This is a genomic window from Streptomyces sp. WZ-12 (assembly GCF_028898845.1).
Classification (GTDB): domain Bacteria; phylum Actinomycetota; class Actinomycetes; order Streptomycetales; family Streptomycetaceae; genus Streptomyces.
This window is the reverse complement of sequence record NZ_CP118574.1, coordinates 6914664-7030006: the sequence shown is the minus strand read 5'-3', so window position 1 is coordinate 7030006 and position 115343 is coordinate 6914664. Positions and strand designations below refer to the sequence as shown.

91 protein-coding genes, 1 tRNA gene and 4 pseudogenes (2 of these 96 cut by a window edge) are annotated in these 115343 nt (G+C 69.9%); 29 read left to right on the top strand and 67 right to left on the bottom strand.

Annotated features, from left to right (window positions below):
- Window positions 1–470, bottom strand: the beginning of a protein-coding gene (locus PV796_RS30475; RefSeq protein ID WP_274916731.1) for a quaternary amine ABC transporter ATP-binding protein. 673 nt of this gene lie to the left of the window's left edge; the window shows 470 of its 1143 coding nt (coding positions 1–470); its start codon is at window positions 468–470; the stop codon falls past the left edge of the window.
- 227 nt (window positions 471–697) lie between these two features.
- On the opposite strand from PV796_RS30475, the gene PV796_RS30470 reads away from it, so the two are divergent.
- The 3 genes from PV796_RS30470 (at window position 698) to PV796_RS30460 (ending at window position 4548) form a co-directional block, all read left to right on the top strand.
- Complete coding sequence (locus tag PV796_RS30470) at window positions 698–1612, top strand: 5'-3' exonuclease (RefSeq protein WP_274919309.1); 915 nt, start codon at window positions 698–700, stop codon at window positions 1610–1612.
- 81 nt (window positions 1613–1693) lie between these two features.
- Window positions 1694–2542: a siderophore-interacting protein gene (locus tag PV796_RS30465; protein WP_274916730.1), complete on the top strand. Its 849-nt coding sequence runs from the start codon at window positions 1694–1696 to the stop codon at window positions 2540–2542.
- An 893-nt stretch (window positions 2543–3435) separates the two neighbouring features.
- Window positions 3436–4548, top strand: coding sequence for an LLM class flavin-dependent oxidoreductase (locus PV796_RS30460; protein WP_274919308.1), 1113 nt, complete (start codon window positions 3436–3438; stop codon window positions 4546–4548).
- A 78-nt stretch (window positions 4549–4626) separates the two neighbouring features.
- Here PV796_RS30460 and PV796_RS30455 read toward each other — a convergent pair whose 3' ends face one another.
- The 11 genes from PV796_RS30455 to PV796_RS30405 all read right to left on the bottom strand — a co-directional run bounded on the left by PV796_RS30455 (window position 4627) and on the right by PV796_RS30405 (window position 16047).
- Window positions 4627–7443, bottom strand: coding sequence for a DEAD/DEAH box helicase (locus tag PV796_RS30455; RefSeq protein ID WP_274916729.1), 2817 nt, complete (start codon window positions 7441–7443; stop codon window positions 4627–4629).
- 181 nt (window positions 7444–7624) lie between these two features.
- Entirely contained in the window at window positions 7625–8578 is a 954-nt protein-coding gene (tatC, locus tag PV796_RS30450; protein ID WP_274916728.1) for a twin-arginine translocase subunit TatC, read from the bottom strand.
- 63 nt (window positions 8579–8641) lie between these two features.
- Entirely contained in the window at window positions 8642–8944 is a 303-nt protein-coding gene (gene tatA / locus PV796_RS30445; RefSeq protein WP_274916727.1) for a Sec-independent protein translocase subunit TatA, read from the bottom strand.
- 213 nt (window positions 8945–9157) lie between these two features.
- Window positions 9158–9367, bottom strand: a complete 210-nt coding sequence (locus PV796_RS30440; RefSeq protein WP_274916725.1) for a hypothetical protein — start codon at window positions 9365–9367, stop codon at window positions 9158–9160.
- Window positions 9368–9393: 26 nt separating this feature from the next.
- A complete protein-coding gene (locus PV796_RS30435; protein ID WP_274916724.1) occupies window positions 9394–9642 on the bottom strand; it encodes a hypothetical protein in 249 nt (82 codons plus the stop codon).
- 71 nt (window positions 9643–9713) lie between these two features.
- Window positions 9714–10664, bottom strand: a complete 951-nt coding sequence (locus PV796_RS30430; protein WP_274916722.1) for a helix-turn-helix transcriptional regulator — start codon at window positions 10662–10664, stop codon at window positions 9714–9716.
- Window positions 10665–10678: 14 nt separating this feature from the next.
- Window positions 10679–11686: a helix-turn-helix transcriptional regulator gene (locus tag PV796_RS30425; protein WP_274916720.1), complete on the bottom strand. Its 1008-nt coding sequence runs from the start codon at window positions 11684–11686 to the stop codon at window positions 10679–10681.
- Window positions 11687–11804: 118 nt separating this feature from the next.
- Window positions 11805–12179, bottom strand: coding sequence for an FKBP-type peptidyl-prolyl cis-trans isomerase (locus tag PV796_RS30420; protein ID WP_274916719.1), 375 nt, complete (start codon window positions 12177–12179; stop codon window positions 11805–11807).
- 68 nt (window positions 12180–12247) lie between these two features.
- Window positions 12248–13264, bottom strand: coding sequence for an FKBP-type peptidyl-prolyl cis-trans isomerase (locus PV796_RS30415; RefSeq protein WP_274916718.1), 1017 nt, complete (start codon window positions 13262–13264; stop codon window positions 12248–12250).
- Window positions 13265–13416: 152 nt separating this feature from the next.
- Window positions 13417–14778 carry a Pup--protein ligase gene (gene pafA / locus PV796_RS30410; protein ID WP_274916717.1) on the bottom strand — a complete coding sequence of 454 codons (1362 nt, stop codon included), beginning with the start codon at window positions 14776–14778 and terminating at the stop codon, window positions 13417–13419.
- 9 nt (window positions 14779–14787) lie between these two features.
- Complete coding sequence (locus tag PV796_RS30405) at window positions 14788–16047, bottom strand: MFS transporter (protein WP_274916716.1); 1260 nt, start codon at window positions 16045–16047, stop codon at window positions 14788–14790.
- 126 nt (window positions 16048–16173) lie between these two features.
- On the opposite strand from PV796_RS30405, the gene PV796_RS30400 reads away from it, so the two are divergent.
- A complete protein-coding gene (locus PV796_RS30400; RefSeq protein ID WP_274916715.1) occupies window positions 16174–17250 on the top strand; it encodes a LacI family DNA-binding transcriptional regulator in 1077 nt (358 codons plus the stop codon).
- A 55-nt stretch (window positions 17251–17305) separates the two neighbouring features.
- Here PV796_RS30400 and prcA read toward each other — a convergent pair whose 3' ends face one another.
- The 6 genes and pseudogenes from prcA to arc all read right to left on the bottom strand — a co-directional run bounded on the left by prcA (window position 17306) and on the right by arc (window position 23294).
- Window positions 17306–18145 (bottom strand): proteasome subunit alpha, encoded by an 840-nt coding sequence (prcA, locus tag PV796_RS30395; RefSeq protein ID WP_274916714.1) that lies wholly within the window; start codon window positions 18143–18145, stop codon window positions 17306–17308.
- Window positions 18146–18216: 71 nt separating this feature from the next.
- On the bottom strand, window positions 18217–19062 hold the full coding sequence (gene prcB / locus PV796_RS30390) for a proteasome subunit beta (protein ID WP_274916713.1): 846 nt from the start codon (window positions 19060–19062) through the stop codon (window positions 18217–18219).
- Window positions 19063–19158: 96 nt separating this feature from the next.
- Window positions 19159–19317: pseudogene (locus tag PV796_RS42445) on the bottom strand (hypothetical protein); the annotation flags it as partial.
- A 17-nt stretch (window positions 19318–19334) separates the two neighbouring features.
- Window positions 19335–19553, bottom strand: a complete 219-nt coding sequence (locus PV796_RS30380) for a ubiquitin-like protein Pup (protein ID WP_274916712.1) — start codon at window positions 19551–19553, stop codon at window positions 19335–19337.
- A gap of 188 nt (window positions 19554–19741) precedes the next feature.
- Window positions 19742–21253: a depupylase/deamidase Dop gene (dop, locus tag PV796_RS30375; RefSeq protein ID WP_342456934.1), complete on the bottom strand. Its 1512-nt coding sequence runs from the start codon at window positions 21251–21253 to the stop codon at window positions 19742–19744.
- Between the two features lie 274 nt (window positions 21254–21527).
- A complete protein-coding gene (gene arc, locus PV796_RS30370; RefSeq protein ID WP_274916711.1) occupies window positions 21528–23294 on the bottom strand; it encodes a proteasome ATPase in 1767 nt (588 codons plus the stop codon).
- Window positions 23295–23543: 249 nt separating this feature from the next.
- Here arc and PV796_RS30365 point away from each other — a divergent pair, with 249 nt between their 5' ends.
- Window positions 23544–23834 carry a ferredoxin gene (locus PV796_RS30365; RefSeq protein WP_274916709.1) on the top strand — a complete coding sequence of 97 codons (291 nt, stop codon included), beginning with the start codon at window positions 23544–23546 and terminating at the stop codon, window positions 23832–23834.
- Window positions 23835–23927: 93 nt separating this feature from the next.
- Here PV796_RS30365 and PV796_RS30360 read toward each other — a convergent pair whose 3' ends face one another.
- The 3 genes from PV796_RS30360 to PV796_RS30350 form a co-directional block, all read right to left on the bottom strand.
- On the bottom strand, window positions 23928–24515 hold the full coding sequence (locus tag PV796_RS30360) for a hypothetical protein (protein ID WP_274916707.1): 588 nt from the start codon (window positions 24513–24515) through the stop codon (window positions 23928–23930).
- Between the two features lie 214 nt (window positions 24516–24729).
- A complete protein-coding gene (locus tag PV796_RS30355) occupies window positions 24730–25725 on the bottom strand; it encodes a tRNA (adenine-N1)-methyltransferase (protein ID WP_274916706.1) in 996 nt (331 codons plus the stop codon).
- Window positions 25726–25840: 115 nt separating this feature from the next.
- Complete coding sequence (locus PV796_RS30350; RefSeq protein ID WP_274916705.1) at window positions 25841–27142, bottom strand: site-2 protease family protein; 1302 nt, start codon at window positions 27140–27142, stop codon at window positions 25841–25843.
- A 198-nt stretch (window positions 27143–27340) separates the two neighbouring features.
- Here PV796_RS30350 and PV796_RS30345 point away from each other — a divergent pair, with 198 nt between their 5' ends.
- Both PV796_RS30345 and PV796_RS30340 read left to right on the top strand, forming a co-directional pair.
- Window positions 27341–28381 carry a RecB family exonuclease gene (locus tag PV796_RS30345; RefSeq protein ID WP_274916704.1) on the top strand — a complete coding sequence of 347 codons (1041 nt, stop codon included), beginning with the start codon at window positions 27341–27343 and terminating at the stop codon, window positions 28379–28381.
- Window positions 28382–28416: 35 nt separating this feature from the next.
- Window positions 28417–29088, top strand: coding sequence for a response regulator (locus PV796_RS30340; RefSeq protein WP_274916703.1), 672 nt, complete (start codon window positions 28417–28419; stop codon window positions 29086–29088).
- Window positions 29089–29396: 308 nt separating this feature from the next.
- On the opposite strand, the gene PV796_RS30335 is transcribed toward PV796_RS30340, so the two are convergent.
- From PV796_RS30335 to metH, 4 genes are all read right to left on the bottom strand, one after another.
- Window positions 29397–30992 (bottom strand): ABC transporter substrate-binding protein, encoded by a 1596-nt coding sequence (locus PV796_RS30335; RefSeq protein WP_274916702.1) that lies wholly within the window; start codon window positions 30990–30992, stop codon window positions 29397–29399.
- A gap of 78 nt (window positions 30993–31070) precedes the next feature.
- On the bottom strand, window positions 31071–32678 hold the full coding sequence (locus PV796_RS30330; protein ID WP_274916701.1) for an ABC transporter substrate-binding protein: 1608 nt from the start codon (window positions 32676–32678) through the stop codon (window positions 31071–31073).
- A 359-nt stretch (window positions 32679–33037) separates the two neighbouring features.
- Window positions 33038–33751, bottom strand: coding sequence for an HAD family hydrolase (locus PV796_RS30325; RefSeq protein WP_274916700.1), 714 nt, complete (start codon window positions 33749–33751; stop codon window positions 33038–33040).
- Window positions 33752–33917: 166 nt separating this feature from the next.
- Entirely contained in the window at window positions 33918–37427 is a 3510-nt protein-coding gene (gene metH / locus PV796_RS30320; RefSeq protein WP_274916699.1) for a methionine synthase, read from the bottom strand.
- Window positions 37428–37664: 237 nt separating this feature from the next.
- On the opposite strand from metH, the gene PV796_RS30315 reads away from it, so the two are divergent.
- The 6 genes from PV796_RS30315 (at window position 37665) to PV796_RS30290 (ending at window position 44795) form a co-directional block, all read left to right on the top strand.
- Window positions 37665–38429: an IclR family transcriptional regulator gene (locus tag PV796_RS30315; protein WP_274916698.1), complete on the top strand. Its 765-nt coding sequence runs from the start codon at window positions 37665–37667 to the stop codon at window positions 38427–38429.
- A gap of 227 nt (window positions 38430–38656) precedes the next feature.
- A complete protein-coding gene (locus PV796_RS30310) occupies window positions 38657–39445 on the top strand; it encodes an MIP/aquaporin family protein (RefSeq protein WP_274916697.1) in 789 nt (262 codons plus the stop codon).
- 46 nt (window positions 39446–39491) lie between these two features.
- Window positions 39492–41048, top strand: coding sequence for a glycerol kinase GlpK (gene glpK, locus PV796_RS30305; protein ID WP_274916696.1), 1557 nt, complete (start codon window positions 39492–39494; stop codon window positions 41046–41048).
- A 14-nt stretch (window positions 41049–41062) separates the two neighbouring features.
- Complete coding sequence (locus tag PV796_RS30300) at window positions 41063–42667, top strand: glycerol-3-phosphate dehydrogenase/oxidase (RefSeq protein ID WP_274916694.1); 1605 nt, start codon at window positions 41063–41065, stop codon at window positions 42665–42667.
- A 265-nt stretch (window positions 42668–42932) separates the two neighbouring features.
- A complete protein-coding gene (locus tag PV796_RS30295) occupies window positions 42933–44015 on the top strand; it encodes an LLM class flavin-dependent oxidoreductase (protein WP_274916693.1) in 1083 nt (360 codons plus the stop codon).
- A gap of 108 nt (window positions 44016–44123) precedes the next feature.
- Window positions 44124–44795, top strand: coding sequence for a FadR/GntR family transcriptional regulator (locus PV796_RS30290; protein ID WP_274916692.1), 672 nt, complete (start codon window positions 44124–44126; stop codon window positions 44793–44795).
- A 33-nt stretch (window positions 44796–44828) separates the two neighbouring features.
- Here the strand turns inward: PV796_RS30290 and PV796_RS30285 are convergent, their stop codons facing one another.
- From PV796_RS30285 to PV796_RS30255, 7 genes are all read right to left on the bottom strand, one after another.
- A complete protein-coding gene (locus PV796_RS30285) occupies window positions 44829–45686 on the bottom strand; it encodes an amidohydrolase family protein (RefSeq protein WP_274916691.1) in 858 nt (285 codons plus the stop codon).
- Window positions 45687–45716: 30 nt separating this feature from the next.
- Window positions 45717–46718, bottom strand: coding sequence for an aldo/keto reductase (locus PV796_RS30280; RefSeq protein ID WP_274916690.1), 1002 nt, complete (start codon window positions 46716–46718; stop codon window positions 45717–45719).
- Between the two features lie 13 nt (window positions 46719–46731).
- The gene (locus PV796_RS30275) at window positions 46732–47763 is read right to left on the bottom strand and encodes an ABC transporter permease (RefSeq protein WP_274916689.1); all 1032 of its coding nucleotides are present in this window, start codon (window positions 47761–47763) and stop codon (window positions 46732–46734) included.
- A complete protein-coding gene (locus PV796_RS30270) occupies window positions 47760–49331 on the bottom strand; it encodes a sugar ABC transporter ATP-binding protein (RefSeq protein ID WP_274916688.1) in 1572 nt (523 codons plus the stop codon). Before PV796_RS30270 ends, PV796_RS30275 begins: the two co-directional genes overlap by 4 nt.
- Window positions 49328–50374 (bottom strand): sugar ABC transporter substrate-binding protein, encoded by a 1047-nt coding sequence (locus PV796_RS30265; protein WP_274916687.1) that lies wholly within the window; start codon window positions 50372–50374, stop codon window positions 49328–49330. Before PV796_RS30265 ends, PV796_RS30270 begins: the two co-directional genes overlap by 4 nt.
- A 67-nt stretch (window positions 50375–50441) precedes the next feature.
- Window positions 50442–51227, bottom strand: a complete 786-nt coding sequence (locus PV796_RS30260) for an SDR family oxidoreductase (protein ID WP_274916685.1) — start codon at window positions 51225–51227, stop codon at window positions 50442–50444.
- Window positions 51224–52555: an enolase C-terminal domain-like protein gene (locus PV796_RS30255; protein ID WP_274916683.1), complete on the bottom strand. Its 1332-nt coding sequence runs from the start codon at window positions 52553–52555 to the stop codon at window positions 51224–51226. The genes PV796_RS30260 and PV796_RS30255 overlap by 4 nt, the downstream gene beginning before the upstream one ends.
- A gap of 298 nt (window positions 52556–52853) precedes the next feature.
- On the opposite strand from PV796_RS30255, the gene PV796_RS30250 reads away from it, so the two are divergent.
- A complete protein-coding gene (locus PV796_RS30250) occupies window positions 52854–53954 on the top strand; it encodes a PAC2 family protein (protein ID WP_274916682.1) in 1101 nt (366 codons plus the stop codon).
- A gap of 122 nt (window positions 53955–54076) precedes the next feature.
- Here PV796_RS30250 and mshC read toward each other — a convergent pair whose 3' ends face one another.
- The 4 genes from mshC to PV796_RS30230 form a co-directional block, all read right to left on the bottom strand.
- Window positions 54077–55306 (bottom strand): cysteine--1-D-myo-inosityl 2-amino-2-deoxy-alpha-D-glucopyranoside ligase, encoded by a 1230-nt coding sequence (mshC, locus tag PV796_RS30245; protein WP_274916681.1) that lies wholly within the window; start codon window positions 55304–55306, stop codon window positions 54077–54079.
- 132 nt (window positions 55307–55438) lie between these two features.
- Window positions 55439–56311: an SCO1664 family protein gene (locus PV796_RS30240; RefSeq protein WP_274919306.1), complete on the bottom strand. Its 873-nt coding sequence runs from the start codon at window positions 56309–56311 to the stop codon at window positions 55439–55441.
- Window positions 56312–56316: 5 nt separating this feature from the next.
- Window positions 56317–56907 (bottom strand): DUF3090 domain-containing protein, encoded by a 591-nt coding sequence (locus tag PV796_RS30235; protein ID WP_274916680.1) that lies wholly within the window; start codon window positions 56905–56907, stop codon window positions 56317–56319.
- Between the two features lie 122 nt (window positions 56908–57029).
- A complete protein-coding gene (locus PV796_RS30230; RefSeq protein WP_274916678.1) occupies window positions 57030–57728 on the bottom strand; it encodes an MSMEG_4193 family putative phosphomutase in 699 nt (232 codons plus the stop codon).
- 98 nt (window positions 57729–57826) lie between these two features.
- On the opposite strand from PV796_RS30230, the gene corA reads away from it, so the two are divergent.
- A complete protein-coding gene (gene corA, locus PV796_RS30225) occupies window positions 57827–58810 on the top strand; it encodes a magnesium/cobalt transporter CorA (protein WP_274916676.1) in 984 nt (327 codons plus the stop codon).
- A 22-nt stretch (window positions 58811–58832) separates the two neighbouring features.
- Here corA and PV796_RS30220 read toward each other — a convergent pair whose 3' ends face one another.
- On the bottom strand, window positions 58833–59621 hold the full coding sequence (locus PV796_RS30220; protein WP_274916675.1) for a ferritin-like domain-containing protein: 789 nt from the start codon (window positions 59619–59621) through the stop codon (window positions 58833–58835).
- Window positions 59622–59877: 256 nt separating this feature from the next.
- Window positions 59878–60933, bottom strand: coding sequence for an LLM class F420-dependent oxidoreductase (locus tag PV796_RS30215; RefSeq protein ID WP_274916673.1), 1056 nt, complete (start codon window positions 60931–60933; stop codon window positions 59878–59880).
- Window positions 60934–61094: 161 nt separating this feature from the next.
- On the opposite strand from PV796_RS30215, the gene PV796_RS30210 reads away from it, so the two are divergent.
- Together PV796_RS30210 and PV796_RS30205 are read left to right on the top strand one after the other, a co-directional pair.
- Window positions 61095–62078 (top strand): aldo/keto reductase, encoded by a 984-nt coding sequence (locus PV796_RS30210; protein WP_274916671.1) that lies wholly within the window; start codon window positions 61095–61097, stop codon window positions 62076–62078.
- Window positions 62063–64384, top strand: coding sequence for a helix-hairpin-helix domain-containing protein (locus PV796_RS30205; protein WP_446750703.1), 2322 nt, complete (start codon window positions 62063–62065; stop codon window positions 64382–64384). The genes PV796_RS30210 and PV796_RS30205 overlap by 16 nt, the downstream gene beginning before the upstream one ends.
- A gap of 80 nt (window positions 64385–64464) precedes the next feature.
- On the opposite strand, the gene PV796_RS30200 is transcribed toward PV796_RS30205, so the two are convergent.
- Window positions 64465–65148, bottom strand: coding sequence for a hypothetical protein (locus tag PV796_RS30200; protein WP_274916666.1), 684 nt, complete (start codon window positions 65146–65148; stop codon window positions 64465–64467).
- A 47-nt stretch (window positions 65149–65195) separates the two neighbouring features.
- Here PV796_RS30200 and PV796_RS30195 point away from each other — a divergent pair, with 47 nt between their 5' ends.
- Entirely contained in the window at window positions 65196–65384 is a 189-nt protein-coding gene (locus PV796_RS30195) for a DUF5703 family protein (protein ID WP_274916664.1), read from the top strand.
- Between the two features lie 83 nt (window positions 65385–65467).
- On the opposite strand, the gene PV796_RS30190 is transcribed toward PV796_RS30195, so the two are convergent.
- The 3 genes from PV796_RS30190 to PV796_RS30180 all read right to left on the bottom strand — a co-directional run bounded on the left by PV796_RS30190 (window position 65468) and on the right by PV796_RS30180 (window position 68455).
- A complete protein-coding gene (locus tag PV796_RS30190; RefSeq protein ID WP_274916663.1) occupies window positions 65468–66382 on the bottom strand; it encodes a chaplin in 915 nt (304 codons plus the stop codon).
- Window positions 66383–66572: 190 nt separating this feature from the next.
- The gene (locus PV796_RS30185) at window positions 66573–66806 is read right to left on the bottom strand and encodes a chaplin (protein WP_274916662.1); all 234 of its coding nucleotides are present in this window, start codon (window positions 66804–66806) and stop codon (window positions 66573–66575) included.
- Window positions 66807–67129: 323 nt separating this feature from the next.
- The gene (locus PV796_RS30180; RefSeq protein WP_274916661.1) at window positions 67130–68455 is read right to left on the bottom strand and encodes a M20/M25/M40 family metallo-hydrolase; all 1326 of its coding nucleotides are present in this window, start codon (window positions 68453–68455) and stop codon (window positions 67130–67132) included.
- Window positions 68456–68783: 328 nt separating this feature from the next.
- Here PV796_RS30180 and PV796_RS30175 point away from each other — a divergent pair.
- A tRNA-Leu gene (locus PV796_RS30175) sits at window positions 68784–68868 on the top strand.
- On the opposite strand, the gene PV796_RS30170 is transcribed toward PV796_RS30175, so the two are convergent.
- Window positions 68850–70652, bottom strand: coding sequence for a recombinase family protein (locus PV796_RS30170; RefSeq protein ID WP_274916659.1), 1803 nt, complete (start codon window positions 70650–70652; stop codon window positions 68850–68852). The genes PV796_RS30175 and PV796_RS30170 overlap by 19 nt on opposite strands.
- 495 nt (window positions 70653–71147) lie before the next feature.
- Between PV796_RS30170 and PV796_RS30165 the strand changes: the two genes are divergently transcribed.
- The 7 genes and pseudogenes from PV796_RS30165 (at window position 71148) to PV796_RS30135 (ending at window position 81034) form a co-directional block, all read left to right on the top strand.
- A protein-coding gene (locus PV796_RS30165; RefSeq protein WP_274916658.1) for an IS3 family transposase occupies window positions 71148–72328 on the top strand; the annotation gives its coding sequence in 2 pieces (ribosomal slippage) (window positions 71148–71432 and window positions 71435–72328; 1179 coding nt in all).
- Window positions 72329–72352: 24 nt separating this feature from the next.
- Window positions 72353–73723 (top strand): annotated as a pseudogene (locus tag PV796_RS30160) (VirB4 family type IV secretion system protein); the annotation flags it as partial.
- Window positions 73720–76122, top strand: a complete 2403-nt coding sequence (locus tag PV796_RS30155; RefSeq protein ID WP_274916657.1) for a helicase HerA domain-containing protein — start codon at window positions 73720–73722, stop codon at window positions 76120–76122. The pseudogene PV796_RS30160 and the gene PV796_RS30155, both read left to right, overlap by 4 nt.
- 37 nt (window positions 76123–76159) lie before the next feature.
- Complete coding sequence (locus tag PV796_RS30150) at window positions 76160–77152, top strand: replication-relaxation family protein (protein ID WP_274916656.1); 993 nt, start codon at window positions 76160–76162, stop codon at window positions 77150–77152.
- Window positions 77149–78090, top strand: a complete 942-nt coding sequence (locus PV796_RS30145) for a C40 family peptidase (RefSeq protein ID WP_274916655.1) — start codon at window positions 77149–77151, stop codon at window positions 78088–78090. The genes PV796_RS30150 and PV796_RS30145 overlap by 4 nt, the downstream gene beginning before the upstream one ends.
- Window positions 78091–79334: 1244 nt before the next feature.
- Entirely contained in the window at window positions 79335–80288 is a 954-nt protein-coding gene (locus tag PV796_RS30140) for a helix-turn-helix domain-containing protein (RefSeq protein ID WP_274916654.1), read from the top strand.
- Window positions 80289–80512: 224 nt separating this feature from the next.
- A complete protein-coding gene (locus tag PV796_RS30135; RefSeq protein ID WP_274916652.1) occupies window positions 80513–81034 on the top strand; it encodes an HD domain-containing protein in 522 nt (173 codons plus the stop codon).
- 177 nt (window positions 81035–81211) lie between these two features.
- Here PV796_RS30135 and PV796_RS30130 read toward each other — a convergent pair whose 3' ends face one another.
- From PV796_RS30130 to PV796_RS42440, 16 genes and pseudogenes are all read right to left on the bottom strand, one after another.
- On the bottom strand, window positions 81212–81952 hold the full coding sequence (locus tag PV796_RS30130) for a hypothetical protein (protein ID WP_274916651.1): 741 nt from the start codon (window positions 81950–81952) through the stop codon (window positions 81212–81214).
- A gap of 37 nt (window positions 81953–81989) precedes the next feature.
- Complete coding sequence (locus tag PV796_RS30125) at window positions 81990–82658, bottom strand: pentapeptide repeat-containing protein (RefSeq protein WP_274916649.1); 669 nt, start codon at window positions 82656–82658, stop codon at window positions 81990–81992.
- The gene (locus PV796_RS30120; RefSeq protein ID WP_274916647.1) at window positions 82624–85026 is read right to left on the bottom strand and encodes a hypothetical protein; all 2403 of its coding nucleotides are present in this window, start codon (window positions 85024–85026) and stop codon (window positions 82624–82626) included. Before PV796_RS30120 ends, PV796_RS30125 begins: the two co-directional genes overlap by 35 nt.
- Window positions 85023–85475 carry a DUF6507 family protein gene (locus PV796_RS30115; RefSeq protein WP_274916645.1) on the bottom strand — a complete coding sequence of 151 codons (453 nt, stop codon included), beginning with the start codon at window positions 85473–85475 and terminating at the stop codon, window positions 85023–85025. The genes PV796_RS30120 and PV796_RS30115 overlap by 4 nt, the downstream gene beginning before the upstream one ends.
- A 133-nt stretch (window positions 85476–85608) precedes the next feature.
- Window positions 85609–85920, bottom strand: a complete 312-nt coding sequence (locus tag PV796_RS30110; RefSeq protein WP_274916644.1) for a pore-forming ESAT-6 family protein — start codon at window positions 85918–85920, stop codon at window positions 85609–85611.
- Between the two features lie 53 nt (window positions 85921–85973).
- Window positions 85974–86306, bottom strand: a complete 333-nt coding sequence (locus PV796_RS30105; RefSeq protein ID WP_274916642.1) for a hypothetical protein — start codon at window positions 86304–86306, stop codon at window positions 85974–85976.
- Between the two features lie 182 nt (window positions 86307–86488).
- Window positions 86489–87907, bottom strand: a complete 1419-nt coding sequence (locus PV796_RS30100; protein ID WP_274916640.1) for a DUF6177 family protein — start codon at window positions 87905–87907, stop codon at window positions 86489–86491.
- 73 nt (window positions 87908–87980) lie between these two features.
- A complete protein-coding gene (gene eccCa, locus PV796_RS30095) occupies window positions 87981–91955 on the bottom strand; it encodes a type VII secretion protein EccCa (RefSeq protein ID WP_274916639.1) in 3975 nt (1324 codons plus the stop codon).
- A gap of 61 nt (window positions 91956–92016) precedes the next feature.
- Window positions 92017–93249, bottom strand: a complete 1233-nt coding sequence (locus PV796_RS30090; RefSeq protein ID WP_274916638.1) for a MinD/ParA family ATP-binding protein — start codon at window positions 93247–93249, stop codon at window positions 92017–92019.
- Between the two features lie 61 nt (window positions 93250–93310).
- Window positions 93311–94666: a type VII secretion integral membrane protein EccD gene (eccD, locus tag PV796_RS30085; protein WP_274916637.1), complete on the bottom strand. Its 1356-nt coding sequence runs from the start codon at window positions 94664–94666 to the stop codon at window positions 93311–93313.
- A 170-nt stretch (window positions 94667–94836) separates the two neighbouring features.
- Window positions 94837–95115, bottom strand: coding sequence for a hypothetical protein (locus tag PV796_RS30080; protein ID WP_274919305.1), 279 nt, complete (start codon window positions 95113–95115; stop codon window positions 94837–94839).
- Window positions 95116–95370: 255 nt separating this feature from the next.
- Window positions 95371–96123 (bottom strand): hypothetical protein, encoded by a 753-nt coding sequence (locus tag PV796_RS30075; protein WP_274916636.1) that lies wholly within the window; start codon window positions 96121–96123, stop codon window positions 95371–95373.
- Between the two features lie 6 nt (window positions 96124–96129).
- Window positions 96130–97224 (bottom strand): WXG100 family type VII secretion target, encoded by a 1095-nt coding sequence (locus tag PV796_RS30070; protein ID WP_274916635.1) that lies wholly within the window; start codon window positions 97222–97224, stop codon window positions 96130–96132.
- A gap of 1 nt (window position 97225) precedes the next feature.
- A complete protein-coding gene (locus tag PV796_RS30065; RefSeq protein ID WP_274916634.1) occupies window positions 97226–97540 on the bottom strand; it encodes a WXG100 family type VII secretion target in 315 nt (104 codons plus the stop codon).
- A gap of 92 nt (window positions 97541–97632) precedes the next feature.
- The gene (locus PV796_RS30060) at window positions 97633–98010 is read right to left on the bottom strand and encodes a hypothetical protein (RefSeq protein ID WP_274916633.1); all 378 of its coding nucleotides are present in this window, start codon (window positions 98008–98010) and stop codon (window positions 97633–97635) included.
- A 195-nt stretch (window positions 98011–98205) separates the two neighbouring features.
- Window positions 98206–98721: pseudogene (locus PV796_RS42440) on the bottom strand (VWA domain-containing protein); the annotation flags it as partial.
- A gap of 536 nt (window positions 98722–99257) precedes the next feature.
- Between PV796_RS42440 and PV796_RS30050 the strand changes: the two are divergent.
- Entirely contained in the window at window positions 99258–99425 is a 168-nt protein-coding gene (locus PV796_RS30050) for a hypothetical protein (RefSeq protein WP_274916630.1), read from the top strand.
- A 20-nt stretch (window positions 99426–99445) separates the two neighbouring features.
- Here the strand turns inward: PV796_RS30050 and PV796_RS30045 are convergent.
- The 3 genes and pseudogenes from PV796_RS30045 to PV796_RS30035 form a co-directional block, all read right to left on the bottom strand.
- Window positions 99446–100361: pseudogene (locus PV796_RS30045) on the bottom strand (IS982 family transposase).
- Window positions 100362–100804: 443 nt separating this feature from the next.
- Window positions 100805–101077 (bottom strand): hypothetical protein, encoded by a 273-nt coding sequence (locus PV796_RS30040; RefSeq protein WP_274916629.1) that lies wholly within the window; start codon window positions 101075–101077, stop codon window positions 100805–100807.
- The gene (locus tag PV796_RS30035; RefSeq protein WP_274916628.1) at window positions 101074–101307 is read right to left on the bottom strand and encodes a hypothetical protein; all 234 of its coding nucleotides are present in this window, start codon (window positions 101305–101307) and stop codon (window positions 101074–101076) included. Before PV796_RS30035 ends, PV796_RS30040 begins: the two co-directional genes overlap by 4 nt.
- A 343-nt stretch (window positions 101308–101650) precedes the next feature.
- On the opposite strand from PV796_RS30035, the gene PV796_RS30030 reads away from it, so the two are divergent.
- Entirely contained in the window at window positions 101651–103786 is a 2136-nt protein-coding gene (locus PV796_RS30030) for an AIPR family protein (protein WP_274916627.1), read from the top strand.
- Between the two features lie 239 nt (window positions 103787–104025).
- On the opposite strand, the gene PV796_RS30025 is transcribed toward PV796_RS30030, so the two are convergent.
- The 5 genes from PV796_RS30025 to PV796_RS30005 all read right to left on the bottom strand — a co-directional run bounded on the left by PV796_RS30025 (window position 104026) and on the right by PV796_RS30005 (window position 114033).
- A complete protein-coding gene (locus PV796_RS30025; protein ID WP_274916626.1) occupies window positions 104026–105663 on the bottom strand; it encodes a serine/threonine-protein kinase in 1638 nt (545 codons plus the stop codon).
- Window positions 105664–105701: 38 nt separating this feature from the next.
- Complete coding sequence (locus PV796_RS30020) at window positions 105702–108920, bottom strand: type I restriction endonuclease subunit R (protein WP_274916625.1); 3219 nt, start codon at window positions 108918–108920, stop codon at window positions 105702–105704.
- An 81-nt stretch (window positions 108921–109001) separates the two neighbouring features.
- Window positions 109002–110294: a restriction endonuclease subunit S gene (locus PV796_RS30015; protein ID WP_274916624.1), complete on the bottom strand. Its 1293-nt coding sequence runs from the start codon at window positions 110292–110294 to the stop codon at window positions 109002–109004.
- On the bottom strand, window positions 110291–112357 hold the full coding sequence (locus tag PV796_RS30010) for a type I restriction-modification system subunit M (RefSeq protein ID WP_274916622.1): 2067 nt from the start codon (window positions 112355–112357) through the stop codon (window positions 110291–110293). The genes PV796_RS30015 and PV796_RS30010 overlap by 4 nt, the downstream gene beginning before the upstream one ends.
- Window positions 112354–114033, bottom strand: a complete 1680-nt coding sequence (locus tag PV796_RS30005; RefSeq protein ID WP_274916621.1) for an N-6 DNA methylase — start codon at window positions 114031–114033, stop codon at window positions 112354–112356. The genes PV796_RS30010 and PV796_RS30005 overlap by 4 nt, the downstream gene beginning before the upstream one ends.
- A gap of 153 nt (window positions 114034–114186) precedes the next feature.
- Between PV796_RS30005 and PV796_RS30000 the strand changes: the two genes are divergently transcribed.
- Window positions 114187–115343, top strand: partial view of a DNA sulfur modification protein DndB gene (locus PV796_RS30000; protein WP_274916620.1) — the 5' portion only. It continues 70 nt past the right edge of the window; 1157 of the gene's 1227 nt are visible here — the first part of the coding sequence; its start codon is at window positions 114187–114189; the stop codon falls past the right edge of the window.

The following is a 115343-nucleotide window of genomic DNA, read 5'->3' as shown; positions in this document are numbered from 1 at the left end:
TTCTCCCAGCCCTTGAGCCCGGCGAGCTCCAGCGCCTCGGTGGCGCGCCGCTCCCGCTCGGCGCGCGCCACGCCCTGGACCTCCAGGCCGTAGGCGGCGTTCTCCAGCACGCTGCGGTGCGGGAAGAGCGCGAAGTGCTGGAAGACCATGGATATCTTCCGGGAGCGGACGGCGCGCAGTTCCTTGGGCGTGAGCGAGGTGAGGTCCTGGCCGTCGAAGCGGACGCTGCCCGCGGTCGGCTCCAGCAGGCCGTTGAGCATGCGCAGCAGCGTGGACTTGCCGGATCCGGACAGACCCATGACGACGAAGATCTGGCCCTCGTCCACCTCGATGGAGGCGTCGATCACCGCGGCGGTGGTGCCATCGGCCCGCAGCTCCTCCCGGCCGGCGCCGGCCTGGAGTCTGCGCACCCCGTCCTCGGGTCGTCTGCCGAACACCTTGTACAAGTGCTCGGCTTGCAGCCTGGACACATATACCTCTCTTGTCGCACGAGAAACGACCCGCCGCCCCCGCTGGCAGGTCGTGGTGCGGGACGAGTTCGGCTCGTCTTCACCGGCGAGATGTTGAAACCGCAACCGGGTCCGCTCCGGCTGCGCGCCTGCCCGGCTTTATCCGGCTCAAACACAACGGTGAGTTACCTCACACCGGGGCGACGTTTGGGGCATACGGCATCATGCGGTGTGTGACTCGACGCCTGATGCTCCTCGACGCCGCCTCCCTGTACTTCCGCGCCTATTTCGGGGTACCGGAATCGGTCAAGGCCCCGGACGGCACCCCGGTGAACGCGGTGCGCGGACTGCTGGACTTCATCGCCCGGCTCGTCCAGGACCACCACCCCGACGACCTGGTCGCGTGCATGGACGCCGACTGGCGCCCCCAGTGGCGGGTCGACCTGATCCCCTCCTACAAGGCGCACCGGGTCGCCGAGGAGGCGCCCGCGGGGTCGACCGGGCCCGACGAGGAGGAGATCCCGGACACCCTCTCCCCGCAGGTCCCGGTGATCGAGGAGGTGTTGGACGCACTCGGCATCGCCCGGATCGGCGCCGCCGGCTACGAGGCCGACGACGTCATCGGCACCCTCACGGCACGGGCCAAGGGCCCGGTCGACATCGTCACCGGCGACCGCGACCTCTTCCAACTCGTCGACGACGCCCGCGGCATCCGCGTGCTGTACCCGCTCAAGGGCGTCGGCACCCTGCAACTCACCGACGGGGCGCTGCTGCGCGAGAAGTACGGGGTGGACGGCCCCGGTTACGCGGACCTGGCGCTGCTGCGCGGCGACCCCAGCGACGGCCTGCCGGGCGTGCCGGGCGTCGGCGAGAAGACCGCCGCGAAACTGCTGGACGTCTACGGCGACCTGGCCGGCATCATCGCCGCCGCCGAGGACCCGACCTCGAAGATCACCCCGGCCCAGCGCAAGCGGCTCACCGAGGCGCGGCCCTACCTCGCCGTCGCACCCAAGGTCGTCCAGGTGGCCACCGACGTCCCGATCCCGGACGGCGAGATCGCGCTGCCCGTCGAACCGGCCGACCCGGAACGACTGGAGGCGCTGGCCGCCCAGTGGGGGCTGGGCGGCGCACTGCAGCGATTGTTGGGCGCGCTCCGGCCGTGAGCTGTTAGGTTAGGTATACCTAACAGGCGGGGTCGCTCCTCGGGCGCACCCCGCCCCGACCGCGTCCAGGGGAGAGAAGCCGTGGCAGCTCAGCGACCGGCCCGCAGCACGCCCACACTGCACCGCGCCCGTGTGCGGCGCACCGAGCGGCTCACCCCGCACATGGTGCGCGTGGTCCTGGGCGGCGAGGGCCTGGCGGCGTTCGACGCCGGCGAATTCAGCGACCACTACGTCAAGTTGGTCTTCCCGCTGCCGGACGTCAACTACCCCGAACCGTTCGACATGGCGCACATCCGGGCCGAGCTGCCGCGCGCCCAGTGGCCCCGCACGCGCACCTACACCGTGCGCGCCTGGGACCCGCAGGCCCGCGAGCTGACCGTGGACTTCGTCGTGCACGGCGACAGCGGGCTGGCCGGCCCGTGGGCGGCGACCGCCCGGCCGGGCGACGAGATCATGTTCCTCGGCCCGGGCGGCGCCTATGCCCCCGACCCGACCGCCGACTGGCACCTGCTCGCCGGCGACGAGAGCGCCCTGCCGGCCATCGCCGCCGCGCTGAGCCGAATGCCGGCGGGCGCGGTGGCGCACGCCTTCATCGAGGTCGCCACCCCCGAGGAGCGGCAGGAGCTCGCCACCCCGCCCGGCACGGAGATCACCTGGGTGTACCGCGACGCCGCCCCGGTCGGCCACCAACTCGTCCGGGCCGTAAGGGACTTGACCTTCCCCGCGGGCCGGCTCCAGGCGTTCGTGCACGGCGAGGCGGGCTTCGTCAAGGAGCTGCGCCGACTGCTCCGCGTCGAACACGCCGTCCCGCGCGAGGCGCTGTCGATCTCCGGCTACTGGCGCGCCGGCCACGACGAGGACGGCTGGCAGGCCGGCAAGCGCGACTGGAACGCCCAGGTCGAGGCCGAACAGGAGCCCGCTGCGGCGTGACGCTGCGCTTGGCTGTCTTCCTACGTGGTTAGCTTTCCCGCCGCGCGGGTTGCTGCTCTTAGCGCCTTGCGGCGCTGGCTTTCCCACCGTGGCGCCTGCGGCCGGCCGGTCCGCTGCGCGGGGTGGGTTGAGTTGTCCGCTGCGCGGGGCCGGTCCGCTGCGCGGGGCTGTTGGCTGCGGTGACGGGCCTCCGGGGGTGGTATGCCAGACTGCTTCGCTTTACGTCTGGCATACCACCCCCTCCGGCCCGTCCCCTCCCGTTGAGGGGTGGATTTCTCTAGTCGGGGGCTGGCCACTGTGGTCCCCTGACGGTCACCGCCCGGTTGCTTGGGCCACCCGTACTCTTACGGTCGCCGCTCAGTCTCATGCGTACTCGTCCTCTGGCAGTCACCACCTAACCCAACGGCCCGAGTTGACCCACCGACAGGACACGGCACCCACCGTCTTTCCCACCCACCCACGGGAGGGGACGGGCCGGAGGGGTGGGTGTGCCAGACGTAAAGCGAAGCAGTCTGGCATGCCCGCCCCGGAGGCCCGTCACCGCACCCCGACAGCCCCGCGCAGCGGACCAGACAACTCGCCCCGCCCCGCGCAGCGGACCGGCAGCGGACAACAGGCCAGCGCCGCAAGGCGCTAAGAACAGCAACCCGCGCGGCGGGAAAGCCAACAACGTGGGCAGGCAAAAGAATTGGTTGACGGCAGACACACGTGCCTGTTCCACTGAGCTCATGCGACCTCAGCAACGGCTGGTCACCCGGGACCACATCGACTTCGGTCGCGTGTGGTCCGCCTCCTGTTGCCACTGACGCCTCCGCGCCCCGCGCATTCGCGCACCCCGCACGTCAGTGCATTCCGCGTTCCCCATGAACGACGATGAAGACGAGGCCGCACCCATGCCTGTCGAGTTCCTCGGCATAGCCGCCACCCACGACGGCTCCGAAGTCACCCCGCGCTCCGGCGCCTCCTTCGACAAGGAGTACACCCTCAAACTCGCCCGCGCCCACGAGGAGTACGACTGGGACCGGGTCCTGTTCGCCTACGGCTCCGGCTCCCCCGATCCCTCCCCCGCCGCCGCCTACGTCGCGGCCCGCACCGAGCGGCTGCAACTGCTGGTGGCGCACCGCCCCAACGTCTCCTATCCGACGTTCGCCGCGAAGACCTTCGCCACCCTGGACCGGATCAGCGACGGCCGGCTCGCGGTGCACTTCATCACCGGCGGCAACGACCACGAGCAGCGCCGCGAGGGCGACACCCTCACCAAGGACGAGCGCTACGCCCGCACCCGCGAGTACATCCGGATCGTGAAACGGGCCTGGACCAGCCACGACCCCTTCGACCACGAGGGCACCCACTACCGCTTCCAGGACTTCGTCTCCGACACCTTCCCGCTCCAACAGCCGCACCCGCAGGTGTCGTTCGGCGGTTCGTCACCCGCGGCGTACGCGGCGGGCGGTGCGGAGGCGGACATCTACTGCCTGTGGGGCGAGCCGCTGGCGCAGACCGCCGAGCAGATCGCCTCGGTCAAGGCGGCCGCGGCGGCCGCCGGTCGCACCGATGTGCCCCGCATCCAGGTGGCCTTCCGCCCGATCATCGCGCCCACCGAGGAACTGGCCTGGGAGAAGGCGCACCACACCCTGGCCCGGATCAAGGCCCGCAAGGCGGGCGGCGTCCTCAGCCGCCGGCACCCGCTGACGCATCCCCAGAACGCCGGTTCCCAGCGGCTGTTGGAGGTGGCGGCGCAGGGCGAACGGCACGACCGGGCACTGTGGACGCCGACCGCCGCGGAGACCGGCGGCGCCGGCAACTCCACCGCCCTGGTCGGCACGCCGGAGACCGTCGCCCAGGCGCTGCTGGACTACTACGACCTGGGTGTGACCATCCTCTCCGCCCGCGGCTACGACCTGCTCGACGACGCCATCGACTTCGGCCGACACGTCATCCCGCTCGTCCGCGAGGGGGTCGCCAAGCGCGACGCGGAGCGGGCCGGGGAACGCGCGGCGTCGTAACGGTTGGCCAGTCGGGGTGGGTGCCGTCGCGGAACGTCCCCGCGACGGCACCGACCTCGGCTCCGGCCCGTGGGCCCGTCAGCCCACCGACGAGTACGCCACGACCCCGCGCAGCACCCCGTCCATCGCCTTGCGCGCGGACCGCGCCACCGTGCCCTCGGCCGGGGCCGCCGCCGCGATCTGCCCGAGGACGTCGACCAGTTGCTTGCACCAGCGGACGAAGTCGCCGGCCGGCATGTCCGCCTCGCCGAGGACCTCGTCCAGGCCGAAGCCGGAGGCCCAGCGGTAGGCGGCCCAGGCGAAGCCCAGATCCGGCTCGCGCTGGCCCACGCCCTCCGCCTGGCTGATCTTGTGCTCCTCCTCCAGGGCGTCCAACCGGCCCCAGATGTGCACCGTCTCCGCCAGCGCGTCCTTCGCCTTGCCGGCCGGCAGCTTGGGCGCGACCGCGTCGTCCGCCTGGCGCGCCTCGTAGACCAGCGCCGAGGCGCAGGCCGCCAACTCCGCCGGGTTCAGGCCCTCCCAGACGCCCTCCCGCAGGCATTCGCTGGCCAGCAGGTCCAGTTCGCCGTAGAGGCGGGCCAGCCGGCGGCCCTCGTCGGTGACGGTGTCGCCTTCGAGGTAGCCGAGCTCCGTCAGCAGCGCACAGATCCGGTCGAAGGTGCGGGCGATGGTGTTCGTCCGGCCCTCGATCCGGCGCTCCAACTGCCGGGTGTCCCGCTGCAGTCGGTGGTAGCGCTCCGCCCAGCGGGCGTGGTCCTCCCGCTCGTCGCAGCCGTGGCACGGATGCGCGCGGATCGCCTTGCGCAGCCGGGCGATCTCGCGGTCGTCGGCCGCCTCCGAGCGCGGCTTGCGGTGCCGCGAGGGCACCAGGTGGCCGGCCTTGGTGCGCAGCGCGGACGCCAGGTCGCGGCGGGACTGCGGGCTGCGGGCGTTGAAGGTGCGCGGGATCCGCATCCGGTCCAGGGCCGTCACCGGCACCGGGAAGTCGATCGACCCGAGCCGCTTGACCTGCCGTTCGGCGGTCAGCACCAGCGGCCGGGGGCCGTCCTGGGCGTCCAGCCCGCGGTGGCCGTTGGTCCGCCCCGAGGGCATGCCCGGGTCCAACACCAGCGCCAGCCCGGCGTACTTGCCCGTCGGCACGTGGATGACGTCGCCCGGCCGCAGCTTCTCCAGCGCCGCCGCGGCCGCCGCCCTGCGCTGCACCGCGCCCTGCTTGGCGATGTCGTTCTCGCGGTCCTTCAACTCCCGCCGCAGCCGGGTGTATTCCTCGAAGTCGCCGAGGTGGCAGACCATCGCCTCGCGGTAGCCGTCCAGCCCCTCCTCGTTGCGCTGCACCTGGCGGGTGATCCCGACGACCGACTTGTCGGCCTGGAACTGCGCGAACGACATCTCCAGCAGCTCCCGCGAGCGGTGCCGCCCGAACTGCGAGACGAGGTTGACGGCCATGTTGTACGACGGCTTGAAGGAGGACCGCAGCGGATACGTCCGGGTGCCGGCGAGGCCGGCCAGGGCGCCCGGGTTCATCCCGCGCTGCCACAGCACCACCGCATGGCCCTCGATGTCGATCCCGCGCCGCCCGGCCCGGCCGGTGAGCTGGGTGTACTCGCCGGGCGTGATGTCGGCGTGCTGCTCGCCGTTCCACTTGACCAGCTTCTCCAGCACCACCGAACGCGCCGGCATGTTGATGCCCAGCGCCAGCGTCTCGGTCGCGAACACGGCCTTGACCAGGCCCTTGACGAAGAGCTCCTCGACGACCTCCTTGAACGTCGGCAGCATCCCGGCGTGGTGCGCCGCGATGCCCCGCTGCAGGCCCTCCAACCACTCGAAGTAGCCGAGGACATGCAGGTCGTCGTCGGGGATGCCGGCCGTGCGGGCCTCGACTATCCGACGGACCTCCTCGCGGGCCTCGGAGTCGTTGAGCCGCAGCCCGGAGTACAGGCACTGCTGGACGGCGGCCTCGCAGCCGGCGCGGCTGAAGATGAAGGTGATCGCCGGCAGCAGGCCCTCGTTGTCCAGCCGGTCGATCACCTCGGGCCGGCTCGGCGTCCAGATGCGGGCGCGCTGCCGGCGCTCCCGCTCCCGGTCCGCCTCGCGCATGGTGCGGCCACGCCGCTTGTCCCGGCCGAACGTCGGCCGGCTGTTCTCCATCCGCGCCAGCCGCTCCAGGTCGGGATTGACCTCCCGGCGGCCGCCGGTGGCCCCGTCCCGCTCCTCGAAGAGGTCGTAGATCCGGCGGCCGGCGAGGACGTGCTGCCACAGCGGCACCGGGCGGTGCTCGGAGACGATCACTGAAGTGTCGCCGCGGACGGTGTCCAACCAGTCGCCGAACTCCTCGGCGTTGGAGACCGTCGCCGACAGTGACACCAGCGTCACCGACTCGGGGAGGTGGATGATCACCTCTTCCCAGACCGCGCCCCGGAAGCGGTCGGAGAGGTAGTGCACCTCGTCCATGACCACATAGCCCAGGCCGGTCAGCGACTGCGAGCCGGCGTAGAGCATGTTGCGCAGCACCTCGGTGGTCATCACGACCACCGGGGCCTCGCCGTTGACGCTGTTGTCGCCCGTCAACAGGCCGACCTGGTCGGGCCCGTAGCGCTTGACCAGGTCCTGGAACTTCTGGTTGGACAACGCCTTGATGGGCGTGGTGTAGAAGCATTTTCGGCCCTGTGTGAGGGCCAGGTGGACGGCGAACTCGCCCACGATGGTCTTGCCGGATCCGGTGGGAGCGGCGACCAGCACACCCTTTCCGGCCTCCAGGGCCTGACACGCCTCGACCTGGTACGGATCCAGCTCGAAGTCGTACAGCTCTCGGAACGGCGCGAGTGCGGTGGCCTGCTCGGCCGTGCGGAGCTTGGCGGCGGCATAGCGCTCAGCAGGGGACATGTCCTCGGTCATCGTGCTTACGAGCCTACCGGCCACCTCTGACAACGACCTGATCTTTCTGCCGGCCCGCTCCCCCGCCCCGGGCCCGGGACCGCCCCGCGCATGCCGACGGCCCCCGGCTCGAAGAGCGCGGGGGCCGCGAATTCCGTTCCGCGGTACGTCACTTCACGTGACGCCCCGGCTGTCCGTCACCTCACGTGACGTCGTCGTAACCGCGCCGCTCGCCGTCGGGACGCTCCCCGCCGGGCTGCCCCGGCAGCATCCGGTGGGACTCGACCGGCTCGATCGCGCCGACCTCGGACGGGGTCAGGTCGAGCTCGGACGCCTCGTCGTCGTCGAGCTCCCGGTCCGGGTTGGACCGCCCGCGCCGGCGGTCGTTGAGCAGGCAGACGCCCACCGCACCGAAGTACAGCGCCACGATCGGGAGGGTCAGCAGCGACATGGTCAGCGGATCGCCACCCGGCGTGGCGACCGCCGCGAAGATCGTGATGCCCAGCACCATGAACCGCCACCAGCTCAGGACGCGCTTGCCGGTGAGCACCCCGCCGAGGTTGAGCAGCACCAGCAACAGCGGCAGTTCGAAGGCGAATCCGAAGACCAGCACCATCCGCGTGACGATGTCGATGAAGTCGTCGGCGGGGAAGAGGTTGGTCCAGTCCTGGGGCGTCAGCCCGACCAGCGCGCCCGCGGTGGTCGGCAGCACCGCGTAGGCGAGGTAGGCGCCGCCGAGGAAGAGCGGTACGCCGGCCGCGACGAAGCTCAGCGCGTACTTCTTCTCGTGCTTGTGCAGGCCCGGCGCGAGGAACCCCCAGAGCTGGTACAGCCACAGCGGGCTGGAGAGCACCAGGCCCACGGTCAGCGACAGCTTGAGCATGATCGTGAACGGTGCGAACAGACCGTTGGCGGTGATCTGCGCACACGGGTGCGGGTGCGCCGAGACCCCGGCGCCGGTCTTGCAACCGACGGCGTCGACGACCGGCCCGGTGACGAAGTGAGCTATCGGCTCGTACTGCCACAGGGCGAGAGCGGTGATCACAAGGATCGCCAGCACCGATTTCAGCAGCCGGTTGCGCAGCTCACGGAGGTGATCCGCGAGAGGCATCCGCCCCTCGGGGTCCTTGTCCTGCTTGCGGGCAGACTTGGGCAACCCACGTCCTCGTCTCGTGCATCAGCCGCACCGACGGGCGTCGGCACGGCCGGATCGGCTCGGTCAGCTCTGGTTGGTGCGGTTCGGCTCGGCCACGGGGCGCGAGCTGGAAACGTCACCGGGCGCAGCCTGAATGGTACGAGGTGCCTGCTGCGCGGCGTCGGCGGGCGCCTGGGAAGCGGCGGTGCCGCCCTCGGCCGCCTTCTCCGCCTCGCCCTCCTTCTTCATCGCCTTGGCCTCGCTCTTGAGGATGCGGGCCGACTTGCCGAGCGAACGCGCCATGTCCGGCAGCTTCTTCGCGCCGAACAGCAGGAAGATCACGGCGATGATCAGCAGAATTTCGGTGGGCCTCAGGTTGGCTAGCATGTGCGACTACCTTCTCGCCGTGGGCGGCGTCTCCTGTGGTGCCTGCCGATGGGGGGTCGGACTGGCGTCCTGGTGGTTGCCTCGATCGTAACGTTCGGTGGTGAACGTCCGGCAATCCCCGTGCATACTCCGGATTGCCCCGACGATCCCGGGCCGCCTGAACCGCCAGCAGCCTACCGCCCGCACGCCCGTGACAGCAGAGGTCGCCGCCGGTCAGGTCCGGCCGCGTCCCACGTCGTGCATCCGGGAGGCGAGCGGCACCGCGGCGCGCTCCAGGTCCTCCGTGGCCCGTTGGATCCGCTCCGTCGCCGTGCCAACCTCCCGGGACAGTCTCCGCACCTGGACGAAGACGCGGACGGCGAGGACGCCGAGGACGGCGATCCCGAGGAAACCGAGGGCGACGGCGAGCATGGGCCAGAGCATGGGGCGAGCCTATCGGGCGGTGCGGATCAGCCGGCGTGCAGCCGCAGCGTGCGCACCCCGCCGCCGGTGAGCAGCTCCACGATCCGTTCCCCGGCCGGCCGGCGCACCGCACGGCCGCAGTCGGGGCAGGTGAAGGAGTAGAAGGTGGTGCGGCGGCTGGCGCCGATGGCCAACCGGAAGGCGTCCGAGGCCAGTTCGAAGCGTCCCCGGCACACCGGGCAGGCCGCCTTGAAGAGCACCGGAGCGGTCATGCCCGCCAGAGTGGTCGTCGCCATCGTGGTCGTCATCCTTCGCTGCCTTCTCCTACGGTCATCGGTGCGCCGACCCGCCCGAGGACGGGCCGGTCTCACTCGCCGTACGCCGCGAGCGCCTGCCGGGCCGCCTCCCGGGCGCTGGCCGCGAGCGCCGGCGGCGACACGATCCGGCCGTCCCCGCCCAGCCGCAGCCCCAGCCGGCGCAGCGAGGCCGGGTCGGGCGTGCGCAGGGTGATCCGCAGCCCCCCGTCGGGCAGTTCCTCGGCGCTGTCGTGCGGGTAGTACTCGGCGACCCACCGGCCGCCGGGCCCGACCTCGATGGCGACCTCGGGGTCCTCGGCCGCCGGCTGCACCAGCCCCTCCGACAGGTCCCGCAGCTCGACCGGCGGCGGGTCGGCGGGCGCGTCCAGCAACCTGATCTCGGCGACCCGGTCGAGCCGGAAGGTGCGCCGGGCCTCGGAGAGCCGGCACCACGCCTCCATGTAGGTGTGGCCGACGGCGAACAGCCGGATCGGGTCCACCTCGCGCTCGGTCAACTCGTCGCGGGCCGGGGAGTAGTAGCGCAGCCACAGTCGGCGCCGCTCGGCGATCGCCCGGTCCACGTCGGCGAAGACCCCGCCCTCCGACTCGAAGGTCACCGCCAGCCGGGAACTGGCCCCGGCCGCCTCGCCGGCCGCCGCCTCCAGCTTCGCGGTGGCCCGCAGCAGCGCCTGCCGATCGCCCTCGCGCAGCCCCGGGAGGGTGGCCACCGCGCGGGCCGCGACCAACAGCGCGGTCGCCTCGTCGGCGGCCAGCCGCAGCGGCTCGGCGACGTCGTCGGGGTTGTGCCACCAGATCCGGTCGCCGTCGGTGTCGATGTCCATCAGGTCGCCGCCGCGGAAGCTCGTCCCGCACATCGGCAGCACGTCGAGGTCGGCGATCAGCTCGTCCTCGGTGATGCCGAAGGCGCGCGCGACGTCCCCGACGCGGGCGCCGGGGCGCTCGCGCAGGTACGTCACCAACGACAGCATCCGGCGGGTCTGGTCGATCGCGTTCGCAGCCATGGTCCCGTCCCCTCTCAGCCCTTGGCCACGGCGCGCAGCCGGTCGATGACCTCGGTGCGCAGCTCCGCCGGCTCCAGTACCACCGCGTCGGGCCCGAACTCCACCAGCCAGGCGTCCAGCCCGTGCCCGTAGGGGATCTCCAACTCGTCCCAGCCGTCGCCCAGTTCGCGAACGGCCAACGCCCGGGCGCGCAGCGGGTAGCCGTGCCCGGCGCGCAGCTTGATCCGCGCGGTGCCGGTCGCGGCCTCGCCCGCCCAGCGCTCGACGGTCTCCCGGACGGTGACGTGGTCGGGCACCGGGGCGGTGAACTTCCCCTGCCGGGAACGGACCTTGCCGGTGATCCGGGAGAGCCGGAAGACCCGCTCGGCGCCGCGGTCGCGGTCCCAGCCGGCGACGTACCAGTGGCCGCGCCAGCACTCCAGGATCCACGGTTCGAGGTGCCGCTGCTCGGGGCGGGCGGCGTTGGACTTGCGGTAGTCGAAGACGACCGGGCGGCGGTCCCGGCAGGCCAGCATCAGCGGTTCGAAGGCCGCCTCGTGGGTGGGGATCCGCGGCTCCAGGGCACTGTGCGGCTGCCCGGCGTCCACGTCGTCGCGCTCCCCGGCCAGCGGCATCCCGGCCGCCCGCAGCTTCTGGAGCGCGCCGCTGGCCGCGCCGGCCAGCCGGGCCTGCTGCCAGACCTTGGCGGCCAGGCCCAGGGCCGCGGACTCCTCGGCGTCGAGGGTGATCGGGGGCAGTCGGTTGCTGTCGCGGCGGGCCAGGTAGCCGACCTCGCCGTCGATGCCGTCGACGGTCTCGATGACCAGCCCCAGCTCGCGCAGGTCGTCCTTGTCCCGCTCGAACATCCGGTTGAAGGAGTCGTCGGACGCGCTCCCCGGCCCGAACGAAGCGCCCCTGCCCGACCCGAAGGTCTCGACGTATGCCTCGATCGAGGACCGCAACTCGTGCTTGGTCAACGGGCGTCGCGTCCCCAACAGGCACAGCGCCAGATTCATCAGCCGCTCGGCCTTGGCAATCGCCATCGACGCCCTCTCTCGTTAGCTCCCAACGGGTGACCGTACCGCCCTGTGTGCGTACCGCAAAAGCCGAGGGCCCGCACCGCCGGGCGGCGCGGACCCTCGGGACGTGCTGCGGGGTCGCTCAGACGGAGACCAGGTCGCAGACGAAGATCAGCGCCTCGTTGGGCGCGATCCGGCCGCCGCCGGCGCCGCGCTCACCGTAGGCGAGGTGCGGCGGGATGGTCAGCCGACGCCGGCCGCCCACCTTCATGCCCTGCACGCCCTTGTCCCAGCCCGGAATGACCTGGCCGACACCGAGCTGGAACTGGAGCGGCTTGCCGCGGTTCCAGCTCGCGTCGAACTCCTCACCGGTGCTGTAGGAGACGCCGACGTAGTGCACGGAGACCATGTCCCCGGCCTTGGCGACCGGCCCGTCGCCCTCCCACAGGTCCACGATCTCCAGGTCGGTGGGAACCGGGCCCTCGGGGAAGTCGATCTCGGGCTTGTCGATGCTCACGAATGTGCTCCTACTTGCGAATCTTTTCGATTACCGGGTCAGTCTCGCAGATCCCGATGGCCGCCGGGTCAGACCGTGCCGACGATGTCGACCACGAAGACCAGGGTGTTCTTCGCCAACTGGTGCTCGGGGCTGGCACCGTAGCCCAGCTTCGGCGGGATCACGATCTCCACCCGGTCCCCGACGTGCTTGCCGACCAGCGCCTTGTCCCAGCCCTGGACGACCTGCCCGGTGCCGATCTGGAAGGCGGTCGCGCCACCGTGGTCCCACGACGAGTCGAACTTCTTCCCGTCCTCCCACTTGACGCCGGTGTACTGGGCGATGAGCCCGTCGCCGGCCTTGACCTCCGGGCCCTTGCCCTTGATCAGCACCTGCTGCTTGAGGTCGGTGGGCGCCTTCTCCCCCTTGGGGACGGTGATCGTGGCGGCCTTGTCGTCCGCGGCCTTCACCTCCGGCATGCCGTCCTCCGGCGCCGCCTGGGTGCCCTCGGCCTTCGCCTTCTTGTCCACCTTCTTCGCGCCGACCACGTCCACCACCCAGACCAGGCCGTCCTCCGGCTTGATCCCGGACTGCGGGTTGAGGCCCTCGCCGATCAGCGCCTTGGCGGTGCCCTCGACCTCGAAACGGCCGCCGACCTTCTGCCCGGCCGCCGCGGTCAGCACCTTCGGCGGCAGCATCTGCTGCGTCATCTGGTCGGTGACCTCGGTGACGACCTGGGTCCGCGCCGCCCCCGGCTTGGCACCCGGCTGCGGCGTCCAGCTACTGCCGAGGTTCTGGCCCTTCATGGTCTGCGCGGAGAAGTCCAGCCGAACCAGGTCCCCCTTGTTGACGGTCGCGCCCTTGCCCTCGATCAGGGTCTTGGTGACGGCCTTGTCGGCCGGCTTGGCGTCCTTGGGCACGGAGATCGTGGGCTTCGCACCGGCCGCGCCCGTCACCTTGACCACCGCGTCGCCGGAGCCGCTGCCGCTGTCGGAACCGCAGGCGGCGGCGAGGAGCAGAACGGGCACGGCCAGCGCGGCAGCGGCGGCGCGACGGGTGTGCGTGGCGAACGGGCGGGGGAAGCGGCCCCCGGAAGAATTCAGCATCTGTCCAACTCGGGCTCGTGGGGAAGATGGGCAATGCCCGCCACTCTACGACCTGTCGCTGTGCCCGCTTCTGCAAACACAGCAGCCGGTCCGCACACGACAATGCGCCGGAAGCATTCCGCTCCCGGCGCACCGCCGTGCATTTGCGACGCTCACATGCCGGCGATCAGCTTCTCCACCCGATCGTCCACGGAACGGAACGGGTCCTTGCACAGCACCGTGCGCTGCGCCTGGTCATTGAGCTTCAGATGCACCCAGTCGACGGTGAAATCGCGGCGCTGCTCCTGGGCCCGACGAATGAAGTCCCCGCGCAGCCGCGCCCGTGTGGTCTGCGGCGGAACCGACTTGCCCTCGAAGATCTTCAAGTCGTTGCAGATCCGCGCCGCTTGGCCCTTCCGCTCCAGGAGGTAGTAAAGGCCCCGGCGGCGGTGGATGTCGTGATACGCGAGGTCTATCTGCGCAACCCGCGGATGGGACATGCTGATGTTGTGCTTCGCGCGGTACCGCTCGATGAGCTGATGCTTCATCACCCAGTCGATCTCGGTGGCGATCCGATCGAGTTCCTGGTCACGGACGGCTTCCAGGGTGCGGCCCCACAACTCCAGGACGCGCTCGACGATTCCGGTGCGGATTCCGCGACGGTCGCAGAAATCCACGGCCTTCTCGTAGTACTCCTGCTGCACTTCGAGCGCGGACGCCTCGCGCCCGCTGGCCAGCCGCACCTTGCGCTGGCCGGTGGTGTCGTGACTGACCTCGCGGATCGCCCGGATCGGGTTCTCCAGCGTCAGATCACGCATGACGGTGCCGGCCTCGATCATCCGCAACACCAGGTCGGTGGCGCCGACCTTGAGCATCATCGTGGTCTCGGACATGTTCGAGTCGCCGACGATGACGTGCAGTCGGCGGTAGCGCTCGGCGTCCGCGTGCGGCTCGTCGCGGGTGTTGATGATCGGCCGGGAGCGGGTGGTCGCCGAGGAGACGCCCTCCCAGATGTGCTCGGCGCGCTGGCTCACGCAGTAGACCGCACCGCGCGGGGTCTGCAGCACCTTGCCGGCCCCGCACAGCAACTGCCGGGTGACCAGGAACGGAATGAGGATGTCCGCGAGCCGGGAGAACTCACCGTGCCGGGCCACCAGATAGTTCTCGTGGCAGCCGTAGGAGTTTCCCGCCGAATCGGTGTTGTTCTTGAAGAGATAGACGTCGCCCGCGATTCCCTCCTCATGCAGGCGGCGTTCCGCGTCGACGAGCAGACCTTCGAGAATGCGCTCGCCGGCCTTGTCGTGGGTGACCAGCTCGGTCACGTTGTCGCACTCGGGAGTTGCGTATTCCGGGTGCGATCCCACATCCAAGTACAGGCGGGCGCCGTTCCGCAGGAAGACATTGCTGCTGCGGCCCCATGACACGACACGGCGGAAGAGGTACCGCGCCACTTCGTCAGGCGACAGTCGGCGCTGTCCCCTGAACGTGCACGTGACGCCGTACTCGTTCTCCAGCCCGAAAATGCGGCGGTCCATGACTGAACATTACGCCTGATGGCCTGCTCTGAAACCGGGTTCGACGGCCCCGTTCCGATCATTTTCCGTCCCGACGGGCGGCTCGGCCGGCGCCACGGGATCGCCCAGGAATCGCTTCATCGACAAAAGAACCACCAACGCGGCCACCCCGCCGGCCCCCGCGACGGCGAATCCCGCGGCCGGACCGCCGTGTTCCAGCGCCGGCCCGGCCGCCGAGGCACCCACCGCCGAACCGACCCCGAACGTGGTCACCAACCACGAGAACGCCTCCGTCACCGTCCCCTTGGGCGCGTGCCGGTCCACCACCACGAACGCGCAGGCCAACGACGGCGCCAGGAACACCCCGGCGACCCCGGTCAACGCCGTCATCCCCACAACACCCGGCACCAGGAAGAGCGGTAGGTACCCGAGCGCCAACAGCGCGACGAGCAGCCGCAGCCGCGCCTCCGGCCGCCCCGGCCACTGCCGGGCGCCGTAGACCAGCCCCCCGGCCAGCGCGCCCACCCCCAACGCGGAGAGCAGATAGCTGGAGACCATCCCGCCGCCGTGCCGGTCGGCGTAGGCCACCGCGGCCACCGCGATCGACCCCAGCGCCAGCCCGACGAAGAAGAACGCACCGACCAACACCAGCATCCCCGGCGAGCGGAGGGCGCCCAGCCAGTGCGCCTCCCGGGCCGCGCTGCGCCACTCCCGGGACGGCGCGGAGACCACGACGGAGAGCGCACCCAGCACCCCGATCGCGTTGATCACCAGCAGCGCGGCCGCCGCCGACCAGGCCGCCACGCAGAGCGTGACCAGCAACGGCCCCACCGCGAACATGACTTCCTGCGCCACCGCGTCCAGCGCGTACGCCGAGTGCACCCGGTCCGGCCGCTTGAGCACGTTGGGCCACAGGGCCCGCAGCCCGCCCTCCAGGGGCGGGGTGCACACCCCGGCGATCACCATGGCGAGCACGGCGGGCCAGTGTGGCGCGACCCCCACGACGGTCAGCAGCGCCATGCCGAACGCGGAGCACGCCGCCGCGGGCAGCATCACCCTCGGCTGCCCGTACACGTCGACGGCCCGGCCGAGCAGCGGCTGGCCGATGGCGGTGCAGACGCCGTAGACGGCGGACAGCGCGCCGGCGAGCGCGTAACTGCCGCCCTGGTCCCGGACGTAGAGGACCACCGCCAGCCCGGCGGTGGCGTTCGGCAGCCTGCCGACCAGGGTCCCGGCCAGCAGCCGGGCGGCATATCGGGTCCTGAGCAATTCCGCATATCCCGCGGCCACGCTTGCCCCTCTCCGCCCGGTCCGAATGCCGGGACGTGTTACGTATAACGTGCGGGGTCATACGTACCATGGCGGCAGTGAGCGGGTCCACCCCCGCAGCGCCGGCCCCAAGGAGTGACACACCCGGTGACCAGCAACGAGGCCACCGCGCCCGCCAGCCACCGGGCCGGCGCCCGGGCCACCAGCCGCGACGTCGCCCGGGCCGCCGGCGTCTCGCAGGCCGCGGTCTCCCTGGTCCTCGGCGACAAGTGGCGCGGCCGGGTCTCCGCCGGCAAGGCCGAGGCGGTCCGGGCGGCCGCCCGCGACCTGGGCTACCGCCCCAACCTCGCCGCCCGCAGCCTGCGCACCGGCCGCACCCGCACCGCGCTGCTCGTCGTCCCCGCACTGACCACCGAGTTCTTCGCCCGGGTCTTCACCGGCGCCGCCCGGGTCGCCGCCGACCACGACTTCGGCGTGGTCCTCTACCCGTCCCCCGAAGGCACCGGCCCGGCGCGCGACCCCTTCGACTCCGCCTCCGCCGCGCTGGACGGCGTCATCGCCTCCTCGATGGCGGCCGACGCCCTCGCCGCGCTGCGCACCGCCGGGCTGCCGCTGGTGATGCTCGACAGCGACCCCGACGACCGGGCCGCCTCCGCCGTCGTCAACCTCGACATCGCCGACGGCGTACGGCAGTTGGCCACCCACCTCACGGGCCTGGGCCACCGCCGGATCACCCATCTCGCGGCCGACGTGGACTCCTGGACCTTCGCCGTCCGCGCCCGGGCACTGGCCGACGCCCTGGCCGGCGTCCCCGACGCGGCGCTGCGCCGGCAGCCCGCCGCGCTCAACGTCGACGCCGGCCTGCGCGCCGCGCACGCCGCGCTCACCGCCTCCGGCCCGCGCCCCACCGCGCTGTTGTGCGACGACGACATCATCGCCGCCGGCGCCTGCAAGGCGGTGCGCCGCCTCGGGCTGCGGATCCCCGAGGACATCTCGGTCACCGGCTTCGACGACCTGGCCCTCGCGCTCGCGGTGGAACCGGAGTTGACGACGGTCCGGCTCCCGGCCGAGGAGTTCGGTGAGGCCGGCATGCGGGCCCTGCTGGCCGCCCTCGACGGCACCCCGGCCGACGCCGCCACTCTGCCCGTCACCCTCGTCCCGCGCGGCTCCACGGCGCCGCCGCCGGACGGTGCGCACAACGCCGCGCGCCCCGGCGGGAGTTGACCCACGGGGCGCGCGGCCCGCACGGACGACCGGCGGTACGGCCGGCCGCGAACGGTTACTCCTCCGCGGCGCCGGACTCCTCCGCGCCGTCGGCGTCCTTCTTCCCGGCGTCCTTGCCGCTGCCGCCGGACCCGGCGGCGTCCGAGGACTCCCCCGCGCCCTCCCCGGACCCGTCCTTCTCCTTCTCCGCGGCGGCGTGCTCGTCCAGCAGCCGGGAGAGTTGGCGCCCCAGGATGCGCTTGAACTTCCGCTTCTGCGGGCGGGTGCGGTCCAGCACCGCGACCTCAAGGTGCTCGGCGGTCAGCGTCCGCTCGCCGCCGTTGGTGTCCCGGGAGAGCGACTCGACCGCCAGCCGCAGCGCCTCCGCCAGGGTCATCCCGTCGCGGTGCCGCTGGTCGAGATAGCTGCTGATCTGGTCGGAGTTGCCGCCCACCGCGACCGAGCCGTGCTCGTCGACGATCGAGCCGTCGTGCGGCAGCCGGTAAATCTGGTCGTCCTCCGGGGCGTTGCCCACCTCGGCGACGATCAGCTCGACCTCGTAGGGCTTCTCGGCCGCGCTGGAGAAGATCGTGCCGAGCGTCTGGGCGTAGACGTTGGCCAGCCCGCGGGCGGTCACGTCCTCCCGGTCGTAGGTGTAACCGCGCAGGTCGGCGTAGCGGACGCCGCCGATCCGCAGGTTCTCGAACTCGTTGTACTTGCCGACCGCCGCGAAGGCGATCCGGTCATAGATCTCGCTGACCTTGTGCAGGGCCCGGGAGGGATTCTCCGCGACGAAGAGCACGCCGTCGGTGTACTGCAGCACCACGACGCTGCGGCCGCGCGCGATGCCCTTGCGGGCGTACTCGGCGCGGTCGGCCATGGCCTGCTGGGGTGAGACATAGAACGGCGTCGACACCGGCTATCCGTCCCTTCCTGTCAAAAGCTTATCCGCTGTCTGGGGGCGCACCGCTACAACCATCCGTCCCGTCAGAGCAGCGCGGCGCGCGGGCCGTCGGGCTGGTCAAGACGGCGTTCGTGCACGGCGCGGGCGATCTCCGAAACCTCGGCCTCGGTCAGCTTCTTGAAGCCCTCTTCGGTGATCACCGTGACGATGGGGTAGATCCGCCGTGCCATGTCAGGACCGCCGGTCGCCGAGTCGTCGTCGGCGGCGTCGTAGAGCGCCTGGACGACGGCGGTGGCGGCCTGATGCTCCGTGAAGTCCTCCCGGAAGAGCTTCTTCAGCGCGCTGCGCGCGAAGACCGAGCCGGAGCCGGTGGCCGAGAAGCCGTGCTCCTCCGAGCGCCCGCCGGTGACGTCGTACGAGAAGATCCGGCCCTTCTCGCGGTCGAGGTCGTAACCGGCGAAGAGCGGCACCACGGCGAGGCCCTGCATGGCCATCCCGAGGTTGCTGCGGATCATCGTCGAGAGCCGGTTCGCCTTGCCCTCCAGGGAGAGTTGGGCCCCCTCGACCTTCTCGAAGTGCTCCAGCTCCAGTTGGAACAGCTTGACCATCTCCACCGCGAGACCGGCCGTGCCCGCGATGCCGACCGCCGAGTACTCGTCGGCCGGGAAGACCTTCTCGATGTCGCGCTGCGCGATGACATTGCCCATCGTGGCCCGCCGGTCGCCGGCGAGCACCACACCGCCGGGGAACGAGACCGCCACGATGGTCGTTCCGTGCGGGGCCTCGAAGGCCCCCTGCACGGGCGGCACCGAGCGGTTGCCCGGCAACAGCCCTGGTGCGTGCTGCCCGAGGAAGTCCACGAACGACGAGGATCCAGGCGTCAGGAAGGCAGCCGGCAGACGCCCGGTGCTTGGAGTGTTGGCTTCCACACGTTTCCTTCCGGATTCTCGGCCGCCCGCCCGAGGTACGTCCGGCCGATCCTTGAATTGACCCAAGGCTGCGTTGCAGCCGAAGCAGAGTACGTCTCGGACCCTACCCGCCTTGGCGCCGTGATCCACATGTCGGGATCCGGTATCCGGCGGGCCGGGCGGCACCCGCCCGAAGCCACGCTCGCCGGCCGGGCACCGGGCGCGGGAATTCTCTTCGCACCGCGCACAGTGCGCCGACCGGCGAGCGTCAGAGATAAGCGCCCGATTTGCGCTTACTGTCCGCCTTTTTGGACAAATGACCGCACGAAATCCTCGGCATTTTCCTCAAGGACATCGTCAATCTCGTCCAGAACGGAATCGACGTCGTCGGACAATTTCTCCTGACGCTCCTTGAGATCCCCCGAGACCTCTGCGTCCTGGGCCTGCTCCTCGACCTCTTCGGTGGACCGGGTGGCCCGCTGCTGTCCGCCGCCGGTGTCCTTGGTCGCCATATCCCTCACCCCGCTCGGTTTGCCCCGCTCGATGTGACCTTCAAGATCCGACCCTACAAGCAGGGTCCGACATCGGCCCTGCACTTCCTGCAACGCCCGGGAGTCACCTCGATGATTCCCGCACCGCGCCCCTTTCAGCCGTCGAACGGCCGTGGATCATGGCGGATTTGCCATGCACCTGCCCCGCCTCAGCGCCCGGACAACGTCCTGACCAGCTCCTCTGCCGTACGGCAACGATCCAGTAGCTCCTTGACGTGCTTACGGGTCCCGCGCAGCGGCTCCAGCGTGGGCACCCGCTGCAGGGAGTCCCGACCGGGCAGGTCGAAGATGACCGAATCCCACGAGGCCGCGGCCACATCGTCCGCGTACTGCTCCAGGCAACGCCCCCGGAAATAGGCCCTGGTGTCCTCCGGAGGCTTCAGCTCGGCCCGCTCCACCGCCGGCTCGTCCAACAGCCGCTGGATCCGGCCGCGGGCCGCCAGACGGTTGTACAGGCCCTTCTCGGCGCGCACGTCGGCGTACTGGAGGTCGATGAGGTGCAGCCGGGCGGCGTCCCAGTCCAGGCCGTCACGGCGGCGGTAGCCCTCCATGAGCTCCCGTTTGGCGACCCAGTCCAGCTCCCCGGCCAGGCTCATCGGGTCGTTCTCCAGCCGCCCCAGCACGTCCTCCCACCGGGAGAGCACGTCCCTGGTCTGCTCGTCCGCGTCCGCGCCGTAGCGGTCCTCGACGTACTTGCGGGCCAGCTCGAAGTACTCCATCTGGAGTTGCACCGCGGTCAGCGTGCGGCCGCTGCGGAGCGTGACCAGATGGCTCAGCGACGGGTCGTGCGAGACCTGGTGCAGGGCGCGGACCGGCTGGTCGACGGCGAGATCGACGGCGATGAAGCCGTCCTCGATCATGGACAGCACCAGCGCGGTGGTGCCCAGCTTCAGGTACGTGGAGATCTCGGAGAGGTTGGCGTCGCCGATGATCACGTGCAGCCGGCGGTACTTCTCCGCGTCCGCGTGCGGCTCGTCGCGGGTGTTGATGATGGGCCGCTTGAGGGTCGTCTCCAGGCCCACCTCCACCTCGAAGTAGTCGGCGCGCTGGCTGATCTGGAAGCCGTGCTCGTGCCCGTCCTGGCCGATGCCGACCCGTCCGGCGCCGGTGACCACCTGCCGGGAGACGAAGAACGGCGTCAGGTGCCGCACGATGTCCGAAAACGGGGTCTCCCGTTTCATCAGGTAGTTCTCGTGCGTCCCGTAGGAGGCGCCCTTGTTGTCGGTGTTGTTCTTGTAGAGGTGGATGGGCTGGGCACCGGGTACCTGGGACGCCCGCTCGGCGGCCTCGGCCATGATCCGCTCGCCGGCCTTGTCCCAGAGCACCGCGTCCCGCGGGTTGGTGACCTCGGGGGCGCTGTACTCGGGGTGGGCGTGGTCGACGTAGAGCCTGGCCCCGTTGGTGAGGATGACGTTGGCCAGGCCGATGTCCTCGTCCGTGAGCTGGCTGGCGTCGGCGGCCTCGCGGGCGAGGTCGAAGCCGCGGGCGTCCCGCAGCGGGTTCTCCTCCTCGAAGTCCCAGCGAGCACGTCGTGCCCGGTGCATCGCGGCCGCGTAGGCGTTGACGACCTGGGACGAGGTGAGCATGGCATTGGCGTTCGGGTGGCCGGGGACGGAGATCCCGTACTCCGTCTCGATTCCCATTACTCGCCGTACGGTCATGCGGCCCTCCTTGCCCGGCGGCGCCCCCGGATGGGGCAGGCGCTCAAAAACCGCTGCGCTTCCGGTCCGTGTACGTTCCCCGCGTCCGCACAGCGAGACGCAGCGGTACCGAAGAGCCTAGAACGCCTTTGCGGCGCTGGGGAGATCATTACAGTCATTGCTCCAGTCCGGTTTTCCCTGATCCGTCGCTGGCTCACCCGGGCGGTGGGCACGCCCCGGAAAAGCGTCCGGCTGCGGACGCCCCGTGCAGGACATCCGCAGCCGGAGAGCGGCGTTACAGGTATTGGCCGGTATTCGCCACCGTGTCGATGGAGCGGCCGGTGTCCGCGCCCTGCTTTCCGGTGACCAGGGTGCGGATGTAGACGATCCGCTCGCCCTTCTTTCCGGAGATACGGGCCCAGTCGTCCGGGTTGGTGGTGTTGGGCAGGTCCTCGTTCTCCTTGAACTCATCCACGCATGCCTGGAGGAGGTGGGAGACCCGCAGACCTTTCTGGTTGTGCTCAAGGAAAGCCTTGATGGCCATCTTCTTGGCACGTCCCACGATGTTCTCGATCATCGCGCCGGAGTTGAAGTCCTTGAAGTAGAGGACTTCCTTGTCACCATTGGCATAGGTGACCTCCAGGAAGCGATTTTCCTCGGATTCCGCGTACATCTGCTCGACGACCGACTGGATCATTCCGCTGACCGCCGCCTTGCGGGAATTCCCGTGTTCGGCGAGATCGTCGGAGTGCAGCGGAAGCCTTTCGGTCAGGTACTTCGAGAAGATGTCCTTGGCCGCCTCGGCGTCCGGACGCTCGATCTTGATCTTCACGTCGAGCCGGCCGGGGCGCAGGATCGCGGGGTCGATCATGTCCTCGCGGTTCGAGGCACCGATGACGATCACGTTTTCCAGGCCCTCGACGCCGTCGATCTCGGAGAGCAGCTGCGGGACGATGGTGTTCTCCACGTCCGAGCTGACGCCGGATCCGCGGGTGCGGAAGAGCGAGTCCATCTCGTCGAAGAAGACGATGACGGGCGTGCCCTCGCTCGCCTTCTCCCTGGCGCGTTGGAAGACCAGCCGGATGTGCCGCTCCGTCTCGCCGACGTACTTGTTGAGCAGCTCCGGGCCCTTGATGTTCAGGAAGAAGCTCTTCCCCGCGGGCTGCCCGGTCACCTCGGCGACCTTCTTGGCAAGGGAGTTGGCGACCGCCTTGGCGATGAGGGTCTTGCCGCAGCCGGGCGGGCCGTAGAGCAAGACGCCCTTGGGCGGGCGGAGTTCGTGCTCCTTGAAGAGGTCGGGGTAGAGGTAGGGGAGCTCGACCGCATCCCGGATCTGCTCGATCTGACCGCTCAGACCGCCGATCTTGGTGTAGTCGATGTCCGGGACCTCTTCGAGGACCAGTTCCTCGACCTCGCTCTTGGGGATGACCTCGTAGACGTACCCGGAACGGGAGTCGAGCAGCAGGGCGTCGCCGGGGCGGATGGTGATGTCCAGCAGCGGCTCAGCGAGCCGCACCACCCGCTCCTCGTCGGTGTGCCCGATCACCAGCGCGCGCTCGCCGTCCTCAAGGATCTCCTTGAGCGTGACGATGTCGCCGGCGGACTCGAACTCCATCGCCGCGACCACGTTGAGTGCTTCGTTGAGCATCACCTCTTGGCCGCGCCGGAGGTCTTCGGCCTCGACGCTGGGGCTGACGTTCACCCGGAGCTTGCGGCCCCCGGTGAAGATGTCGACGGTGTCGTCGTCGTTCGCCTGCAGGAAGACGCCGAATCCTGCCGGCGGCTGCGCGAGTCGGTCGACCTCTTCCTTGAGGGCGACGATCTGGTCGCGGGCCTCGCGGAGCGTATTGGCGAGGCGTTCGTTCTGGGCGGAAACGCCGGCCAGGTTGGTCTGCAACTCGACGATCCGCTCTTCGAGAATCCTCGTGTGCCGCGGAGAGTCGGCGAGCTTGCGTCGCAGGACGGCGATCTCCTGCTCAAGATAGGCAACCTGACCGGCTGGATCTTCAGACCCGCGCCCGGGCCGGATGCCGCGGTTGATGTCGTCGTCGTGGGCTGCCACGGTCCTCACCTCCTCCAAGGAGCTGGACGCTTCCAGACCCTACCTGGGCCGGTGCAGGTTGAAACCCCTAGATCGAAAAGACTGTCGGGGTGTGTCCGATCTTCACCCTTGCGCACGTCCTCACGCCAGGGGAATACCCACCCAACAACATCGGAAAGCGAGCGGTTGTATCGTCGAGACGGTCAACACCCGTCAGGGCTGGCGCCACTTAGACAAAAACGGTTCACGTAAGCAGGAACGGCAGGCGAGATGACCGCGCAGGACGAAGCACCGGAGCTCGAAGTCTGGATCGACCAGGATCTGTGCACCGGGGACGGGATCTGCGCGCAATACGCGCCCGAGGTCTTCGAGCTCGACATCGACGGCCTGGCCTATGTGAAGAGCCCCGCCGACGAGCTGTTGCAGGAGCAGGGCGCCACAACGCCCGTGCCGCTGCCGCTCCTCAACGACGTGCGGGACTCGGCCAACGAGTGCCCCGGCGACTGCATTCACGTGCGCCGGGTCTCGGACGGCGTCGAGGTCTACGGACCGGATGCCTGAGCAACAGGGTTGCTGACAGGGCGTAGACGCTTCGCGGACGCGGCGTAGGCGGGGCGTAGACGAGCCCCGGACGCACACACGTCGCGCGACGGATCAGGCACCCTCGGTCGCCGTAGTGGCGGGGAGTTCGCGCTGGACGAACTTCCCGCCCTGCCATTGCCACTTGAGGGTCTTGTGCACGTCCGGGAGGTAGCGCGGGACGTCGGGCGAGGAGTAGCCCTGGACGGTCGCGGAGACCACCCGCCCCTGGAGGTCGAGGCCCTGGACGGAGAGTCGTTGGGCGGGCGCCAGGAGCGTCGCCACGATACGGGGCGCGGCCGTGGAACCGGAGGGCTGCGCAAGGACGTAGACGCCGCTGGGCGGGGTGCCGGCCTCGCTGTGACAACGGACCACGGCGACGGTCTGGGTGCCGCCAGCGCCGTCGAGGTCACCGGACACCTTCTCCACCACGTCCACGCGGTTGGGGCCGCAGTTGACCGGGAACGCCACCCGGCTCGGGTCGGGCGCCGCGGCCACCGGGGCGGACTTGGCGGTGGAGTTGCCGACGGCGGTGGCGCTCGCGCCGACGGGCTGGAACAGGGACGAGACCGCGATCACCGCCGAGATGGCGGTGGCGGTGGCGAGCCAGTGCATGGGGTGGGGCTGGGTGTGCAACAGGTCCTGGCCTGCCAAGGGCTGCACGTGCGGTAACTCCTGTGAGGTGCTGTGGCGGTGGGAGTGCCCAGCATCGTTCCACAGGCGGGGGCGGCAAGGAACCGGCGGGGCGGAGTTCACGCACTTTCCGCACGCGTCCTTTGCACCGGTCCACGAGGAGAACGAAACGGCGCCGCCGACGGTTCCCGCGCGGGGGAACTCGTCGGCGGCGCCGGTCGGTTCGGGTGGTTGGGCCCTGGCGTCAGTCGCGCTCGGGCGCACCGTCGGTGAGGTCGGTGGCGACATCCGCGGTGGCGGTGCCGTCGGGCTTGTCGGTGGCGGCCTTTTCCCGCCCACCCGGCGCGGCCTTTTCCCGCCCACCCGGCCCGGTGTAGTCCTCCCCGTAGGCGCCCTTGGCCGGTCGGCGGCGGCGCAGCGGGGGCTCCACGCCGTCGGCGAGCCGACGGGCGGTGAGCAGGAAGCCGGTGTGGCCGATCATGCGGTGGTCGGGGCGGACGGCGAGGCCCTCCACGTGCCAGGTGCGGACCATGGTCTCCCAGGCCGACGGCTCGTTGAAGGTGCCGTGTTCGCGGATCGCCTCGACGGTGCGGGCCAACTGCGTGGTGGTGGCCACGTAGGCGCACAGGATGCCGCCGGGCACCAGGGCCTTGGAGACGGCCTCCAGGCACTCCCAGGGGGCGAGCATGTCCAGGATGACGCGGTCGACGTCGGTGTCGGACAGGTTGTCCTGGAGGTCGCCGACGGTGAGCGTCCAGGCGGGGTGCGGTTCGCCGAAGTAACGCTCGACGTTCTGGGTGGCGATCTCCGCGAAGTCGGCGCGGCGCTCGTAGGAGTGCAGCATGCCGTGGTCGCCGATGGCGCGCAGCAGGAAGCTGCTCAGCGAGCCGGACCCCACCCCCGCCTCCACGACGCGGGCCCCGGGGAAGATGTCGGCCATCGCCAGGATCTGCCCCGCGTCCTTGGGGTAGACCACGGCGGCACCGCGGGGCATGGACAGGACGTAGTCGGGGAGCAGGGGACGCAGCGCGAGATAGGCGACGTTTCCGGTGGTACGGACAACACTGCCCTCGGGCGCGCCGATCAGCTCGTCGTGGGGGAAGGCTCCCTTGTGGGTGTGGAAGCTCTTGCCCTCTTCGAGCGTGAACGTGTAGTGGCGTCCCTTGGGGTCGGTGAGCTGGACCTGGTCCCCGACCTTGAAGGGCCCGCGACGGCGGGCGGCACCGGTCGGTTCGGACATGTGACCAGCCTACCGGCCGTTGGCCGTCCTCCGTACCAGGGACGGTGGGGAGGGGCGCCCGCTACGGGGGCCGGGGGCCTGCACCGACGGGCTCGGCCCCGGCCGTGGCGGCTCTTCAGGAAGGCCGCGCCATGGCGGCCACGAAGGCGCGTTCCACGTCGGCGGCGGAGAGGACGCCGTAGATCGCGCCGGTCTGCTCGATGACGAGGTACTCGGTGGCGGGGGTGGCGCGGAGGTGGTCCAGGAGGTCCTCGCCGGCGAGTTCGGCGCCGACCCGCATGCCGTCCTTGAGGTCCTGGGCCAGGCTGCCGACGGCGACCCAGGGGCGACGGTGCTCGGGGACGCCGACGATGGCGGCCTCGCGGACCAGGGCGGTGGGGAAGCCCTGGCGGTCGACGACGACCAGGGCGCGGGCGCCGGCGTCGTTGGCTCGGCGCAGCGCCTCGGAGAGCGGGGTGTCGGTCTCGATCGGGATGGCGCGCCGGGTGAGCGTACGGGCGGTGAGGTCGGGGAGGCGTTCGCGCAGCCGGGCCATGCGGAGGCTGTTGCCGGCGCCGGTCCAGATGATGGCGGCGAGGATGGCGGCGAGCAGCGCGTCGGTGAGCGAGTCGGCGCCGCCGATCTCCTCGGGGGCCCGGCCGAGGGCGCCGGTGTGGGTGAGCAGCGGCAGCCCGATGAGGACGGTGACGGCGAGCGCGCGGCCGACCCAGGCGGCGGCGACGGTGCCGCTCATCGGCCTGCCGGTGATCTTCCAGACGACGGCGCGCAGCATCCGGCCGCCGTCCAGGGGCAGGCCGGGCAGCAGGTTGAAGACCGCGACGATGAGGTTGGAGATCATCAGGCCGGCGAGCAGCACGCCCGGGACGGTGTCCGGTGCGACCAGGCGCATGCCCACGTAGAAGACGCCGGCGAGGACGAGGGAGAGGAGCGGGCCGACGAAGGCCAGCACGAACTCCCGGCCTGGGGTCTCGGATTCCTTCTCTATCTCGGAGACGCCGCCGAAGAACTGGAGCTGGATCCGGCGGACGGGCAGCTTGAAGCGGAGGGCCGCGACGGTGTGGGCGAGTTCGTGGACGAGCACGGAGGCGTAGAAGGCGACCGCGAAGAAGAGTGAGACCAGGTAGCGGGCGGCGCCCAACTCCGGGAGGACCCGGTCCAACTGGCCGCCGAACACCCAGGTGATGAGGGCGGCGACCAGGAACCAGCTGGGCGCCACGTAGACCGGCACGCCGAAGGGCCGCCCCATGAGGATGCCGCCGCCGGGGGCCTTGGGGGTGGCGCTCTCCCGGTCGGTGCCCCGCGCCGGACCCGGTGGGCGCGACGGCGCCTGGGAGCCCTCGGGCGCGCTCTCAGGCGGCTGGGGCGGCCGGTCCTGCCCGGACTCCTGGGGGTCCTGCGGCTTCCCGCTCTCGTCCACGGCGTCCCCTCGTTGAAATACGGCTTCCACACCTGCACTGCACTGCCTGACAACTCGATCATGCAGGGCAAAGGTGCTCGACGTCGATGGTATGCGGAGCTTCCGGCCGTGATCCGTTGCGGGGCGCGAGCGGCGGTGGTGACCTCACCGTTTGTGATCCGACGGCGATTGTCAGTGGTGGGCCGTAGGGTTCTGGGCATGGGATGGAGCACGGAGAAGACCGAGGCGGACGCACCGGGTGACGGGCCGGGGGCGGCCGCGGTGCCGGCGCAGGGTGCGGCGCCGGCGGGGGCCGCGGTGCCAGCGCGGGGTGGGGCGCGGCCGCCGGAGGCGCTGTCGCCGTCGCGGGCGAGCGACTTCATGCAGTGCCCGCTGCTCTACCGCTTCCGCGTGATCGACAAGCTGCCGGAGAAGCCGAGCCCGGCGGCCACCCGCGGCACGGTCGTGCACGCGGTGCTGGAGCGGCTCTTCGACGCCCCCGCGGCGGAGCGCACGGCGGACGGGGCCCGCGCGCTGGTGCCGGTCGAGTGGGAGAAGCTGCTGGCCAAGCGCCCGGAGCTGGCCGAGCTGTTCGACCAGGACGCGGACGGCGCGCAGTTGGGGCAGTGGCTGACCCAGGCCGCCGAGCTGGTGGATCGCTGGTTCACGCTGGAGGACCCGACGCGGCTGGAGCCGGCCGACCGCGAGCTGTTCGTGGAGACGGTGCTCGATTCCGGGCTGCGGCTGCGGGGGTTCATCGACCGGGTCGACGTGGCGCCGACGGGCGAGGTGCGCCTGGTCGACTACAAGACCGGGAAGGCGCCCAGGCCGCAGTACGCCGAGGGCGCGCTGTTCCAGATGAAGTTCTACGCGCTGGTGGTCTGGCGGCTGCGGGGCGTGGTGCCGCGCCGGCTCCAACTGGTCTATCTGGGCAGCGGCGACGTGCTGACGTACGACCCGGACGAGCGCGATCTGCGGGGCGTGGAGCGGAAGTTGCTGGCGCTGTGGGAGGCGATCCGGCAGGCGACGGAGTCCGGCGACTGGCGGCCGCGGCCGACGAAGCTGTGCGGCTGGTGCGATCACCAGGCGCACTGCCCGGAGTTCGGCGGCACTCCCCCGGTGTATCCGTTGCCGGTGCGGGTGGCGGCGGCCGGTTTGGACGGCGGCCCGGAGGCCGCTCCCCTGGAGGTGCCGTCGTCGCCGGTGCGCCCGGCGGACGGCGCGGGCGGCCCGCAGGGCAGAATGGAGCGGGTCGAATAGGTATCGAATGATCCCGCCCCGTCGAAGGAGAGCTTGTGGCCATCCGCGTCCTGCTGGTCGACGACCAGCCCCTGCTGCGTACGGGTTTCCGGATGATCCTGGAGGCCGAGCAGGATCTGGCGGTCGTCGGTGAGGCGGGCGACGGGCTCCAGGCGCTGGAGCAAGTGCGGGCGCTGCAGCCCGATGTGGTGCTGATGGACATCCGGATGCCGCGGATGGACGGCGTCGAGGCCACCCGGCAGATCACCGGCCCGGAGAAGGACGGCCCGGCGAAGGTGCTGGTGCTGACCACCTTCGACCTCGATGAGTACGTCGTCGAGGCGCTGCGCGCCGGGGCCAGCGGCTTCCTGCTCAAGGACGCCCCGGCGGGCGAACTGGTGCAGGCGATCCGGGTGGTGGCGGCGGGCGAGGCGATGCTCGCGCCGAGCATCACCCGCCGGCTGCTGGACAAGTACGCCGGGCATCTGCCGTCCGGCGAGGAGCCGGTGCCGGACACCCTCCACACGCTCACCGAGCGGGAGGTGGAGGTGCTGAAGCTGGTGGCCCGCGGGCTGTCCAACGCCGAGATCGCCGCGGACCTGTTCGTCAGCGAGACGACGGTCAAGACGCACGTCGGTCATGTGCTGACGAAGCTGGGGCTGCGGGACCGGGTGCAGGCGGCGGTCTATGCGTATGAGAGTGGATTGGTGCGGCCGGGGGCGCAGTAGCTGCGCTGGGCTCTTTTTCCCACCGTGGGCCTGCGGCGGGCTGCGCCCCACGTTGTTGGCTTTCCCACCGTGGGCCTGCGGCCGGCTGCGCCCCACGTTGTTGACTGTCCCGCCGTGGCGCCTGCGGCGGGCCGGTCCGCTGCGCGGGGCTGTTGGGTGCGGTGACGGGCCTCCGGGGGCGGTGTGCCAGACTGCTTCGCTTTACGTCTGACACACCGCCCCCTCCGGCCCGTCACCTCCCGTTGTGGGGTGGGGAAAACGGTCGGTGGGGGTTGTCGTGATCGGTCGTTGTGGGGCCGGTAACTGGCTTATGCGTCGGCGGACTTGCTGATTTCCCAGAAGCGGAAGACGGTCGAGGAGTCCAGGGTCCATTCCAGGCCGGAGACGCCCTGGCGGGCCACCGCGTACTGCTTGCCCTGCCAGATCGGGATGACCGGCAGGTCCTTGGCGACGATGTCCTGGAGCTCGCGGAAGGCGGGCTTGGTGGCGGCGCGGTTGGGCTGGTCGGCGGTCTGGGGCAGCAGGCGGCCGGTGATGGCCGGGGAGTCGTAGTGGTTGGCCAGCACGCTGTCCCTGCCGAAGAACGGCTGGGTGAAGTTGTCCGGGTCCGGGTAGTCGGGGATCCAGCCCTTGACGTAGACGCCGAACTTGCCGGCGGTCACGCCCCGGTCGTACGCGTCGGTGGGCACGCTGCGCACCTGGGCGTCGAACAGGCCGCTGGCGTTGAGCTGTTGGGCGATCTCCCGGACCGCGGGGACGGTGCCGGGGCCGAACCGGTCGGGGGTGGCCCACAGGGTCAGCGGCACCTTGCCCTGGATGCCGGCCTCGCGCAGGGCGGCGGCGGCCTGGTCGGGCTGCGGGCGGTCACCGTAGGTGTTGAAGAAGGCGGTGTTGTGGCCGGTGATGCCGGCCGGGACGACCGAGTAGAGCGGTTCGGCGGTGCGTTGGTAGACGTCCCGGACGAGGGTGGAGCGGTCCAACAGGTAGGCGACGGCCTTGCGGACGCCCAGCTTGCCGGCGGTGGGGTCGTCGAGGTTGAAGACCAGGTGCATGACCTCGGCGCTGCCGCCCTGGACGACCTGGGTGCCGTGCTGCTGGTGCAGTGAGGCGCGGTCGAGGGCGGCGATGTCCTTCATGGTCAGGCCGCGGTAGGCGACGTCGACGCCGCCGCTCTCGACGGCCTTCTTGAGCTGCGCGCCGCCGGCGAAGAACTTCAGGGTTATCCCGGAGTTCTTGGCCTTGGCGGGGCCCTTGTAGGCGGTGTTGACGGAGAACGTGGCCTGTTCGCGACCGTAGGAGTCGAGGGCGTAGACGCCGGAGCCGACGGCCTTGCCGTCGGCGCGCAGCCGGTCGGCGGGATAGGCGGCGTGGTCGACGATGGAGCCGGCGCCCGAGGCGATCTTCATGGGGAAGGTGGCGTCGGGCGCCTTGAGGCGGAACACCACGGTCCGGGCGTCCGGGGTCTCGACGGAGTCCAGGGCGGCGAACATCACGGCGGGGCCGTTCTTGTCCTTGATGCGCTGGATGCGGTCGAAGGAGAACTTGACGTCCTTGGAGGTGAGCTTGTCGCCGTTGCTGAAGGTCAGGCCGTCCTTGAGGGTGCAGCGGTAGACCTTGCTGTCACCGCCGGTGAAGCCGCAGCGCTCGGCGGCCTCCGGTTCGGGGGTGGTGCTGCCCTTGGGAAAGCTGAGCAGCGACTGGAAGACGTTGTTGAACAGCAGCCAGGAGCCGGGGTCGTACCCCGACGCCGGGTCGGTGGCGATGACCTTGTCGGTCATCCCCATGACGACGGGTTCGCCGTGGCCGGACGACTCCGAGGCGTCCGTACTGCACCCGGCGACCGTGAGCAGGACGGTCGTGAGCCCCGCTCCGATCGGGGCGGCGAGCCACTGGTCACGCTTCACTCGGTGGTTCCTCACGTTCTGGTGGTGCCGGTCGTGCCGCGGCGGGACTACCGCGGCGGTAACGGAACGGAACGCGCGTCAGCTGGCGACGCCGCGGCCCAGCTCCCAGATCTGCAGCGCCGAGGAGGAGTTGACGGCCCATTCGACGCCGGTGATGTTGTCACGGGCGGCGACGTACTGCTTGCCCTGCCACAGCGGGAGGAACGGGACGTCGTCGGCGAGGATGTCCTGGACCTGCTTGAAGCCGGCCGCGGCGGCGTTGCGGTCGGTCTGCTGGCGGGTGCCCGGGATGAGCTGGTTCTCGATCTTCTCGTTGTGGTAGGGGGAGTTGAGGAAGTTGCCCTTGCCGACGAACGGTGCGAGGTAGTTGTCGGCGTCCGGGAGGTCCGCGAACCACCCCATGCCGAACACGGCGTACTTGTGGTCCGACTCATCGGTGCGGAACTGCTGCCAGCGGTCGACGCCCTTGGTGTTGACGTCGAACAGCTTGGTGCTGTTGAGCTGCTGCTGGAGGGCGGCGAACTCCTTGGCGGTGCTGGACCCGTAGTGGTTCTTGGAGTAGGTCAGCGTGAACTTCACCGGGGTGTTGATGCCGGCCTGTTGGAGGGTCTGGCGGGCGGCGGCGACGTTGGGGTTGCCGTACTTGGTGAAGAAGGAGTTGATGTGCCCGGTGACACCGGTGGGCACCAGGGAGTACAGCGGGTCGGCGGTGTAGGAGTAGACGTCGCGCACCAGTTGGGAGCGGTTGACGACCTGGGCTATCGCCTGCCGGACGGCCTTGTTGGAGACGGCCGGGTCGTTGGTATTGAAGGCGAGGTAGCGGATCTCCTGGCCGGGCATCTCCTGGAGCATCAGGTGCTTGTCCCCGGAGTTCTGGAGGCCCTTGACCTGCTGGGGCGTCAGACCGCGGCTCAGCAGGTCGATCTCGCCCTTGCGGAGCGCCTGTTCCATGTCAGCGGAGTCGTCGAAGAACCGCATCTCGACCTTGTCGTTCTTCACCGTCAGCCCGCCCTTGTACTCGGGGTTCTTGGTGAAGTCGGCCTTGCTGAGGCGGTCGCCGCTGTGCTCGGTCTTCAGGGTGTACGGGCCCGAACCGGCCGTCTCCCAGCCCTTGTAGAGGGCGTTCTTGGGGTACACCTGGCTGTCGACGATGGCCGCGGCGGGGGTGGCCAGCTTCTGCGGGAAGGTGGCGTCCGGCTTGGTGAGGTGGAAGACCACCTCGCGGTCGCTGGGCGTCTCGACCCGGTCGACGTCGTTGAGCAGCGACACCGGACCGTTGGTGTAGTTGATGGTCCGCAGCCGGTCGATGGAGAACTTCACGTCCTGTGCCGTCAGGGCATGGCCGTTGGAGAACTTCAGGCCGCTGCGCAGGGTGCACCGGTACTGCTCGTTCTGGGTGTCCCGGAAGCCGCAGGACTCGGCGGCCTCGGGCACCGGAGCGGTACCGGAACGGGGCACCCGCATCAGCGTCTGGAAGGTGCTGCGCAACACGTTCCAGGCGTCGATGTCGTACGCCGCCGCGGGGTCGAGCGGCGCGGGCGCCGCCTTGGTGGCCTCGATCTGCGAGGCGACACCGACGACGATCGGCGAGCCGCCCGAGCCCGTGCCGTCACTGCTGCCACAAGCGGCGAGAGCCGGGGCGAGGAGTCCGGCCAGCGCCGGCAGCACCAAGGTCTTGCGATTCATCGTCGGCAGGTTCCTTATCAGCGCAGAGGTGTTGCTCGCGTCGAGATTAGTAGGCGTCGCCAGTCGGTCATCGACGCAAGGAAGTTACGGCGATATGGCGGAGCGATAACGGGAACAGGGTGATCGATATCCGGACCGCGGAACGTTTCGCACGTTGCTCCACCAATCCGGACACTTACCCCCGTAGAAACCACCGATGAGACCCCCTGGAACACCGACCGGCGCCGCTGTCGACGGCAGCACGCGTGAGAAACGTCACGCATCCTAGCGGTCCGGTGGCCAGCGAATTCCACCGGGTATTCGTCACGGAAAATGAGCGTATCGCTGCCGTGAGTTCCGAAGCATTCACCGCTGTACGCTCAGTGCACGCTTCCCCGGCTTTCCGTGAGGAGGGCCTGCAGAAAAGGGAGATCGACTTCTTCGAGGGTCCGCACCACGCTCCGGCCCGGAGCCGGCGGGACCGGCGTCACGGACGGCACCGCCACCACCAGACAGCCGGCGGCCTCTCCCGCGCGCACCCCGGTCAGGGTGTCCTCGACGACGGCGCACCGGGCCGGGTCCACGCCCAGCCGCGCGGCCGCGGTCAGATACGGGTCCGGGTGCGGCTTGGTGCGCGCCAGGTCGTCGCCGGCGACGGTGAGGGTGAAGTTCTCCGGGCCGAGGGAGTGCAGCATCTGCTCGATGACGCTCCGGTGGCAGGCGGAGACCAGCGCGGTGGGCATGCGGTGCGCGGCCAGTTCGGACAGCAGGCGGCGGGCACCGGGCATCAGCGGGACCCCGCGGCCGATCCGGGCCGCGAACGCCTCGTTGAGCAGGGTGCTCAGCTCCTCCAGGCCGATGTCGGCGCCGGTCGCCCGGAGCAGATAGCCGGCGCTGCGGGACATCGGTCCGCCGACGACGACCTCCCGATGGCAGTCGTCGAGGACGTGACCGAGTCCGGCGAAGACCTCCGCCTCGGCCTCCCACCAGAAGCCCTCGGTGTCGACGAGGGTGCCGTCGAGATCGAGGAAGACGGCCTGGAGGGTCGCGGCTTCGGCCGTGCGCGGGCCGACTGCGGGGATGCTGCTGGTCATCCATCCACCTCCGTTGGGACGTCCCCTCAAGGGGCGAAAGGGCCGGCCGCCTCCCCGGGCTGGGGGAACGACCGGCCGCTACCGGACCGACCAGTGTACGACCGTGGCGCCGGGAGCGCCCGGGGTGCGTGCGAGGCGCTCCCCAGGGCCCCGGTGCCCCACCGCGCTACCGCGCGTTGAAGTACTTGGCCTCCGGGTGGTGGAGGACGATGGCGTCGGTGGACTGCTCCGGGTGGAGCTGGAACTCCTCGGAGAGCTGGACCCCGATCCGCTCCGGCTGGAGCAGATCGGCGATCTTGGCCCGGTCTTCGAGGTTGGGGCACGCCCCGTAGCCGAGGGAGAACCGCGCCCCCCGGTACTTCAACGCGAACATGTCCTCGACGTCGGCCGGGTCCTCACCGCCGAAGCCGAGCTCACCGCGGACGCGGGCGTGCCAGTATTCGGCCAGGGCCTCGGCCAACTGCACGGACAGGCCGTGGAGTTCGAGGTAGTCGCGGTAGGAGTTGGCCGCGAACAGTTCGGCGGTGGCCTCGCCGATCTTCGAGCCGACGGTGACGACCTGGAGCCCGACGACGTCCGTCTCCCCGCTCTCCTCCGGGCGGAAGAAGTCCGCCAGGCACAGGCGCCGCCCGCGGCGCTGCCGGGGGAAGGTGAACCGCGTCCGCTCCGTCCCGTCCTCGCCGAGCAGGATCAGGTCATCGCCCTTGGAGTGGCAGGGGAAGTAGCCGTAGACCACGGCGGCTTCCAGGAGGTTTTCGGTCTGGAGCTTGTCCAGCCAGCCGCGCAGCCGCGGCCGCCCCTCGCTCTCCACCAGCTCCTCGTAGCTGGGCCCCTCGGCCGTGCGCGCCTGCTTCAGCCCCCACTGCCCCTTGAACAGCGCCCCCTCGTCCAACCAGGAGGCGTAGTCGGCCAGTTGGATGCCCTTGATGACGCGGGTGCCCCAGAACGGCGGGGTGGGCAGCGGGTTGTCGACGGCGACGTCCGAGCGGACGGTGCCCTCCTCCGGCTCGGGCTCGGTGACCTGCACCTCCCGCTTGGGCACCCGCCGCTGCTTCAGCTCGGGGAGCGTCGCGCCGGGAACGCCGCGCTTGACGGCGATCAGGGCGTCCATCAGGCGCAGGCCCTCGAAGGCGTCGCGGGCGTAGCGGACCTCGCCCTCGTAGATTTCGTGGAGGTCTTGTTCGACGTAGGCGCGGGTGAGGGCGGCGCCGCCGAGGATGACGGGGTAATCGGCCGCCATCTTGCGCTGGTTGAGCTCCTCCAGGTTCTCCTTCATGATCACCGTCGACTTCACCAGCAGCCCCGACATCCCGATCACGTCGGCGCGGTGTTCCTCGGCGGCCTCCAGGATGGCGGAGACGGGTTGCTTGATGCCGAGGTTGACGACGTTGTAGCCGTTGTTGGACAGGATGATGTCGACGAGGTTCTTGCCGATGTCGTGCACGTCGCCGCGGACGGTGGCCAGCACGATCGTGCCCTTGCCCTCGTCGTCGGACTTCTCCATGTGCGGCTCCAAATACGCCACCGCACTCTTCATCACCTCGGCCGACTGCAACACGAACGGCAACTGCATCTGCCCGGAGCCGAACAGCTCGCCCACGACCTTCATGCCCTCCAACAACGTCTCGTTGACGATGTCCAAGGCCGGGCGCTCCCCCAACGCCGTTTCCAGGTCGGCTTCCAGACCGTTCTTCTCGCCGTCGATGATCCGCCGCTGCAACCGCTCGTCCAACGGCAACGCCGCCAGCTCCGCGGCCTTGTCGGCCTTGAGTGACTTGGCGGTGGCGCCTTCGAAGAGCTCCATGAGCTTTTGCAGCGGGTCGTACCCCTCGCTGCGACGGTCATAGATCAGGTCCAGCGCGACGGTGACCTGCTCCTCGTCGAACCGCGCGATCGGCAGGATCTTCGACGCGTGGACGATGGCCGAATCGAGGCCCGCCTTCACGCACTCGTCCAGGAAAACGGAGTTGAGGACGATCCGCGCGGCCGGGTTCAGACCGAAGGAGATGTTCGACAGGCCGAGCGTCGTCTGCACGTCGGGGTGGCGGCGCTTGAGTTCCCGGATGGCGTCGATGGTGGCGATACCGTCCTTGCGGGATTCCTCCTGCCCCGTGCAGATCGTGAACGTCAGGCAGTCCACGAGGACGTCGGACTCGCGGACACCGTAGTTCTCCGAGAGGTCGGCGATCAGGCGCTCGGCGATCTCCACCTTCTTCTCCGCCGTCCGCGCCTGGCCCTCCTCGTCGATCGTCAACGCGATCAGCGCGGCACCGTGCTCCGCCGCCAACCGCGTGACCTTCACGAAGCGGGATTCGGGGCCGTCGCCGTCCTCGTAGTTGACGGAGTTGATGACCGCACGGCCACCCAGCTTCTCCAACCCGGCCTCAAGGACGTCGAGTTCGGTGGAGTCCAGCACGAGGGGGAGGGTGGAGGCGGTGGCGAACCGACCGGCCAGCTCCCGCATGTCGGCGACCCCGTCGCGGCCGACGTAGTCGACGCACAGGTCGAGCATGTGGGCGCCCTCGCGGATCTGGTCACGCGCCATTTCCACACAGTCGTCCCACCGCCCCTCCAACATCGCCTCGCGGAACTTCTTCGACCCGTTGGCGTTGGTCCGCTCGCCGATCGCCAGGTACGAGGTGTCCTGGCGGAACGGCACCGTCTGGTACAACGACGCGGCGCCGGGCTCCGGCCGCGCCTCACGGGCCGGCGGGGTGAGGTCGCGGACGCGTTCGACGACCTGCCGCAGGTGCTCGGGGGTGGTGCCGCAGCAGCCGCCGACCAGCGACAGGCCGTATTCGGTGACGAACGTCTGCTGGGCGTCGGCCAATTCGCCGGCGGTCAGGGGGTAGTGGGCGCCGTCCTTGCCCAGCACCGGCAGACCCGCGTTGGGCATGCACGACAGCGGAATCCGGGAGTGCCGGGCGAGGTAGCGCAGGTGCTCGCTCATCTCGGCCGGGCCCGTGGCGCAGTTCAGCCCGATCATGTCGATGCCCAGCGGCTCCAGCGCCGTCAACGCCGCGCCGATCTCCGACCCCAGCAGCATGGTGCCCGTCGTCTCGACGGTGACCGAGCAGATGAGGGGCAGGGCGGTGCCGGTGGCGTCCAGGGCGCGGCGGGCGCCCAGGACGGCGGCCTTGGTCTGGAGCAGGTCCTGGGTGGTCTCTACCAGCAGGGCATCCGCGCCGCCGGCGATCATGCCCTCGGCGTTCTGCTGGTAGGCGTCGCGCAGGGTCAGGTAGTCGACGTGACCGAGGGTGGGGAGTTTGGTGCCGGGGCCCATTGAGCCGAGCACGTAGCGCTGCTGGCCGGTGGAGGCGGTGAACTCGTCGGCGACCTCGCGGGCGATGGCGGCGCCGGCCTGGGAGAGGTCGAAGACCCGGTCGGGGATGTCGTACTCGGCCAGGGCCGCGTAGTTGGCCCCGAAGGTGTTGGTCTCCACGCAGTCCACGCCGACCGCGAAGTACTCCTCGTGCACCGACCGCACGATGTCGGGGCGGGTGACGTTGAGGATCTCGTTGCAGCCCTCCAACTGCTGGAAGTCCTCCATGGACGGATCCTGCGCCTGCAGCATCGTGCCCATCGCTCCGTCAGCCACCACCACCCGCGAGGCGAGCGCCTCACGGAATGCGGTGACGCGGGACGGGCTGGTGGACGATGGCGTGTTCGAAGCCATGGAGCTGCTCCCGTGGTTGCGACGGCTGTCGGCTTTGCACCCTCCTGGAGAGGGCGCACCTGGCCAGCGTAGCTAACGGGCCCGGGACAGGCGCTGCCCATTCCACGCCGTGGACACCGGTGCACGGCGCGGCCGGGTCCGTTATCCATGATCCTCAATGGCCCGGCCCCCTCCCTCTGGTCGGCATGGGCCGATATCGTTCAGCATTGTCGAACCAGATACTTCGGAGGTCGCCCGATGGCACGCACCATCCAGTCGCTGGAGCGAGCAGCCGCAATGTTGCGGTTGCTTGCGGGGGGAGAACGGCGGCTGGGCCTCTCCGACATCTCCTCCTCCCTGGGGTTGGCCAAGGGCACCGCCCACGGCATCCTGCGCACGCTCCAACAGGAGGGCTTCGTGGAACAGGACCAGACCTCGGGCCGCTACCAGCTCGGCGCCGAGCTGCTGCGCCTGGGCAACAGCTACCTGGACGTCCACGAGCTGCGGGCCCGCGCCCTGGTGTGGACCGACGACCTGGCGCGCTCCAGTGGGGAGAGCGTCTACCTCGGCGTGCTGCACCAGCAGGGCGTGCTGATCGTGCACCACGTCTTCCGCCCCGACGACAGCCGGCAGGTGCTGGAGGTCGGCGCGATGCAGCCGCTGCACAGCACCGCGCTGGGGAAGGTGCTGTCGGCGTACGACCCGGTGGCGCACAGCGAGGTCGTGGAGGGCGAGCGGACGGCGTTCACCCCGAAGACCACGACCGGGCTGCCCGACTTCGAGACCCTGCTGGATCTCACCCGGGCCCGCGGCTGGGCCGCGGACGTGGAGGAGACCTGGGAGGGCGTGGCCTCGATCGCGGCGCCGATCCATGACCGGCGGCGGATGCCGGTGGGCGCGGTGGGGGTCACGGGGGCCGTGGAACGGGTGTGCCGCGACGGTGAGCTGCGGCCGGAAATCGTCGCTGCTGTGAGGGATTGCGCACGAGCGGTCTCCCGAGACCTCGGAGCGGGGCGGTTCTGACCGGGTTCGCCCCAAATGTTCACCTAAGTTTTTCGCCATAGAACCCTTGACGAGGTCTGGGAGGTGAAGAAAACTGCCGTTCGTCGGTCGGCATTGTCGAACACCAAACGGCTATACGCGTTAGGGTGTGCAGAGCCGCGGGCCGACCAACGCCCTCTCGGAGGGTGCGGACCACCGGAGGGACCCGGGGTTCGCCTTCCCCTGGACGAAGGACAAAGGAGTCGCGGGTGTCCAGCTCCGAAATCTTCATCAGCGAGACCATCGGTACCGCTGTTCTGACCTTGATGGGCGGCGGGGTCTGCGCCGCCGTTACCTTCAAGCGCTCCAAGGCGTTCAACGCCGGATGGGTCGCCATCGCCTTCGGGTGGGGCTTCGCCGTCCTCACGGGCGCCTACATCGCCGCCAAGTCCGGCGCGCACCTGAACCCCGCCGTCACCATCGGCATCGCCCTCAAGGGCGGCATCGCCTGGAGCGAGGTGCCGGTGTACTTCGCCGGTGAGTTCCTCGGAGCCATGATCGGCGCGGTGCTGATGTGGCTTGTTTACTACGGGCAGTTCCGGGCGCACCTGACCGACCCGGAGGTGTTGGCCGGCCACAACGGCGAGGAGGGCATGGTCGATCCGGCCGCCGCTCCCAAGGCCGGCCCCGTGCTGGGCATCTTCTCCACCGGTCCGGAGATCCGGCACGCGGTGCAGAACGTTGTGACCGAGATCATCGCCACCACCGTGCTCGTGCTGGCGATCCTCACCCTCGGGCTCAGCGACAACGGCAAGGGCGTCGGCGTCATCGGCACGCTGTTGGTCGCCCTGGTGGTCACCGGAATCGGCCTCTCGTTGGGTGGACCTACCGGGTACGCCATCAACCCCGTCCGCGACCTCGGTCCGCGTATCGTGCACGCGCTGCTGCCGCTGCCGAACAAGGGTGGTTCCGACTGGGGCTACGCCTGGGTCCCGGTCGTCGGCCCGTTGATCGGCGGCGCCCTCGCCGGGGGCATCTATCAGTTGGCGTTCGCCTGAGCCGCCGGACCCCCCAGCCCCCCGCACCGAATTCTTGGAGCACACCATGAGCGACACCCCCAGCACTTCCTCGCACGGTCATGGCCCGTTCATCGCCGCCATCGACCAGGGCACCACGTCCAGCCGCTGCATCGTCTTCGACCGGGACGGCCGGATCGTCTCGGTCGACCAGAAGGAACACGAGCAGATCTTCCCCAAGCCGGGTTGGGTCGAACACGACGCGGTCGAGATCTGGTCGAACGTCCAGCGCGTCGTCGCCGGCGCCATCGACAAGGCCGCGCAGAGCAACCCCGGCTTCGCCGCGGACGACGTCAAGGCGATCGGCATCACCAACCAGCGTGAGACCACGCTGCTTTGGGACAAGAACACCGGCGAGCCGGTCTACAACGCCATCGTCTGGCAGGACACCCGCACCGACGGGCTCTGCCGCGAGCTGGGCCGCAACGTCGGCCAGGACCGCTTCCGCAGGGAGACCGGCCTGCCGCTGGCCTCGTACTTCGCCGGCCCGAAGATCCGCTGGCTGCTGGACAACGTCGAGGGCCTGCGCGAGCGCGCCGAGCGCGGCGACATCCTCTTCGGCACCATGGACTCCTGGGTCATCTGGAACCTCACCGGCGGCGTCAACGGCGGCAAGCACGTCACCGACGTCACCAACGCCTCGCGCACCCTGCTGATGAACCTCCACACCCTCCAGTGGGACGAGCGCATCCTGGACTCGCTGGGCATCCCGGCGGCCCTGCTGCCGGAGATCCGGTCCTCCGCCGAGATCTACGGCACCACCACCGCCGGTGCGCTCGCGGGCGTCCCGGTCGCCTCCGCCCTCGGTGACCAGCAGGCGGCACTTTTCGGCCAGACCTGCTTCGCCGAAGGCGAGGCCAAGTCCACCTACGGCACCGGCACCTTCATGCTGATGAACACCGGCCACCAGCCGGTGAACTCCTACAACGGGCTGCTGACCACGGTCGGTTACCGGATCGGCGACGAGCAGCCGGTCTACGCCCTGGAAGGCTCCATCGCCGTCACCGGCTCGCTCGTCCAGTGGATGCGCGACCAGATGGGGCTGATCAACAGCGCGGCCGAGATCGAGACGCTGGCGAGCACCGTCGAGGACAACGGCGGCGCGTACTTCGTGCCGGCCTTCTCCGGTCTGTTCGCCCCGTATTGGCGCTCCGACGCGCGCGGTGTCATCGCGGGGTTGACCCGCTACGTCACCAAGGCGCACATCGCCCGCGCCGTTCTTGAGGCCACCGCCTGGCAGACCCGCGAGATCACCGACGCCATGACCAAGGACTCCGGCGTCGACCTGACCGCACTCAAGGTCGACGGCGGCATGACCTCCAACAACCTGCTGATGCAGACGATCTCGGACTTCCTGGACGCACCCGTGGTGCGCCCGATGGTCGCCGAGACCACCTGCCTCGGCGCTGCCTACGCGGCCGGACTGGCCGTCGGCTTCTGGTCCAGCACCGACGAGCTGCGCGCCAACTGGCGCCGGGCCGCCGAATGGACCCCCCGCATGGACGCGGCCACCCGTGACCGCGAGTACAAGAACTGGCTCAAGGCCGTGGAGCGGACCATGGGCTGGCTCGACGACGAGAGCTGACTGAGGAGCACATCATGAGCACCCTGCAGAGCGTCCCGGCCCTCGGGACGCACCCGGCCGCCGGTTCCCTGCCGAGCCGCGCCGAAACCCGGGAGCAACTGTCCAAGGCGACGTACGACCTCCTGGTGATCGGCGGCGGCATCCTGGGCATCTCCACCGCCTGGCATGCCGCGCAGGCCGGACTGCGGGTTGCCCTGGTGGACGCCGGCGACTTCGCCGGCGCCACCTCCTCCGCGTCCTCCAAGTTGCTGCACGGCGGGCTGCGTTACCTGCAGACCGGTGCGGTCAAGCTGGTCGCGGAGAACCACTTCGAGCGGCGCGCGGTCTCCCGTGAGGTGGCCCCGCACCTGGCCAACCCGCTCACCTTCTACCTGCCGGTCTACAAGGGCGGCCCGCACGGCGCGGCCAAGCTGGGCGCGGGCGTCTTCGCCTACTCGGCACTCTCCGCGTTCGGCGACGGCGTCGGCCACGTCATAAGCCCGGCCAAGGCCCAGCGCGACGTGCCGGAGCTGCGGACCGACAACCTCAAGGCCGTTGCCGTGTACGGCGACGACCAGATGAACGACTCCCGGATGGCGCTGATGACCGTCCGCGCCGCGGTCGACGCCGGCGCCACGGTCCTCAACCACTCCGAGGTCACCGGCCTGCGCTTCACCCAGGGCCGGGTCACCGGCGCCGAGCTCAAGGACCGCCTGGACGGCACCGAGTTCGGCGTCAACGCCCGCCTGGTGCTCAACGCCACCGGCCCGTGGGTGGACCACCTGCGCAAGATGGAGGACCCCAACGCGGCCCCCTCCATCCGCCTGTCCAAGGGCGCGCACCTGGTCCTCAAGCGCACCTCCCCCTGGAAGGCCGCGCTGGCGACCCCGATCGACAAGTACCGCATCACCTTCGCCCTCCCCTGGGAGGACATGCTGCTGCTCGGTACCACCGACGAGGAGTACGAGGGCGACCCGGCGGACGTCGCGGTCAACGAGAAGGACACCGCCCAGATCCTGGACGAGGCCGCCTTCTCCGTCCGCGACCAGCAGCTCTCCCGCGACCTGATCACCTACTCGTTCGCCGGTCTGCGGGTGCTGCCCGGCGGCCCCGGCGACACCTCCAAGGCCAAGCGCGAGACGGTCGTCAACGAGGGCAGCGGCGGGATGCTGTCGGTCGCCGGCGGCAAGTGGACCACCTTCCGGCACATCGGCCGCACGGTGATGAACAAGCTGGCCGCGCTGCCCGGCCACCCGCTGGCCGAGGACATGGAGCCGATCGCGCGGCTGCCGAAGAAGCTCCCGCTGCCCGGCATCGCCAACCCCAACGCGGTCACCCACCGGCTGCTGGTGGACGGCGGCTCCTCCGGCCCGCAGATGTCCACCGACACCGCGCGCCACCTGGCCACCCACTACGGCTCGCTCTCCTTCGACATCGCCCGGCTGGCGAACGAGGACCCGGCGCTGGCCGAGCGGATCCACCCGGACGCCCCGGAGATCTGGGCGCAGGTCGCCTACGCCCGGGACCACGAGTGGGCCGAGACCGCCGACGACGTGCTGCGCCGCCGCACCACGCTGACCATCCGCGGTCTGGCCACGGACGACGTGCGGGCCCGGGTCGAGAAGATGCTGGAAGGCTGAGGCTCCGGCGAGACGGCTGATATTGCGTCAGTTAGCTGACAGGGCCACGGTTTCCGGGGCGGTCGAAACGGCCGCCCCGGTGCCGTTGCCGGCGGGCTGCGGCGCGCGTTCCCGGGACGGGGCGCGCGCCGCGGTCGTTCCCGGCGCCGTGCCATGCGGTCGACACACGGCGGCAACGTCCGGCGCGCAGAGTGGGAGGGACCACCGCCCGCTCCGATGAGTCGCCGGCGGGGGCCTGGGTGGAACCCCACGCCGGAAGGACGCCATGAAATTCTCCGTGCTCTCCCTGATCGGCCATGCTCCACACCCGCTCACCGGCCAACTGCCGTCCGCCGCCGACCGGTTCGCCGAGGTCGTCGAGACCGGAGCGGCCGCCGAGCGGCTCGGGTTCGACGCGTACGCGGTCGGCGAGCGGCACGCCGGGCCGTTCCTCTCCTCCAGCCCCTCGGTGGTGCTGGGCGCGCTGGCCGCCCGGACGTCCCGGATCCGGCTGCTGACCGGGGTCACCGTGGTGGCGATCCTCGACCCGGTGCGGGTCGCCGAGGACTACGCGACCCTCACCCACCTCGCCCGCGGCCGGCTCGAACTGGTCGTCGGCAAGGGCGCGGAGGCCGGCCACTTCGACCTCTTCGGCCTCGACGAGGGGCGGCAGTGGGACCTCCAGGCCGAGAAGTACGCGCTGCTGCGCCGGCTGTGGAGCGAGGAGAACGTCGACTGGGAGGGCGAGTTCCGGCCGCCCCTGAAGAACGTGACGACCGTGCCGCGCCCGTACGGCGGGCCGCCGCGGATCTGGCACGGCTCGGCCACCAGCCGCAACTCCCCCGAGCTGGCCGCCCGGCACGGCGATCCGCTGTTCACCGCCAACGCCATCCAACCGCGGGCCGCCTACGCCGAGTTGGTCGCGCACTACCGCGAGCGGTTCGCCGCCCACGGGCACGACCCGGCGCGGGCGCGGGTGGCCGCCGGCTCCGGCGGGCTGCTGATCGCCGACTCCGAACGGGCGGCGATCGCCCGCTACAAGGACCTCTACGAGGCGAAGGTCGCGCAGACCTTCAAGCCGCACCTGGTGGGCAAGGCCGGCTACAACACCCCGTTCCGCACCATCGAGGACGCCATCGCGGACGGCCCGCAACTGATCGGCTCGCCCCAGCAGATCATCGACAAGCTGCTCGGCTTCCACGCGGCGTACGGGCACGACCTGCAGTCGATCACCGTCGACGGGTTCGGTCTGGAGCACGCCGAACAGGTGGAGACGCTCCAACGGTTCGCGGAGGAGATCGCCCCGGTGGTGCGCCGCGAGGCGCCCAGCACGCTGTGGGAGAACGAGGGGGAAGGGACGGCGCGTTGAACCGGGCCGGCGGGTGATAATGGCACAGACATCGGATGTCTGAGGCGGCGTCCGCGGTACGTCGCGGCGCCCGGGGCGTACGAGCGGGTCCGGACCGGGAGGGCGGCCATGGCGGTCACCGACGAGGCCATCGAGAAGATCAAGGGGATGATCGTCTCCGGTGCGCTGCGGCCGGGCGACCGGCTGCCCAAGGAGAGCGAACTGGCCGCCGAGTTGGGGCTGTCCCGCAATTCCCTGCGGGAGGCGGTGCGGGCGCTGGCGCTGATCCGGATCCTGGACGTCCGCCAGGGCGACGGCACCTATGTGACCAGCCTGGACCCGCAACTCCTGCTGGAGGCGCTGAGCTTCGTGGTGGACTTCCACCGCGACGACACGGTGCTGGAGTTCCTCGCCGTCCGCCGCATCCTGGAGCCGGCCGCCACGGGGATGGCGGCCGGCCGGATCACCGCCGCCGAACTGGACGTGCTGCAGGCCCAGTTGGACGCGCTCGGGACCGCCCCGTCGGTGGAGGACCTGGTCGCCTGCGACCTGGAGTTCCACCGGCGGATCGTGGCCGCGGCCGGCAACTCGGTGCTGTGCTCGCTGCTGGACGGCCTGTCCCGGCCGACCACCCGTGCCCGGGTCTGGCGCGGGCTGACCCAGAAGGACGCGGTGGCCCGCACCCTCACCGAGCACCGGGCGATCCTCGGCGCGCTGCGCGACGCGGACGCCGAGGCGGCCCGCGCCTGGGCGACGGTGCACATCGCCAGCGTGGAGCAGTGGCTGCGGACGTCGCTGTGAACCCGCGGGGGGGGTGAGGCCCGACAGCGGGCCTCACCTGGCCGGCCGCCCCGTGGCCGGCCGCCCGTCGAGCCCGTACACCCGCAGCGCGGTGCCGCCGAAGACCGCCGCCCGCTCGGGTCCGGTGAGGTGGTCGGTGGCGGCCTCGGCGAGCGCGACCACCTCCGCGTAGGAGGCGGCCAGGGTGCAGACCGGCCAGTCGGAGCCGAACATCACCCGGTCCGGGCCGAAGGCGGCGAGGACGTGCCGGGCGTAGGGCAGGAGTTGCGGCGGCCGCCAGGCGGACCAGTCGGCCTCGGTGACCAGGCCGGAGAGCTTGCAGCTGACGTTGGGGAGTCGGGCCAGGTCGGTGAGCGCGTCCGCCCAGGGCTGCCAACGTCCGCCGGCGATCGGGGGCTTGGCGGCGTGGTCCAGCACGAAGGAGAGCTCCGGCAGGGCCCGCGCCACGGCGTGCGCGGCGGGCAGCTCGCGCGGGGTGACCAGCAGGTCGTAGACGAGCCCGCGGGCGGCGAGGGTGCGCAGGCCGCGCCGGACGTCGGGGCGGCCGAGCCAGTCGGGGTCGGGCTCGTCCTGGACCTGGTGGCGGAGGCCGACGAGGCCGGCGGGCAGGGCCGCCAGGGCGTCCGGCAGGGCGGCGGCGGTGAGGTCGGCCCAGCCGACGACGCCGCGCACCGGGCCGTCCCCGGCGGCGACGGCGAGGAGTTCGGCGGTCTCCTCGGCGGACGAGGAGGACTGGACGAGGACGGTGCCGGCGATGTCGTGCGCGGCGAGGTGCGGCGCGAGGTCGGCCGGGGCGTAGTTGCGGCGGATCGGGGCGGCCCAGGGGCCGGCCATCCACGGCTGGTCGCGGCGGGTCAGGTCCCACAGGTGGTGGTGGGCGTCGAGGCGCATCGGACGGCTCCCGGGTCGGGACGGCGGGCGTCAACAGCCCGGCGGCAGCGGCAGATCGGGGTCGAGCAGGCCGCGGGCGACCAGGGCGTGCCACAGGCCGTCCGGGATCGGGTGGCGGAAGAGGGCGGCGTTCTCGGCGGCCTCCTCCGGCGAGGCGGCGCCGACCACGGCCGCGGCGACGGCCGGGTGCCCGAACGGGAAGCGCAGTGCGGCCGCCTTGAGGGGGACGTCGAACGCGGCGCAGACCGCGGCCAGTTCGCGGGCCCGGGCGAGGACGGCCGGCGGGGCGGGGGCGTAGTCGTAGGGGGCGCCGGGGGACGGGTCGGCGAGCAGGCCGGAGTTGTAGACCCCGCCGACCACCACCGAGGTGCCGCGCCGGGCGCACACCGGCAGCAGGTCGGCCGCGGCGGTCCGGTCCAGCAGCGTCCAGCGGCCGGCGCACAGCGCCACGTCGATGTCCAACTCGGCTACCAGGTCGGCCAGTACACCGCTGTGGTTCATGCCGAAGCCGATGGCGCGGACCGTGCCCTGGGCGCGGAGCTCGGCCAGCGCCGGGTAGCCGGTCTCGTGGACCTCGCGGAGGTGGTGCTCGACGTCGTGGAGGTAGACGATGTCCACCGCGGCCACGCCGAGCCGTTCCAGGGACGCCTGAAGGGTGGCGCGGATGCCGTCGCGGGTGAGGTCCCAGGTGCGGGCCCGCGCGGGGGTGGCCACGAAGCCCTCGCCGGGCGGCCGTTCGCCGGGCGCGAGCGGGCGGAGCCGGCGGCCGACCTTGGTGGAGAGCACGTAGTGCGCCCGGTCCACGCCGCGCAGCGCCCGGCCGAGGCGCTCCTCGGAGAGGCCGACGCCGTAGTGCGGGGCGGTGTCCAGGTAGTGGGCGCCGGTGGCCAGGGCCGTGTGGACGACGGCGCGGGCGCGCTCCTCGGGGACGGCGCGGTAGAGGTTGCCCAGTGGGGCGCAGCCCAGGCCCAGTGGCGGGACGGTGACCCCACTGCGGCCCAACTCCCGTGGTCCGTCCGGCGGCACGCGCATCGCGGCGGCCCCCTCAGTCCTGCTTCTCGCCGCTGGTGAAGCGGGAGACGACCAGCGCGAGCAGGATGATCGCGCCGTTGAGGAACTGGGTCCACAGCGGCGGCACCCCGCCCAACGTCATCACGTTGATGACGAGTTGCAGGGTCAGGACGCCGGTGAGCGCACCGAAGAGGGTGCCGCGGCCGCCCTTGAGGCTGATGCCGCCGATCACCGCGGCGGCGAACACCTGGAAGATCCAGCCGCTGCCCTGGCTGGCGGAGACCGCGCCGTAGTGGCCCGTGTAGAGGACGCCGGCGAAGGCCGCCAGGGTGCCGGCCAGGATCAGCACGACCCAGGTGAGCCGGTCGGTGCGGATGCCGGCCGCCCGGGCCGCCTCCGGGTTGCCGCCGAGCGCGTACAGGGCCCGGCCGTGCCGGAGGTAGCCGAGGGCGGCGCCGCCGAGCGCGTAGAGGGCCAGGCAGATCCAGACGGCGGCCGGGACGCCCAGCCAGACGGTGCGGCCCAAGTAGGCGAAGGAATCCGGGACATCGGCGAGCGAGCGGCCCTCGGAGAGGCCCACCTGGAGGCCGCGCAGCATGGTGAGCATGCCGAGGGTGGCGATGAAGCCGTTGACCCGCAGCCGGAGGATGAGGAAGCCGTTGGCGGCGCCGATGGCCGCGCCCACGGCCAGGCAGAGCGGGACCGAGGTCCAGGTGGGCAGCAGCTCCAGGCCGGTGAAGCGGCCGCCGCGGGCGGGCAGGACGAGCCAGAGGGCGACCACCGGGGCCAGCCCGATGGTCGACTCCAGCGACAGGTCCATCCGCCCGCTGATCAGCACCAGCGCCTCGCCGAGCACCAACAGGCCCAGTTCGGTGGACTGTTGGACGACGCCGATGAGGTTGTCGCCGGTGAGGAAGGCGGGCGAGACGATGAAGCCGACGACGCCGAGCAGGAGGATCACCGGGACGAGGGAGAGGTCCCGCCAGCGGCCCGGGGCCCTGCGGGCGCGGCGCGCCGGGCCGGTCGGAGCCGCGTCGGCGGCCGAGGGTGCCGTGGTCTCGGTCATGGCGCGGTCCCTTCCGTCGTGGGGGTCTCCGGCGGGTCGGCGGCGACGCCCTCCATCGCGGCCACCAGCTCCGCGGTGCGCCAGCCGGCGCCGAACTCGGCCCGGACCCGGCCCCGGAAGACCGTCACCACCCGGTCGCAGATCCGCAGGTCGTCGGGTTCGTCGGAGACGATCAGGGCGCCCCGGCCGCCGTCCGCGACCCGCCGCACGATGCCCAACAGGGCCGCCTTCGCCCGCACGTCCACGCCCCCGGTCGGGCGGACCGCGACCAGCACCACGGGGTCGCGGGCCAGCGCGCGGGCGACCACCACCTTCTGCTGGTTGCCGCCGGAGAGCCCGGCGACCGGCTGGCCGGGGCCGGCGGCCTTGATGTCCAGTTCGGCCATCGCCCGGCCGGCCAACTCCCGGGTCCGGGCCGGCAGTACGGTCCCCCACGGGCCCAGCTCGCCGGTGAGCGCCAGGGTGACGTTGTCGGCGAGGCTGCGCCCGGGTACCAGGCCCTGGCGGTGCCGGTCCTCGGGGACGTAGCCGATGCCGGCGTCCAGGGCGCCCGGCACGCTGCCGGGGCGCACCGGCCGGCCGCGGACGGTGAGCCGCCCGGCGTCCGGGGAGCGCAGCCCCGCCAGCGCCTCGGCGAACGCGGTGGTCCCGCCGGCGGCGGCGCCCGCCAGGCCGACCACCTCGCCGGCCCGCACGGTCAGGTCGAGCGGCCCGAAGTGGCCGTTGAGGGCCAGCGCTTCGGCGCGCAGCAACGGCTCCCCGTCCGCCGCCGCGACGGGCGGCGGCGCGGCGCCCACGGGGCCGATGCCCCCACCCCCCTCCCCCGTCATCGCCGTCACCAGGGCGTCCTCGGTCAGCCCGGCGACCGGGGCGGTCAGCACCCGGCGGGCGTCCCTCAGGACGGTGACGGTGTCGCAGCAGGCGAAGACCTCCTGGAGGTGGTGGGAGATGAACAGGAACGCCACGCCCCGGGAGCGCAGGTCCCGCAGCCGGTCGACGAGCCGGTCGATGCCGGCCGCGTCCAGCCGGGCGGTGGGTTCGTCCAGGACGACCAGCCGGGCGCCGCGCGACAGGGCGCGGGCGATCTCCACGAACTGGCGCTGTTCGGCGCCCAGTTCGCCGAGGTGGGCGGCCGGGTCGACGTCCACGCCGTAGCCGGCGAGCAGTTCCCGGGCGCGGGCCCGCAGCGTGCGCCAGCGCAGGATGCGGCCGCCGGGGAAGTGGTTGAGGTAGAGGTTCTCGGCCACCGTCAGCCCGGGCACGGTCATCGGCCGCTGGTGGACGCAGGCGACCTCGCGCTGCCAGGCGGCGGGGTCGCCCCAACGGGGCGCGGGCCGGCCCCCGAAGGCGACCCGTCCGGCGTCCGGCCGGACCATCCCGGTCAGCACGGACACCAGGGTCGACTTGCCGGCGCCGTTGCGGCCGACCAGGGCGTGCGCCTCGCCGGGCAGGACGGTCAACCGGACGCGGTCGAGGGCGAGGGTGGGGCCGTAGCGCTTGACGATGCCCTCGGCGTGCACCGCCGCCGGCCCCCCGGGCGCGGGCTCGCCGTGCGGGCCGGCGCTCACTTCCCCTCCTCCGCGAGCTGGTTGGCCCACAGGCGCGGGTCGTTGACGTTGTCCTTGGTGACCAGGGTGGCCGGCAGTTGGTCCTCCAGCCCGTTCTTGATCCGCACGACGGTCGAGCCGTGGTCGGTGGGGCCGGGCCGGAAGGTCCGGCCCGCCAGGGCCGCGCGGGCGTAGTACAGGGCGTACTTGGCGTAGAGGTCGGCGGGTTGGGAGAGGGTGGCGTCGAGGGTGCCGGCCCGGATGGCGGTCAGCTCGTCGGGGATGCCGTCGTTGGAGACGAGAGTGAGGTGGCCGGGCGTCCCGGCGGGTGTGAGCAGGCCGCGCTGGCGCAGCAGGGCCAGCACCGGCTGGAGGAAGGCGCCGCCGGCCTGGAGGTAGACGCCGCCCAGGTCGTGGTGTTGGGCGAGCAGGCTCTGGAGCTTGGCGGAGGCGACCTCGCCCTTCCAGTCGGTGGTCAGCTCGTGGACGGTGATGCCCGGGAACTTCCGCTTCATGCAGGCCGCGAACGCCTCCGAGCGGTCCCGGCCGTTGATCGAGCTGAGGTCCCCCTGGAGCTCGGCGACCCGGCCGCGGCCGCCGAGCCGCCGGCCGAGGAACTCGCAGGACCGCTCCCCGTAGGCACGGTTGTCGGCCCGGACGACCATGTAGACCGGGCCGTCGTCGGGGCGGGTGTCGACGCTGACGACCGGGATCTTCTTGCCGGCCAGCCGCTTGAGTTCGGCGGTGATGGCCCCGGTGTCCTGCGGCGCCATCACGATCGCCCGGGCGCCCTGGCCGGTCAGTGCCTCGACGTCGGAGACGACCTTGGAGACGTCGTTCTGCGAGTTGGCCAACGGGAGCGCGGACGGACGGCCGTGCGCCAGGTCCGCCTGTAGGTACTGCTGGTAGGAGTCCCAGAAGTCGGTGTCGGTGCGGGGCACGTCGATGCCGATCCGGCCCCTGGCGTCGGCGCCGCGGTTGCAGCCGGTCAGCACGAGCGGCGCGAGCAGCGCCAGCGCCGCGGCGCCGGCCGCCGCACCGGTGCGGCACACGGGCGGTCTCATGGTGCTCCCTCGCGTTGGATGGGTGGCCCCTCGGTCGTGGTGCCGTCGGCCCGTTGCACCGGTGCGCTCAGTCGGCCGGGCGCGGCCGCAGCCCCTGCATCCCGCCGTCGACGGCCAGCGCGGTGCCGGTGATGCCGGAGGCGGCCGGGGACGCCAAGTGGACGATGGCGGCGGCGACTTCCCCGGCGGTGACCATCCGGCCCAGGGGCTGACGGGCGTTGAGCGCGGCCCGTTCGGCGGCCGGGTCGGGGGCCCGGTCGAGCAGCCGGGCCACCCAAGGGGTGTCCGCGGTACCGGGGTTGACGCAGTTGACGCGGATGCCGTCCCGGAGGTGGTCGGTGGCCATCGCCAGGGTCAGCGCGAGCACCGCCCCCTTGCTGGCGCTGTAGAGGGCCCGCTGCGGCAGCCCGGCGGTGGCGGCGATGGAGCAGGTGTGGGTGATGGAGACGCTGCCGGGCGCGTCGGCCGCGGCCCGCCGCAGGTGCGGCAGCGCGGCCCGGGCGGTGCGCACCAGCCCCAGCACGTTGACGTCCAGGACGTGCCCCCACTCCTCGTCGTCGTTGTCCTCGACGGTGCCCACCGCGCCGGTCCCGGCGTTGCCGACGAGGGCGTGCAGGGCGCCCAGTTCGGCCACCGCCGCGGCGACCCCGGCCCGCACGCCGGCACCGTCGGTGACGTCCGCGGCGATCCGCACCGCCCCGGCGGGCGCCCCGGACGGATCGCGGTCCAGGACGGCGACGCGGGCGCCGCGGGCCAGCAGCAGCGCGGCGGTGGCCGCCCCGATGCCCGAGCCACCGCCGGTGACCAGGGCGCCCAGGCCCGCGAAGTCACCCGTCCCAGAAGGCCCGTTCACGCCGGGGCCCCGGTCGCCCGCTGCGGTCCGCGGGCCCGCCACACCGGCCCGTCGGGGAAGCGGTACGCGGCCAGCGACGCCGGCTCCATACGGGCCGAGAAGCCGGGCGCGGCGGGCGCCCGGTAGCGGCCGCGCACGACCACGGCCGGCTCGGTGAAGTGCTCGTGCAGGTCGTCGACGTACTCGATCACCCGGTCCTCCCAACTCCCGGACACCGCCACGTAGTCGAACATCGCCAGGTGCTGCACCAGCTCGCACAGTCCCACCCCGCCGGCGTGCGGACACACCGGCACCCCGTACTTCGCGGCCATCAGCAGGACCGCCAGGTTGTCCGGGACCCCGGCCACCCGGGCCGCGTCGATCTGCACGAAGTCCACCGCGCCGGCCTGCAACAACTGTTTGAACACCACCCGGTTGGCGACGTGCTCCCCGGTGGCGACCTTCACCGGCTGCCCGGCGCGCACCGCGGCGTGCCCCAGGACGTCGTCCGGACTGGTCGGCTCCTCGATCCAGTACGGGGCGTGCGGCGCCAGCGCGGTCATCCAACGGACCGCCTCGGCCACGTCCCAGCGCTGGTTGGCGTCGACGGCGATCCGCACGCCGGGCCCGACCGCGGCCCGGACCAGCTTCAACCGCCGCAGGTCGTCGTCGAGATCGGCGCCCACCTTCAGCTTGAGCTGCCCGAAGCCGTCGGCCACCGCCGCCTCGGCGAGCCGGATGACGGTCGCGTCGTCGTGGCCCAACCAGCCGGGCGAGGTGGTGTAGGCGGGGTAGCCCTCGGTCCTGAGGCGGGCGGCGCGGGCGGCCCGGCCGGGCTCGGCGGCGCGCAGCAGGGCCAGCGCCTCCTCGGGCGTCAGCGCGTCGGAGAGGTAGCGGAAGTCGACCAGCCCGACCAGCTCTTCGGGGGTCAGGCGGGCCAGGAACTCCCAGACGGGCCGCCGGGCGCGGCGCGCGGCGAGGTCGAAGGCGGCGTTGACCACCGCGCCCGCGGCCATCTGCGCCACGCCCTTCTCCGGCCCGAGCCAGCGGAGTTGGGAGTCGTGGGTGAGGGCGCGGTGCAGCGCGCCGAGCCGGGCGGCGGTGACCGGTGCGGGGCGGCCGACCACGTACGGGGCCAGCGCCCGGATCGCGGCGGCCATCACGTCGTTGCCGCGGCCGAGGGTGAAGCAGAAGCCGTGGCCGGCCGGCCCGTCGGCGGTGTGCAGGGTCAAGTAGGCGGCGGAGTAGTCGGGGTCGGGGTGCATCGCGTCCGAGCCGTGCAGCCGGTCGGAGGTGGGGAAGCGGACGTCGTGGACCTCCAGCCCGGTGACGGTGTCGCTGACGGCCATGGGCAGACTCCCTGGGCTCGCGGCGGATGTCACGGGAGAACATCGGACCTTTCCCGGTCCTCCGATGTATAGCCCCGCCCCGAAGGCGGCGTCCAGACCTCGGCACCCGATTCCGTCGCCCGCACCGGCTCCGGGGCCCGGATTCGGCCGTCCTCTCCCACCACAGCTCGGATGTATCCGCACGCGCGCTCGTCAAGGGGCTGCAGAACGGCACCGCGGACGCCGTAGGCTGGGGGCGCACGCAATGGAACTGCAGCCGGTGGCCTCACACGCCCGACCGGCCGGAAGGAGGGGCTGGGTGATCGAGCTGGAGGGGGTGCCCGAGCTGATCGACCCGGTCATGGTGGCCGCGTTCGAGGGCTGGAACGACGCCGGCGATGCCGCCTCCGCCGCGGTCGCCCACCTGGACCGTGAGTGGAAGGGCGAGGTCTTCGCCGCGCTCGACGCCGAGGACTACTACGACTTCCAGGTGAACCGCCCGACGGTCTTCCTGGAGAACGGCGTCCGCAAGGTCACCTGGCCCACGACCCGGCTCTCGGTCGTCCGGATCGGCGACGCCGACGGCAAGGGGCGCGCCCGGGACCTGGTCCTGGTCCGCGGCATCGAGCCGAGCATGCGCTGGCGCTCGTTCTGCAACGAACTCCTGGGCTTCGCCCACGAGTTGGGCGTGGAGATGGTGGTGGTGCTGGGCTCGCTGCTGGGCGACACCCCGCACACCAGACCGGTCCCGGTCAGCGGCGTCAGCTCGGACGCGGACCTGGCCCGCCGACTGGACCTGGAGGAGTCCCGCTACGAGGGCCCGACGGGCATCGTCGGCATCCTCCAGGAGGCGTGCACCCACGCCGGCGTCCCGGCGGTCAGCCTGTGGGCCGCGGTGCCGCACTACGTCTCCCAACCGCCCAACCCCAAGGCCACCCTCGCCCTCCTCAACCGCCTGGAGGACCTGCTCGACCTGCGGATCCCGCTCGGCGAGCTGACCGAGGACGCCCGCGCCTGGCAGTTGGGCGTGGACCAACTCGCCGCGGAGGACAGCGAGGTGGCCGAGTACGTCCAGTCGCTGGAGGAGGCCCGGGACACCGCCGATCTGCCGGAGGCGTCCGGCGAGGCCATCGCCCGCGAGTTCGAGCGGTACCTGCGCCGCCGCGACCCGCAGGCCGGTCCGGGGGTGGCGACCGAGGGCGGTCTCGCCGACGGCCGGGACGGCTCCTACCTCCGCGACCCGGCCAGCGGCCGCACCCGGCAGCCGCGGAGCACGCCCAAGGAGCCGCGCGAGCCCCGGCCGCCGGAGGAGTCCGGTCCCCCGAAGCCGTCCGGCCCGGAGACCGGCGAGGAAGGCGGCGATCCGGGCGGGGGCCGCACCGACGGCGACGGCCCGGAGGAGACCGGCACCGACCGCTGACCCGCGGGCCCGACCGCCGCGGGCCCCAACTCCCCGGGCCCGCAAGGACGAAGCCACCCGGCGACAAAGGCGAAAAGGGGCGCCCCCACCATCCGGCGGGGGCGCCCCTCGCGCTTGGTGCCCTACAGCGCGACGCCCAGCAGCGCGTTCACCGCGCGGGAGACGAGCCCGGGAGCGCCTTCGTCCGTGCCGCCGTCGGCCTGCTGCCGGGCGGCCCAACGGTCCACCGCCGCCAGCGCGGTGGGGGCGTCGAGGTCGTCGGCCAGCGCGGCGCGGACCTCCGCCAGCAGCTCCTCGGCCGGCGGGCCGTCCGGGCGGGAGACCGCGGCCCGCCAACGGGCCAGCCGGTCCTGAGCCTCGGTCAGCACCGCGTCGGTCCACTCCCAGTCGCTGCGGTAGTGGTGGGCCAGCAGCGTCAGCCGGATCGCGGCCGGATCGACGCCGTCCCGCCGCAGCGCGGAGACGAAGACCAGGTTGCCCTTGGACTTCGACATCTTCTCGCCGTCCAGGGCGACCATCCCGGCGTGCACGTACGTCTTGGCGAAGGGGTGTTCACCGGTCAGCGCCTGGGCGTGCGAGGCGCCCATCTCGTGGTGCGGGAAGGCGAGGTCGGAGCCGCCGCCCTGCACGTCGAAGCCCATGCCCAGGTGCTCCAGGGCGATGGCGACGCACTCGATGTGCCAGCCGGGCCGACCGGGGCCCAGCGAGCCGCCGTCCCAACTCGGCTCGCCGTCCCGGGCGGCCATCCACAGCATCGGGTCGAGCGGGTTCTTCTTGCCCTCCCGCTCCGGGTCGCCGCCGCGCTCCGCGGACAGCAGCCGCATGGCCTCGGCGTCCAGGCCGGAGACCCCGCCGAAGTGCGGGTCGGAGGCGACCGAGAAGTAGATGTCGCCGTCCAGCTCGTAGGCCGCACCGGCCTCGCGCAGCCGCTCCACCAGCGGGATGATCCGCGGTATCGCCTCGACGGCGCCGATGTAGTGGCGCGGCGGCAGCATCCGCAGCGCCGTCATGTCCTCGCGGAACAGGGCGGTCTCGCGCTCGGCGAGCGCGGTCCAGTCGACGCCGGTCGCCACCGCCCGCTCCAGCAGCGGGTCGTCGACGTCGGTGACGTTCTGCACGTAGTGCACCTGACGCTTCGTGTCGAGCCACACGCGCTGGACGAGGTCGAACGCGTTGTAGGTCGCCGCGTGTCCCATGTGGGTGGCGTCGTACGGCGTGATGCCGCAGACGTAGATACGGGCGACGGGACCGGGGTCGAGGGGTACTCGTCCACCGGTCGCGGTGTCGTGGATCCTCAGGTCGCGGCCCTGACCAGGCAGGGCGGGGACCTCAGAAGCGGGCCATCCATGCATGCCTTGAGCGTAACCGGACGCATGTTCCGCATACGAACCGGAGGGGCCTCTCTGGCCGGAAAGGCGGTCTTGCGCTCCGCGGCCGGATGTGCCGGAAGACAGCGGCGGTTGGGCGGCCGGCGGCGCCCCGGATCAGACCGGCGGCCAGGGGATCGCCGGCCACTCCCCGCTCGGCTCCGGGTGCCGCCCACTGCGCAACAGCCCCTCGATCCGCGCCCGCAACGCCGTGAGCTCGGGCTCCGTGATCAGTTCGGCCATCCGGGCGGCGAGCGGCGCACCCTCGTCCAGCGCCGCCCGGAGGTCGCGCAGCACCCCCAGCGCCTCGTCGGTCAGCGGCTCGCCGGCCCACCCCCACAGCAGGGTGCGCAGCTTGTCGGCCGAGTTGAACGTCACACCGTGGTCGATCGCGAAGAACGCGCCGCCGGCGCCGGGCAACAGGTGCCCGCCCTTGCGGTCCCCGTTGTTGATCACCGCGTCCAGGACGGCGAGCCGGCGCAGCCGGGGGTGGTCGGCGTGGACCAGCAGCGCGGTGCGGCCCGCGCCGATGTCCGCGCGGCCGACCGCCTTCCAGCCCGGCTCCGGCTCGTCCTCGGCCACCAGCGCCAGCAGTTCGGGCGCCTCGTCGCCGTCGCCGGGCGGGGCTATCCACTCCTGCACCATGCCGGTGCCGTACGGGCCGTCCCGCAGCACCGTGGTCGGGATCAGGTCCCAGCCGCAGGCCCGGGCGATCTCGTAGGCGGCGACCTCGCGCTGGGCGAGCGTGCCGTCCGGGAAGTCCCACAGCGGGCGCTCGCCGGCGACCGGCTTGTAGACGCAGTCGGCGCTGCGCCCGTCGAGTTCGACGGTGCAGTAGAGGACGGCGTTGGAGGCGTCCGGAATCCGGCCGCGGACGGTCAGCTCGCCGCCGGCGAGCAGCGCCGGGGCCAGACTCCCCACGGGCTCCCGAGCGGCCGCCGCGGCGAGCGGGTCCGCGGGGCCGGGCGCCGGTTCGGCGGTGGGCTCCATGGGGCTCAGGCGTCCCGCCGGTATCCGTTCTGACGCGGACATACGTGTCCCTCCGGGTCGAGCGGCAGGCTGCACAACGGGCACGGCGGGCGGCCGGCGTTGACCACGTCCAGCGCCCGCTTGGCGAACGCCCGCGCCATGGTGCCGGTCAGTCGCACCCGGAGCATCGGCGGGCCGTTCTCGTCGTCCTGGAGCAGCCGCTCCTCGGCGTCGGCGAGGTCCTCGTCGCTGTCGGCCTCCAGCTCCACCAGCGCCTGGGCCTCGACGATCATGCGCTCGTCCTCGCCGTCCCAGGCCAGCGCCATGGTGCCGACCCGGAACTCCTCCTCCACCGGCGTCTGGAGCGGCGCGGTGTCGGACATCTCGTTCGGGGAGACCGCGGGCACCGGGGCGCTGCCACCGCTGCGCCGGACCACCTCGTCCAGCAGCTCGTCGACCCGCTCGGCGAGCGCCGCCACCTGGGTCTTCTCCAGCGCGACGCTGGTGATGCGGCCGCCCGCGGTGGCCTGGAGGAAGAAGCTACGGCGGCCAGGCAGCCCGACCGTACCGGCCACGAAGCGGTCCGGGAGGTCGTAGAAGAACACCTGACGGGACAACGTCCTGCTCCGATTGTCTCGACTGCTTGGGTCAGTGCGGTCGCTGCGTCCTCAAGGTCAACTGCGCGGATCACAGGGGCGTCGCGGGCAGCGCCGTCGCACCACCCTACTGCGCCCGCTGATCACGCTGCGCCCGCACCGCCCCCGATGGCCGCGTCCCGCTCGCTCCCGGCCCCACCACCGTCCTCACGGGGCACCAGCGACGCGAGGTCACCGGTGTCACCGAGCCGTACGAGGTACGGGCGCAGCCGGGTGTAGCGGATCACGGTCACCGAGCACGGCTCCACGGAGATCCGCTGGAAGAGGTCGAGGTGCATGCCGAGGGCGTCGGCGACCAGGGACTTGACGATGTCACCGTGCGAGCACATCAGGTAGGTCGCCTCGGCGCCGTCGCTCTCCTCGACCCGGGCGTTCCAGTCCCGGACCGCGGCCACCGCCCGGTCCTGCATCTCCCGCATCGCCTCGCCACCGGGGAAGGCGGCCGCGGTGGGGTGCTGCTGGACGGCCTCCATCAGCGGCTCGTCGGCCAGTTCGGCCAACTTGCGGCCGGTCCAGTCGCCGTAGTCGCACTCGGAGATCCGCTCGTCGGGCGCCAGCCGCAGCCCGGGGCGGGCGTCGAGCAGCGGGCCCAGGGTCTCCCGGCAGCGCTGCAACGGGCTGGAGACGGCCACGGCCAACGGGATCCCCGCGAGCCGGGCGGGCAGCGCCGCGGCCTGGGCGGCGCCCCGTTCGTCGAGGGCCACGTTGGGGGTCCGTCCGGCGAGCACCCCGGCGGTGTTGGCGGTGGAGCGGCCGTGCCGCACCAGGATCAGCGTGGGCATGTCCGCCACCCTAGGGCCTCCCGTCACTCGTGTGTCCTCCGCCCCACTCCGGATCCGTTTCCCTGGCAAGGGCCGCCGCCGCGGGCGAGAATGCCGATGTGATCGTGGACTTCGCCCTCTACCGCGAGGGCCGCCGCCAGGAATGCCGGGCGGACGTCTCCCGTGCCCTGGACGCGGCGCGTCAGACCGGTCGGGACTTCCTGTGGCTGGGCATGCACGAGCCCACCCAGGACGAGTTCGACCAGGTCAGCAGCGATTTCGGGCTGCATCCGCTGGCCGTGGAGGACGCCCTGAAGGCGCACCAGCGGCCGAAGCTGGAGGTCTACGACGACTCGCTGTTCGTGGTGCTCAAGCCGATCACCTACGACGTGGCGGCGGACACCGTGACCGCATCGGAACTGATGGTCTTCGTCGGCGACTCGTTCGTGGTCACCGTCCGGCACGGTTCGGCCAGCCCGCTGGCGGCGGTCCGGCAGCGGCTGGAGCGGCACCCGGAGATCATGCGGCACGGCCCGGGGGCGGTGCTGTACGCGGTGAGCGACGCGGTGGTGGACCACTACATCGAGGTCGGCGCCGAACTCCAGGGGGATCTGGAGGAGTTGGAGGCCGAGGCGTTCGCGCCGGTCCGCCGGGAGTCCCGGAACACCGCCGCCCAGATCTACGCGTTCAAGCGGGAGATCCTCGAATTCCGGCGCGCCACCGTCCCGTTGGCTGATCCCCTGACCCGTCTTCAGAGCCCCGGCGTGCCGTTCGTGCACGATCACGCCCGGCCGTTCTTCCGGGACGTCGGCGACCATCTGACCCGCGTCAACGAGCAGGTGGAGGGCCTGGATCGGCTGCTGTCGGACATCCTGGCCGCCCACCTGGCACAGATGGGGGTCCAGCAGAACGACGACATGCGCAAGATCTCGGCGTGGGCGGCGCTGGCCGCGGTGCCGACGCTGATCGCGGGCATCTACGGCATGAACTTCGCCGACATGCCGGAGCTGAAGTGGCCGCTGGGCTATCCCCTGATCCTGCTGCTGATGGCCGCCATCGAGGTGTCGCTGTACCGACTGTTCAAGCGCCGCGGCTGGCTCTGAGGGGGCGCGAGGGCCGGGTGCGTCAGGCGAACTCCGGTGCGGAGGCGGCCGGTCCGCCCAGCGCGTCACGCCGCTCGGGCATCCGGAGGCTGACCATCCGCCGCCAGCCGAGCAGCCGCTCGTAGCCGTAGACCGCCAGGATGCCGGCCCTGAGGAGCGCGGACTTGGCCGCCGGCCACCCCAGGATGCGGCCCATGTGCGCCATCACGGCCAGGCTGACGTCCCGGTGGACGGCGATCTCGGCCAGCGCGCACTCCCGCAGGGCCCGTTGGATGCGCCGCCCGTGACCGGCCCGGGCCAGCCGCAGCAACTCCTCGTGGCAGTAGGCGAGATGGTTCTCCTCGTCCTGACAGATCAGCCGGACCGCCTTGCCGACCTCGGGGTGGTCGCCGAAGAACCGGCGCAGCAGCAGGAGTTGTTCGGCGGCGCGCTGCTCGGTGACCCGGCTGTGCGCGAGGTAGGTGACCACGTCCCGCTCGTCGAGCGGCTCGTCGCGGCGGAGCTTGTCGTGGGTCAGGCCGATGCCCCGCCGCTCCAGCAGCATGGTGTAGTCGGTGGCCGCGGGGACCTCGACGGGCGTCAGGCCGCGCCTGCGCAGCAGGGCGCAAAAGATCCGGCCGTGCTTGTCCTCGTCGGCGCCGTGCCGGGCGACCTTGGGCGCCAAGTCCCGCTGGGATTCCGGGAGCAGCGCGGCGATCCGACCGTTCTCCCAACCTCCCTGGGACTCCCCACTGGCCGCGATGGAGCAGAACAGGCGGTAGGAGTCGTCGTGGTCGACGATCTCCTGGAACAGGCTCCTGGCCGAGAACATCAGCGTCACCTCCGAACGGACACACCCGAAAGGGCAAGTCCAGTGCGGTGCTCCGCCGCCGGCAACCGGGGGCCCGACCCGCTGCGCCCGTTCGCCTGATGCCGCCGGGGCGCGCCCCCGTAACCCGCCCATCCCCTGAGGCGTTGAGTTCCGTGACGGCCGTGGCGGGGAAGACCCCCGAGCCCCCACCACGGCCGTAGAGCTCCCGCCCGGCGCCGATGCGCCGGGCTTTTGGCGTCCGCGGGAGCCCTGCGACCTACGCCAGTCCGGCCCGCTCCAGGGCCTCGGTGCCGGCGCGCAGCGAGGCCACCCGCTCCTCCAGGGTGAAGCCGGCCGGCGCCAGCGTCAGGGTGGTCACCCCGGCCGCCGCGTAGGCCTGCATCCGCTCGGCGATCCGGTCGACCGAACCCAGCAGCGTGGTCTGGTCGATCAGCCGCTCCGGGATGGCCGCGGCGGCGCCGTTCTTGTCCCCGGACAGGTACTTGTCCTGGATCTCGGCGGCCTCCTTCTCGTATCCCATCCGCTGCGCGAGCTGGTTGTAGAAGTTCTGCTTGCGGCTGCCCATGCCGCCGACGTACAGCGCGGTGTACGGGCGGAACTGGTCGGCGAGGGCGCTGACGTCCTTGTCCTCGCCGATGGCCAGCGGGAGGGTCGGGCAGACGTCGAAGCCGTCCATGGTCTTCCCGGCCGCCTCCCGGCCCGCCCGCAGGTGGGAGATCGCGGTCTCCTCCAGGTGGTCGGCGGAGGGGAAGATCAGCAGCGCGCCGTCGGCGATCTCGCCGGTCTGCTGGAGGTTCTTGGGGCCGATGGCGGCGATGTAGAGCGGGATGTGCTCGCGCTGCGGGTGGACGGTGAGCTTCAGCGGCTTGCCGGGGCCGCCCGGCAGCGGCAGCGTCCAGTGCGCGCCCTCGTAGGAGAGCCGCTCGCGGGTCATCGCCTTGCGGACGATCTCCACGTACTCCCGGGTGCGGGCCAGCGGCTTGTCGAACTTCACGCCGTACCAGCCCTCGGAGACCTGCGGGCCGGAGACGCCCAGGCCGAGCCGGAAGCGGCCGCCGGAGAGCGAGTCCAGGGTCGCCGCCGTCATCGCGGTCATCGCGGGCGTGCGGGCCGGGATCTGGAAGATCGCCGAGCCGACGTCGATCCGCTCGGTCTGCGCGGCCACCCAGGAGAGGACCGTGGGGGCGTCGGAGCCGTACGCCTCGGCCGCCCAACAGACCGCATAGCCGAGGCGGTCGGCCTCCTGCGCCACCGCGAGATTGTCGGAGTCCATCCCGGCGCCCCAGTAGCCGAGGTTGATGCCAAGCCTCATGCCGCTCCCCTTACCGATCAGTAACGTCGCTGTTTCGGGGACTCTAGCGCGCGGGTGCGGTCGTCGTCACCGGCGGGCCGCGAGCTGTGGACAACCGTCGGCAGCCCGGCCGTTGTCCACAGGTCCCCTGATCGCGGGGCGCGGCGCGTAGTGTCAGGCCCATGGAGCAAAGGCACCTCGGCCGCACGGGTCTGCGCGTCTCCCGGCTCGGACTGGGCACGTTGAACTGGGCCCGCGACACCGGCGAGCAGGACGCCGCCGAGCAGCTCAAGACCTTCTGGGAAGCCGGCGGCACCCTCGTCGACACCGCCGACATCTACGCCGACGGCGGCGCCGAGTACCTCCTCGGCCGCCTCCTGGAGGGCCTGGTCCCGCGGCACGACCTGGTGATCGCCACCAAGGCCGGCAGCGTCCTCGCGGCCGACCGCCGGGTCGACGGCTCGCGCCGCCATCTGCTCGCCGCCCTGGACGCTTCCCTGGCCCGCCTGGGCACCGACCACGTCGACCTCTGGCAACTGCACTCCTTCGACCCGGGCACGCCGTTGGAGGAGACCCTCCAGGCGCTCGACCAGGCTGTGGCCACCGGCCGGGCGCGCTATGTGGGCGTCTCGAACTTCTCCGGCTGGCAGCTCGCCAAGGCCGCCACCTGGCAGTTGACCGCCCCCGGCGTGCGCACCGCGCTGGCGAGCACGCAGATGGAATACTCCCTCCTCCAGCGCGGCGTCGAGCGCGAAGTGCTGCCCGCCGCCCGGGACTTGGGGCTGGGCCTGCTCCCGTCGTCCCCGCTGGGCCGCGGGGTGCTCACCGCCAAGTACCGCCACGCCACCCCGGCCGACTCCCGCGGTGCCTCGGAGCACCTCGCGGCCTTCGTGGCGCCCTATTTGGACGAGACCGCGAGCCGGGTCGTGGACGCGGTCGCCACCGCCGCCGACGGGTTGGCGGTCACGCCCCTCCACGTCGCGCTCGCGTGGGTTCGGGACCGCCCCGGCGTCAGCGCGCCGATCCTCGGCGCCCGCACTGCGCAGCAGCTCAGAGCTTCGTTGTCAGTGGAGGCGCTTAGTCTTCCTGACGAGATCCGCCGGGCGCTGGACGATGTGTCGGCCCCGGTGCACCACTATCCCGACCACGACTGGAGCACGCTGTGAGTACCGACCGCGCCGGCGACAACCCGCCCGAGCAGAAGGCCGCCGTCCCCGGCGGCCGGGCGGGCGACGGGGACGGCGGCGCGCCGCAGCCCGGCCCCGCCGCGTCCGTGGCGGCGCTGGCGGCGGCGGTGCGGGCCGTGGAGAGCGGGGAGCGCGCCGCCGCGTCGTTCTTCGCCGAGGCGCCGCGGGGCGGCGCGGCCCCGGCCGCCCGCCCGAAGCCGTCCGGCACCGAGGGCCCCGGCCGGGCCCCGCAGCCCGCGCCGGCGGCCCCGGCATCGCGGCGGCCGGCCGGGCAGCGACCTGACGGGCCGTCCGGTGCGCCGGGACCGTCCCGTCCCGCTGGGCCCGACGCCGACGCCCCGCAGGCCCCGGCCGGCCCCGTGGTGCCGGCAGCCCGTCCCGCCGTCCCGACAGGGCCCGGCGTCGAGGGCGTCCGGCGGGTGCTGGCCGCCGGCGGCGCCCCCGAGGCGCTGGCGGAGAAGGCCGCGGAGGTGCTCGGCCAGCAGGCCGCCGAGGCGCTGGCCGAGGATCCCTGGCACCTGCTCGCGGTGCCCGGCGTCCGCCCCGAGCAGGCCGACGGCTTCGCCCGCGCGCTGCTCGGCGCCGCCTGCGGGCCGGACGACGAGCGGCGCGCCCAGGCACTGATCGGCTGGCTGCTGGAGCAGGCCGCGCTCGCCGGCCACTCCGCCCTGGAGGCGTCCGCGCTGCGCGCCGCCCTCGCCCAGCGCGCCGTGCCCGACCCGGACGAGGCCCTCCAAAGCGCCATCGCGGAGGGCGCGGTGCTGGTGTTCCAGGACGCGCTGGAGACCCCGGGCCGCCCCCGGAGCGCCGCGGACGAGGACGACGAGGAGGAAGAGCGGCCGGTCCGCGTGCTGCTCGGCCTGGACCGGCTCGCCATGGCCGAGGAGAGCGTCGCCGACGGCCTGGCCCGGCTGCTGAACACCTTCGCGTCACCGACGGACGAGGCGCCGGCCGACACCACGGACGACGCCCCGGCCGATGAGGCGCAGGACACCGCGGATGACGGCGCGGAGGGCGGTCAGCCCGAGGGCGACGACGCCGGCGCGACGCCCCGCCCCTCCTCCGCCGCCTGGGAAGCCGCCGCCGAGGCCGCCCCCTCGCCCTCCGCCGCGGAGCTGATCCGGGCCGCCGCACAGAGCGGCCTGGTGGCCCACACCGGCGGCGAGGCGGCCCGCGCCGAGCCCGCCGCGCTGCTCGCCGCCGCCCGCGCGCTCGGCCTGCGGGCCGTCGGCGCCACCCACACCCCCGACGGCCGCCGGCGACTGGCCGGTCAGCTCGCCGAGGCCGCCCCGGAAGCCGCCGAGGCGGACGCCGCGGTGACCGTCGCCGGCCTGCTGTCCGGCCAGGAGGGCCCGGGCCGGGACGCGGACGGTGCCCTCGCGCTCGATCTGCTGGTGGTCCTGGACGCCCCGCAGGTGGATCTGGAGACCGCCGCCCTGCTGGTGGAGTCGCTGGCCGACGGCGCCCGCCTGGTGCTCAGCGGCGACCCGGGCGTGCTGTGGTCCGCGGGCCCCGGGCGGCTCTTCGCGGACGTCCTCCAGGCGCGGTGCTGTCCCCAGGTCGCCTCCCGCACCCCGGACTTCGGCCCGATCGGCGAGCTGGTGTCGGGCATCGGCATCGGCGAGCTGAGCCCGGCCGAGGCGCCCGGAAAGGAGGTGGTGATCGTCCCCGTCCGGGACGCCGGTGAGGCGGTGCACCGCACGGTCCAGTTGGTCGCCGACTCGGTGCCCAGGGCCCTGGGCGTCCCCGCGGAGCAGACGCAGGTCATCACGGTCGGCCACGGCGGCGCGGCCGGCACCCGCGCGCTCAACTCCGCGCTCAAGGAACGCCTCAACCCCGGCCCCGGCCGGTTCGGCGGCTTCGACCCGGGCGACCGCATCGCCTACTCCCCCGCGCTCGGCCGTACGCTCCCCGGCACCGTCACGGGCGCCGACGCCGACGGCCTGCACCTCGACTGTGACGGCACCGCCGTGGTCGTCCCGCGTGAGCAGGTCGGCTCCGGCGCGGTCCGGCACGGCTGGGCGCTCACCGCGCACCAGGCGGTCGGCCGGCGCTGGCCCGCGGTGGTGGTGGTGCTCCCCGGCGACGCCGCCGGCGGCCTGACCCGCTCCTGGGCCTATACCGCCTTCGGCCGCGGCGAGCGTCATCTGTCGGTCGTCCAGGGCGTGGAGCAGGCACTGGCCCGCGCGGTCGCCGAGGTGCCCGCCAAGGAGCGCACCACCCGGCTGCGGACGCTGCTGCGGCTCCAGGCCGAGGAGCAGGCGGCGGACGGCGCGACGGGCTGACCGCACCGCCCGCGGGGCGACGGCCCGTTGGCCGTCCGTCCCGCGGGCCCGCTGCGCCGTGCCTCAGCGACGGCCGTGCCTCACCGGCTCCGGTCGGCCGGCTCCAGCAGATCGTCGTCCCCGTCGTCGTCGAGCTCCTCGTCGAAGACCGAGCTGACGTCGAAGCGGCACACCACCCGCTGCGGATCGGCCTGGTCGAACGGCGCGGACAGCCACTCCCCCGGCTCGGTCGGCTCGTCGACGGCCGCCACCCACAGCGTGGAGTCGCCCTCCTCCAGGCCGAACTCCTTGTGCCGGGAGGCGATCTCGTCCGGTTCGTACTCCCCGAAGAGCACCCCGAGCGCGGCGTAGACGCTGCTGCCCACCAGCGCGGCGGCGTCCGGGGCGTTGCCCGTCGCGTCGTCGGCGGCGTCCGGGTCCAGGGCCGCGATGCGCTGTGCCTGATGCAGCAGGCGCTGCGGCTTGGCGACGGTGTAGTCGCGCCGGATGAGCACGCTCAGCGTGCTCGGCTCCTCGGGACCCGCGTAGGCGGGCAGGGTGTCGTTCCCGGGGATCTCGAAGGGGGTGACCTCGTCGTAGGTGTCGTAGAGCAGCTCGTCATAGCGCTCAGCAGCCGCGGCGAGTTCGTCGAACGCGGCGTAGACGGCGGGATCGTCCGCCCCCGCGCGGCGTTCGACCGCGTCGAGGTGACGGTCCAGCGCGGCTTTGACCGCCTCAGCGGCGGCACGTACCTCGGCAGCGGAAGGCTGCGCAGCATCAGACATAGTGCAGACGCTATCCGTACCGGGGCCGGTCCCGCACAATAGATGCGATGCCGGAATACGAATTCTGCGATGTGTACGTGCCTCGGGGCGTCTCCCGCAAGGCCACCACCCGCCTGCTCACCGACCATGCCGAGTACGGACACTGGGAGTTGGACCGACTTCGGCTCAATCCCGACGGCAGCCGGCGGGTTCGACTGCGCCGCCGGATCATCCGGCAGCCGCGCCCGACGTGGTGAGCACGGGTCGCGCGTGAGAACGGGAGAGCGGGCCCCGTCGAGGACGGGGCCCGCTCCGTCATGCGGTCACCGGACGCCGGCGATCACCTACCGGCAGTACGCGCCCGGCGGTAGAGGACCGCGCCGCCCAGCAACATCCCGGCGCTGAGCGGAACCGCGTAACCCAGCGCCCCGGCACCGGTCTGGGCGAGCTGCGGCTCGTGCCGCTCAACCCGCCGCGGGGTGCTGACGACCTGGGTGTGCGGTGCGCGCACGGTCTGCGTCCGCACGCCCGGGGCCTCCGGCATGGCAGACCGCGGCTCGTGCGGGCTGCCGGGGTGGTGCGGGTGCCCGGGGTGGACCGGTTGGACCGGCTGCGCCTGGTGAACCGGCTGCTCCGGCTTCCCGGTCTGCGGGTGACCGGGGTGCTCCGGGTTGCCGTGGTCACGGGGGTGGTGGCCCCGCTCCGGCGGCTGCCCTGGCCCCGTCGGGTGACCGGGGTGGTGCGGGTAACCCGGGCTCGTCGGCGAGACGTTGGCGCAGTCGTTGCCGAACGTCGGGTTCAGCAGGCCGACCACGTCGACGCTGTTGCCGCAGACGTTGACCGGAACGTCGATCGGCGCCTGGACGACGTTGCCGGAGCCGATGCCGGGCGAGTTGGTCGCCCGGCCCACGGCGGTGGCACCGCCGTGTCCGCCGGCCGTCCGCCGGTGCTTGCCGCCCTGGTCGTGTTCACGCCCCTGTCCTGCGTGCTGACCGTGGCCGTGGTGCCCGCCCGACGCGTTCGCGCACTTGTTGCCGAACGCCGGGTTCAACACCCCGACCACATCGACGGTGTTGCCGCACACGTTGACCGGAACGTCGATCGGCGCCTGGACGGCGTTGCCGGAGCCGACGCCGGGCGAATGCGCCGCGCCACCCGCGGCCGCGGAGTCCGCGTGTGCGTACCCAGCGGCCATGGCGAGCACGCCACCTGCGGCCGCCATGGTGATCAGGCCTTTTCTCGCGACCTGTCTCATTAGTCTTCCCCTGCCTTGTGCCTTACAGGAATGCCGGCGGATGGCAGTCCGTGGAATCACTCTCCGCGGACCGTCTCTTGAGGAGGTTCACCCGCCCGCGAAAATACCCAGAGGCTCCGGAATGCCCAGGGGGCACTTCCGGAGCCATACCGGGCCGGCCCGCACGGGGCCGGATACACCGTCAGTAACGTCAGCCGTTCACGCAGGTGTTGCCGAAGGACGGGTTCAGCAGACCGACCACGGAGATCGTGTTGCCACAGACGTTCACCGGAACGTGTACCGGCGCCTGAACGACGTTGCCGGAGAGCACACCCGGGGAGCGCACCGCGGCACCCTGGACTCCGGAGTCGGCAACGGCCAGGCCGGCACCGGTGAGTACGAGACCACCGGCGACCGCAACGACGGCGACGACCTTCTTGATCATGGTTCCTCCTTGTAGGCAATGCGGTCCCAGCCGCGGACCGCAACAACCTCAACGAAGCCGGGCCGTTGAAGCTACGAACACATCGCGGCGTTCACTCGTTCCAGCGAAGTCAACGCGAAAGGCAGGAAATTCGCGCCGACTTCGTTACCACTCCCCATGCGAAACCCGATCGACCGTCCCGAAAAACCGTTTCACCGCCGCCTTTTGGCGCCCGGGCACTCCGCAACGCCCACCCACCTCACGACGACGCCCAACGGGCACCCAGCGACGCGCAACGACTCACAACGACATCGCCAATTCGACATCGAACGGACGGAAAACGGTCAACTCTGCTCGATGAACCGGTCGAGAACCCGCACGCCGAACTTCAACCCGTCCACCGGCACCCGCTCGTCCACGCCGTGGAACATTCCGGCGAAGTCCAGCTCCGGCGGCAGCTTCAGCGGCGCGAAGCCGAACCCGCGGATGCCGAGGTCGTCGAAGGACTTGGCGTCCGTCCCCGCGGAGAGCATGTACGGCACGGCCCGCGCGATCGGGTCCTCGGCCTGGAGCGCCGACTGCATGGCGTCCACCAGGGCGCCGTCGAAGGTGGTCTCCAGCGCCTTGTCCGCGTGGACGTCCTCGCGCCTGACCCGCGGCCCCAGGATGCGGTCCAGGTCCGCCAGGAACTCCTCCTCGTAACCCGGCAGGAAGCGGCCGTCGACGTGCGCGGTGGCCTCGCCCGGGATCACGTTGACCTTGTAACCGGCGCCCAACTGCGTGGGGTTGGCGGTGTTCCGCAGCGAGGCGCCGATCAGCTTGGCGATCCCGCCCAGCTTGGCCAGCGTCTCGTCCATGTTCTCCGGGTCCAGCTCGGTGCCCAGCGCGTCCCCGAGCTCGTCCAGGAAGGACCGCAGCGTCTTGGTCACCCGCACCGGGAAGTCGTAGCGCCCCAACCGGCCGACCGCCTCGGACAGTTCGGTGATGGCGTTGTCCCGGTGGATCATCGAACCGTGCCCGGCCGTGCCGGCGACGGTCAGCTTCATCCAGTGCATGCCCTTCTGGGCGGTCTCCACCAGGTAGAGCCGCAGGTTCTCGTTGACGGTGAACGAGAACCCACCGACCTCACTGATCGCCTCGGTCACCCCCTCGAACAGGTCGGGGTGGTTGTCGACGAGGTACCGCGCGCCGTAGGTGCCGCCGGCCTCCTCGTCCGCGAGGAACGCCAGCACGATGTCCCGCGGCGGCTTGCGCCCGGTGCGCAGCCGGTCCCGCACGACGGCCAGCGTCATCGCGTCCATGTCCTTCATGTCGACCGCACCGCGGCCCCAGACGCATCCGTCCGCGATCTCCCCGGAGAACGGGTGGTGGGTCCAGTCCGCCGCGTTGGCCGGCACCACGTCGGTGTGCCCGTGGATCAACAGGGCCGGCCGCGAACGGTCCTCGCCCTCGATCCGCGCGACGGTCGAGGCGCGCCCCTTGTGCGACTCGAAGATCTGCGGCTCCAGGCCGACCTCGGCCAGCTTCTCCGCGACATACTCGGCGGCGACCCGTTCCCCGGGCCCCGAGTGGTCCCCGTAGTTGCTGGTGTCCATCCTGATCAGGTCGCGGCACAGATCGACGACCTCGTCCTCGCCGGTGACCGTACGGGTCGGCTGCGACTGGCTCATGCTGAAACCTCGCTTCGCTCGGCCCCGCGTGCGCGGGGCTCGCACCTCTCGATGGCTCTCCCCGGCCCTCGGCCGGAGGGACCCCCTTGCCGCGCTCGCTCACCGTGCCGCCTCGTGCGTCACGGCCGCGGTGCGCCCGAAAGCCTCCGCGGCGGGGTCCACCGCCATCCTCCACCCCGCGCCCGCTTCGCCCAAGGCCGCAATACTCCCGACATGCCCTGGTCACAGGCGTGCGCCCGCCTCCGACCACCCGTGATCGACCACCCCCGAAGGTTTGCTATTGTTTTCCTCGTCGGAACGGCCCGGAGGCCGAAACGACAGACACCTTGTCCGGGTGGCGGAATGGCAGACGCGCTAGCTTGAGGTGCTAGTGCCCTTTATCGGGCGTGGGGGTTCAAGTCCCCCCTCGGACACGGACCAAATCCCCACGGTTTCTCTGAAACCGTGGGGATTTGTCGTTGTTGAGGGCGTGCGGCGTGGGGGCGATCTCGGCGTGGATGGTTTGGTGGCCGGGGGTGTAGGTGAGCTGGAGTCCGAGTTGGTGGTAGATCTCGGCTTTGTCTTCGGGGTCGGCTTGGTGGATGGCGGCGGCGAGGTCGCTGATGGAGCGGACGAGGCGGGCGATCTCGTCGCGGGTCATGCGGCGGGGGTGGGTGCCGTGGGTGGCGGTGCGTAGGTCGGATTCGGCGCGGGCGCGTGTGGCTTGGGTTTCGGCGATCCACTTCGTGATGACGACGGGGTCGGCGCCGGCTTCGAGGGCGGCGCGGTGGGTGGCGAGTTTCGCGTCGCAGTCGGCGATGAGGGCGCGGGCGGTTTCTGCCGCGGCGGGGGCTGGGTAGCTCTCGGGCTGGGCGGCTGCGGCCATGAGGTCGATGGTGTTGTTGAGGCGGTGGGGCTGGAACACGGTGATGAGCCAGTTGTCGAGTGGTGGGGTGATCCACTTCTCTTGGAGGTAGACGTTGCGGGGGTGGTGGATGCGGTTGGCTAGCGCGTATTCCTCAGGGAAGCGGCAGCGGTAGTAGGCGTTGCCGTGTGACCACTGGGCCTGCATCCGGCGCGTGCAGGCGTGGCAGGTGATGCGGCCGCGGTAGAGGTAGGGGTTGCGGGTGCGGTGGACGGGGTGGGCGGCACCAGTGTGGGCGCGGCGGTGTAGTAGCTGTTGGGCGTGGGCGAAGGTGTCGTCGTCGATGAGCGGGGTGTGGACGATCTTCTTGGAGATGATCCATTTGTCCTGGGTGTTCCAGCGCATCGCGGTGGTGTAGCCGAGGGAGACATCCTCGATGTCCAGGAGCACCTCGAACTTGCTTTGTCTGTTCCAGATTTGGCGGCCGGTGTAGCGGGGGTTGGTCAGGATGGCGCGGACCGCGCTCTTGGCCCAAGCACGGGCATCGCGGTGGGGGTTGCGGGCCCGGTCGTAGGCGGAAGGGCTGGGAATCGTGTCGCGGGTGAGGCTCTCGGCGATGACGAAGAGCCCCAGGCCGCGCAGGAACTCGCTGAAGATGCGGACGACGATCGGGGCTGTTTCGGGGTCGGGTTCGAGGCCGTGGAGGCGTTTGCCGTCGGCGGCCTTGGCTGGATTGGGGTGCGGGCCTAGGTCGTGCAGCCGGTACCCGTAGGGCGGGCGGCCGCCGAGGTAGCGGCCTTCGGTGAGGGCTTGGGCGGCCATGGCGGCGTGGACGCGGACCTTGATGCGGTTGCATTCGCCTTTGGACATGCCGCCGAACACGGACATGATCAGGTCGTGGGCCTCGTTGTCCGCGTCGATAGGGCCACCGACCTCTGGGACCCACAATGGGACGCCGTAGTGGGTGAAGAGGGGGAAGGTGTTGCCGAACTGGGCGCCGTAGAAGGCCCGCTGGGGTTCACCGATCACCACCGCGTCGAAACCGCGCTGCGGGGAGGCGAGCGCGGCGAGAAGGTCGGCTGCGTGCGGGCGCCGCTTCCACGGCAGGGCCCGGGTGGCGCCGATGTCGAAATACTCGGTGGTGATCGCTGCTCCGGCTGGTTCGATCAGGCTCTGGGCGCGCCTAAGTTGCCATTGGCGGGAGGCTTCGGGGTCTTGCTGGTCCTCGGTGGACACCCGTCCGTAGAAGGCGAACTTCAGCTCAGATCGCAGACGTTTGTCCTCGGTGGCCGTTACGGAGACCGTGGTGGGTGCGGGGAGGAGCCATGGCAGAGGGGGTTCGTTGCCGGTCACGGTCGGGGGTCTTTCTGCTGGTGGTCGGGGTGGTCGTCCACGGATAGCTCGGGGCGGGGAAGAGCGCCAGCTGTTCTGTCTCCGCTTGCTGGGGTGTGGGGATGCGTTCGTGTGGCGTGGCGGGTGAGAATGCGCAGCAGGGCTGCGGCGGCCGGCAGGTTCAGTTCGGGTGTGGGCGGGGTGATGACCACACGGAAACCGTCGGGCGGCGCATCGCTCCGGGGGCGCGAGCTCAAGACGCGCACAGGTGGGAAGAGATGGTGGCGTGCATCGGCGGTTGGCGCCCGGGGCGAGAGGTGAGTTCGTCTGGTGCTGACGTGAGTAATAGAGATCCAGCAGCGCGTCTTCGCCACAGTCGCCGACGGGGCTTGAAGAGTCGGTTGGCTCTGAGTTGGTGAGGGTGTTGGGGTCCACTGCCGAGGAAAGAGGGGTCTGCTGCAGGGTTGGGTGACACCTGACCTGGCTCGCTGAGAGGCGGGCTGGAAGGATGTCGCAATGCCCAAGCCGTATCCGAAGGAGTTCCGCGAGGACGTCGTGCAGGTCGCGCGCAACCGCGAGCCCGGCGTCACCCTGGAGCAGGTGGCCGCTGACTTCGGCGTCCATCCGGCCTCGTTGGCCAAGTGGCTGCGCCGTGCTGGCACCGACGACGGTGTGCAGCCGGCAGCCAGTACGAGCGAGTCGGCCGAGCTGCGCGAGGCCCGGAAGCGGATCCGGATGCTGGAGCAGGAGAACGAGGTCCTCAGGCGGGCTGCGGCCTATCTGTCGCAGGCGAACCTGCCGGCAAAATGATGTACCCGCTCGTCCGTGAGCTGGCCGCCGCCGATGCCCCCGTGCGGGTGCCGGTGGCGGTGACGTGCCGGGTACTGGGACTGGCTCGCCAGCCCTACTACCGGTGGCTGGCCTGTCCGGTCACCGACGCCGAGCTGACCGAGGCGTACCGGGCTAACGCCCTGTTCGACGCGCATCGGGACGATCCCGAGTTCGGGCACTGGTTCCTCGTCGACGAAGCGCGGGCCGCGGGTCAGGTGATGGCCGAGCGGACCGGGTGGCGGATCTGTCGCGACAACCGCTGGTTGAGCGTGTTCGGCAAACAGAGGGGCCGTGGGAAGAACACCAAGGCCGGCCCGCCTGTCCACGACGACCGTGTGTGCAGGAACTTCACCGCCGGTGCCCCGAACCGTCTGTGGCTGACGGATATTACGGAGCATGCGACCGGTGAGGGCAAGCTGTACATGTGTGCGGTCAAGGACGTGTACTCGGGCCGCATCGTGGGCTATTCCATCGACTCCAGGATGAAGTCCCGCCTCGCGGTGGCCGCGCTGGAGTCTGCCGTCGCACGTCGCGGCCAGGTCGCTGGGTGCGTTGTTCATTCCGATCGCGGATCGCAGTTCCGATCACGGAAGTTCGTCGCTTTTCTCGCACGTCATCGCATGATCGGCTCGATGGGTAGGGTCGGTGCGGCGGGCGATAACGCGGCCATGGAGAGCTTCTTCGCGCTGTTGCAGAACAACGTCCTCGACCGGCGCGTCTGGCGGACCCGGCAAGAGCTGCGGATCGCGATCGTGACCTGGGTCGAACGGACCTACCACCGTCGCCGACGCCAGATGCGCCTCGGCCGATTGACCCCCATCGAGTACGAGACCATCATGACCCCACCTGCAGCTCTGGCTGCATAAACCCTGCTGTCACCCGATCATGCAGCAGACCCCTACCTCATGACGGTGGCCCCGACCACCTACCGAGCCCTGCCCGGCTGGCTCGCCACCCTCCCGCTCGGCCTCGACACCCTCAAGATCCGACGCACCTTCGACACCGCCGCCCTCGCCACGTGCTTCCCCTTCACCAGCCCCGACCTCGCCACACCCACCACCACGGACAGCGAGACATCAGGCGTCCTCTACGGCCTGAACGCGGTCTCCGGCGCCCCGGTGCTGTGGAACCGCTTCGCCCAGGACAACTACAACTCCATCACCCTGGCCCGCTCCGGCGCCGGCAAGTCCTACCTCGCCAAACTGGAGCTGCTGCGGCTGCTGTTCACCGACGTCACGGCATCAGTCATCGACCCGGAGGACGAGTACGTCCGCCTCGCCGAAGCCGTAGGTGGGCAAGTGGTGCGGCTCGGTGCGAACGGCGAATGCCTCAACCCCTTCGACCTCCCAACATCCGCACCAGACGGCGAAGACATCCTGACGCGGCGGGTGCTGTTCCTCCACACCTTTCTCGCCGTCCTGCTCGGCACGGACCTGCCCGCCGCCGAAAAGGCCGTACTGGACCGAGCGATCCTCGCGACCTACACCCGTGCCGGAATCACCGCGGACCCCCGTACCTGGCAGCGCACTCCGCCCACCCTCGCCGATCTGGCCACGACACTCTGCGAGGACGGCAGTGAGACTGCAACGCAGCTCGCCGACCGACTGGTTCCCTACACGACCGGATCACACGCCCAGATGTTCAACGGCCACAGCACCGCTGTCACCTCCGGGCACCTGGTCGTCTACGCGCTTCGTAGCCTGCCGGAAGAGGTCACGGCCCCCGCGATGCTGCTCGCCCTGGACGCCATCTGGCGGCAGGTCACCTCCCGCACAGGCACGGGCCGACACCTGGTCGTCGTGGACGAGACGTGGCGGCTGATGCGCGACGGAGCCGGCGCCCGCTTCCTGTTCCGCATGGCCAAAGCCGCCCGCAAGCGCTGGACCGGACTGGCGATCGTCACCCAGGACGCCGACGACGTCCTCGCCTCACCGCTTGGCTGCGCCATCGCCTCCAACGCCGCCACCCAGATCCTGCTGCGCCAGGCCCCACAAGCCATCGACACCATCAGCGAGAACTTCCACCTCTGCCACGGCGAACGGGAATTCCTCCTCTCAGCCTCCCAAGGCGAGGCGCTGCTGCTCACCGGGGACCGCCGCCACAAGGTCGCCCTCACAAGCGTCGCGGCTGCCGGGGAACACGACGTCATCACCACCAATCCCAGCGAACTCGCCGCCCAACACCGAGACGACGCGTCCGACTCTGAATGCCCCAGCAGCCAAGACGCACTCCGTGCCGACAACGGAGGAGGGACGCCGTGACGGCCCACAACGTCCTCGCCGCGAGCCAGCCAGGCGGCCCCTTGGTCAACTTCCTCACCAATCCGAACGACTTCTGGACGCACCTCAGCCGCGGAGCCACCAGCTGGCTCGAAACATATGTGCCTCTTCTCATCCCGTGCGCCGTTGTCATGACGACCGGCGGCTACGTGCTGCGACGCCGATTGCGCCGATGGCTTCAGCACCAACTCGTCGACGGTGCCCGGTGCGTGGAGATCCTGGCCCCGCCCCACGTTGCTCCCAAGGGCGGCGAGGTCCTATGGGCTCAGCTCTCCGGTTTGCTGCGCCCGTGGTGGCGCCGCCTCACCACCGGGCAACCTCACCTGGCATTCGAATACACCTGGTCCCACACCGGAATGCGCATCCGTCTGTGGGCACCCGGAACAGTTCCGTTGGGGCTGGTGCGCCGCGCGGTAGAAGCCGCCTGGCCCGGCGCCCACACCCGTGCCGCCGAACCCACCCCCCTCCTTCCGCCCGACCACCCCACCACGGCCGGACGACTACGACCGGCCCGGCCGGCTGTTCTGCCGCTACGCACCGACCACCCAACCGACCCGCTGCGCCCACTGCTGCAGGCCGCCACCGGCATGGCCGAAGCCGAAGCCGCCTGCGTACAGATCCTGGCCCGCCCTGCCACAGGCAGCGCGCTGCGCCGCGCCCGCTGCCAGGCACGCCGCCTCAAAGCCGGCCACACCCCCGCCCGGCTACCCGCCCTGACCGCCCTACTCCTACACCGCGCCCAGCCCTCCACCACTGGCAAGCAGGACCCCGAACACAGCACCGCCGTGAGGCAGTCCGCCACGAAACTCTCCGGCTCCCAGTGGCAATGCGCCCTCACCTACGCCGCCACCTGCGCACCCGATCACGACAGAGCCCAGGACGTGGCGCGAGGTCGGGCTCACGCGCTGGCGTCCGCCTTCGGCCCGTACGCCGACCGCAACTACCTCGCCCGCACCCGCCTCCGCCACCCCCAACCCCACCTCAACACAAGGCACTTCCCCTCCCACACCGCCCTGCTGTCCGTCCCGGAACTCGCCGCCCTGGCACACCTCCCGTCCGACCCCGACGCTCCCGGCCTACGGCGAGCCGGCGCCCGCTCCGTCCTCCCACCCCCGCAGATCCCCGAACCCACACCCGGCAACGGCGTCAAACCCCTGGGCCACTCCGACACCGGCGCCCGCCGCGCCGTCGGCCTCGCGGTCGCCGACGCCCGCCACCACCTCCACGTCATGGGCGCCACCGGCTCCGGCAAATCCACCCTCATCGCCAACCTCGTCCTCGACGACGTCCGCCAGCACCGCGGCGTCATCGTCATCGACCCCAAAGGCGACCTGATCACCGACCTGTTGGCCCGCCTCCCCGACACCTGCGCCGACCGCCTGGTCCTCATCGACCCCGACGACCCCCACACGCCCCCGTGCCTGAACGTCCTCGACGGCAGGGACATCGACGTCGTCGTCGACAACATCACCGGCATCTTCCGCCGCATCTTCACCGCCTTCTGGGGACCACGCACCGACGACCTCATGCGCGCCGCCTGCCTGACCCTCCTCAAACACCGCGACCGCACCGGGCAGTTGGTCACCCTCGCCGACATCCCCCGCCTCCTCGGCGAGCCCGCCTACCGCCTCCGCATCATCCCCACCCTCAACGACCCAGTCCTGCGCGGCTTCTGGGCCTGGTACGAGTCAATGTCCGAACCCTCCCGCGCCGCCGTCGTCGGCCCCGTCATGAACAAGCTCCGCGCCTTCCTCCTGCGCGACTTCGCCCGCCGCACCATCGCCGCCGGCCCCTCCACCTTCGACCTCACCAACATCCTCAACGGCGGCATCCTCCTGGCCCGCCTCCCCAAAGGCGCCCTCGGCGAAGAGACCGCCCGCCTACTCGGCTCCTTCATCGTCGCCGGCACCTGGCAAGCCGCAGCAGCCCGCGCCCGCACCCCCGAACACCAACGCATCAACGCCACCCTCAGCATCGACGAAGCCCACAACTTCCTCACCCTGCCCTACCCGTTGGAGGACATGCTCGCCGAAGCCCGCGGCTACCGCCTGTCCATGCTCCTGGCCCACCAACACCTCGCCCAACTCCCCCGCGACCTACGCGAAGGCATCTCCGCCAACGCCCGCAACAAAGTCTTCTTCCACGCCTCACCCGAAGACGCCAACACTCTCGAACACCACATCCACCCCGCCCTCACCGCCCACGACCTCGCCCACCTCGGCCCCTACCAAGCCACCGCCCACCTACTGACCAACGGCGCGGAATCCACCGCCTTCACCCTCACCACCCACCCCCTCCCACCCCCGGTCCCAGGCCGAGCCACAGACCTACGAACGGCCGCCGCCGGCCGCAACGGCCCCCGCCCTGCCACCCGCCCCTGAACTCCCATCTCGATCACGTACTCGGTGGTGACTTGCCATGCCCTCGCTCCCTCGCCCTGCCTCCGGCCCCGGCTCCCGCTACACCGCCCGCGTCGCCGCCACTCGGCCCCGACCGCAGCATCACCGCACGAATATCGCAGCGCTATCTCACTTCCTCACCGACCGCGACATCTGGCTGGCCCGCATGCTCCACGAGCACCGCGTCCTGACCACCCATCAGATCGCCCGCCTCGCCTACACCTCACTCCGCTCCGCCCAACGCCGCCTGCGGACCCTCCACCAGTACACGGTCCTCGACTCCTTCCGCCCCCTGACCGTTACCGGCTCCGCCCCCGAGCACTACACCCTCGGCCCTGCCGGAGCCGCCCTGATCGCGGCCCACGCCGGAGTCGAGACGACAAGCCTCGGCTGGCGCCCCACCCACACCGGCCGCATCGCCTACTCCCCGTCCCTCGGCCACGACCTCGGCGTCAACGAACTCCTCACCCACCTTGCAGCCCGCGCCCGCACCACGCCCACCACCGGGCTGCCACTCTGGCTGTCCGAACGCTCCGCTGCCCGACGCTGGGGCGACCTCATCCGCCCCGACGCCTACGCCCACTACCGCGACGGCCAATACCTGCTGCCGTTCTTCCTCGAATACGACACCGGCAGCCAACCCCTCGCCCGCGTCGAAGCCAAACTCACCGGCTACGCAGCCTTCACCACCGCCACCAACACCCGCCCCGCCCTCCTCATCCACACCCGCACCCAATCCCGCGACCAAGCCCTCCGCCGCCGGCTGACCGATCCCGCCCGCGACCTCAAGCTGCATGTCGCAACCTCCTCCGCGGACTTCACGACAACCAACCCTTGGGGCCCCTGGTGGGCGCCACTCGAACCCGGCACCCAACGCACCACTCTCACCGACCTCGCAGCTCGATGGACCGGACTCAGCCCCGCCTCCGGGCTGGAGCCGACAGATGCCGACACCACCCTCACCATCCCCGTACCGCCACTCCCACCTACGCACCGCACGGTCGGGCCGTGAGTTCATTGCTGGTCAAAGCCGCTGGCGGTATTGAGTGCGTGATCCTGGCCCTGCCCCTCCTCCCCGCCCTCACCGTCGCCGCAGCCCTCGGCGGAGTGTCCACGGATAGCACCACGTCGGCCGTTCCCAGTAGGCAGGCCATCAACGACATCCCGCCTCGGATGCTCGCCCCCTACCAGCGCGCCGCCCTCGCCTGCCCCGGCCTGTCCTGGACCGTCCTCGCCGCGATCGGCAAGACCGAGACCGACCACGCCCGACACCCCACCATGATCTCCACCGCAGGCGCCTTCGGCCCCATGCAATTCCTCCCCTCCACCTTCCAGGCATACGCCCACCCCGTACCCCCCGGCGGTAGAAAGCCCCCCACTCCCTGGGATCCAGTCGACGCCGTATACGCCGCCGCACGCCTGCTGTGCGCCAACGGCGCCAGGAACGGCCACAACCTCCCGTCAGCAGTCTTCGCCTACAACCACTCCCACACCTACGTCAGCCACGTCCTCACCACCGCCCACAGATACTCCACCGCCACACCGGCCCCAACCAACGCTGCGGCAAAGGCCGTTGCCTTCGCCCATGCTCAGCTCGGCACTCCCTACGTCTGGGGCGGCAACGGCCACGCCGACGGCGGCTTCGACTGCTCCGGCCTCACCCAGGCCGCCTACGAAGCCGCCGGCATCACCCTCCCTCGCATCGCTCAGGACCAGTACCACGCCGACCCTCACCTCCTGATGGGCACACAACTTGCGCCAGGAGACCTGCTGTTCTTCGGCGCTGGTCCTGGCCACATCAGCCATGTCGCGCTCTACACCGGCGAAGGGCAAGCCATCGACGCCCCGCACCCGGGAGCCGACGTGCGCCAGGGCCCTGCACGTACCAAGACCCGCGCCTTCCAGGGTGCAACCAGGCCCGCGGCGCGAGCGGAAGGCGGTCCCCGGTGAAACAGATCGTCGCCCGCGAAGCCGTCGGCCTCCTCCGCACCATGACACGAGTTCTCTGCGTCGTCGGGATCCTTGCGCTGACCTTCACCACCGTCAACGTCACCCGTTTCGCCACCAGTCGCGACGTCCCCCCTCCCCATCGCCGTCCTCCTCGACCCCATAATCGGCACCGCCCTCGCCGGCGTCCTCTACGTCGACGCACGCCTGGCCGCCTGGGGCATCACCCCACCCGCCTGGTCCACCACCCTCCGCTGGACCGCCGGCTCCACCGCCGCCCTCATAAACACCTGGCAAAGCCTCTGGCCCGACGGCCAGATCGGCTGGCCCCACCACGCCGACCCCGCCGCCGTCCTCCTCCACCTCACCCCCGCCCTCCTCCTCATCGCCCTCACCGAAACCATCGCCGCCTACCGCCGCACCATCACCAACCTCCTCGACCACCTCACCGCCCTGGAACCGCCCACCACCCCCGCCCTCCGGCCGTCCACCGCCCCCTCCTCCCCAGCCGACCGCTCACCGACCGCCCACAGACCACCCCCATCCAGTCCGGCCAGCGAAACCGATCGCTGTCCCAACGGAGCCACTACTCCCGACGTCCCCAACGGGAACCCAACTGGGCCCGACACCGGCGACAACACACCCAACGACCAACCCCCGACCACCCACCGCCCACCGGCCGGCTCCGGGGCGGCCGATGCCGACGTATGGCCCCAGGCCCTCGCCCTCGACGACACAAGCCGCGCTGCCACCGGCAAGCCAGTCAGCGCTTGGCGGCTGCGGAACGAACTCGGCGTCGGTTCCAAACGTGCCCGCCGACTCCACAACCAGCTCCAAACCCGCCCCACCGACCGCCCACCCACGATCGGATGAAGCCCACCGCCCCCACCCGCCCCGGCACCGACCGGATCGCCGACCACCCGCACCACCAGGACCGCCCCCTGCCCCGCGGCGACCGGGTTGCCCCACGGTCGCTCTTCCCACCCGCGGTCCACCGACCGCAACTACCGACTCTGACCAGGCACGTCCGGGGAAACCCGTCGCTTGACTTCGCCCACGGTTCGAGCGTCCATGGTCGCGGCCACCAAGCCCCGTGGGTTCACAAACCATGAACTCGCGCCGCTTACGGCCACGTTCACCGGAACCACGCGGTGCGCACGCGCCGGCGGACGTCCGCGGCTGCACACGCGGCCCACCCCGGCCGGGGACCTCATCACCCCAATCAAACACGGAATCGAGGACCCCACATGTCCGACACCACCCCTGACAGCAACCACACACCACACGCCGCGACCGCCCCAGAATCGCTGACCGGCCTGACCGAGGCACAAGCCGCGGTCTACACCGAACTGGCCGCCCTCACCGACCCCGCCACCGTCGCCGAACTCGCCCGAGCCGCAGGCGTGGGCCACTCCACCGCTGGGAAGGCCGTCACCACCTTGGAGAAGCGAGGCCTCGCTTCACGCATCCCCGGCGGCCACGACGGCCCCCAACGCACCCCCGACCTCTGGCACCTCACTCCCGACACCGGAAACGCCACGGCCCCTGCCAACACCGAACCGGGCCCCTCCGCCACCGACGCCCTGGAACTCACCACCAACGACATCCCCGTGTCCGACAGCCACCAAGTGGACGACCACGAAGCCACAGTGGATGGGACCACCTCCGCCGCCCTCGCCGCGCAGAGTGTCGAGGGCAAGAGCAAGACCCAGCCACACGCCCCGACTTCAGAAACCGACGACCCCCACGACACAGCCGCAGCTGAGCAGCCAGGGCCTGCTGACACCCTCACCGCACCTGACGTCGAGGCCTCAAACCCCACCACAGGGCGACAGGGGAGCGACGCAGGCCAGAGCGAACCGTCGCAGAAGGACGATCACGACGAGGCCAGCGGCCAACCCCCCGCGCCGCTGGCTGTCACCGAACCGCCCACGTCACCGGTAGGTACAACCGCCACTCCGCTGAGCGAGAAGCGACGACTCGCACCGGGAGCGCTGCGGCAGATGGTCATCGACCACCTCCAAGCGCACCCCGACGAGGCTTTCACCGCCACCCGGATCAGCCGCGTCATTGAGAAGTCCTCGGGCGCCATCGCCAACGCCCTCGCTACGCTGGTAGGCCTCGGAATCGCCGAGCAAGTAAGCGACACGCCACGCACATACCGCGTGGCCGAGCCCACGCCGGCCAACAACTCTCAGTAGACGCTGGCACCACCGGCTGGGCGCACCCCGCACGCCACGTGGAGTGCGCCCAGCTGCTGGGTGCCAATAACTCGCCCTCGCCCATCGAACAGTGCCACACCGCTGCCCCCACGCTCCGGACCGCACTGGCCGTCGTAACTTGTGGACGGTGACCCATGTTGCCGAAATGATGGCCGCTCCGGAGGCACATGCCCGCGCGGGAGATGCTGGGCGACAATGGCCGTATGGCTTCCTACGAGACCCCGTCCGCGCCCGAGGCGGTGCGCCCACTGCTGTCGCTTGCAGAGGTAGAGGAACTGGCTCGGCGCGCACACGCGGGGCAAACCGACAAGGCCGGCCGCCCGTACAACGAGCATCTGGCCGCGGTCGCGGCCGGTGTTCGGGAGCGCGGTGGCAGCGAGGAGCAGATCGCGGCGGCCTGGCTTCACGATGCCGTGGAGGACGACGCACTGAGCGAGGAGTGGCTGGCGGAGGCCGCGCTCAGCAAGGCCACCAAAGCCATGGTGCGGGCCGTCACCAAGCGGCTCGGCGAGCCGGTCGAGGAGTACACCGCACGGATCCTGGCCACGCCCGGCGCGCTGTTGATCAAGGAATCCGATCTCGCGCACAACGCCGATCCGGCACGGCTGGCCGTCCTGGATACAACGACCCGGGAGCGGCTGACGGCCAAGTACGCCCGTGTTCGGGCCCTGTTGGGCCTCGACGGTTGCGTCCGAAGGTCCGCCCGCACCGACTCTCAAGCCTGATCCAGCCCTCGGCTTCCACGCCCTCCCCGGTTCCGCCCACTCTGGATCCCGCAGAGCGGATACCCGAGTTGACGCCCTATGCCGATGCTCCCGCCCCATCACACGGAGCCATGGGGCGGGACGCTCTTTCCAGTGTGCGTGTCACATGCGTATCCGCCGGCTCAGTCGCGGGACGGATCAAGAGGAGCCGAGGATTTTTGCCGTCACCGATTCCATGAACGCGGCAGCCTCGATCTCTGTGATCTTGACGTGGTCGACTTCGTTGTGACCGAGGTCGTAACGCTTGAAGTATTCGGTTGGTTCCCAGCGGAGATTCCGGGTGAAGGCTTCGTCATGGGTGTCACCATCGTCGATTCGACGCCGGACGATTCCGCGCGGGCTGTGCCTGGGGTGGCCCTCGCTGACCTTCGCGTAATAAGTGATCTCGCCTTCGGCGTCGAGTGCGTCGAGTGTGGTGGGGAGGAGAGTGAGGAACGGCGTGGCGGAAGCGTTGCTCTCCACGTTGCCGAGCCGGATCATCACGCCATTGAGGTCGAGGTACTCCTCCAGGAAGTACCCACCACCTCGTTCGTACATGAGGAGGAGCGGTTCATAGGGGTCCGGCAGATCGGCAGGCAGGTCGTCGTGGGCGTCACGGAGCGCCGCCCACCGGATTGCAGCTCGGCAGGTCCGCTTCAGCGAAGTCGGGGCGAGCCCGGCCAGGACTTCTTCCACTTCGGTTGCGACGTCGGCGGGTGTCTGGAGCGCGGCATCGACGTGCTCGGCAATGTCGAAGAACGGCCAGGACTGCTCCGCCCCGTAGGCGCGCGCCCACAGAGCCGCTCGTCGCAGATATTCGCGCATGAGGAGAGTACGCGAATTGGCGTGATCAGATGCCGCGTCGTCATCGGCCCAGTCGATGGCACGCAGTCGCTCCAACGTCCTATGCGAAGAGTCCCGGGCGGTAACGCTCACGTCAGTTTCCGGATTTCAGCTTCCGTTGGATAACGTTCACACTCCCTCCTCTTTCCCTGATCAAACGCTCCAGGTCGCCGCCCCCGACCTCCAGAATTCCTCCCTCCTCAACGAATTCAACGGGCCCAAACACCGATCCGGAGAATCCTTGCAGGACCGTTCTGTCATTGAGCCTGACCTGGAAAGAATTTTCCTGCACTATCGCGTCGGTTAGATCTGCCCCGCAGATACTCACGTCCAGAAAAGATGCCCCCATCAGCCGCGCGCCACGGAAGCTTGCATCTGATGCATCCACGCCGTAGAGCGACGCCTTCACGAAATCTGCCGAATCAAGGGTTGCCCCCCGCAGTACCGCGTCATCGAGATTGGCTCGCACTAGCGAGGAACCAGTCAGATTGGCTCCCGAAAGGTCGGCCCCCTCGATGTCAGCGCGATAGAAGTTCGCGTTCGCAAGGTTTGCGTTGGTTAGCTTCGCGTCGGTGAACCACGACTCGCGGAAGTCGCCACCCGACAGGTCCGCTCCGCTGAAGTCGAGACCTACCGCGTCAAGTGCTCGCTCGTCAGTCGCGAGTAGCCATTCTCGTAGGCGCTCTGCAGCAACGGGGTTAGCGGGGAACCTGCGCGGTGCCCAGCCGTTACGGGTACCAGATGACATGGTCTTCCCAGCCATTCTTCTGAACGATGGACTTAATATCGTCGATTGCTGCTTGATTCGCGTTTCGGACGTCCAGGATAACAGTACGCCCCTTGTCAACTATCTGCTCGGAAAGTTTCTTGACCCATCTGGTGTTGTTTGATGGGTTGTACGCGCCCCTGAAGGGCTGCGACTTGTCACGAACATTGTTGAACGGCGGCCAGTCAGAGTGAACGCCCTTGATGTCGTAGTACTTTCCCGTACTCGGCGAGTAGAACTCACCACGATCAGCCTCTATGGGGCGCTGGATGTCATCAGGAATTCGGAACTGCTCGCGAAGATCCAACCCCACCCTGGCTTCGTCCTTCGACGGCTCTGAGATCCCGCCGTTCTTGTCAGGGTCGCGCTGCAGGTGATCGAAATTCTCAAGGTTGCGCTGCTCCACCTCATCAAGGTGACTCCAGTGGTCAGCCCGCTGATGCGCTGTCAGTTCTGGAAGCGGCTCGTTCAAACGCCCAGGGCTGTTGCCCAACGGCGCCTGCGTCCTCTCGCTTCCTCGCGTTTCATCGGCACCGGCCTCCCCGGGCGTCGGCTCGTGCGGCCCCCCAGCCGAGCTACTCCCAGCCCCTGAGCCAGGCGCTGCCTCATGCCCTGAGCCACCGCTCTGCTCGACAGGACCGTGCACAGTACCGCCAGCTGACCCGTCTCCGTGGCCTCTGCTCGTGCCGCCTCTTTCAGCGGTGTGGCCGGTGGCGTTCGTGGAGTTGTCGAGCCCGCCGGTGCCCGGGGTATGGCTGTTGGTGGGCATGTTGGCGGCTGTGCCGCCGATGGGGCGGCTGCCCGCGTTGTCGCTGGCGTGGGCCGGTTCGGAGATATCCGAGCCGACGCGTGTGACGTCATCGCCCCGTCCCCCGATACCCGCCAGGACCGGCTGCTCCTGGCGGACCGGGGTCTCGGTCCGTGGGTTGTTCGCGCCCGTAGTAGGCGTGGCGGTCTGTCCCTTGGGGGCGTCTTCGGCGCGTTGGAGGAGGCTGCCGTCCTCGTTGTAGAGGTCGCCTCTGCCGCTTGCGTACTTCCCGGTGAAGGGGTCCTTCACCGTGTTCGGCGGGAGGGTGACCGTGCCCTCGGGCAGTTTGATCCTGCCGTCCGGGAGCTTGGTGGCTCCCTCCGGGGTGGCGGTGCCCTTGGGCAATTGCACTGTGCCGTCCGGGAGTTTGGTGGTGCCTTCGGGGAGGCTGTAGGCGCCTTCGGAGATCTTCGGGACGTCGAAGTGGCCGGCGTTTTTGAGGTGGGCCATGACGTCGCCGATCTTGGAGATGCCGGCGCCTGCGCCCTTGAAGACGTAGGTCATCGGGTCAATGACCTCGCCGACCTTTCCGGCGATGGAGACGGCTCTGACCGCTGCGCCGGCCTTGCCTGCGCTCTCCACGGCGGCGCCTCCGCCGCGGGTGATGATCGCTGTGACGACGTTGAAGGTGACCGCGCCGGCGGCGCGGGGGCCGTTGGATTCCCATTGGTCCCAGGCGACGAACGCCTTGCCGGTCTCCACCATCGCGGTGCGGGCGTCCCGGAACCAGGAGGGGAGCATGCGTCCTGGCGTCATGAAGTACATGGGAGCCAAGGCGGGCATGGCGGTCAGGAGCGCGGCGGTGGTGGTTAGTTTGGCCAGGTTGGTCCAGGCTTGTTTGGCGGCGTCCCAACCGTCGACGCCGATGAGGGTGCCCAGGCCTCTGATGGCGCCCCACGCGCCGTCGATGAGGACGCCCTTGGCGAAGTCGTTGGCGTGAACCCAGACCTTCCACCAGGGGGCCGATTCCTCGACGGCGTCGCCCCAGGGCAGGTGCTTGGCTTGGGTGAGGGTTTTGGCGTCGTAGCCGTAGCCGCCGGGGTGGGAGGCGTCGATGGTGTGGAGGGGCTTGCCGCCGACCAGGCCGACGATCTTGGCGTGGCAGTCGCGTTCGGCTGCCTGGAACGCGGCCCAGACCGTGGCGATCGTGTCGCGGCGAGCCCGGTTCTCCGTGACAAGGTCACTGTCTTCGCGCCAGTCGTCGTCGCTGGAGTCGGCTTTGTGGCGGAAGTCGGCGGCGTCCTGCTTGAGTTGCTTGAGGTGATTGACCAGCGGGCGGACCTCGCTGGCGTAGGTGCCCAGCGCGCCGGCGATGACACCCACGTCGTGGCCGACGTCGCGGGCCTTGTCTGCTACGGGCTTGGTTACCGCGAACAGTTGCTCTGCTTCGGGTGCCTTGTAGAAGGCGGACAGGCCACCGAAGGACGTGTGGACGTCCGAGCCGGCGGTCTCGACCTTGGGGCCACTGTGGGACAGCGACTTCACCTTGGACTCGAGGAAGTCCAGGTCGCCGGTGAAGACCGGTATCTCGGACGGGTCAACTGGAGCGTCGCTCATCTCTGCTTGCCCCCGAAGTCCTTGAGTGCATCTAGGCGGACGGTCCGGGCGGCGTTCTGGGCGTTCTGCGCCGCCTCCAGGTCACCCTGGACGTACTCGCTGGTGGCCTTGGCCGCGCCCAGGCAGGCCGCCTGGCAACGATCGGCCATCGCCTTGAAGTCGTTCTGTCGGTGCGTTGCGTACTCGGACAGTGCGGCGGCTACCGGGCCCGTCGATGTCTGCGCCAACGGGGACACGCCTGTTGGCCCCTTCAGCGTGCTCCCGCCCATCACCGGTCCGTGCGGTGGTGTGATGGCCTGCGAGCCGGGCACGGCGGTGCCCGCGGCTTGAGCTGCCTCCTGCAAGTCCGAGAGGAGAGAACTCAAGGTGTCGCCCAGGTCCTCGGCATGTGCCCCAACGACTCTCAACTGGCCCTGCACGCCCTGCGGCTGAATGTCCCACGACGCCATGAACGCCCCCTGCATACCTCTCTGCTCCGCCACCCCGTGATCCGCGCGCCGCCGCCACCTCCCTGCGGCTGGCCGCGCGTTGACGCACTGCGGAGGATCGCTGCGCCTGCCCCCGCCGATGCGCCAGGGTGGTTCAGCCGATGTTGTCGACCGCGGACTTCGCGCGCGCGAGGGTCTGGTGCGCGGTCGCGTCGTTCTTCTCCAGCGCCGTCTTGAGGAGGTGGATGATGTTCTTGACCTCCTGTGAGGCGCGGTTCCAGCGCATTTCCTTGCCGTGGTACTCGTCCGCCACGCCGTCGGCCGTGAAGTCCGCCATCGCCTGCTTGACCTGCGCGTCGCGAGCCGCGATCACCTGCTCCAAGCGGGCAATCACCGCCTGGATGTTGCCTTGTGCCTCGGCCGAGGCGCCCGAGTCGTACGAGCGCCGGTCCATGCCAGCAGCCATCACAATCCTCCCCGTCGAAATCTGATCCGAGTCCTGCTGTCGCGGTCAGGTGGTCAGCGGCCGGAGAAGCGGGCCGCGTCGAAGTTGGCCGCCGACATCTGCGTCCGGGCGTTGTCGGCCTGCTCCTGGACGCCGGTGCTGAACGCCGACTCCATCCCCGACTGACCGCCGATGATCCCGGCCAGCGCGCTGTTCAACTCCGTGCTGATCTCGTCGGCGTGCGCCTTGAACGAGTCGAAGGCAGCCTTGCCCGCACCGTTGAACTTGCCCTCCAACGGCTGGGCGGCCTGGACGAGCTGATGGATCAGCGTCCCCAGCTCCGTGCTCGACCCCTGCGACTGAGACCTCAACGTCGAGAGCGTCTGCGCCCCCATGTCGAACTTCATCGGACTCCCCCCACCGACTTGACGGTCGTATGTGTGGTCATGCCTATCAACCGGTGCGTGACCGGTGCAATTCACAATCCAATGCTATGACGAGGGTGTGACAACGACTCAAAACCGCTGCCCGTCTCCCTGCTGCTCCAGGTTTCTTGGTCGTGAGGACGTCGCCCCGTTTACAGGTGCTCTCACTCGTCTTTCAGGTGTCGCATGAGGCGTTCGAAGTCCTGCCAGCCCGACAGGTCCGAGGGGTCGCCGGGGAGCGGGTAGTACATCGCGGGGCGGGCCTTCGGACCCAGGGCGATGGGCGGTTGGGGCAGGGGGGTGTGACGGGCGCGGTCGTTGGGCATCTGGTGGACCTCCTCGGCGCCGAGGACGAAGGCGAGCGGGACGCCCGGGCCCTCGAAGCGGGGCGGGACCGCCAGGTCGCGGCGGGCCTTGCGGAGTTGGACGAGCATCGACTGCAGGTGGTGGCGGGTCGCCAGCAGTTCCGCGGCCGCGGGGAGGGCGTCCACGGGCGGCTGTTCGTCGGGACCGTAGCCGAACATCAGCGTGACGTGTTCCTCCACGCCCGCCTTCGTGCGGCTGATGCGGACGGTTGCCAGGCCGGGGCGGTCCGGGGTGCCGACGACCACGATCCAGGTGGGCTCCGGCGCCCTCTCGCGGGCGAGGTCGGTGATTTGGCGGGGTGAGAAGGGGAGGTTGGCGGGTTCCGCGGTTCCCCATCCGGCCGGAGGCTCGCCGGTCAGCTCGCGCCATATCGACTCCAGGGCGCCGCCGAGTACCAAGCTCTCGTCTGCGGGATGGACGGCGCGGAACGTGATGGCCAGCTGTCGTTCGTCCGTGGCTGTCACGTCCTGGTAGGAGGCGGCCAGCGGGGTGCGTGGATCTTCAGCGGTTGCCTCGGGCGAGGCTACGGGGGCGAACATGCCGTCCTGCCAGCGCAGTACGGCTCCGGTCAGGCCGTCGTAGTAGTCGTCGCGTTCGTCGCGCATGACCCAGCGGGAGGGCCAGTTGCTGAGGTTGTCGCGGACGGCCGGGGAGAGCGTCGTTCCTGGTGGGGTGACGATCTGGAGGCCGAGTCCTGCGGTGGCGGCGGTGCGGAAGGCGTCGGAGAGCCAGGCGGTCATGGCGATGACCGGGCGGTCCTGGATGACGACGGCGACCTTGTCGGTGAGGACGTCGACGGTGGGTTGGGCGGCTGCGGGTGTGGGGACCACAGTCATGCCGTCGGTTTCGACCACGGCCAGGGAACGGGCGGCCTCGGACGGCCAGGCGGAGCCGTCGGCCAGGGTGGCCAGTCGGGCGGCGAAGGTGCCGGCGAGGCGCTCGGCGTGCTCGACGCCGGTGGTGGCGCGGGCCTCCGTCCACCAGTAGGGGGTTGGTGGTGGGGTGGCTCCGAGGAGGCGTTCGGCCTCGCCTTCGACCTGGACGAGCAGGGGTGCCTCTACGGAGACCAGGGGGCGGCCTTCGGCGTCGCAGAGGCGTATGACGGCGCCTTCGCCTGTGGTGTCCACCAAGTTGTCGGGGCCTCCGGAGAGCAGTCCGGCGAGCATGGCCCAGGGGTCGGGCATGCGCTGGGTCAGGGCGATGACGTCCTTGGTCATGGTCGTCGGGTCCTTCGTTGTTCGGGGCGTGGAGGCCGCCCGCCGTTCTCGGGCACAGGAGGGCTGCGGCTCGTCAGGTGGCGGAATACGCGGTCTGGATCAGGCGGTTGGGACGGCCCCTGCGGATGAGGACGCCCCGGCCGGGTGGTTGTGGAGAGGCGTAGACGCCGGGGAAGAGCTGGCCCTCGCCGCGGTCGCCTGCCATGACGAGTGCCGAGGAGCCCGATTCCCGCAAGCTCTGCACCAGGGGTTCGTACAGGCCGCGGGAGGCGCCGGCGACGCGGCGGGTGAGGACGAAGTGGAGGCCGATGTCGACGGCGGAGGGGATGTAGGGGAGGAACGGGGCCAGGGGTTCTTGGCCGGCGGTGGTCAGGACGTCGTAGTCGTCGACGAGGACGACGATGCGTGGGCCACCGCCCCAGTTGCCTGGCTGGAGGTCCTCGGGGCGCGTGGTGTCGTCGGGCAGTCGCTTCTCCAGGACGCCGGCGACGCCGGTGGCAAGTCCCGCGCAGAGCTTGGCGTTGTAGGCGTAGCCGCCGTTGAACTCCTCGGGGATCGCGCCGCGCAGGGATCGCCGGGGGTCCATGACGGCGAAGACCAACTCGTCTTCGCTGTAGCGGTCGATGAGGCCGTGGGCGAGGGTCTTGAGGAGGTTGGTCTTGCCGCATTCGCTGTCGCCCAGGATCAGCAGGTGCTGGTCGTGTTGGAAGAGGTCGAGCAGGACGGGTTCGAGGGCGGTCTGGTCCAGGCCGAGGGGGACCTGGTGGGGTTCGGCGACCGGGCCCGGCAGGAGGTTCGCTTCCAGGAGGTGCGGTAGCACGCGTACGGGTTGGGCGACGTCGCCGCTCCAGGTGGCGCGGATCGTGCGGGTGGTGCGTTCCAGGACCGCGCCCAGGTCGGTGGTGTCGGTGAGTTTGTCGGTGCGGGGCAGGGCGACCTGGGCGAAGAGCTTGCCATCGGTGAGGGCGCGGCCGGGCTCGTCGGGTGAAAGCGTCGCGGCGAGCTTGTGGTCGATGCAGGACTCGCTGGGATCGTTCAGGCGCAGCTCGACGCGGGTGCCGAAGTTGGATTGGACGGCGATGCGGGCGTCGTTCCAGCGCAGCATGCCCGCCACCACGTGGATGCCGTAACCACCGCCGCGTTTGAGGAGGTCGGTGATGTCGTCGTCCAGCTGCTCGAAGTCGTCGCGTAGCGCGCCGAAGCCGTCGATGACGAGGACGATCTCGGCGGAGGCCAGCTGCGGCAGTCGGCCAGCGGCGTGGAGGTTACGGAGTCGGGTGAGGGAGTCGATGCCGTGGTCGCGGAAGAGGTCTTCGCGGGTCGCGAGCATGGTGCGGACCTCTTCGACGGTGCGGGCGGCGCGTTCGCGGTCGGCGCGGCTGGCGATGCCGCCGACGTGGGGGAGGCCGGAGAGCGCTTGTAGGCCGCCGCCGACCAGGTCGAGCCCGTAGATGCCGACTTGCTGGGGGGTGTGGGTGAGGGCGAGGGAGAGGACGAGGGTGCGTAGGAGGGTGGTCTTGCCGGACTGGGGGCCGCCGATGACGGCGGCGTGACCACCTGCGACGGTGAGGTCCAGGTACCACTGACCCTGCCACTGCCTGGTGGGATCGTCGAGCAGACCGAGCGGGACTTCGAGCGGGCCGCGGCGCCCGGTGAGCTGTGTGCCGCGGGCGCCGACCTCCATGGGGCCGGCGACCCTGTCCAGGGGGAGCGCATGGGGCAGTGGGGGCAGCCAGATGCGGCGCACGGCGGTGGACGTGTTTGTTAGTTGCTCGACCATGGTGGCCAGTTCGGTCGGGCCGGCATCGCGGCGCCGCATCGTCGGTTCAGCCGCCTCAGCATTCTGGGCGGCGGTTGCCGAGTTGAAGGTCTCGTAGGGGAGGGCGAGGGGCCCGGTGTCCTCGTTCTCGTCGTGCTGGACGGGCCCGCGGTAGGGGCCGGAGACGTAGCTGGCCTTGAAGCGGTCGTAGTGACTGGTGTCGACCTTGAGGTAGCCAAAGCCCGGCAGGGGTGGGAGGTGGAAGGCGTCGGTGGTGTCCAGGACGGTGCGGGACTCATCCGCGGAGAAGGTGCGCAGGCCCAGCCGGTAGGACAGGTAGGTGTCCAGGCCCTTGAGGTGGCCGCCCTCGATGCGCTGGCTGGACAGGAGCAGGTGGACGCCGATGGAGCGGCCGATGCGGCCGATGGACAGGAACAGGTCGATGAAGTCCGGCTTGGCGGTGAGCAGTTCACCGAACTCGTCGATGACGACGAAGAGATGCGGCAGCGGCTCCAGGTCAGGGCGGTGGCTGGCGCGCAGGGCTGTGTAGTCGCCGATGTCGGCGACGTTGCCGGCGTCCTTGAGGACCTGCTGGCGCCGCTTGACCTCACCGGCGAGCGAGGCATGGACCCGCTCGACCAAGCCGGCCTGGTTCTCCAGGTTGGTGATGACGCCGGCGACGTGCGGCAGGTCCGCGAACGGCGCGAAGGTCGCACCGCCCTTGTAGTCGACCAGGACCAGGGAAAGGTCCTCGGGCGGGTGGGTGGCTACCAGGGCTAGGACGATGGTGCGCAGGAGTTCGGACTTGCCGGAGCCGGTGGCGCCCACGCACAGACCGTGCGGGCCCATACCCAACTCGGAGGACTCCTTCAGATCCAACAGCACCGGCTCGTGGGCGTCGTTGACGCCGATCGGTACGCGCAGGAAGGCACGTTCGCTCCGCGGCGCCCACAGGCGGGGGAGGTCGAGGCGCGCCACGTCGTCGATACCGACGAGGCCGGCGAAGTCGATCGGGCCGGTCAGGGGCGCGTCGGCGAGCGATTCGGCGGACAGGCGCAACGGTGCCAGCATCCGGGCCAGCCCCTCGGCGAACGGAATGCTGACGTCATCCGCCATGCCGTGGGCGCCGATCGGCTCCTGCCCACGCAGGTCCTCGATGACCACCTGGCCGCCGTTGACGGTGATCCGGACTCCGACCTGGCTTGGCTCCTGGACCCGTTGCTCCAGCAGGTGCAGGACGGTGATGCCCATGTCGCGCAGGCCAACCGCCTCGTCGGGACGCGGCAGGTCAACGGCGTCCGCTCCGTGGCCGTCGGCGACGACGAGCAGGCGGGAGGTCATCGACAGGGCGTCGTTGCCGGACAGGCCGCGGCGCACCTCGGCGGCATAGGAGGCACGGCGACGCAGCTCCGGGCCGAGCTGCCGGGCGAGTTGGGGCAAGGAGGGCGCCATGCGGCGCGCCGCAACCGGGCCGTCAAACTGCTCGGAGTCCAACAGATGCGGCAACCACTTCGCCCATTCCCAGTCGGCCAGCCGCTCACCGGGCGCCGCGAGCGCCACGGCCACGTCGTCCGGAGCGTGCGTCGCAGCAGTCTGGACGAGCAGGGCTCGCGCGACGCGCAGACAGTCCTCGCGGGGGCCGATGACGCTGACGTTGCCGACACGGTCGAGCGGGACGGTCAGGGGCAGTTCGGTGCCGGTGCGGAAGCGGGCCATCAGCGCCGATGCCTCGTTCAGCATGAACCGGTCGGGCGGGGTCAGCACCGACGAACCCTGCTGCCCGATCCGCAACTCCCGTACGGGCATGTCGCCGGTGCCCACGCGTACACGTAGGAAGTCGCTGTCAGCGCGGCGGCGCTCCCACAGGCGGGCCGGTTCCCGCACGATGTCGTAGAGGGCGGGTGGCGGTGGGTTGAGGATCTCGGCGCGCTCGCGACGCCCGCGCTCCTCGGCGGAGAGTTCCTCACGGAGGTCTTCCAAGTAGGCCAGATACGCCTCGCGTTGGGTGCGACGGGCGCGCTGAGCCTTGCCCCGCTGGGAGAAGGCCAGCGCCATGGTGCCCATGATGGTGACGACGAGAATGATCGCGCCGAGCCCGGCGAACTGGCTGTTGCGCACCACCGTCATCATCACCACCGACGACATCACGCCGGCCACCGGCAGCAGCGACATCGCGATGTTGCCCGCCTTGCCCTCAGGGAGATTGGGCGGCGGCTCGATGACGCGCGCCTCGGTGGCGGCCGGGGGCCGGGTGGTCCGGGCCGGGCGGTGGATCAGTCGGGTACTCATCGTCGTCGTCCGTCATTCACGGTTCGCCGTCCGGTGTTCACGGTCGGGCACGGCATGGCGGTCAGTAGCGTGTCTGGGAGAGCTGGAAGACGTCCGCGGCGATACGCGCGGCGGCCTCTCTAGTGGGGGCGGCGAGGAACTCGGTCTGGATCGGCCCGCCGGCGGCCAAGTGCCGGTCGTACGGCAGGATCTGGACGCTTACCCCTGTGGACTTGAGTCGTCGGGCCACCTCGTCGAGATCGAGTCCCGAGCGCGGCATCATCTCAGAGAGCACCACGACCGTGCCGGCGATCACCTGTCGGGGCAGCTTCTGCATCCACTGGAGCACGGAGTACGTACTGGTGACGCCCTCCGGCGTCGCCGGCGCAGTCAGCACCCGGCTATGGGCGGCGGCCAGCGCGACCCGGGCCACTTCGGCCGGCAGCGTCTCGCAGTCGATGACCATCACGCCGAAGTAGCGACGCAGCGCCACCACGGCCCGCTCGTACGCCCGGCTGTCCAGCATCGCACCGATCTGACCCAGGCTCGCGGGAAGCAGCCAGGCGTTGTTGGGCAGTTGGACCAGATAGCCGGTGACGTCGAGCAGCGACATGTCCGGCTTGACGATGTCCGCGATATCTCCCGTGGTCCACCGCTGCGACGCGGCACCAAGCCGCAGTGGGAGAGAGCCCAGCGCCGGATCGGCCTCCAGGAAGAGGGCCGGGTCCTGACGGTAGTGCGCATACGTGGTGCCCAGCAGCGCGGCGACGGTCGACTTGCCCGAGCCGCCCCGGATGGACGTCACGGCGATCTGCCGACCGGTCGTCACGGGCTGCTGGAGCACCGCGGCGGTGTGGGTGACCTCGGCGACCTCGCGCGCGGCGGATGACGAGAGCGCGCGACGCAGCGCACGCGCGGCACGTACCGCGGAGGACTCGCCGCGCTGCGGCTTGCGCCGCACCAGGTCGACCGCCGTTTCCTCCACCGTGGGCTGAGGGCTGGACGCAGCGTGCGGTGGGGAGTTCGGGGCGTGCGCGGCCAGGGCCGGCTGCTGGTACTGGTGTTGGTGGCCAGCCTGTTGCGACCGGCTGCCCTGGTGGCCCGCCTGCTGCTCCTGTCCGGGGTGCGGGTAGCCGGCCTGTTGGGGCACACCAGCCCCACCGACAACATCCGGCGCCTGGCTGCTCTCCGCGGGGAGGCCGAGACCGGGCCCGGGGACGTTGTACGCCTGCCCGCCCGAGCCCTGTGCACCCCGCTGCGCGTCGGCTCGCAGATCGCGCAGCACCTCACCCTGCCAACCATCTCTGTTCGGCATGCTTGCTCGTCACCCCACCCCGGTCGCCCGCCCGCAGCGCCTGCGTATCGACTCAGAATCGTCAGAACTGATGCAGCAACTGCCCATACACACCAAACACGCCGACGGCGAGCGGGAACAGCCCCACCATGCCGATGGATTCGACCAGATCAGCCACGCGTCGCAGCCGCACCTGCACATGCTCGGGAACCTGCACGGCCAACACAACCAGCGGCAGTACCGCAGCCACACACAGCACGACGAGCGGCCCGCCACCTCCCGCATGTTCCGTCCACACCATTACCAGTCGCACCACAAGGCACGACGCGGCGGCCAGGAGCACGACGACCTCGGCGACCAGCGGGAAGGCCCGCGCCCTCGACACCAGCACCACCACGACGAGCGAGGCCAACACCACGGTCCAGGCGCTCGGCTGCTGCGTCAACGTCAGCAACCAGCCCGCAGCCGCCGCCGAAACCGCCGTCACGGTCGTCGCCAGGACGAGCCCGCGATGTGTCGCCGCCAGCGCGGTACCCACCTGATGACGGCTGATGGACACCCCGGCCGAGCGGCGGTCATCCAGCGCGGTCAGCCCCGAAGCCATCAGCGCCAGCCGCGGCAACAGACCAAGCACCACCAAGGAGAAGACGGCCATGACCGCGCCGAGCCGGGCCACATCACCCTGAACGGCAGCCACCGCCTCCCACGCCACGGCAAGCACTGCCGTGGCCGCGGCGCCCACGAGCCCGCCCTTGCCGAGCGGCGAGAAGTAACCAAGGGCCCCCAGCATCACCACCAGCGCACCCGCAACGACGGCAAGCCGCCCGGCACTTGGCCAACCGCACGCATCGGCGGCCGTCCAGGCGGCGACAACGCCAAGCCCTCCGGAGGCGACCAACAGCGCGGTCGCCAGGCCCCGGTTTCCCCGCCCGACCTTGGCGACAAGAGCACCTGCCGCCGCAAGCCCGAACGATACGACCGCCAGTACCCCGGCCAGCGCGCCGAGCGGAAACTCACGGCGGGCAATCAGCGCGGCGATCACCATGAACGTAACTGCCGCCACACCCGCGCTGGCCCGGCGCGCGGCGGGACGCCAGCGCCAAGCCCGCAGGTCGAGGTCGTCAGCGACCTGATCGGTGACGTCGTGGACCACAGGGGCGGGTGGCGCGGCGTGCGCCGTGACGAGCCGAAGCACGGCGCCGTCGGCTATCCCGGCCGACGCCAGCGTGCTGTCGTGCGGGAGGGCGGAGCCGTCGGACGTGATCAACTGTCGTACCGTCGGCCGCGATGCAGGCCGATCGCCCAGCAACTGCAAGATATCTGGGATCAGCTGCCCTACCGGCACGTCGGAGAGCAGGACGACATCGGCCCGCCGCCGGTCGCCGACCAACGTCACCCGACTCAGCTGCCCCCTGGAAGTCGTTCCTTTGCTCACCACTCACCGGAACTTACCATCGCGGCGTTGACGTACTCCGGGGTCGACCGAGCATGGCCCATGCTGCCGACTTCCACGCCGACCCCATGTCAGGGACCCCTGCCGTACATGGAGCTCTTCGTGCATGTCCCTGGACGCCGCAGAGCCTGTCCGAATCTGATCTGTGTGCTTCTCTATGATTTCGCCGACCGCGTCGGCGTTCCGTACTGCTGCACCTGTCGCTGCTGCTTGTCCTGCTCCGCCTTCTGCTGCGCCAACGTGTGCTGAAGGAACGACCACCCCACACACCCCGCACACAGGACAGCGGTGATCGCGATTCCCGCGAACACCTTCCCAAGCCGCTCATCCGCCGTACGCCGCCCCCGCTGTGCGCCGAACAACACGGCATCGCGCATCCTGCGACGGCGTACCGCCACCGACTCCAGCAACTGACTGTCGTAATCCCGCGCCATGTCCTCGTCCGTCACCTCGGTCACCCGCCGCCTCAGCCACGGCAGATGGACCCCGGCTGCTGGCGGCTACGCACTGACCGTCCCTCCGAGATCCACCAGCATGATGGCGTACTTCCGCGTCTGCCGCCGCGCAGTCGGATCGCCGAGCAACACCGCCCTCAAGAAGCGAGGGCGCGCCAGTTGGCCCTACAGGCGAGACCCCCCAGCGGGGGGCCTTCGCGGGTCGGCTTTGTGCTCTGTGCACCTCGGCCACCATCAGTCATCCGGTTGTTCAGGTTGGCGACGTGGCCGTCGCTGCAGAGGCCACCGGCTGGGATCCACTGCTCGGCGGACGAGTCCTTCCCGGGTGGGCGCGCGATGCCTACCGGCCCCACTGCGCGGAATGCTGCCGGATTCCTGCTGCTGGGGCCAGTGCCACGCCTCTTCGGGGAAGCCTTCGATGATGGTCGTGAGGGTTTCGGTGAGGGAGAGGATGTCCTCGTAGGTCTTGCGCCCGGATGTCCATCCGATCACGCGGTCGCCCTCGATGCGCCAGCCCATCCGGGCTTTGTGCATGAGCCGTTCCATGGCGTAATTACTGATGAGGACCGCGAAGTCAGGGTCAGAGGCGCAGTAACTAACGAGATGGGTTCCGAGATCGGGCAAGTCCCTGGCACGGCCCGTGACACGGTTGAGTGCAGAACGTTTTTCTGCCCGCACGGACGATGCCAGTTGCCCCCACGTTAGGGCCGTAGCCGGCAGGGCGCGAGGCAGTGGGATTACGGCCACTGAATAGGTCCACGCGACATTGGCCTTACCACTGCGCTGCCATGCAAGGAGGTGGAACAGGCTCACGTCCCGACCGCGGAATCTCCCCTGGAGCAGGTTGCGAATAGCGATGCCATCAGGGCCGAGACTAAACGGGTAGCCAAGGTGGTCGAACGTGGCGAGGTAGTCGCGGGCCGTCTTGCGATATGTCCAGGCTGGGTCGTTCTGGAAGCGCTTGATGCTTTTGTGAACGTCGAACACGATTGATCAATCGTCCGGTGTTGTTGTGTTGTTGGCCTCGTTGCCCATGCCGTAGATGATTCCGTCAGCGGTGATCTGTAGTATGCCGGGAAATTCGGCTGGGCCGCCTTTGCGGTGCTTGCCGCTGATGTCCTCAAAAGCCTTGTCGCCGGCGTGGTTTGCCGCCCCACCAACGGCTCCCGCGGCACCGCTGAAGCCCATATCCCGCAAGACGTCCTTGTCGTCCCCCTCGAACAGCATGTCCCCACCGTCCGCGGCGGCCTGCCCACCCGCGCTGCCCACACCTTCCATCACTGTCCTGCCAAGCAGGTTCCTGCCATCCAGTCCCGCACCTATGGCCTTGCCGGGAGCCCACGATGCTCCATGCCCCCCGGAACTGCGCGACCAATCCTCCAACCTCTGCCCAACCCTCCCCCCGACTTCCGAGAATCCCGCGCTCACGCCCCCGGCGATGGCGGCATCCTGGAAGTCTTGGGCCCAGGTAACCTTGTGCCCTGACAGGGACTGTCCCAAGACGTTTCCAGTGAAGTTGGCTCCGGTGTTCTTGCCGAACTCGATGCCGAACTTAAGCATCTTGTTCGCCTTCATCGCCTCCTTCACCTTCTCAATCGCCTTGGCAGCCCCGATCAGGAGGCGGCCGAGCCGGCCGATCTCCGTTGTCGCCTCTGCGATCTCCATCTCGGCTGCGCCCGCCGCGATGGCGTCAGAGAAGCCGGCAGTCACCACCGACAGGCCGATGCCGATCGCCGCCGTGACCAGGATCTCCTCGACCACGCGCTGGACCTCGTCGTTGGCCTTCTGGATCGCATCCGCAGTGGTGTCCAGTTGCTTGGCCACAGTCTCGAACTGGGGCAATGCCTTCTCTACCTGGCCTCTGGTGTGGTTCCAGTGAGCGTGGAAAGCATCAGCGGCGGTGCCCGTCCAGTTGTCACCGAGTCGGGTGACTTCCTGGTTCTGGGTCTCGATGGTGCTCTTCAAGTCATGGGCCATGCCCCGCCATGCCTCGGCACAGGCCCGCAGGACAGACGGGTCCCCACCAGGGTTGAACAGGTCGAAGCTCTTCTCGATCTGCGGCTGCTGCTCCTGCTGTTGCCCTGCCATGTCAGTTGCCTCCGAACTGCTGAGCCTGCGCGATGTCGGCTCCTTGGTAGGAGGCCATAGTGTGGTGGAGGCCGGAGCCGTAGTTCCGCAGACCGGTGCATAACTCTTGAAGGCTCGTCGCGGTATGACGGGTCATCTCCACGTACTGGGAGAGGACTTCGGTGGACTCCGACATCACGCCGAAGGCGTCGTCCACGTTCTCCGCCCGCTTGGCGAAGTCACTGACGCGGCTGTCGAGATGGTCAGCGGAGGCGGTGAAGTCCTTGGCCAGAGCCGTGACAGGCTCGGGATGAATCGAAAAATGCTCATGCGGCACCGCAATTCCCCCTGATGAAGCTGTATGCGATCAGACCACTCGGCGAGCGTAGGTGGACGAGCCACACAGACTGCGTTTGCGGGGCACCGATTTCACGCATTCTTGACGGCCTCCCCAAGGTCCCGCATACGAGTCCACCGGCCTCGAAGCGTTTCACGACCAGCCGGACCCTCCGCCCCCATCGCCGTTTGAGGGGCGCGGGCCAGAACGGGGACGGCGATCAGGCTCACCACAAGGGTTCCGACTCCGGCCAGTTGGAGAGCACCGACTCCGCCCAGCTGGCCGGCTGCCGGGCCACCCAGCGCGATGCCGGTCAGGTTGGCGCCGTTGAGAGCTGCGTCGGAGAAGATGAAGGCCCGGCGACGTACTTCGGGTGGAACACGATTGTGGATGAGGTTGCGGATGGCCAGGCCCTGAAGGGAGTTGGCCATGCCGGTGGGGACGCATGAGGCGATGGCGGCGGTGAACATGGCAGCGTGATGCGGCCGTCGAACTGCGCCACCAGCACGCCGGCCAGAGTGGGGCCGGGGCCGGCGACGTTGCCGTCCGCCGACAGTTGCGGTTAGGGCCTTCCAATGACTGGGCAAGTGCGGGCTCGGGCAGCGACGTTGGTTGAGGTTGGGGGGTGCCGCCCTGGACAGGGCTGGGGCGGCACCCGGTGGGGGTTAGGGGTTGGTGGTGGTGAGGGCGGTGGTGGCGGCTTTGGCGATGGCGGTGATGGCCTGGGTCGGGTTGGTGAGTTCCAGGAGGGTGGTGCCGGGCAGGGGGTGGGGGTTGGGGGCGAAGGGGAGCCAGAGGACCGCGCAACCTGCTTTGCGGAGGTTGGTGATGCGGGTGGTGGCGCGGGTGGCTTCGTCGGGTTGGTAGCGGCCGTCGGAGGCGATGACGAGGAGGCGGCCTGCTCCGGGGTGGTCGAGGTGGAGGGTGGCGGTGAGGGCGTCGGTGGCTTCGGCGAGGCAGTGACCGCCGCCTTGGGCGGTGAACTGGGTGACGCGGGTGGGGGTGCGTGAGGGGGTGGTGATGGCGGTGAGGGAGCGGTGGTAGGCGATGGTGGCGGTGCGGGAGTCGGGGTCGGTCAGGGCGGTGGCCTTGGCCAGGATCCAGGTGGCGGAGGCGATGGGTGCGGTCGCGGTGTCCATGGAGCCGGAGACGTCGACCGCGATCCCGACCCGGAGGGGTGGGGTGGGGGTGGGGCGGTGGATGGTGCGGGTCCAAGGGGTTGCGGTGGGGGTGGCGCCGGCTGCGCGTTGGGCGTCTCGGCCAGAGCTTGGCGCATGTTGAGGCGGCCGGGTGGGGCGGCGGAGGTAGTGACGGTGGTGGTGCGTTCGCGGTAGGCGGCGGCCCGCAGGACCCTTGCCAGCCGTCCGGCGGCCGCCTTCTCCCCGGCTTCGGGTGCCCGGCTGCCAGTCACTGGCGAACGACCTTGCCGCTTGCTGGAGTTGGGGGTGTAGGGGCGTCCGCTGGGGTTGAAGACCTTCTCGGCGGTCTTGGCTGCCTGCCGTGCCTGGGCGGCCTGGTTGGCCTTGGCCTGTGCGCGGGCCGCGCGGGCGGCGGCGACCCGTGCCTCGGCGGCGGCCTGGGCGGCCTCGTTGACCTGTACATGGGCGACCACCTTGCTGACCGCTGCGGCCAGTTCCCCCGCGCCGCTGCCTGTGGGGTGTGGTGGCGGGGGTGGGTTGGTGGGGGTGGTGCCCAGGGCCTGGCACCAGGCGTGGCTATGTTCCATCATCGTCTGCCCGTCTTCGTCGCCGGTGGCGTGGGCGGCTTTCCAGATGCCTGCGAGGGCGTGGAGGAGGTCGGGGCCCAGGAGGGTGGTGAGGGTGTTTTCCAGGAGTTGGGTTTCGTCCGGGTCGAGGACTCCGGCGTCCCGCCGGGCAAGGACTAGATGATCGATTCCAAGGTTTTTTAGTGGTCATAGGCGGTCAGTGAGCGCAGGACGAGCTGGCCGGTGTGGTCGTTGTGCCAGATCGCGGTGGTGAGGGCGAGGATGCGGTGCATGACGCGGGCGATCACGCCGGCCGGTGTGCGGCCTCGGTGCTGTTCGAGGTTGAGCTGGCCCTTGAAGGTCTCGTTGAGCGACTCGATGACCTGCCGCAACGGCTTGAACAGTGGGGTCCCGGGCCGTTCCGGCTCACCCTTGCGGGCCGGCCGCAGCAGCCGGATGTCCTGCTCGGCCAACTGGTGCTCGAAGTCGCGGCCGAAGTAGTTCTTGTCGCCGATCAGCGTCTGTCCAGGCCGGGCGGCGACGAGGTGCAATTCGGAGGCGAGCAGGTCCAGCAAGGTCTCGCGTTCGTCGGCCTTGGCTCCGGTCAGGGCGAAGGCGATCGGCAGGCCCTGCAGGTACACACCAGGTGCAGGCGCAGGCCCAGAAGAAGCGGCTGTGGCTGGCGCAGTATCCGTACTCGGCCCATCCGGCCAGGTCGGAGCGTTTGACGGTCTCGCGGGAGCGTCCGCACTCCACCGGCGTGGAATCCACGATCCACACGTCGTCGCTCCATACGGAGGTGTCGGTGGCCAGCAGCCGCGTCACCCGCCGCAGCAGCAACTCGGCGGCCTTGCGCAGGCGCTTGTTGTAGCCGGGCTGCTGCGGTAGGTAGGGGAAGAGATGCCGCAGGTGGGAGCGGGCATGGCGAAGCCACTTGGCCTCGGAGGTGAAGCCCAACATCGCCTGCACCATGGCGAGCGTGACCAGCTCGGCATCGGTCAGTCGCGGAGCGATCCCGACCGCCGGACGCCAGGGCGCCAGATGCGGTGATGCCTTCAGCAGGTCGTCGGTCTTCACATAGAGTGCGGTGGCGAGGGAGTCCAACTCTGTCTTCACACACTGACGTTGGACTCCCTCCCCTTGTGCGCGCAGCCGATCCCTTGGAATCGATCATCTAGCCCGCGAAGCCGGCGCCGTCGTCCTCGAACCTGCAACACCGCCCTCTCCGCCCCAGCACCTCCCCGGCTCTCGCCGACCGGAGAGCAGAACCCAGCCCCCACGCACCACGCCCCACTGATCCATCCACCGATGTCAGGCTGCAGAAGGTAGGAGCCGTGCTCTCCAGTCCCGCGGAGAGCACGGCTCCTGGACCAAGGTGGCTCTTCCCAGCAGGGTGGTTCACCCCCGTCTGCCCAGAGACGGGCACGGCCGCTTCCCCCCGGTGCAATTGTTGGCCAGTTCACCTCCGCCCGCGCGGAAAAGGGGAAGCCGCCGCCCAGGCCGCCGCGTTCGCGGTCGGTTCCACCTCGGCCTGCACGGAGAAGGGAGCGCGTCCCAGGTCAACGGCGGGATCGGCTTCGGTTCGCCTCCGCTGGCGCGGAGAGCAGTCCTCGGTCAGGATCCGCGGCCGCCCAGCGCAGTTGCCGTTCGATCCAGTCCGGGTACGTGAAGACGTCGCCGGTGCGCAGGCCGAGCCGGGGGTGGCCCGCCACATCCGCGAGGCGGTCGGTGCGCAGGTCCAGTGCGCGGACATGCCATTCGGTGCGTGTCAGCACGGCACGGGTGAGGTGGTGGCAGATGAAGCCGCCCGCGCCGAGGATGAGTATGTTCACTGGTGCCCTTCGAGCTGGGTGAGGACGACGCTGTAGTGCAAGACGTGCGGGAAGTCGCAGGGTGCGCCACGTCGTCCGTCGATCTCGACGTCCTCCAGGCGCAGGCGGCGGCCGTCGCCGCACAGCACCGACACCTCGGCGGGCCCGGCCTCCACCTCGCCCGCGCGGTGAGGGAGGACGTGGCCCTCGCGGGCGGTGATGAGCCTCGACCCCAGCGGGAAGGGCCGCAAGCGGTGGTCACCCGCTGGAAGCGAGCATTGCAAGCATTCGACATCGCCTTCGATGGCCGCCTCTCAGCAACCCGCATCTGACCCAACAACCACACCAGTTACACCGTTAACTTGGCGGTCTCGTGCGTCGATGCCCGCCTGGCCGCCTGAGGAATCACCCCACCGGCCTGGTCCACCGTCCTGCGCTGGAGCGCCGGATCCACCGCCGCCCTCATGAACACATGGGAAAGCCTGTGGCCGGACGGGCAGATCGGCTGGCCTGACCGGGCCGATCCAGCATGGCCCGGATACGCTTGGTCAGCGGGGCGATCAAGGGTACGGGAACGGGCGGGGAGAGCTGACTGTGGGCCATACGGGGCGAGGACCCATCAAGACGACGGCGCTGGAGCTGCACCAGATCCGCGAGGCATTGATCCGGGGATACCGGGGGCTCATCGACGAGAGCGACCTCCAACGGAATTCCGAGGTGGAGCGGGATCGGGCGTTCCTGTCCCGAGCGGTGGCTGCGACTGCTATCCGCCGGGTGACCGGCTGGGATCACAAGGCATGCGCGGAAGCCGTGATCGACGGCAGCCGGGACAACGGCATCGACGCCGTGGCCGTGACCGACGGCGCTCAGGTCTGGCTCGTCCAGGCGAAGTGGAAGGACTCGGGTACGGCCGGCTTTGACACCCACGCCGCACGTGCCTTCATCGACGGGTTGAGCCTGTTGGAACAGCGCAGGTTCGATCTCTTCAATGACAAACTGCTCCCCTTCACCGCCCGGCTGGATTCGGCTCTCACGGACACTCGGCTCAAGATCACCTTGGTGATCGCGGTCGTCGGCAACGACCCGCTCCACAAAGATACGGAAGCGGTCCTGGAACGGGCGGCCGATGACCATTTCGGTCTCGGGCCGATGCTGGACTACAGGCTCATGGGTGCGGGCGAGCTGCTTCAGCAGCTGAAGAGTGACCGCGCTCCGGAGCCGGTCGACATCACTGTCCGCATGCCGCAGTGGATCAAGAGGGACATGCCGTTCATGGCCTATCAGGGGTCGGTCGCGGCCTCCGAGGTCGCGCAATGGTACGAGAAGCATGGGGATCGCCTCTACGACGAGAACATCCGCAAGTCCCTGGGGCTCACGCGAATCAACTCCGGCATTCAGATCACCCTCAGCGAAGAACCGGACAACTTCTGGTACTTCAACAACGGAATCACCATTCTGTGTGACGAGATCGAGCCAAACTGGCCGGGCAGACGACGCCCAGATGAAACGGTCGAGCTGAGGTTGAGGCGCGCCAGCGTCGTCAACGGAGCGCAGACGGTGACCGAGATCCACAAAGCGAGGGAGCTGACTCCGGAGACTGTTGACGATGCCGATGTCACCGTCAAGGTCATCTCGCTCGGAGCCGAGCGAGGACGGTACGCAGCTCGGATCACGGAGACTACGAACACTCAGAACGACGTGTCCCAGCGGGATTTCGTTGCCCTCGACAACGCCCAAGAGCTGATCCGCGAGGACTTCGACCTCTCGCTGCAGAAGTTGTACGTCTTCAAGCGAGGGGAAGCTGATCCCGCGCCGGAATCGGGATGCTCCGTGGTCCACGCGGCGATCGCCCTGGCCTGCGCCCATCGGACCCCCGAGCTCACCGTCCGTGCCAAGCGGGACACGGACCTGTTGTGGGAGCGGGGCCGGAGCGGGGCCTATCCACGGCTGTTCGGCGAGATCCCGAGTGCGTTCCGAATATGGCGCAGTGTGTGCATCCACCGGGCCGTCGGCGAGGCACTCGACGCATTGCGCAAGCGTGTGTACGGACGGGCCGCGGATACGGCTCAGCGAGGTGACCTGCTGGTTGCCCACCTCGTGTTCCAGCTTCTCGACATCGATGACATCGACGAACCGGCGTACAACCTGGAGGCGGTGATCGCGGCGGTTCCCGACCTCGCCGGGGCCGTACTCTCGTGGCTGATCCACCATGTCGATGCGAGGTTCGGTCCCACATCCTTCCTCACGAGTACGTTCACCAACGAGACCAAGTGCCGGGAGCTTGCCCGCCTCGTCCTGCCAGATGTGCGCAGTCGTCGGCCCGTACCGAAGCTGCCCGAGAACTACCAGCCGCCCGCTCAGAGGACTCGGAGGGCGCGGCGTCCCGACACGGTGCCGACGTTGGTCAATGCAGGGTTGCTTGCGGACAGCACTCCCCTGACGTACATCCCGGGCAATGTTCCCGAGGCTCGTGCCGTGAAGGAATGGATCGCAGCCGACTCCCGCAGGGCGCAGGCGATCTGGCAGAACGACCGCAGCAAGCCGCTTCTCTGGGCCTACGATGGTCAGCACTACTCCGCCAACAAGTTGGTCCTTCGTATCTGGGAACTTGCTGGATGGGACGAGGCCCCGACCTCGGTACAGGCACCGGCGCGCTGGACTCCCGACGGCAAGCGGAATCTGTACGAGCTGGCCACCGAGTGGCTGGACAGCCAGAACGACGAGGACTGACGGGACGGTTACGGCGTCGGGCTGGCGTCGGCGTCGATCTCAGCCCGAGCCGTTTTCCCGATGGGGCGCGGCGCCTTCCCCAGTGGGCTGCCGCAGCTGCGATGAGGAGGAGACCGCAGCCTGCAGCTGGCCGTTGAAGCTACCGCATGGTCCTTTGTCGTCGGGTGCGCGGCGGGGCCCTGAGCGGTCGTAGGGGGAAACGGACCGCGTGCCTCCGAGAACCCCTTTCTACGCCGCGCTTACTCGAACCGCTTCAGTCGCTGGATGAACCCGTCGATGTCAGCGAGCTCTGGGGCGTCCAGCCCGCGATAGCGCCGCGTCGCGTCGCGGAGGGCAATCGCGGCGGCCCGCGCCTGCGGGAACCGCTCGGATCCCGCCTCGAGACGCATGATCTGGGCGAGCGCTTCCAGATGGCGGTCGACGGCGTCCTCGTCGCTCTCGTCCGGGCCGACCTGCACATACGCGGTGAAGGCAGCGACGGCAGCGCTGGTCTCGCCAAGCTCCATACGACACTCGGCCTCGTAGTAGAGGCACCGCCGCACTTCGATGTCATCGGAGCCGAACCGCCGGCCAAAACCCTTCGCGGCCTCCTGGAAGAGGCCGAGGGCCGCGCTGTGCGCGCCGGCGAGAAATTTCACGTGTGCAAGGGACAGGGTCAGTTCGGCCACCAGAGCATTGTCCGTGGCCCTGGCCAGCACGTCCGCCAGCACGTCGGCCGCTTGGGTGAACTGCTTCTGGCCGACGAGTTCCGACGCACGCTCGGCCGCTTCGTCTGCCTCAGCCTCGCTCAGGGACAGTACGCCGGGGTCCGCCGCCGCGGCGTCTAGCACGGTCGGGGTGTAGGCCCTCGCTCGGCCGCGCCCTCGGCGGACCGATTCGCCGAACGGCCGGGTGAAGGGCGTACACGGATCGAGTTCGAGCCCGCCAGCGGCGACCAGCGGCGAAGTGCCGGCCGGAGTTCCCTGAGAGGCCAGCGGCAGCAAGGTCTGGTAGACCGTGGCCGCCGACATCCGGTCCTCGGGGTCTTTCTCCATCATGCCGAGCAGCAGTTGCTCGATGTCGTCGGGTACGTCGGAGCGCACTTCACCCACGGCCGGGGCGTCGGTGTTTACCTGATGCCAGGTGACGGACTTGCCGTCGGACTCAGTGAAAGGAGTGCGCCCGGTGAGGAGTTGATAGATCACGCAGGCGAGTGCGTAAATGTCGGCGGCTGGGCCGACCGCGTTGGCCAGGCTCTGCTCGGGGGACATGTAGGCAGGGGTGCCCACGGTCATGCCGGGCTGGGTCAGATGGGGGTTCGATCCCGAGCCGAGCAGGGCCGCGACGCCGAAGTCGAGCACCTTCACCACCCCGCCCGGGGTGAGCATCAGATTCGCCGGTTTGATGTCGCGGTGTACGACGTCGTGGCGATGGACCTCGTCCAGGGCGGAGGCGATCTGCGCTCCGATGGCCGCTGCCCAGGCAAGCGGTAGAGGCTCGTAGTCGTAGTCCGTCTCGTCGACGAGGGTCTGGAGCTCGCGTCCCCTCAGCAGTTGCATGACCACGTACAACCGCCCGCTCGCCTCGTCGAATCCGGTGTCGTAGACCGCCGGGATACCGGGGTGTTCGTGGAGTCCGGCGGTTGTCCGTACCTCACGCAGGAAGCGTAGGCGCCGGGTCTCCATCGCCTCCTGGTGGGCGGCGTTCCGGATGGCGTACGCGTGCGGCTGCTCGTCGAGCATCATCTTGACGGCGACGCGCCGGTCCAGACTCACGTCGTAGGCCTGCCAGACCTCGCCCATGCCGCCCGCGCCGATGAGGGTGTTCAGGCGATACCGCCCGGCCAGCGCTCTCTCGGTCCGCCCCGCGTCCTGGGTCGGCGTCATGTCGTCCCCCATGCCCGCACCCTCTCCCTCGTGGTGATCTTCAGTGCAGATTACGGTGCCGCAGGCCCGGAAGGCCCGGCGGGTTTCGCACCACGGTTCTTCAACTCCGCCGCCCGTTCGGCAGTTGCCAGCCGGTCGGCCTCACGACGGGCCGGTCGGCGGATCAAGTTGTACGACTGGGCTGTCGCGACCCGCCGGAAGAGGCGGTTCACCTTGTTGTCGTCGAAGTAGCGGACCATCAGCGCGTCGTTGGACTGCGCCTGCTTGATGACGAAGTCGTCCATGTCTTTGGCGAGTTCCCGACCGTAGGTCTCCTCGTCCTGGGCCAGGGCCACCTCCTGCATGTCCGTGTTCTCGGCGATCGTCACAACGAGCTGGCCGAGCAGGATTTGGTCCGCCGTGGACAACTCGGCGCCCAGCTCGTCATTGATGGACTGGATGACCTCGGCGAGCGACTTCTCCTCGACCTCCGCCGCAGCCCCTGCCGCCTGGGCCACCAGACCCGGCAGCACCTGGGCTCCGACCGTCTCCAGCTTGAGTTCGGGGGCTCCGGTCTGCTTGACCAGCATGTGGCTTGGCACCGTCTCGCCTATGTCGGCGGCCGCGGTGCCATCGGGGCGCGGGAGCCGGCGCAGCAGGAACCGTCCGTACTGGAAGAGCCGTTCGAGCTCCAGGTTCTCGAAACCGATGATGTGCGAGAGCCAGCCGTACGCCTTGACGTACGAGTCCAGGGCCCGGCGGAACTCCTCGGCCTTCTCCGGTTCCTGGGCCGCGAGGCCGTTGAAGCGGTCCACGGCGGGGGCTGTGTGACGGTAGAGTCGTGCGTGTGCCTTCTTGACTTGGTCCTCTGTGGCACGGCCGTCGTCGAAGGCTGCGAAGTACGCCTTGACCAGCGCGTCCATCTCGGCTTCCACGAGCAGCTGGTAGCCCATGACCTCGTCCTGCCGGTCGAACAGGAGATTGGGGTCGGTCGGCTCGGTCAGCGACGTCTCGTAGTACGCCTGGAAAGCGTCCTTGACGATCTCCAACTTGTTTGCGAAATCCAGGATGAACAGGTCTTCCTGGGACTTGAGCGGGTGCGTGCGATTGAGGCGCGAGAGGGTCTGTACGGCGGCGACGTTGGCGAGAGGCTTGTCCACGTACATCGTCGTCAGGAGCGGCTGGTCGAAGCCGGTCTGGTACTTCTCCGCGACTACGAGAATGCGGTATTCGGGCTTCGGTACAGACGGCGGATTCGCGTCATCGGCGCGTACGTACCCGAACCGCCCCGGGAGTTCCTTCTCCGGGAAGCCGTTGAGCTTGGACTCGGTGTACTCGACGTCATTGACCGTTAGGGATCCAGAGAACGCGACCAGCGGGGTGCAGTCCGTGGCGGCCCGCTCGTCCACGTACTTGCGGATCGCGAGAAAGAGCCGGATCGCGTGCTCGCGGCTGGGGGTGACGACCATGGCCTTGGCCCGTCCGCCGAGGCTGCCCGCGCTGTGGGAGCGGAAGTGATCCACCATGATCTTCGCCCGCTGAGCCAACGACGCATCGGACAGCAGCGCTGCACGCACCAGCTTGGAACGGGCCTTGCGTGGGTCCACCCGACGCTCGACCTCCTCGACGGCATCGTTCTGCAGCTTGAAGTAGGTGCCGTACGTGATGAAGGTGTCCAGCACGTTGAGGATGAAGCCCTCGTCGATGGCCTGGCGCATCGAGTACACATGGAAGGGACCCGGCTTCTCGGTCACCGGGTCCTTTGTGCCGAAGAGTTCGAGCGTCTTGGACTTGGGCGTGGCGGTGAACGCGAAGAACGACATGTTCGGCTGTTGGCCGCGGGCCAGTGCCTCGGCGGTCAGCGGGTCGCCGTCCGCGTCCACGGCCTTGGCGCCGAGGGCCTTCTTCAGCGCTGCCGAGCCGTCGCCGCCCTGCGAGGAGTGGGCCTCATCGATGATCACCGCATAGCGGAGCTTCCCGAGCCCGCCGACCTTCTTCAGGATGAACGGGAACTTCTGCAGGGTCGTGATGACGATCCGCGCGGTGGACCCGGTGAGTGCTTCGGCGAGCTGCGTGGAGTCCTCGTCAATGCGTCGCACGACACCCGGTGTGTGCGTGAACTGGAAGATAGTGTCCTGGAGTTGCTTGTCCAGGACTCGGCGGTCGGTGATGACGATGACCTTGTCGAAGACCGGCTCGTTGGGCTGCACACCCTTCGCACGGATGGTCTCGCCGAGCAGCGCCGGATCCTCCGGGGTGTGCAGGGACGACAAACGGTGTGCGAGCCACGCGATGGTGTTGGACTTGCCCGAACCAGCTGAGTGCTGGACGAGGTAGTTCTCCCCGGCGCCGTGCCGGGTCGCGTGATCGGTGAGCTTCCGTACGGCATGCCACTGGTGATAGCGCGGGAAGATCAACGGCTGGGCGTGCGCACTGCCGGGGCGGTGCGAGGGCGACTTGCCGGCCTTCGCCTGCTCGTCCTCGACGTGCAGGTAACGCTCGAGCAGCTCAAGCCAGTTGTGGCGGTCCCAGATCTGTTCCCACAGGTACGAGACGGGGTACGCGCCGTCGCCCTGTGCCTCCGTGGTTGGTGGGTTGCCCGCACCGCCGGTGACACCGGGGCCACCGGAGCCAGTGTTGAACGGCAGGAAGCGGGTCTTCTTCCCTGCCAGGCGGGTGGTGAGGAACGCCAGGGTTGGGTCCACCGCGAAGTGTACGAGGGTGCGCTTGGCGAAGAACAGCTCCTTCGGATCGCGGTCGGTGCGGTACTGGTGGATGGCGTCCTCGACGCTCTGCGGGTGTTCCGTGAGGTGGTTCTTCAGCTCGACCGAGGCGGTGGGGATTCCGTTGACGAACAGTGCGATGTCGACGGACTTGGCGGGAGTCTTCGCCGAGTAGTGAAACTGCCTTACGAAGGTGAGCCGGTTGGCGTTGTACTCATGCAGAGCGTCGGCGGCGAGCGAATGAGCGGGCCGAAAGTACGCGAGCTGGATCTTCACGTTCCTGTCGTTCACCCCGCGCCGGAACACGTCGAGTACGCCGCGGGCGTCGATCTGCTGTGCCACGCGCTTGGCGAACCGTTGGATCGAGGCGTCCTCGTCCTCGCCGTATTCGGCCTGGAGGCGAAGCCAGGAATCTTTCTGTGAGGCGCGGAGGAAGTCGCGCAACTCATCGGTCTCGATGCCAAGTTCATGCCGATAGGTTTTGGCCAGACCTGACTTCCATTTGTGTGCGAGAAGCCCTGCCTCAACGGCGTTCTCGAAGGCTTCCTCGGTGTCGACGCGCGCCATGGGGATCAGGCTCCTCGCATTCCGGTGAGACGGTGCTGTGGGTTTCACGGGTGGACGACGCCGAGCCGTTGTGGATGCTGATCACGGGGTGTCAACTCCTCGGCCGGAGGCGGACGAGACGTTGAACTGGCCGGTCACGGCGGCGGTGATCAGGGCTTGGCGGCGCTCAGCGAGACGGGTGATTTGGCGCTCGAGAGCTGACTGTGTCTGACTGAGTAGCTCTCCCATATGGGTCAACTGGGCGATTGCTGAGTCTTGTTCTGCGAGCGGGACGTCAGGGAGCACACAATCTTTCACCACGGGCGTAGGCAAGTTATTTGCCATTCCTGCGGCGCCGGAAATTCCAAGCTTTAGATGTTCTCGCACAGAATGAGTGCGGAGCATGTGAGCGATGAATTCTGTGCGGCCACGAGCCTTGTTGACGTGGAGTCTGTAAATCTTGTCGCAGAGCAGAAGCTGTTGATCGATATCTGGAACAATTCCGGTGCTACCGATGAGATCAGTGGAACCGCTTGCTCGTGACATGAGGAGATCGCCGGGTTTGATTTGGTATTCGCGGCGAGGCTCAATGGAGGGAGGTAGTCGCTTATGTTGTAGTGAATCGAAGATTCCTCCGTTCACGCATCCTGCCTTGATGACTCCCCACTCGCCTTCGCCTGCGAGGCGCTCCTCACACTGCGGCGACCACCCTTGCTCGATTCCCACCAGTACATGCCTCAGGCGCACAGATCCGTACTTCTGGGTGAGTTCCGTAGACAGCTCAGATAGCCAGCTTCGGTGCCGTTCGGTCAGCAGGGTGACTTGATTGCTGTGTGCCTTGGAGATCTCATGAATACGGGCGGTCTCCGCGTCGAGAAAGTCGGCGATGCGGTGCTGTTCCTCTGCCGGAGGTACAGGCAATTGAATTTCGCGTGCTACATCGAGGTTGATGCGGGCGCGAGTTGAGCCGCGTGTCAACGTGTGTACTTGGCCAGATACGAAGGATGAACTGAGCGCCCAGGCCGCGTATCGATGGGAAAGCCGTTCTTCGTCGAGCCGGGTGCGGAAGCAGTCTGCCTTCACAATTGCAGGACCCAGGCCAGGGGGTGCCACGCACGCGCGCCCGACAGGATGATTGGAGTCACCGAGTCCGGCGATGATCAAGTCCCCGGACTTCACCTCGTACTGTCGCAGCTCTTTGAAGTATTCCAAGGAGATGTAAGCGGCATCACCTTCCTTGAAGCGAGCTGCACCGACGTTTCCTAGGCGAATAACACGAGCACCTTCTGCGGCATAGTGGCTACTGGCCAAGGAGCTACCGAATGGGCCATCTGTGATTTCTCGAATGAAGCGCCTCAGAGGGAAGCGTGGGTATGTGATTTCCGGAGCGCTCATGAAGTCACCTCACCCAGCAGCGCCTGGATCTCGGCCTCAAGGGACTTGAGTTCCTTGTCGATCTCCGCTAGCGGTCGCGGCGGTTCGTATACGTAGAAGTGCCGCGTGAATGGGATCTCGTAGCCCACCTTGTAGCGCTCCGTCAGCTTCGTCTTCGGGTTCTTCAGCTCGGCGATCCACGCGTCCTTGACGTGCGGGGTGACCTCTTCCGCCAAGTAGTCGTCGATGTTCTGGCCCATCGGTACGTTCTCGGCGTCGCGGAGGTCGGGGTCGTGTTCGGGCTGCTTGGCCTTCGCGTACTGGACCTCGCCCTCCGGGTCACGTACGCCCACCGCCTCCCGGAGGGCCTTCTGGAAGGCCGCGCCGGACGGCCAGATAAGGCCGGCCGAGGTGACGGCCTCGTGCAGGGCATCCCATGCTTCGGACTTGGTCGGCCAGGACTCCCCGATCAGGGGATGAAGCGCAGCCACGAACTGGGCCTGCCGTTTCGCTACTTCCTCCTCTGACATTTTCTTGTCGCCCAGCACCTTCTGGAGCGCCGCGGAGGTCGCCAGCTCCGTCAGCGTGTCCTCGGTGATCTCGAAGCGGAGCTTCAGCGGGCGGTCCACGGTGATGCGCTGGTAGCCGTACTCCTCGTTGCGGAGGATTTTCACCTTGGCGTGCTGCGGGTGGTTCTCGTCCGCCGCGATCTGCTCGGCGTCGCGATACAGAGCGCAGATACCGGCGATCTGCTCCTCGGAGATCTCCTTACGCTTCTCGCCGAGGGACTTCCGCCGCTTCACCCACTCCCCACGCGCGTCGATCATGACGACTTTGCCCTTACGGTGCTTGGGTTTGCGGTTGCTGAGGATCCAGAAGTATGTGGAGATACCGGTGTTGTAGAAGAGCTGGTCCGGGAGGCCGACGATGGTCTCCAAGTAGTCGTTTTCCAGGATCCAGCGGCGGATCTCCGATTCACCCGACCCTGCGCCTCCCGTGAAGAGCGGGGAGCCGTTGAAGACGATGGCGATGCGCGAGCCGCCAATCTCCTTGCCGTTCTCGTCCTTCTTCAGCGGCTGCATCTTGTGGAGCATGTGCTGAAGGAAGAGGAACGAGCCGTCGTTGATCCGGGGGAGACCGGCGCCGAAGCGCCCGTCGAAGCCGCGGTCGTCGTGCTCTTCGCGGACCGCCTTCTCCGACTTCTTCCACTCCACGCCGAATGGCGGATTGGCCAGCATGTAGCTGAACTTGCGGTCCTCGTGCCAGTCGCGGGTGAAGGTGTTGCCGAATCGGATGTTGCCGGCGACATGCTCCTTGAGGAGCATGTCGGAGCGGCAGATCGCGTACGACTCGGCGTTGATCTCCTGCCCGAACAGGTTGACGCGCGCGCCTGGCTTGAGCTCCTTGATGTGTTCCTCGGCGGCGGCGAGCATGCCGCCTGTGCCGCACGCTGGGTCGAGGATGTCGATGACCGCGCCAGGCCTGCGGATTAGCTCCTCGTCGGGGCCCAAGAGCAGTTCGACCATCAGCTTGATGACCTCGCGCGGTGTGAAGTGCTCACCGGCCGTCTCGTTGGAGGCGTCCGCGAACTTGCGGATCAGCTCCTCGAAGACGTAACCCATGTCGTGGTTGCTGACCTTGCTCGGACTGAGGTCCATCGCCGCGAACTCCTGGACCACCAGGTACAGAAGGTCTGCGTCCTTCAGGCGCTCGATCTGGATGTGGAAGTCGTACCGATCGATGATCTCGGTGACCTCGGGGGAGAAGCCGCGGATGTAGTCCTTGAGGTTGACGTAGACGTTCTTGTCGTCACTGCCGATGGTCTTGAAACTCTGCCGAGAGATGTTGAAGAACGGGAGTCCCGAGACGGCGATCAGGAGCGAGTCCTTGCGCTCGCCTGCGAACGAGTCGTTCCTCGCCCATACCGCCTCGCGCGTTCCCTTCTCCTCCATCACGCAGTCGAAGCGACGCAGCACCGTGAGCGGCAGGATGACCTTGGCGTACTCCGAGCGTTTGTAGTCGCCGCGCAGCAGGTCGGCCACCGACCAGATGAAGTCGGCAAGTTCCTGGTTGGTGTTGCTCACTCAGCACCTTCTCGTGATGTCACGTCGTGTGAAGTCCCCGTTGGCGCGAGGGCGCCGTTGGTCAGCCCGTCGTACGCCAGGCGGGTGGCTTGATCGCCCATCCTGGCAAGTTCCTTCAGCCTTCGCTCGAACTCGCCCAAGTTCCTGAAAGCCGCCCCGTACTGGCGTTGCTCTCCGATGTCCATCTGTGGCAGCTGGGCCCCGCGCAGGTCTGCCCGGTGGGTGCCCGTGGCGGAGGTGTTGCGGCGGGTGTTGCTCGCGCTGCGAAGGAATCCTTGAAGGTAGTCCGTGTCCAACTGATCACTCGTGGAAGCCGTCTCGCCGTCCCCCGTACGTACCAGACCTGCCTTGACCAGATCGCCGACGCTCACCAAGGTGATCTCGTCCAGGGACCCGGTGCCGGGGCCAGGAGGGAGCGGGGGCAGCAGCTCGGCCAGTTCACGCAGTTGGTGTTCCAGGGCGGTGCGGAGAGCCGTGTACTCGGTCGGGTAGTCGGGCTGGGCCTCCGTCACGTACGAGGACGGTCTGAGGTCCACCTCTTCGCGGATGAGATCGATCAGTGATACGTCGGCGACCTGGTCCGGGGTCGGTTCCAGCGGGCCGTCCGGATCGTTCGCCGTCAGGTCGACCATTCGCACGGCCTGAACCTCCTCGCCCGGTGCTGCCGGACGACAGAGCTCCCAGAGCAGGACCGGCAGGTTGTGACTGGTAGCCATGCCCGAGGGCAATGCCACAACCGTGCGGAGGGCTCCGCGGCGCACCAACTCCGCCCGGATCCGACGGCCGCTTCTGCGGTACGCGGCGGATGGCGCGAGCGCGATGAGCGCGCGGCCCCCGGGGGCGGTGTGGAAGTAGCAGTGCTGGAGCCAGGCCAGGTCGCTCTCGGCTCGGGGTGGTGCGCCCAGTTCCCATCGGGCGTCGAGAAGCAGCTCCTCACGACCCCAGTCATTCTGACCCAAAGGTGGTTCGCAGACGACGAGTTGGGCCCGTAGATCGGGGTGACGGTCGTTCCGGAGCGAGTCCCCGGCTTCAAGGCCGGCCGGAGGGCCCCCGCTGAGCTGGGTTCGCAGCTGGGCCAGTCGGAGCAGGCCGGGGCTGAGCTCTTGCCCGGCTCGTCCGGTCGCGTGTGGTCCTGCGACCGTCAGCAGGAGTGATCCGGCACCGCAGGCTGGGTCATACACCAAGCCCTCGGCCTGTCCGGCGAGGTGCGTAAAGGCCCTGATAAGGCGCGGAGAGGAGGTCGCCTGCGCGCCGCTGCGGCCGGCCGAAGCGAGGAAACGGGCGATCAGGTCCTCGAAGAATTGCGGCGCGGTGCGCTCGGCGACCATCTGGTCGACGGACTCCCGGAGCTGGCCCTCGAGCGCCGCGGTGGCCCTCCCGGTCAGGTGTGAGCCGACATCCACGAGGGCGGCAGTCATGTCGTCGCCATACGCGGCGCGCAGGGACTGCCAGAGGACGACCTCCTGCGAGGCTCCTCGCCCCTTGCGCTGTCCGGCCAGCCAGGTCTCGATCTCGGAAAGGGAGAAGAGCGGGCCTGCCGCTGTCCCGCCGACGGGCGCGGGGAAATCGTCGTGCCGGCGTCGCCAATTGGCGACAGCAGCACGAGTGACACCGGCAAGCCGTGCGATCTGGGCCGCCGTGACAACTGGCGCTGAAGCGGATCCTTCGTCCTCCATGGGGCAAGAGTACACGCGAGGCCGCTACAGTGGAATCGAGTGAATTGTTGACAGTGCTAACACGCACTGTCACTCTCTCCATGCGGTCTTGGTGAGCACGATCACCGGGTGTAGACCGCGATTCCCATCACGCTCACCTGGAAGGGCCTCACGATGACCATCACCATGCCGACCACGACCGTCGAGGGGATCCAGCTCACGGTCACCCCGTTCCGCCCGGATGCGGTGATCGGGACGATGGGGCTGCCGACGCTGCTCCAGCTCGTCCCTTCGCCCCGGGCTGAGGAGGACAAGCGGGCCCTGAAGTACGCCTCTGGTGCGGTGCGTCGGCACGCCGAGGTGCGGGGGCTCGTGCAGCGGATGCTGAAGGCCTCACAGAAGGGGCGGAATGTGACCTCCTATGCCTCCTACATCGCCACCGGAATCGGTGGTGGGCACGGGGCAGCTTGGTCCACGCCGCCGATCACGCTGTGGCTGGACGGGCAGCCTGGGGCTGTGAGCGAGGAGCTGATCGCGGGCAGCGGGATCCGTACGATCACAGTGCTGCCAGGGTCGCCGGTCGTGGCGATCGACGGGGAAACGCAGGTCACCGCGTGGCACGAGCTGTTCGACAACCCGGAGCGCTTCGGGACGACGTACGAGAAGCTCAGCAGCGTGCGGCTGTCGTTCGAGCTGTACTTCGGGCTCAGCGTCGAAGACGCGCGGCAGATCTTCTACGACCGCAATGTCGAGGGCGTGCCGGTCGCGAAGAATCTGGCCATGTCGATGGACCAGCGTGACATCGGCACCCAGCTCGCCCACCGGATCGCCGAGGCGGTGAAGATCGAGCACAACGGGAAGATCTTCCCGCTCAGCAAGCTGGTGCAGGCGCGCAAGCGGCAGCTGACGAAAGCCGACCCGGAGGTCGTGACCCTGTCCGCGCTGCGGGTCCTAGTGATCACGACGCTGCATGGGAGGGGCGGGCTCGGGCTCTCCTCCTCGACCGTGCACGAGGGTGAGCTGCCCGAAGGGGTCAGCCCTGAGCAGGCCGAGCGCGAGATCGTTCCGTTGCTGTCGCAGCTGATCGGCTGGCTCTTCCCGCACTTCGAGGCACATGATGCAGTCTCCGCACCAGCGGTACTCGCTGGGCTCGGTATCGCCGCCCACCAGGCCACCAGCTGGGCCCTCGGCGGCACTCGGCTGAACGTCGAGGAGCTGCTGCGGCTGGTCGAGCCGGTGCGCTTCGAGCGCGAGGCCCGGTACTGGGACGGCGTCGCCGCCAGCGCAAACGCGGCCGGAACGCTGAACTTCGGCGGCGGCGCCAAGGACGC

Excerpts from the sequence above, each read along its gene's own strand:
- PV796_RS30430 (WP_274916722.1), bottom strand. The coding sequence starts at position 10,664 with ATGGCTGCGAACGCGATCGACCAGACCCGCCGGATGCTGTCGTTGGTG.
- PV796_RS30125 (WP_274916649.1), bottom strand. The coding sequence starts at position 82,658 with ATGGCTGGGAAGACCATGTCATCTGGTACCCGTAACGGCTGGGCACCG.
- PV796_RS30115 (WP_274916645.1), bottom strand. The coding sequence starts at position 85,475 with ATGGCGTCGTGGGACATTCAGCCGCAGGGCGTGCAGGGCCAGTTGAGA.
- PV796_RS30220 (WP_274916675.1), bottom strand. The coding sequence starts at position 59,621 with ATGTTCTCGGCCAGGAGCCTGTTCCAGGAGATCGTCGACCACGACGAC.
- PV796_RS30060 (WP_274916633.1), bottom strand. The coding sequence starts at position 98,010 with ATGTTCACCGCCGCCATCGCCTCATGCGTCCCCACCGGCATGGCCAAC.
- PV796_RS30240 (WP_274919306.1), bottom strand. The coding sequence starts at position 56,311 with ATGGAGCCCACCGCCGAACCGGCGCCCGGCCCCGCGGACCCGCTCGCC.
- PV796_RS30425 (WP_274916720.1), bottom strand. The coding sequence starts at position 11,686 with ATGGCGATTGCCAAGGCCGAGCGGCTGATGAATCTGGCGCTGTGCCTG.
- PV796_RS30100 (WP_274916640.1), bottom strand. The coding sequence starts at position 87,907 with ATGACCAAGGACGTCATCGCCCTGACCCAGCGCATGCCCGACCCCTGG.
- PV796_RS30440 (WP_274916725.1), bottom strand. The coding sequence starts at position 9,367 with ATGCTCTGGCCCATGCTCGCCGTCGCCCTCGGTTTCCTCGGGATCGCC.
- PV796_RS30105 (WP_274916642.1), bottom strand. The coding sequence starts at position 86,306 with ATGAAGTTCGACATGGGGGCGCAGACGCTCTCGACGTTGAGGTCTCAG.
- mshC (WP_274916681.1), bottom strand. The coding sequence starts at position 55,306 with ATGCATGGATGGCCCGCTTCTGAGGTCCCCGCCCTGCCTGGTCAGGGC.
- PV796_RS30025 (WP_274916626.1), bottom strand. The coding sequence starts at position 105,663 with ATGGGGGACGACATGACGCCGACCCAGGACGCGGGGCGGACCGAGAGA.
- PV796_RS30070 (WP_274916635.1), bottom strand. The coding sequence starts at position 97,224 with ATGGCAGGGCAACAGCAGGAGCAGCAGCCGCAGATCGAGAAGAGCTTC.
- PV796_RS30470 (WP_274919309.1), top strand. The coding sequence starts at position 698 with ATGCTCCTCGACGCCGCCTCCCTGTACTTCCGCGCCTATTTCGGGGTA.
- PV796_RS30415 (WP_274916718.1), bottom strand. The coding sequence starts at position 13,264 with ATGCTGAATTCTTCCGGGGGCCGCTTCCCCCGCCCGTTCGCCACGCAC.
- PV796_RS30110 (WP_274916644.1), bottom strand. The coding sequence starts at position 85,920 with ATGGCTGCTGGCATGGACCGGCGCTCGTACGACTCGGGCGCCTCGGCC.
- PV796_RS30180 (WP_274916661.1), bottom strand. The coding sequence starts at position 68,455 with ATGAGCCAGTCGCAGCCGACCCGTACGGTCACCGGCGAGGACGAGGTC.
- PV796_RS30200 (WP_274916666.1), bottom strand. The coding sequence starts at position 65,148 with ATGTCTGATGCTGCGCAGCCTTCCGCTGCCGAGGTACGTGCCGCCGCT.
- PV796_RS30275 (WP_274916689.1), bottom strand. The coding sequence starts at position 47,763 with ATGACCGAGACCACGGCACCCTCGGCCGCCGACGCGGCTCCGACCGGC.
- PV796_RS30435 (WP_274916724.1), bottom strand. The coding sequence starts at position 9,642 with ATGGCGACGACCACTCTGGCGGGCATGACCGCTCCGGTGCTCTTCAAG.
- PV796_RS30330 (WP_274916701.1), bottom strand. The coding sequence starts at position 32,678 with ATGAATCGCAAGACCTTGGTGCTGCCGGCGCTGGCCGGACTCCTCGCC.
- PV796_RS30230 (WP_274916678.1), bottom strand. The coding sequence starts at position 57,728 with ATGCCCACGCTGATCCTGGTGCGGCACGGCCGCTCCACCGCCAACACC.
- PV796_RS30380 (WP_274916712.1), bottom strand. The coding sequence starts at position 19,553 with ATGGCGACCAAGGACACCGGCGGCGGACAGCAGCGGGCCACCCGGTCC.
- PV796_RS30325 (WP_274916700.1), bottom strand. The coding sequence starts at position 33,751 with ATGACCAGCAGCATCCCCGCAGTCGGCCCGCGCACGGCCGAAGCCGCG.
- PV796_RS30150 (WP_274916656.1), top strand. The coding sequence starts at position 76,160 with ATGCCCTCGCTCCCTCGCCCTGCCTCCGGCCCCGGCTCCCGCTACACC.
- PV796_RS30455 (WP_274916729.1), bottom strand. The coding sequence starts at position 7,443 with ATGACCGAGGACATGTCCCCTGCTGAGCGCTATGCCGCCGCCAAGCTC.
- eccCa (WP_274916639.1), bottom strand. The coding sequence starts at position 91,955 with ATGAGTACCCGACTGATCCACCGCCCGGCCCGGACCACCCGGCCCCCG.
- PV796_RS30140 (WP_274916654.1), top strand. The coding sequence starts at position 79,335 with ATGTCCGACACCACCCCTGACAGCAACCACACACCACACGCCGCGACC.
- PV796_RS30185 (WP_274916662.1), bottom strand. The coding sequence starts at position 66,806 with ATGATCAAGAAGGTCGTCGCCGTCGTTGCGGTCGCCGGTGGTCTCGTA.
- pafA (WP_274916717.1), bottom strand. The coding sequence starts at position 14,778 with ATGGACCGCCGCATTTTCGGGCTGGAGAACGAGTACGGCGTCACGTGC.
- PV796_RS30265 (WP_274916687.1), bottom strand. The coding sequence starts at position 50,374 with ATGAGACCGCCCGTGTGCCGCACCGGTGCGGCGGCCGGCGCCGCGGCG.
- PV796_RS30365 (WP_274916709.1), top strand. The coding sequence starts at position 23,544 with ATGACCGCGCAGGACGAAGCACCGGAGCTCGAAGTCTGGATCGACCAG.
- PV796_RS30215 (WP_274916673.1), bottom strand. The coding sequence starts at position 60,933 with ATGAGGCTTGGCATCAACCTCGGCTACTGGGGCGCCGGGATGGACTCC.
- dop (WP_342456934.1), bottom strand. The coding sequence starts at position 21,253 with ATGACCGTACGGCGAGTAATGGGAATCGAGACGGAGTACGGGATCTCC.
- PV796_RS30080 (WP_274919305.1), bottom strand. The coding sequence starts at position 95,115 with ATGGCGCGGGATTACGACAGTCAGTTGCTGGAGTCGGTGGCGGTACGC.
- PV796_RS30300 (WP_274916694.1), top strand. The coding sequence starts at position 41,063 with ATGAGCACCCTGCAGAGCGTCCCGGCCCTCGGGACGCACCCGGCCGCC.
- PV796_RS30255 (WP_274916683.1), bottom strand. The coding sequence starts at position 52,555 with ATGGCCGTCAGCGACACCGTCACCGGGCTGGAGGTCCACGACGTCCGC.
- PV796_RS30355 (WP_274916706.1), bottom strand. The coding sequence starts at position 25,725 with ATGTCCGAACCGACCGGTGCCGCCCGCCGTCGCGGGCCCTTCAAGGTC.
- PV796_RS30195 (WP_274916664.1), top strand. The coding sequence starts at position 65,196 with ATGCCGGAATACGAATTCTGCGATGTGTACGTGCCTCGGGGCGTCTCC.
- PV796_RS30285 (WP_274916691.1), bottom strand. The coding sequence starts at position 45,686 with ATGCGCCTCGACGCCCACCACCACCTGTGGGACCTGACCCGCCGCGAC.
- PV796_RS30050 (WP_274916630.1), top strand. The coding sequence starts at position 99,258 with ATGTTCCATCATCGTCTGCCCGTCTTCGTCGCCGGTGGCGTGGGCGGC.
- PV796_RS30295 (WP_274916693.1), top strand. The coding sequence starts at position 42,933 with ATGAAATTCTCCGTGCTCTCCCTGATCGGCCATGCTCCACACCCGCTC.
- PV796_RS30290 (WP_274916692.1), top strand. The coding sequence starts at position 44,124 with ATGGCGGTCACCGACGAGGCCATCGAGAAGATCAAGGGGATGATCGTC.
- PV796_RS30015 (WP_274916624.1), bottom strand. The coding sequence starts at position 110,294 with ATGAGCGCTCCGGAAATCACATACCCACGCTTCCCTCTGAGGCGCTTC.
- tatA (WP_274916727.1), bottom strand. The coding sequence starts at position 8,944 with ATGCTAGCCAACCTGAGGCCCACCGAAATTCTGCTGATCATCGCCGTG.
- PV796_RS30280 (WP_274916690.1), bottom strand. The coding sequence starts at position 46,718 with ATGCGCGTGCCGCCGGACGGACCACGGGAGTTGGGCCGCAGTGGGGTC.
- glpK (WP_274916696.1), top strand. The coding sequence starts at position 39,492 with ATGAGCGACACCCCCAGCACTTCCTCGCACGGTCATGGCCCGTTCATC.
- PV796_RS30345 (WP_274916704.1), top strand. The coding sequence starts at position 27,341 with ATGGGATGGAGCACGGAGAAGACCGAGGCGGACGCACCGGGTGACGGG.
- PV796_RS30315 (WP_274916698.1), top strand. The coding sequence starts at position 37,665 with ATGGCACGCACCATCCAGTCGCTGGAGCGAGCAGCCGCAATGTTGCGG.
- PV796_RS30120 (WP_274916647.1), bottom strand. The coding sequence starts at position 85,026 with ATGAGCGACGCTCCAGTTGACCCGTCCGAGATACCGGTCTTCACCGGC.
- metH (WP_274916699.1), bottom strand. The coding sequence starts at position 37,427 with ATGGCTTCGAACACGCCATCGTCCACCAGCCCGTCCCGCGTCACCGCA.
- PV796_RS30135 (WP_274916652.1), top strand. The coding sequence starts at position 80,513 with ATGGCTTCCTACGAGACCCCGTCCGCGCCCGAGGCGGTGCGCCCACTG.
- PV796_RS30190 (WP_274916663.1), bottom strand. The coding sequence starts at position 66,382 with ATGAGACAGGTCGCGAGAAAAGGCCTGATCACCATGGCGGCCGCAGGT.
- PV796_RS30210 (WP_274916671.1), top strand. The coding sequence starts at position 61,095 with ATGGAGCAAAGGCACCTCGGCCGCACGGGTCTGCGCGTCTCCCGGCTC.
- PV796_RS30460 (WP_274919308.1), top strand. The coding sequence starts at position 3,436 with ATGCCTGTCGAGTTCCTCGGCATAGCCGCCACCCACGACGGCTCCGAA.
- PV796_RS30005 (WP_274916621.1), bottom strand. The coding sequence starts at position 114,033 with ATGGAGGACGAAGGATCCGCTTCAGCGCCAGTTGTCACGGCGGCCCAG.
- PV796_RS30090 (WP_274916638.1), bottom strand. The coding sequence starts at position 93,249 with ATGCCGAACAGAGATGGTTGGCAGGGTGAGGTGCTGCGCGATCTGCGA.
- PV796_RS30020 (WP_274916625.1), bottom strand. The coding sequence starts at position 108,920 with ATGGCGCGCGTCGACACCGAGGAAGCCTTCGAGAACGCCGTTGAGGCA.